This is a genomic window from Mycolicibacterium sp. SMGY-1XX (genome assembly GCF_059132455.1).
Genome location: NZ_CP101139.1, coordinates 4,360,579 through 4,475,921, shown reverse-complemented (window position 1 = coordinate 4,475,921; position 115,343 = coordinate 4,360,579). Strand labels below are relative to the sequence as shown.

106 protein-coding genes, 1 tRNA gene and 2 pseudogenes (2 of these 109 only partly in view) are annotated in these 115,343 nt (G+C 67.9%); 74 read left to right on the top strand and 35 right to left on the bottom strand.

Going from position 1 to position 115,343, the window contains the following annotated elements:
- Positions 1 to 861 carry the 5' portion of a glycosyltransferase 87 family protein gene (locus NL241_RS21565; protein ID WP_487696850.1) on the bottom strand. The gene continues 456 nt to the left of window position 1, outside the view, so only the first 861 of its 1,317 coding nucleotides appear in the window; the start codon lies at positions 859 to 861; its stop codon lies beyond the left edge, outside the window.
- A 172-nt stretch (positions 862 to 1,033) separates the two neighbouring features.
- Between NL241_RS21565 and NL241_RS21560 the strand changes: the two genes are divergently transcribed.
- The 3 genes from NL241_RS21560 to NL241_RS21550 are packed head-to-tail and all read left to right on the top strand — an operon-like array spanning position 1,034 to position 3,851.
- Positions 1,034 to 1,873, top strand: coding sequence for a hypothetical protein (locus NL241_RS21560; RefSeq protein ID WP_487696891.1), 840 nt, complete (start codon positions 1,034 to 1,036; stop codon positions 1,871 to 1,873).
- Between the two features lie 9 nt (positions 1,874 to 1,882).
- Entirely contained in the window at positions 1,883 to 2,398 is a 516-nt protein-coding gene (locus NL241_RS21555) for a polyadenylate-specific 3'-exoribonuclease AS (RefSeq protein ID WP_487696849.1), read from the top strand.
- Between the two features lie 52 nt (positions 2,399 to 2,450).
- Complete coding sequence (locus NL241_RS21550) at positions 2,451 to 3,851, top strand: class II 3-deoxy-7-phosphoheptulonate synthase (protein ID WP_487696848.1); 1,401 nt, start codon at positions 2,451 to 2,453, stop codon at positions 3,849 to 3,851.
- Positions 3,852 to 3,985: 134 nt separating this feature from the next.
- Here NL241_RS21550 and NL241_RS21545 read toward each other — a convergent pair whose 3' ends face one another.
- Positions 3,986 to 5,206, bottom strand: a complete 1,221-nt coding sequence (locus NL241_RS21545) for a protein kinase domain-containing protein (protein WP_494394981.1) — start codon at positions 5,204 to 5,206, stop codon at positions 3,986 to 3,988.
- A 74-nt stretch (positions 5,207 to 5,280) separates the two neighbouring features.
- On the opposite strand from NL241_RS21545, the gene NL241_RS21540 reads away from it, so the two are divergent.
- Entirely contained in the window at positions 5,281 to 5,685 is a 405-nt protein-coding gene (locus NL241_RS21540; RefSeq protein WP_487696846.1) for an Rv2175c family DNA-binding protein, read from the top strand.
- Here the strand turns inward: NL241_RS21540 and NL241_RS21535 are convergent.
- Positions 5,606 to 7,199, bottom strand: a pseudogene (locus NL241_RS21535) (alpha-(1->6)-mannopyranosyltransferase A). The gene NL241_RS21540 and the pseudogene NL241_RS21535 overlap by 80 nt on opposite strands.
- A 7-nt stretch (positions 7,200 to 7,206) precedes the next feature.
- Complete coding sequence (gene idsA2 / locus NL241_RS21530) at positions 7,207 to 8,283, bottom strand: bifunctional (2E,6E)-farnesyl/geranyl diphosphate synthase (RefSeq protein ID WP_487696889.1); 1,077 nt, start codon at positions 8,281 to 8,283, stop codon at positions 7,207 to 7,209.
- 228 nt (positions 8,284 to 8,511) lie between these two features.
- Here idsA2 and NL241_RS21525 point away from each other — a divergent pair, with 228 nt between their 5' ends.
- On the top strand, positions 8,512 to 9,414 hold the full coding sequence (locus NL241_RS21525) for a methylenetetrahydrofolate reductase (RefSeq protein WP_487696887.1): 903 nt from the start codon (positions 8,512 to 8,514) through the stop codon (positions 9,412 to 9,414).
- Here NL241_RS21525 and NL241_RS21520 read toward each other — a convergent pair whose 3' ends face one another.
- Both NL241_RS21520 and NL241_RS21515 read right to left on the bottom strand, forming a co-directional pair.
- A complete protein-coding gene (locus NL241_RS21520) occupies positions 9,415 to 10,062 on the bottom strand; it encodes a DUF3153 domain-containing protein (protein ID WP_487696886.1) in 648 nt (215 codons plus the stop codon).
- A gap of 70 nt (positions 10,063 to 10,132) precedes the next feature.
- A complete protein-coding gene (locus tag NL241_RS21515) occupies positions 10,133 to 10,732 on the bottom strand; it encodes a GNAT family N-acetyltransferase (RefSeq protein WP_487696845.1) in 600 nt (199 codons plus the stop codon).
- 296 nt (positions 10,733 to 11,028) lie between these two features.
- Between NL241_RS21515 and NL241_RS21510 the strand changes: the two genes are divergently transcribed.
- The 20 genes and pseudogenes from NL241_RS21510 (at position 11,029) to NL241_RS21415 (ending at position 32,811) form a co-directional block, all read left to right on the top strand.
- A complete protein-coding gene (locus tag NL241_RS21510) occupies positions 11,029 to 11,433 on the top strand; it encodes an SCO2097 family morphological protein (RefSeq protein WP_487696844.1) in 405 nt (134 codons plus the stop codon).
- 303 nt (positions 11,434 to 11,736) lie between these two features.
- Complete coding sequence (gene mraZ / locus NL241_RS21505) at positions 11,737 to 12,168, top strand: division/cell wall cluster transcriptional repressor MraZ (protein WP_487696843.1); 432 nt, start codon at positions 11,737 to 11,739, stop codon at positions 12,166 to 12,168.
- Positions 12,143 to 13,363 (top strand): 16S rRNA (cytosine(1402)-N(4))-methyltransferase RsmH, encoded by a 1,221-nt coding sequence (rsmH, locus tag NL241_RS21500; RefSeq protein ID WP_487696842.1) that lies wholly within the window; start codon positions 12,143 to 12,145, stop codon positions 13,361 to 13,363. Before mraZ ends, rsmH begins: the two co-directional genes overlap by 26 nt.
- A pseudogene (gene ftsL / locus NL241_RS21495) lies at positions 13,363 to 14,507 on the top strand (cell division protein FtsL). Before rsmH ends, ftsL begins: the two are co-directional and overlap by 1 nt.
- Positions 14,504 to 16,492 carry a peptidoglycan D,D-transpeptidase FtsI family protein gene (locus NL241_RS21490; RefSeq protein WP_494394980.1) on the top strand — a complete coding sequence of 663 codons (1,989 nt, stop codon included), beginning with the start codon at positions 14,504 to 14,506 and terminating at the stop codon, positions 16,490 to 16,492. The pseudogene ftsL and the gene NL241_RS21490 overlap by 4 nt, the downstream one beginning before the upstream one ends.
- Before the next feature lie 85 nt (positions 16,493 to 16,577).
- The gene (locus NL241_RS21485) at positions 16,578 to 18,098 is read left to right on the top strand and encodes a UDP-N-acetylmuramoyl-L-alanyl-D-glutamate--2,6-diaminopimelate ligase (protein ID WP_487696800.1); all 1,521 of its coding nucleotides are present in this window, start codon (positions 16,578 to 16,580) and stop codon (positions 18,096 to 18,098) included.
- Positions 18,095 to 19,591 (top strand): UDP-N-acetylmuramoyl-tripeptide--D-alanyl-D-alanine ligase, encoded by a 1,497-nt coding sequence (locus NL241_RS21480; protein ID WP_494394979.1) that lies wholly within the window; start codon positions 18,095 to 18,097, stop codon positions 19,589 to 19,591. Before NL241_RS21485 ends, NL241_RS21480 begins: the two co-directional genes overlap by 4 nt.
- On the top strand, positions 19,588 to 20,667 hold the full coding sequence (mraY, locus tag NL241_RS21475; protein ID WP_487696802.1) for a phospho-N-acetylmuramoyl-pentapeptide-transferase: 1,080 nt from the start codon (positions 19,588 to 19,590) through the stop codon (positions 20,665 to 20,667). Before NL241_RS21480 ends, mraY begins: the two co-directional genes overlap by 4 nt.
- A 14-nt stretch (positions 20,668 to 20,681) precedes the next feature.
- Positions 20,682 to 22,172: a UDP-N-acetylmuramoyl-L-alanine--D-glutamate ligase gene (gene murD / locus NL241_RS21470; RefSeq protein WP_494398358.1), complete on the top strand. Its 1,491-nt coding sequence runs from the start codon at positions 20,682 to 20,684 to the stop codon at positions 22,170 to 22,172.
- A gap of 7 nt (positions 22,173 to 22,179) precedes the next feature.
- Positions 22,180 to 23,808 (top strand): putative lipid II flippase FtsW, encoded by a 1,629-nt coding sequence (ftsW, locus tag NL241_RS21465; RefSeq protein WP_487696803.1) that lies wholly within the window; start codon positions 22,180 to 22,182, stop codon positions 23,806 to 23,808.
- A gap of 20 nt (positions 23,809 to 23,828) precedes the next feature.
- On the top strand, positions 23,829 to 24,971 hold the full coding sequence (gene murG / locus NL241_RS21460; RefSeq protein ID WP_494394978.1) for an undecaprenyldiphospho-muramoylpentapeptide beta-N-acetylglucosaminyltransferase: 1,143 nt from the start codon (positions 23,829 to 23,831) through the stop codon (positions 24,969 to 24,971).
- A gap of 35 nt (positions 24,972 to 25,006) precedes the next feature.
- Positions 25,007 to 26,389, top strand: a complete 1,383-nt coding sequence (gene murC / locus NL241_RS21455) for a UDP-N-acetylmuramate--L-alanine ligase (protein WP_487696837.1) — start codon at positions 25,007 to 25,009, stop codon at positions 26,387 to 26,389.
- Entirely contained in the window at positions 26,386 to 27,267 is an 882-nt protein-coding gene (locus NL241_RS21450; protein ID WP_487696804.1) for a cell division protein FtsQ/DivIB, read from the top strand. The genes murC and NL241_RS21450 overlap by 4 nt, the downstream gene beginning before the upstream one ends.
- Positions 27,268 to 27,556: 289 nt before the next feature.
- A complete protein-coding gene (gene ftsZ / locus NL241_RS21445; protein ID WP_487696805.1) occupies positions 27,557 to 28,705 on the top strand; it encodes a cell division protein FtsZ in 1,149 nt (382 codons plus the stop codon).
- Between the two features lie 41 nt (positions 28,706 to 28,746).
- Positions 28,747 to 29,454: a peptidoglycan editing factor PgeF gene (gene pgeF / locus NL241_RS21440; RefSeq protein WP_494394977.1), complete on the top strand. Its 708-nt coding sequence runs from the start codon at positions 28,747 to 28,749 to the stop codon at positions 29,452 to 29,454.
- Positions 29,451 to 30,191 carry a YggS family pyridoxal phosphate-dependent enzyme gene (locus NL241_RS21435; RefSeq protein WP_494394976.1) on the top strand — a complete coding sequence of 247 codons (741 nt, stop codon included), beginning with the start codon at positions 29,451 to 29,453 and terminating at the stop codon, positions 30,189 to 30,191. Before pgeF ends, NL241_RS21435 begins: the two co-directional genes overlap by 4 nt.
- A 77-nt stretch (positions 30,192 to 30,268) precedes the next feature.
- Positions 30,269 to 30,949: a cell division protein SepF gene (locus NL241_RS21430; RefSeq protein WP_487696808.1), complete on the top strand. Its 681-nt coding sequence runs from the start codon at positions 30,269 to 30,271 to the stop codon at positions 30,947 to 30,949.
- A 125-nt stretch (positions 30,950 to 31,074) separates the two neighbouring features.
- Positions 31,075 to 31,365, top strand: coding sequence for a YggT family protein (locus tag NL241_RS21425; protein ID WP_083739524.1), 291 nt, complete (start codon positions 31,075 to 31,077; stop codon positions 31,363 to 31,365).
- 231 nt (positions 31,366 to 31,596) lie between these two features.
- Positions 31,597 to 32,424, top strand: coding sequence for a DivIVA-like cell division protein Wag31 (wag31, locus tag NL241_RS21420; protein WP_487696809.1), 828 nt, complete (start codon positions 31,597 to 31,599; stop codon positions 32,422 to 32,424).
- 15 nt (positions 32,425 to 32,439) lie between these two features.
- Entirely contained in the window at positions 32,440 to 32,811 is a 372-nt protein-coding gene (locus tag NL241_RS21415) for a hypothetical protein (RefSeq protein WP_494394975.1), read from the top strand.
- On the opposite strand, the gene NL241_RS21410 is transcribed toward NL241_RS21415, so the two are convergent.
- On the bottom strand, positions 32,808 to 33,473 hold the full coding sequence (locus NL241_RS21410) for a phosphoribosyltransferase (RefSeq protein ID WP_494394974.1): 666 nt from the start codon (positions 33,471 to 33,473) through the stop codon (positions 32,808 to 32,810). The genes NL241_RS21415 and NL241_RS21410 overlap by 4 nt on opposite strands.
- An 86-nt stretch (positions 33,474 to 33,559) precedes the next feature.
- Here NL241_RS21410 and NL241_RS21405 point away from each other — a divergent pair, with 86 nt between their 5' ends.
- Entirely contained in the window at positions 33,560 to 34,897 is a 1,338-nt protein-coding gene (locus NL241_RS21405) for a TIGR01777 family oxidoreductase (RefSeq protein WP_494394973.1), read from the top strand.
- Here NL241_RS21405 and NL241_RS21400 read toward each other — a convergent pair.
- A complete protein-coding gene (locus NL241_RS21400; protein ID WP_494394972.1) occupies positions 34,860 to 35,606 on the bottom strand; it encodes a type 1 glutamine amidotransferase in 747 nt (248 codons plus the stop codon). The two genes, NL241_RS21405 and NL241_RS21400, sit on opposite strands and share 38 nt — an antisense overlap.
- Positions 35,607 to 35,739: 133 nt before the next feature.
- Here NL241_RS21400 and NL241_RS21395 point away from each other — a divergent pair, with 133 nt between their 5' ends.
- The 3 genes from NL241_RS21395 (at position 35,740) to NL241_RS21385 (ending at position 39,260) form a co-directional block, all read left to right on the top strand.
- Complete coding sequence (locus NL241_RS21395; protein ID WP_487696814.1) at positions 35,740 to 37,308, top strand: phospholipase D family protein; 1,569 nt, start codon at positions 35,740 to 35,742, stop codon at positions 37,306 to 37,308.
- Positions 37,309 to 37,393: 85 nt separating this feature from the next.
- Entirely contained in the window at positions 37,394 to 38,584 is a 1,191-nt protein-coding gene (locus NL241_RS21390; protein WP_487696815.1) for a metallophosphoesterase, read from the top strand.
- A 4-nt stretch (positions 38,585 to 38,588) separates the two neighbouring features.
- Positions 38,589 to 39,260, top strand: a complete 672-nt coding sequence (locus tag NL241_RS21385; RefSeq protein WP_494398357.1) for a nucleoside/nucleotide kinase family protein — start codon at positions 38,589 to 38,591, stop codon at positions 39,258 to 39,260.
- On the opposite strand, the gene NL241_RS21380 is transcribed toward NL241_RS21385, so the two are convergent.
- Positions 39,261 to 39,926 carry a response regulator gene (locus tag NL241_RS21380; protein ID WP_487696816.1) on the bottom strand — a complete coding sequence of 222 codons (666 nt, stop codon included), beginning with the start codon at positions 39,924 to 39,926 and terminating at the stop codon, positions 39,261 to 39,263.
- Positions 39,919 to 41,484, bottom strand: a complete 1,566-nt coding sequence (locus NL241_RS21375) for a sensor histidine kinase (protein ID WP_494398356.1) — start codon at positions 41,482 to 41,484, stop codon at positions 39,919 to 39,921. The genes NL241_RS21380 and NL241_RS21375 overlap by 8 nt, the downstream gene beginning before the upstream one ends.
- 253 nt (positions 41,485 to 41,737) lie before the next feature.
- Between NL241_RS21375 and NL241_RS21370 the strand changes: the two genes are divergently transcribed.
- The 7 genes from NL241_RS21370 to NL241_RS21340 all read left to right on the top strand — a co-directional run bounded on the left by NL241_RS21370 (position 41,738) and on the right by NL241_RS21340 (position 49,588).
- Positions 41,738 to 42,724, top strand: coding sequence for a Bug family tripartite tricarboxylate transporter substrate binding protein (locus NL241_RS21370; RefSeq protein ID WP_494394971.1), 987 nt, complete (start codon positions 41,738 to 41,740; stop codon positions 42,722 to 42,724).
- Positions 42,721 to 43,242 carry a tripartite tricarboxylate transporter TctB family protein gene (locus tag NL241_RS21365; protein WP_494394970.1) on the top strand — a complete coding sequence of 174 codons (522 nt, stop codon included), beginning with the start codon at positions 42,721 to 42,723 and terminating at the stop codon, positions 43,240 to 43,242. The genes NL241_RS21370 and NL241_RS21365 overlap by 4 nt, the downstream gene beginning before the upstream one ends.
- A complete protein-coding gene (locus NL241_RS21360; protein ID WP_487696818.1) occupies positions 43,243 to 44,784 on the top strand; it encodes a tripartite tricarboxylate transporter permease in 1,542 nt (513 codons plus the stop codon).
- A 97-nt stretch (positions 44,785 to 44,881) separates the two neighbouring features.
- A complete protein-coding gene (locus NL241_RS21355; RefSeq protein WP_487696819.1) occupies positions 44,882 to 45,271 on the top strand; it encodes a universal stress protein in 390 nt (129 codons plus the stop codon).
- Positions 45,272 to 45,317: 46 nt separating this feature from the next.
- Positions 45,318 to 46,736 carry a glucose-6-phosphate dehydrogenase gene (gene zwf, locus NL241_RS21350; protein WP_487696820.1) on the top strand — a complete coding sequence of 473 codons (1,419 nt, stop codon included), beginning with the start codon at positions 45,318 to 45,320 and terminating at the stop codon, positions 46,734 to 46,736.
- On the top strand, positions 46,729 to 48,534 hold the full coding sequence (locus NL241_RS21345) for a glycoside hydrolase family 15 protein (RefSeq protein WP_494394969.1): 1,806 nt from the start codon (positions 46,729 to 46,731) through the stop codon (positions 48,532 to 48,534). The genes zwf and NL241_RS21345 overlap by 8 nt, the downstream gene beginning before the upstream one ends.
- A 79-nt stretch (positions 48,535 to 48,613) precedes the next feature.
- Positions 48,614 to 49,588 (top strand): GGDEF domain-containing protein, encoded by a 975-nt coding sequence (locus NL241_RS21340; protein WP_494394968.1) that lies wholly within the window; start codon positions 48,614 to 48,616, stop codon positions 49,586 to 49,588.
- 10 nt (positions 49,589 to 49,598) lie between these two features.
- On the opposite strand, the gene NL241_RS21335 is transcribed toward NL241_RS21340, so the two are convergent.
- From NL241_RS21335 to NL241_RS21320, 4 genes are all read right to left on the bottom strand, one after another.
- Positions 49,599 to 50,270 (bottom strand): sensor domain-containing protein, encoded by a 672-nt coding sequence (locus NL241_RS21335; RefSeq protein WP_487696823.1) that lies wholly within the window; start codon positions 50,268 to 50,270, stop codon positions 49,599 to 49,601.
- A 91-nt stretch (positions 50,271 to 50,361) separates the two neighbouring features.
- Positions 50,362 to 50,670 carry a Rieske (2Fe-2S) protein gene (locus NL241_RS21330; protein ID WP_487696824.1) on the bottom strand — a complete coding sequence of 103 codons (309 nt, stop codon included), beginning with the start codon at positions 50,668 to 50,670 and terminating at the stop codon, positions 50,362 to 50,364.
- Complete coding sequence (gene nirB / locus NL241_RS21325) at positions 50,667 to 53,129, bottom strand: nitrite reductase large subunit NirB (RefSeq protein ID WP_494394967.1); 2,463 nt, start codon at positions 53,127 to 53,129, stop codon at positions 50,667 to 50,669. Before nirB ends, NL241_RS21330 begins: the two co-directional genes overlap by 4 nt.
- Positions 53,130 to 53,483 carry a molybdopterin oxidoreductase gene (locus NL241_RS21320; RefSeq protein ID WP_487696826.1) on the bottom strand — a complete coding sequence of 118 codons (354 nt, stop codon included), beginning with the start codon at positions 53,481 to 53,483 and terminating at the stop codon, positions 53,130 to 53,132.
- Positions 53,484 to 53,660: 177 nt separating this feature from the next.
- Between NL241_RS21320 and NL241_RS21315 the strand changes: the two genes are divergently transcribed.
- The 3 genes from NL241_RS21315 to NL241_RS21305 all read left to right on the top strand — a co-directional run bounded on the left by NL241_RS21315 (position 53,661) and on the right by NL241_RS21305 (position 59,974).
- Entirely contained in the window at positions 53,661 to 55,073 is a 1,413-nt protein-coding gene (locus tag NL241_RS21315) for an MFS transporter (RefSeq protein ID WP_494394966.1), read from the top strand.
- 5 nt (positions 55,074 to 55,078) lie between these two features.
- Entirely contained in the window at positions 55,079 to 59,047 is a 3,969-nt protein-coding gene (locus NL241_RS21310; RefSeq protein ID WP_494394965.1) for a bifunctional nitrate reductase/sulfite reductase flavoprotein subunit alpha, read from the top strand.
- A gap of 66 nt (positions 59,048 to 59,113) precedes the next feature.
- On the top strand, positions 59,114 to 59,974 hold the full coding sequence (locus tag NL241_RS21305) for an LLM class flavin-dependent oxidoreductase (RefSeq protein ID WP_494394964.1): 861 nt from the start codon (positions 59,114 to 59,116) through the stop codon (positions 59,972 to 59,974).
- Here the strand turns inward: NL241_RS21305 and NL241_RS21300 are convergent.
- On the bottom strand, positions 59,957 to 60,559 hold the full coding sequence (locus tag NL241_RS21300; RefSeq protein WP_487696830.1) for an HD domain-containing protein: 603 nt from the start codon (positions 60,557 to 60,559) through the stop codon (positions 59,957 to 59,959). The two genes, NL241_RS21305 and NL241_RS21300, sit on opposite strands and share 18 nt — an antisense overlap.
- A 38-nt stretch (positions 60,560 to 60,597) precedes the next feature.
- Here NL241_RS21300 and uvrA point away from each other — a divergent pair, with 38 nt between their 5' ends.
- Positions 60,598 to 63,108, top strand: a complete 2,511-nt coding sequence (uvrA, locus tag NL241_RS21295) for an excinuclease ABC subunit UvrA (protein WP_494394963.1) — start codon at positions 60,598 to 60,600, stop codon at positions 63,106 to 63,108.
- Between the two features lie 41 nt (positions 63,109 to 63,149).
- Here the strand turns inward: uvrA and NL241_RS21290 are convergent, their stop codons facing one another.
- Positions 63,150 to 63,707, bottom strand: coding sequence for a TetR family transcriptional regulator (locus NL241_RS21290; protein WP_487696832.1), 558 nt, complete (start codon positions 63,705 to 63,707; stop codon positions 63,150 to 63,152).
- Positions 63,708 to 63,793: 86 nt separating this feature from the next.
- Between NL241_RS21290 and NL241_RS21285 the strand changes: the two genes are divergently transcribed.
- Entirely contained in the window at positions 63,794 to 64,690 is an 897-nt protein-coding gene (locus NL241_RS21285; protein ID WP_494394962.1) for an SDR family oxidoreductase, read from the top strand.
- 30 nt (positions 64,691 to 64,720) lie between these two features.
- Here the strand turns inward: NL241_RS21285 and NL241_RS21280 are convergent, their stop codons facing one another.
- Complete coding sequence (locus NL241_RS21280; RefSeq protein ID WP_494394961.1) at positions 64,721 to 66,718, bottom strand: HNH endonuclease signature motif containing protein; 1,998 nt, start codon at positions 66,716 to 66,718, stop codon at positions 64,721 to 64,723.
- A 162-nt stretch (positions 66,719 to 66,880) separates the two neighbouring features.
- Positions 66,881 to 68,725 carry a dihydroxy-acid dehydratase gene (gene ilvD, locus NL241_RS21275; protein ID WP_494394960.1) on the bottom strand — a complete coding sequence of 615 codons (1,845 nt, stop codon included), beginning with the start codon at positions 68,723 to 68,725 and terminating at the stop codon, positions 66,881 to 66,883.
- A gap of 78 nt (positions 68,726 to 68,803) precedes the next feature.
- Here ilvD and NL241_RS21270 point away from each other — a divergent pair, with 78 nt between their 5' ends.
- Positions 68,804 to 69,640, top strand: a complete 837-nt coding sequence (locus tag NL241_RS21270; RefSeq protein WP_494394959.1) for a helix-turn-helix transcriptional regulator — start codon at positions 68,804 to 68,806, stop codon at positions 69,638 to 69,640.
- Here the strand turns inward: NL241_RS21270 and NL241_RS21265 are convergent.
- The 3 genes from NL241_RS21265 to NL241_RS21255 all read right to left on the bottom strand — a co-directional run bounded on the left by NL241_RS21265 (position 69,605) and on the right by NL241_RS21255 (position 71,822).
- The gene (locus NL241_RS21265) at positions 69,605 to 70,150 is read right to left on the bottom strand and encodes an isoprenylcysteine carboxyl methyltransferase family protein (RefSeq protein WP_494394958.1); all 546 of its coding nucleotides are present in this window, start codon (positions 70,148 to 70,150) and stop codon (positions 69,605 to 69,607) included. The two genes, NL241_RS21270 and NL241_RS21265, sit on opposite strands and share 36 nt — an antisense overlap.
- Positions 70,151 to 70,160: 10 nt before the next feature.
- Positions 70,161 to 71,267: a type III polyketide synthase gene (locus NL241_RS21260; protein ID WP_494394957.1), complete on the bottom strand. Its 1,107-nt coding sequence runs from the start codon at positions 71,265 to 71,267 to the stop codon at positions 70,161 to 70,163.
- Between the two features lie 469 nt (positions 71,268 to 71,736).
- Positions 71,737 to 71,822: transfer RNA gene (locus NL241_RS21255), tRNA-Leu, on the bottom strand.
- A 149-nt stretch (positions 71,823 to 71,971) separates the two neighbouring features.
- Here NL241_RS21255 and NL241_RS21250 point away from each other — a divergent pair.
- Positions 71,972 to 73,297 carry a M20/M25/M40 family metallo-hydrolase gene (locus NL241_RS21250; protein ID WP_494394956.1) on the top strand — a complete coding sequence of 442 codons (1,326 nt, stop codon included), beginning with the start codon at positions 71,972 to 71,974 and terminating at the stop codon, positions 73,295 to 73,297.
- Between the two features lie 19 nt (positions 73,298 to 73,316).
- Positions 73,317 to 73,847 carry a YbhB/YbcL family Raf kinase inhibitor-like protein gene (locus NL241_RS21245; protein ID WP_487694967.1) on the top strand — a complete coding sequence of 177 codons (531 nt, stop codon included), beginning with the start codon at positions 73,317 to 73,319 and terminating at the stop codon, positions 73,845 to 73,847.
- Between the two features lie 10 nt (positions 73,848 to 73,857).
- On the opposite strand, the gene NL241_RS21240 is transcribed toward NL241_RS21245, so the two are convergent.
- On the bottom strand, positions 73,858 to 74,661 hold the full coding sequence (locus NL241_RS21240; protein ID WP_487694965.1) for a GntR family transcriptional regulator: 804 nt from the start codon (positions 74,659 to 74,661) through the stop codon (positions 73,858 to 73,860).
- A 122-nt stretch (positions 74,662 to 74,783) separates the two neighbouring features.
- Here NL241_RS21240 and NL241_RS21235 point away from each other — a divergent pair, with 122 nt between their 5' ends.
- Genes NL241_RS21235 through NL241_RS21205 form a run of 7 tightly spaced genes read left to right on the top strand, consistent with a single transcriptional unit; the run spans position 74,784 to position 81,949 of the window.
- Complete coding sequence (locus NL241_RS21235) at positions 74,784 to 75,569, top strand: inositol monophosphatase family protein (RefSeq protein WP_487694963.1); 786 nt, start codon at positions 74,784 to 74,786, stop codon at positions 75,567 to 75,569.
- The gene (locus tag NL241_RS21230) at positions 75,566 to 75,859 is read left to right on the top strand and encodes a hypothetical protein (RefSeq protein WP_487694962.1); all 294 of its coding nucleotides are present in this window, start codon (positions 75,566 to 75,568) and stop codon (positions 75,857 to 75,859) included. The genes NL241_RS21235 and NL241_RS21230 overlap by 4 nt, the downstream gene beginning before the upstream one ends.
- Before the next feature lies 1 nt (position 75,860).
- Positions 75,861 to 77,420, top strand: coding sequence for a sodium:solute symporter family protein (locus tag NL241_RS21225; RefSeq protein WP_487694961.1), 1,560 nt, complete (start codon positions 75,861 to 75,863; stop codon positions 77,418 to 77,420).
- Positions 77,417 to 78,667 (top strand): M20 family metallo-hydrolase, encoded by a 1,251-nt coding sequence (locus NL241_RS21220; RefSeq protein ID WP_494394955.1) that lies wholly within the window; start codon positions 77,417 to 77,419, stop codon positions 78,665 to 78,667. The genes NL241_RS21225 and NL241_RS21220 overlap by 4 nt, the downstream gene beginning before the upstream one ends.
- Positions 78,664 to 80,064: an amidase gene (locus NL241_RS21215; protein ID WP_494394954.1), complete on the top strand. Its 1,401-nt coding sequence runs from the start codon at positions 78,664 to 78,666 to the stop codon at positions 80,062 to 80,064. The genes NL241_RS21220 and NL241_RS21215 overlap by 4 nt, the downstream gene beginning before the upstream one ends.
- Positions 80,061 to 80,978, top strand: coding sequence for a phosphotransferase (locus NL241_RS21210; protein WP_494394953.1), 918 nt, complete (start codon positions 80,061 to 80,063; stop codon positions 80,976 to 80,978). The genes NL241_RS21215 and NL241_RS21210 overlap by 4 nt, the downstream gene beginning before the upstream one ends.
- A 2-nt stretch (positions 80,979 to 80,980) precedes the next feature.
- Positions 80,981 to 81,949: a phosphotransferase gene (locus NL241_RS21205; protein WP_487694956.1), complete on the top strand. Its 969-nt coding sequence runs from the start codon at positions 80,981 to 80,983 to the stop codon at positions 81,947 to 81,949.
- An 18-nt stretch (positions 81,950 to 81,967) separates the two neighbouring features.
- On the opposite strand, the gene NL241_RS21200 is transcribed toward NL241_RS21205, so the two are convergent.
- Genes NL241_RS21200 through NL241_RS21185 form a run of 4 tightly spaced genes read right to left on the bottom strand, consistent with a single transcriptional unit; the run spans position 81,968 to position 85,265 of the window.
- Positions 81,968 to 82,912 carry a mechanosensitive ion channel family protein gene (locus NL241_RS21200; protein WP_487694954.1) on the bottom strand — a complete coding sequence of 315 codons (945 nt, stop codon included), beginning with the start codon at positions 82,910 to 82,912 and terminating at the stop codon, positions 81,968 to 81,970.
- A gap of 57 nt (positions 82,913 to 82,969) precedes the next feature.
- Entirely contained in the window at positions 82,970 to 84,034 is a 1,065-nt protein-coding gene (locus NL241_RS21195) for a quinone-dependent dihydroorotate dehydrogenase (protein ID WP_494398355.1), read from the bottom strand.
- A 2-nt stretch (positions 84,035 to 84,036) separates the two neighbouring features.
- Positions 84,037 to 84,294, bottom strand: a complete 258-nt coding sequence (locus NL241_RS21190) for a DUF5703 family protein (protein ID WP_487694953.1) — start codon at positions 84,292 to 84,294, stop codon at positions 84,037 to 84,039.
- Positions 84,291 to 85,265: a YncE family protein gene (locus tag NL241_RS21185; protein ID WP_494394952.1), complete on the bottom strand. Its 975-nt coding sequence runs from the start codon at positions 85,263 to 85,265 to the stop codon at positions 84,291 to 84,293. Before NL241_RS21185 ends, NL241_RS21190 begins: the two co-directional genes overlap by 4 nt.
- A gap of 156 nt (positions 85,266 to 85,421) precedes the next feature.
- On the opposite strand from NL241_RS21185, the gene NL241_RS21180 reads away from it, so the two are divergent.
- The 5 genes from NL241_RS21180 to NL241_RS21160 all read left to right on the top strand — a co-directional run bounded on the left by NL241_RS21180 (position 85,422) and on the right by NL241_RS21160 (position 88,800).
- On the top strand, positions 85,422 to 85,721 hold the full coding sequence (locus tag NL241_RS21180) for a hypothetical protein (RefSeq protein ID WP_487694950.1): 300 nt from the start codon (positions 85,422 to 85,424) through the stop codon (positions 85,719 to 85,721).
- Between the two features lie 105 nt (positions 85,722 to 85,826).
- Positions 85,827 to 86,657: an undecaprenyl-diphosphate phosphatase gene (locus NL241_RS21175; protein ID WP_487694990.1), complete on the top strand. Its 831-nt coding sequence runs from the start codon at positions 85,827 to 85,829 to the stop codon at positions 86,655 to 86,657.
- Positions 86,654 to 87,346: a histidine phosphatase family protein gene (locus tag NL241_RS21170; RefSeq protein WP_487694949.1), complete on the top strand. Its 693-nt coding sequence runs from the start codon at positions 86,654 to 86,656 to the stop codon at positions 87,344 to 87,346. The genes NL241_RS21175 and NL241_RS21170 overlap by 4 nt, the downstream gene beginning before the upstream one ends.
- Positions 87,347 to 87,410: 64 nt before the next feature.
- On the top strand, positions 87,411 to 87,998 hold the full coding sequence (locus tag NL241_RS21165; protein ID WP_487694947.1) for an Rv2134c family protein: 588 nt from the start codon (positions 87,411 to 87,413) through the stop codon (positions 87,996 to 87,998).
- Positions 87,982 to 88,800 carry an Rv2133c family protein gene (locus NL241_RS21160; RefSeq protein WP_487694946.1) on the top strand — a complete coding sequence of 273 codons (819 nt, stop codon included), beginning with the start codon at positions 87,982 to 87,984 and terminating at the stop codon, positions 88,798 to 88,800. Before NL241_RS21165 ends, NL241_RS21160 begins: the two co-directional genes overlap by 17 nt.
- Here NL241_RS21160 and NL241_RS21155 read toward each other — a convergent pair.
- The gene (locus NL241_RS21155) at positions 88,797 to 89,264 is read right to left on the bottom strand and encodes an META domain-containing protein (protein ID WP_494394951.1); all 468 of its coding nucleotides are present in this window, start codon (positions 89,262 to 89,264) and stop codon (positions 88,797 to 88,799) included. The two genes, NL241_RS21160 and NL241_RS21155, sit on opposite strands and share 4 nt — an antisense overlap.
- A 115-nt stretch (positions 89,265 to 89,379) precedes the next feature.
- On the opposite strand from NL241_RS21155, the gene NL241_RS21150 reads away from it, so the two are divergent.
- The 3 genes from NL241_RS21150 to NL241_RS21140 all read left to right on the top strand — a co-directional run bounded on the left by NL241_RS21150 (position 89,380) and on the right by NL241_RS21140 (position 92,958).
- Positions 89,380 to 90,147 (top strand): 3'(2'),5'-bisphosphate nucleotidase CysQ, encoded by a 768-nt coding sequence (locus NL241_RS21150; protein WP_487694944.1) that lies wholly within the window; start codon positions 89,380 to 89,382, stop codon positions 90,145 to 90,147.
- Between the two features lie 20 nt (positions 90,148 to 90,167).
- Positions 90,168 to 91,406: a cysteine--1-D-myo-inosityl 2-amino-2-deoxy-alpha-D-glucopyranoside ligase gene (gene mshC / locus NL241_RS21145; RefSeq protein WP_494394950.1), complete on the top strand. Its 1,239-nt coding sequence runs from the start codon at positions 90,168 to 90,170 to the stop codon at positions 91,404 to 91,406.
- Between the two features lie 112 nt (positions 91,407 to 91,518).
- Positions 91,519 to 92,958: a DUF1254 domain-containing protein gene (locus NL241_RS21140; protein WP_494394949.1), complete on the top strand. Its 1,440-nt coding sequence runs from the start codon at positions 91,519 to 91,521 to the stop codon at positions 92,956 to 92,958.
- Here the strand turns inward: NL241_RS21140 and NL241_RS21135 are convergent.
- Complete coding sequence (locus tag NL241_RS21135; protein WP_487694940.1) at positions 92,955 to 93,899, bottom strand: PAC2 family protein; 945 nt, start codon at positions 93,897 to 93,899, stop codon at positions 92,955 to 92,957. The genes NL241_RS21140 and NL241_RS21135 overlap by 4 nt on opposite strands.
- 309 nt (positions 93,900 to 94,208) lie before the next feature.
- Between NL241_RS21135 and metH the strand changes: the two genes are divergently transcribed.
- The 8 genes from metH to NL241_RS21095 all read left to right on the top strand — a co-directional run bounded on the left by metH (position 94,209) and on the right by NL241_RS21095 (position 104,307).
- Positions 94,209 to 97,973 (top strand): methionine synthase, encoded by a 3,765-nt coding sequence (metH, locus tag NL241_RS21130; RefSeq protein WP_494394948.1) that lies wholly within the window; start codon positions 94,209 to 94,211, stop codon positions 97,971 to 97,973.
- 271 nt (positions 97,974 to 98,244) lie between these two features.
- Positions 98,245 to 98,928: an HAD family hydrolase gene (locus NL241_RS21125; RefSeq protein ID WP_487694937.1), complete on the top strand. Its 684-nt coding sequence runs from the start codon at positions 98,245 to 98,247 to the stop codon at positions 98,926 to 98,928.
- A 99-nt stretch (positions 98,929 to 99,027) separates the two neighbouring features.
- Positions 99,028 to 100,497 carry a sugar porter family MFS transporter gene (locus tag NL241_RS21120; protein WP_487694936.1) on the top strand — a complete coding sequence of 490 codons (1,470 nt, stop codon included), beginning with the start codon at positions 99,028 to 99,030 and terminating at the stop codon, positions 100,495 to 100,497.
- 27 nt (positions 100,498 to 100,524) lie between these two features.
- A complete protein-coding gene (locus NL241_RS21115; protein WP_487694934.1) occupies positions 100,525 to 100,806 on the top strand; it encodes a phosphoribosyl-ATP diphosphatase in 282 nt (93 codons plus the stop codon).
- Positions 100,807 to 100,811: 5 nt separating this feature from the next.
- On the top strand, positions 100,812 to 101,657 hold the full coding sequence (hisG, locus tag NL241_RS21110) for an ATP phosphoribosyltransferase (protein ID WP_487694989.1): 846 nt from the start codon (positions 100,812 to 100,814) through the stop codon (positions 101,655 to 101,657).
- A gap of 94 nt (positions 101,658 to 101,751) precedes the next feature.
- Positions 101,752 to 102,231 (top strand): DUF4126 domain-containing protein, encoded by a 480-nt coding sequence (locus NL241_RS21105; RefSeq protein ID WP_487694932.1) that lies wholly within the window; start codon positions 101,752 to 101,754, stop codon positions 102,229 to 102,231.
- Between the two features lie 4 nt (positions 102,232 to 102,235).
- Entirely contained in the window at positions 102,236 to 103,606 is a 1,371-nt protein-coding gene (locus tag NL241_RS21100; RefSeq protein WP_494394947.1) for an FAD-containing oxidoreductase, read from the top strand.
- Between the two features lie 77 nt (positions 103,607 to 103,683).
- On the top strand, positions 103,684 to 104,307 hold the full coding sequence (locus tag NL241_RS21095; RefSeq protein WP_494394946.1) for a TetR-like C-terminal domain-containing protein: 624 nt from the start codon (positions 103,684 to 103,686) through the stop codon (positions 104,305 to 104,307).
- Positions 104,308 to 104,309: 2 nt separating this feature from the next.
- On the opposite strand, the gene NL241_RS21090 is transcribed toward NL241_RS21095, so the two are convergent.
- From NL241_RS21090 to NL241_RS21080, 3 genes are read right to left on the bottom strand one after another with little or no spacing between them, the layout of a single operon-like run.
- The gene (locus tag NL241_RS21090; protein ID WP_487694929.1) at positions 104,310 to 104,801 is read right to left on the bottom strand and encodes a DinB family protein; all 492 of its coding nucleotides are present in this window, start codon (positions 104,799 to 104,801) and stop codon (positions 104,310 to 104,312) included.
- Positions 104,798 to 105,568, bottom strand: a complete 771-nt coding sequence (locus NL241_RS21085) for a thioesterase family protein (RefSeq protein WP_494394945.1) — start codon at positions 105,566 to 105,568, stop codon at positions 104,798 to 104,800. Before NL241_RS21085 ends, NL241_RS21090 begins: the two co-directional genes overlap by 4 nt.
- Positions 105,565 to 106,422, bottom strand: a complete 858-nt coding sequence (locus NL241_RS21080; RefSeq protein ID WP_494394944.1) for a RecB family exonuclease — start codon at positions 106,420 to 106,422, stop codon at positions 105,565 to 105,567. The genes NL241_RS21085 and NL241_RS21080 overlap by 4 nt, the downstream gene beginning before the upstream one ends.
- 71 nt (positions 106,423 to 106,493) lie before the next feature.
- On the opposite strand from NL241_RS21080, the gene NL241_RS21075 reads away from it, so the two are divergent.
- Positions 106,494 to 107,324, top strand: a complete 831-nt coding sequence (locus NL241_RS21075; protein ID WP_487694925.1) for a tRNA (adenine-N1)-methyltransferase — start codon at positions 106,494 to 106,496, stop codon at positions 107,322 to 107,324.
- A 43-nt stretch (positions 107,325 to 107,367) separates the two neighbouring features.
- On the opposite strand, the gene NL241_RS21070 is transcribed toward NL241_RS21075, so the two are convergent.
- Genes NL241_RS21070 through NL241_RS21060 form a run of 3 tightly spaced genes read right to left on the bottom strand, consistent with a single transcriptional unit; the run spans position 107,368 to position 108,670 of the window.
- Complete coding sequence (locus NL241_RS21070) at positions 107,368 to 107,667, bottom strand: DUF503 domain-containing protein (RefSeq protein WP_487694923.1); 300 nt, start codon at positions 107,665 to 107,667, stop codon at positions 107,368 to 107,370.
- 8 nt (positions 107,668 to 107,675) lie between these two features.
- Positions 107,676 to 108,143: a lipoprotein LppK gene (lppK, locus tag NL241_RS21065; protein WP_494398354.1), complete on the bottom strand. Its 468-nt coding sequence runs from the start codon at positions 108,141 to 108,143 to the stop codon at positions 107,676 to 107,678.
- 20 nt (positions 108,144 to 108,163) lie between these two features.
- Positions 108,164 to 108,670, bottom strand: coding sequence for an MTB12 family secreted protein (locus NL241_RS21060; RefSeq protein WP_487694922.1), 507 nt, complete (start codon positions 108,668 to 108,670; stop codon positions 108,164 to 108,166).
- Positions 108,671 to 108,818: 148 nt separating this feature from the next.
- Here NL241_RS21060 and arc point away from each other — a divergent pair, with 148 nt between their 5' ends.
- The 6 genes from arc to arr all read left to right on the top strand — a co-directional run bounded on the left by arc (position 108,819) and on the right by arr (position 114,753).
- Positions 108,819 to 110,645, top strand: a complete 1,827-nt coding sequence (gene arc, locus NL241_RS21055) for a proteasome ATPase (protein WP_487694921.1) — start codon at positions 108,819 to 108,821, stop codon at positions 110,643 to 110,645.
- A 147-nt stretch (positions 110,646 to 110,792) separates the two neighbouring features.
- The gene (locus NL241_RS21050) at positions 110,793 to 110,999 is read left to right on the top strand and encodes a zinc-ribbon domain-containing protein (RefSeq protein ID WP_494394943.1); all 207 of its coding nucleotides are present in this window, start codon (positions 110,793 to 110,795) and stop codon (positions 110,997 to 110,999) included.
- Positions 111,000 to 111,181: 182 nt separating this feature from the next.
- Positions 111,182 to 112,831 (top strand): PP2C family protein-serine/threonine phosphatase, encoded by a 1,650-nt coding sequence (locus NL241_RS21045; RefSeq protein WP_494394942.1) that lies wholly within the window; start codon positions 111,182 to 111,184, stop codon positions 112,829 to 112,831.
- Complete coding sequence (locus NL241_RS21040; protein WP_494394941.1) at positions 112,828 to 113,910, top strand: cobalamin B12-binding domain-containing protein; 1,083 nt, start codon at positions 112,828 to 112,830, stop codon at positions 113,908 to 113,910. The genes NL241_RS21045 and NL241_RS21040 overlap by 4 nt, the downstream gene beginning before the upstream one ends.
- Positions 113,907 to 114,251 carry an STAS domain-containing protein gene (locus NL241_RS21035; protein WP_494394940.1) on the top strand — a complete coding sequence of 115 codons (345 nt, stop codon included), beginning with the start codon at positions 113,907 to 113,909 and terminating at the stop codon, positions 114,249 to 114,251. Before NL241_RS21040 ends, NL241_RS21035 begins: the two co-directional genes overlap by 4 nt.
- Before the next feature lie 82 nt (positions 114,252 to 114,333).
- Positions 114,334 to 114,753 (top strand): NAD(+)--rifampin ADP-ribosyltransferase, encoded by a 420-nt coding sequence (gene arr / locus NL241_RS21030; RefSeq protein WP_494394939.1) that lies wholly within the window; start codon positions 114,334 to 114,336, stop codon positions 114,751 to 114,753.
- A gap of 10 nt (positions 114,754 to 114,763) precedes the next feature.
- On the opposite strand, the gene NL241_RS21025 is transcribed toward arr, so the two are convergent.
- Positions 114,764 to 115,343, bottom strand: the end of a protein-coding gene (locus NL241_RS21025) for an HNH endonuclease signature motif containing protein (protein ID WP_494394938.1). Its footprint extends 815 nt past the window's final position; 580 of the gene's 1,395 nt are visible here — the last part of the coding sequence; its start codon lies beyond the right edge, outside the window; the stop codon is at positions 114,764 to 114,766.

Here is a 115,343-nt window from a genome sequence, read left to right as displayed (position 1 = left end):
ATGGGTGGTCTCGCTGTACTCCTCGCGGGCCAGCAGGGCGGCGATGTTCTGGTTGGTGTTCAGGGTGGAGTTGCCGATGCGGTCGGTGTCGCGCAGCGTCGTCGTCCAGTACTCCCACGAATCACGCCACGCCAGAACACATCCGAGGACGGTGGCGGCGGCGAAGGCGATCATCGAGGTCACCGCGGCGCGGACGTCGCGGCGCAGCGCGAAGTACACCAGGAACACCGCGGGCGTCAGCTTGAGCGCGATCGCCACGCCCAGCAGGACCCCGCGCGGCCACGGTGTCCGGCGCGGCACGCAGTCGGCGATCACCAGCGTCATCAGCACCACGTTGATCTGGCCGAATTCGAAATTGGCGCGCAGCGGTTCCAGATGGCTCACCGCCAGCGCGACGATGGCCAACGCCACGAACGTGCGGCGCAGCCACGCCGGGTCGGTGACCGCTCCGGCGTCGGCCCAGAAATCCAGCCGGGTCAAGACGATGACACATGCGACCACCAACAGCACCAGTGTGATCAACGTCATGATCGCGCTCGCCGCGGGCAACGGCAGCCAGGCGAAGGGCGCGAACACCACCGCCGACAGCGGGGGATAGGTGAACGGCAGATCGATCCCGCCCAGGGTGTGGAACATGGCGTCGGCGTACAGCGGGTCGCCGTCCAGCCAGGCCCGCCCGCCCATGCGGTAGACGTCGATGTCGATGCGGTAGGGCGTGTGCCCGAGGAGCAGCCAACCGACGTAGCCGAACCCGGCCAGTGTCAGCGCTTGGAAGGCACGCCACAGCACGCGCTGGGTCCCCGCCGAGAGTCGGTCCGGACCGCCCATACTGCCCCCGCCGGGCCACCGCCGAATAGTCATGACAGCGACAGCCTATCCGGGCTTGCCGGGCCTTTGGCGTACCCGACCCCACCTGCGCAGCCGTTTCGGCACCACTTTCGCCCCAGGTGAGCGTAAGTTCTCGGCCGTGCCCGACGAGTGGAGATTCGATTTCGACCTGGTGCCGGAGATCCCGGCCAGCCGGGTCCCCCTGATGTGGTGCCTGATCGCGTTCCTGGTGACCTTCCTGATCACCCGCACGATCGTGCGGTACATCCGGGCGCACGCCGACAGCGACGCCCCGAAGAAGTGGTGGCAGCCGCGCAACATCGGCAGCGGCGGCGTGCACATCCACCACGTGGTGATCGGCGTCGTGCTGGTGATGGTGTCCGGGGTGTCGATGGTGACCCTGGCCGTCAATGGCGGTGTCAGGGAGTTCACCGCCGCGGCAATCCTTTTCGGTGTGGGCGCGGCCCTGGTGCTCGACGAGTTCGCCCTGATCCTGCACCTGCAGGACGTGTACTGGGCCGAGGACGGCCGCACGTCGGTGGACGCGGTGTTCGCCGCGGTGGCCGTTGCGGGCCTGCTGGTCCTCGGTTTCAATCCGCTGTCGTTCTTCGACATCACCATCTGGCGCGAGGACGACTCCCTGATCTCGCGTGCCCTGGTGATCGGGGGCGCGATCTACACCTTGGCGATGGCGGTGATCGTGCTGCTCAAGGGCAAGGTGTGGACCGGGCTGATAGGCATGTTCTTCAACCCGCTGCTGATCGTCGGCGCGATCCGGCTGTCCCGGCCGCACGCGCCGTGGGCGCGCTGGCGCTACACCACCCGCCCCAAGAAGATGCACCGCGCGTTGGAACGGGAGCGCTACATGCGCCGGCCGGTGGTGCAGGCCAAACTCTGGGTGCAGGACGCCATCGCCGGGATGCCGCACTTCCCCGACGACGCCGCGGTGGACGCGCAGCTGGACCGCGAGATCCACGCGGCGGCACCGCCACCGTCGGCCAGGGTCGAGGCGCAGGCCCAACCTGCTGTTCAGCGGGCTGGTTAGGGTCTACGGGTGCGGTATTTCTACGACACCGAGTTCATCGACAACGGGCGCACCATCGAGCTGATCTCGATCGGGGTGGCCGCCGAGGACGGCCGCGAATACTACGCAGTGTCAACGGAATTCCCGCCCGAGCAGGCCGGCAGCTGGGTGCGCAAGCACGTGCTGCCCAAGTTGCCGTCACCGTCGTCGCAGCTGTGGCGGTCGCGACGCCAGATCCGGGAGGATCTCGAGGAGTTCTTCGGCATCGACGGCGACGAGCCGATCGAGTTGTGGGCCTGGGTGGCGGCCTACGACCACGTGGCGCTGTGCCAGCTCTGGGGGCCGATGACCAACCTGCCGCCACAGATCCCGCGCTTCACCCGCGAGCTGCGGCAGTTCTGGGAGGACAAGGGGTGCCCCCGGATGCCCCCGCGGCCCCGCGACACCCACGACGCGCTCGTCGACGCCCAGCACAACCTGCGGCGCTTCCAGATCATGACCGAACTCGACGACGACTACGCGCGGTGGGCCGCAGGCCGCGGATGAAAGCCACTCCGGGCTGGTCAGGGCCGGTGTCACCCGCGGTTACCATGGATGGGTGAACTGGACCGTCGATGTTCCCATCGAGCAGCTGCCTTCGCTTCCTCCGCTGCCGGATGACCTGCGGAAACGGCTCGATTCCGCCCTGGCACGGCCCGCCGCGCAGCAGCCCGGCTGGGATGCCGGCCAAGCGCAGGCCATGCGCACCGTGCTCGAGAGTGTCCCCCCGGTCACCGTGCCGTCCGAGGTCGAGAAGCTGAAGGGGCTGCTGGCCCAGGTGGCGCGCGGTGAGGCGTTCCTGCTGCAAGGCGGTGACTGCGCCGAGACCTTCGCCGACAACACCGAGCCGCACATCAAGGCCAATATCCGCGCCCTGCTGCAGATGGCCGTGGTGCTGACCTACGGCTCGAGCATGCCGGTGGTGAAGCTGGCCCGGATCGCCGGGCAGTACGCCAAGCCGCGGTCCTCCGACATCGACGCCCTCGGGCTGCGGTCCTACCGCGGTGACATGGTCAACGGTTTCGCCCCGGACGCCGCGGTGCGCGAACACGACGCCTCGCGGCTGGTGCGTGCCTACGCCAACGCCAGCGCCGCGATGAACCTGGTGCGGGCGCTGACGTCGTCGGGGCTGGCCTCGCTGCACCTGGTGCACGACTGGAATCGCGAGTTCGTGCGCACCTCACCGGCCGGCGCACGCTATGAGGCGCTGGCGGGGGAGATCGACCGCGCGCTGCGTTTCATGAGCGCCTGCGGCGTGGCCGATCGCAACCTGCAGACCGCCGAGATCTTCGCCAGCCACGAGGCGCTCGTGCTGGACTACGAGCGCGCCATGCTGCGGCTGTCCACCGACACCTACGGGGAAACGGAAGCGGAGCCCAAGCTCTACGACCTCAGCGCGCACTACATCTGGATCGGCGAGCGCACCCGTCAACTCGACGGCGCGCACATCGCCTTCGCCGAGGTGGTGGCCAACCCGATCGGCGTCAAGCTCGGGCCCACCACCACCCCGGAGATGGCGGTCGAGTACGTGGAGCGCCTGGACCCCAACAACGAGCCGGGCCGCTTGACGCTGGTGACCCGGATGGGTAACAGCAAGGTCCGTGATCTGTTGCCGCCGATCATCGAGAAGGTGCAGGCCACCGGTCATCAGGTGATCTGGCAGTGCGATCCCATGCACGGCAACACCCACGAGTCCTCGACCGGATACAAGACCCGCCACTTCGACCGCATCGTCGACGAGGTGCAGGGCTTCTTCGAGGTGCATCATGGGCTCGGCACCCATCCCGGCGGCATCCACGTCGAGATCACGGGCGAGAACGTCACCGAGTGTCTCGGTGGGGCACAGGACATCTCGGACGACGACCTGGGCGGCCGGTACGAGACCACCTGCGATCCGCGGTTGAACACCCAGCAGTCGCTGGAGTTGGCGTTCCTGGTCGCGGAGATGCTGCGCGACTAGGGCCGGGACCAGCGCCCGGAGGCCGAGGCTGCGAGGGACGAGCAGTCGAAGGAGATCCGGGCCGGGACCAGCGCCCGGAGGCCGAGGCTGCGAGGGACGAGCAGTCGAAGGAGATCCGGGCCGGGACCAGCGCCCTAGATCAGACTCGTCAGGTTGCTGCCCAGCGTCCACGCTGCGGCGGCCACCCCGCCGGTGAGGATCAGCACCACCAGCACCCACACCAGCGTCATCCGGCGGGCGCGCTGGCGCGCCCACTCGAACTCCGAGATCTCGATGCCGGCGAACTGAGCTGCCCGCGAGTCGTATTCGACATCGGGGACTGGTTGCTCGGCAGGGGGCTGCGGTTCCTGCCAGTCGTCGGGTCCCCGGGTGAACACCCGGGTGGGATTGTGCGGCCGCTGCTGCGTGGTCTGCGCCTCGTTGACCCGGCTGTGATGCCGGGCCGCCGAGGTGTGTTGGGCCGAGTTCCGTGGTGCGGGAACCCGGAACGGCGGCAGCCCGAGGTCGACGGCGATGGCTTCGAGGTCGGCACTCATGTCCATGGCGTCGGCATAACGATCGCCGGGATCGCGGGCCGTCGCGCGCAGCACCAGCTCGTCGAACTGCGCCGGCACACCGGTGATTCCGGCGCTGGGGGGCGGCACATCGTGTTCGAGCCGCTGGTATGCGACGGCCAGGGAGGTATCGCCGGTGAACGGTGTTGTGCCGGTGAGCAATTCGTAGGTCAGGATGCCCAGCGAATAGACGTCGCTGCGGGGGCCGGCGTTGCCGCTGCTGACCTGCTCGGGAGACAGATAGGCCGCGGTGCCCAGAATGACGCTGGTGGAGGTGATCCCGGCCTGCGCGACGGCCCGCACCAGACCGAAATCGGCCAGCTTGACGTCGCCGTCGTCGGAGATCAGGACGTTCTCCGGTTTGACGTCGCGGTGCACCAGGCCGCCGCGGTGCGCCACGGCCAGTCCCCCCAACAGGGGCCGCAGCACGGCGGTGACGGCGTGTGGCGGCATCGGCCCGCGCTCACGCAGCAGTTCGCGCAGTGTGCCGCCCTCCACGAGTTCCATGACCAAAAAGGGCGGCCACCCGCTGGGTTCTCCGCCGCCCTGGTCGAAGACGGCCACCAGGCCCGGGTGCGACAGCCGGGCCACGGCGCGTGCTTCCAGTTGAAAGCGCGTCAGGAATTGGTGGTCACCGGCATACCGGGAGTCCATCACCTTGATCGCGACGGGCCGGTCGAGGCGGATGTCGGTGCCGCGATACACCGTTGACATCCCGCCGGTCGCGATCTGGGTCTCCACCCGGTAGCGACCGTCCAGCAGGGTGCCCTCGAGCGGGTCATGCGGCGGCGGTGCGGTCACCGGGCCATGGTAAGCGTGACCGGTTGCGGCCAATGCGATGGCAAGGCCGCCGCCCGGCGTCCTACACTTCTCCGGTGAGCAGCATCCCCGCGGGCGACGACGTGCTCGATCCGGCCGAACCGGTCCACGACCTGCCTACCGTCGCCCACATGCTCGGTATCCCCGTCACGAAGGTGCACCAGTACCTGCGCGACGGCCACCTGGTGGCGCTGCGGCGGGACGGCGTGGTGGTGGTACCGCAGATCTTCTTCACCCCGTCCGGGCAGGTGGTCAAGCCGCTGGCCGGGTTGCTGGCAGTGCTGCGTGACGGCGGCTACCGCGACACCGAGATCCTGCGCTGGCTGTTCACCGCGGACTCCTCGCTGACGGCGACCTTCGACGGCAACCGCGAGTCGGTGCTCAATGCCCGGCCGGTCGACGCGCTGCACGCCCATCAGGCGCGCGAGGTGGTCCGCCGCGCCCAGGCCATGGCGTACTAGACAGCGGCCTACTGGACCGTCTCGCGGGTGGCGGTGTCCTCGCGGCGCAGCCAGTACCACGCGCCGACCGCGCACGCGGTGGCCAGTATCACGTGGATCCACACGTACATGCCATGGGAGCCATCGGGTTTGAAGATCACCATGATCCAGGTGGAGAACCCGGCGATGGCCGCGACGGCCCGCCGGGACTGGGCGATCGCCGAGATCACCGCCAGCGGCCAGGTGTAGTACCAGGGCAGCGCGGCCGGAACGAACAACACCACCACCAGCATCGCCCAGCCGATGCCCAGCACCACCTCACGGTCATCATGGCGGTAACGCCACCACAGCAGCGGCAGGCTGACCGCGATGATCAGGATGCCGGCAATGCGGGTCACGTCCAGCACGGCGTAGAAGTTGACCGGCACCAACAGCCCGCCCACGGCGTTGGTGACATTGGCGATGGCGGTGGGAATGGTGAGCCAGTTGATGATCTTGACCGACCCGGCCAGTGCGGTGAGCCAACCCAGACCCACCCCGGCCGCCAGGGACAAGATGGCGAACACCCCCACGAAGATCGCCACCGAACCCGTGGCGGCGATCGCGAAGGCCGGCAGTGTGCGATAACCGCGCCGGTCCCGCAGCGCCCGCATCCACACCCAGACCATGAAGGGCAGGGCCAGCCCGGCGGTGGCTTTGACCGCCACGGCCACCGCGGCCAGTGCCACCCCGGTGACGAACCGGTGCGCGAACACGAAAGCGATGCCGGCCATCATCAGCCCGACCATCAGCATCTCGTTGTGCACCCCGCCCATCAGGTGGATGATCACCAGCGGATTGAGTGCACAGATCCACAGCGCCACAGCGCCGTTGGTGCCCAGGTGCCGGGCGATGCGCGGTGCGGCCCAGATCAGCAGGGCCAGCCCGGGCAGCATGCACAGCCGCAACACCATGGTGCCGGCGATGACGTTGTCGCCGACGAGCATGGTGACGAACTTGGCCACCAGGATGAACGCCGGACCGTACGGGGCGGTGGTGGTGGTCCAGATCGGACTCACGTTGTCCAGCAACGGGTTCGGATTCTCGATCGGTCCCACCGCATAGGGGTCGAAGCCGTCCCGCAGCAGCGCGCCCTGCGCCAGGTAGGAATAGGTGTCGCGGCTGAACAGCGGCACCGACAGCAGCAGGGGAGCCAGCCAGAAGCCGGTGGTGGCCACCATCGTGTACTCGTCCACATGGTGTGTGCTGCGGTCGAGCATCCGTCGGCCCAACCACAGCCAGGCCACCAGCATCACCGCGACGCCGCCCCACAGGAACACCGAGGACAGCACCAGGCCGTGCCCGAACCGCAGCCACGACAGGTGCATCGACTCCAGGACGGGATCCTGGGAGCGGGTGCTGCCCGCCCCCAACCCACCCGCGGTGATCATGAGCGCACCGAGGAACCCGAGCAGCGCCGGCCGGGCCTCCTCGGTCTGGCTGAACGCGCGCAGGCGCGCCAGATGACTCGGGCGTTCCGCGGTGGATGACGTCATCAGCTGCTCAGGCCGACCGGTTGGAGACCAATCTGGCGAGTTCGGCCAGACCGATCTTCGCCTGCTCGCTGATCGGCGCCGTCGCCAGCATGTCGGTGGCCCGGCGCGTCAACGTCTCGATGCGGGCTTCCACCGCGGCCAGCGCACCCACCGACTCGATCACCTGACACAGCTCCCGAACCTGGGGTTCGGTCAGTTCGGTGCCCACCGAGGTGCGCAGCAGTTCGGCGGCGAGGGGATCCGATTTCCCGGAGCGTTCCACCGCTTCGGCCAGCAGCACGGTGCGCTTCCCGGAGCGCAGGTCATCACCGGACGGCTTACCGGTGACCGCCGGGTCGCCGAACACACCGAGCACGTCGTCGCGCAGCTGGAACGCCACGCCCAGATCGTTGCCGACCTCGTGGAAGATGGCCTGTACGTCGGGCCGGTCAGCGGCCGCGGCCGCACCCAGCTGCAGCGGGCGGGCGATGGTGTAGGAGGCGGTCTTGAAGGTGTTGACCTTCATGGCCGATTCGATGGACTCGTCGCCGCTGGACTCGTTCACGATGTCCAGGTACTGGCCGCCGAGCACCTCGGTGCGGATGTCCGACCAGACGCGCCGCACCCGGCGGTGTGCGTCCACGGACAGGGGAGCGGTGGCGATGATGTCGTCCGCCCAGCACAACGACAGGTCCCCGAGCAGGATCGCCGCCGACAGCCCGAACTGGCCGGCGGATCCACGCCAGCTCTGTTGGCGGTGCAGGTCGGTGAAGTGGACGTGCACGGTGGGCCAGCCGCGGCGCGTGGCCGACGCGTCGATCACGTCGTCGTGGACCAGGGCGCACGCCTGCAGCAGTTCCAGCGCGCCGAAGAGGCGCAGAACGTCGGGGTCCAGGGTCTTGGCGGCGTCACCGCTTTGGTCGGGTGCCACCGCCCGCCAGCCCCAGTAGGCGAACAGTGGGCGCAGCCGCTTGCCGCCGCGCAGCACGAATTCCTCCAGCGCAGCGATCAGCCCGTCGTAATCGGTGCCGATGTACGCGGCGGCTTCCCGGCGTTCCCGCAGGTAAAGCCGCAATTGCTCGGTGACGGCGCCGGCCAGCTCCATAGCTGTCGGTGCCGCGACTTCGACGCTCAGCGCGGCGCCCCTTTCTCCTGCTTGCAGGCTCGCATCCGGTGTGCAGTCCCCCGAGCGCATACAAGGGTAGAGCGTCGGCGTCCGTTCGCGTGACTCAGACCACCGGTGTGGTGTCGCGCGGGCGCGCCGACGGCTCCCGGCCGCACTTATGCTGGGTGGGTGAAAACCAGGAGTGCCGGTAGCAGCACGACATCGGTCGTGGACCGGATCGCCCAGGTCGGCAGCGACCGGGTGCCGTTCTCCGTGGAGTTCTACCCGCCGCGGGACGCCGCCGCCGAGGCGCGTCTGTGGCGCGCGGCCAGGATCTTCGAACCGATGGGACCGGCGTTCGTGTCGGTCACCTACGGCGCGGGCGGCTCCACCCGTGACCGCACCGTCCGTGTCGTCGGCCAGCTGGCGGAGTCCACCACGCTGCTGCCGGTTGCGCACCTGACCGCCGTCGGGCACTCGGTGGGCGAGCTGCGCGCGATGATCGGCGCCTACGCCGACCGCGGTATCCAGAACGTGCTGGTGTTGCGCGGTGATCCGCAGGGCGGGGTGCACGAAGAGTGGGTCAAGCACCCCGAGGGCCTCGAGTACGCCGTCGAGATGGTCGAGATGGTGCGCGGGCTCGGTGACTTCCACGTCGGGGTGGCCTCGTTCCCCGAGGGTCATCCTCGTGCGGTCGACCTCGAGCAGGACACCGCCAACCTGGTGGGCAAGCTGCGGGCCGGCGCCGAGTACTCCATCACCCAGATGTTCTTCGACGTCGACGACTACCTGCGTCTGCGTGACCGGGTGGTGGCCGCCGACCCCGAGCAGGGCGCCAAACCGCTGATCCCCGGGCTCATGCCCATCACGTCGCTGCGGGTGCTGCGCCGGCAGTGTGAGCTGGCCGGCTCGCAGATCCCGCCGGCGCTACTGGACCGGCTGACCGCCGCCGCGGGCTCCGGTCCCGAGGAGGACCGCGATGAGGTCCGCAAGGTCGGCATCGAACTGGCCACCGAGATGAGCGCCCGGCTGATCGCCGAAGGCGCGCCGTGTCTGCACTTCTGCACGCTGAACTTCGCCCGGGCCACCGGTGAGGTGCTGGCCAACCTGGGCCTGATGGCGAAGGTCTGACTAGCGGTTGTTGAACCGCGGTGAGCGGTCCCTGGCCATCCAGGCCAGCAGCCCCACCAGGCCCGCGACCACCAGCGACGAGATGCCCAGCACCAGCGCCCCTCCGGTGAACGAGCGGGTGCTCGGGTCGGTGTAGCGAGCCTGCGCGCTCATGGTGTTGACGATTCCCGGCTTGAGTTTCCACTCCACGATGTCGGTGTCGATGCGGTTGCCGTTGGTGGAGGTGATCTCGCCGGGGAACGACACGGTCAGTTCCACCTCGGCTTCCTGGTCGGTGAGCGAGGTCAGGTCCACGCGGCCTTCGAGGATCACCAGGTTGCCGGCGCGGCGGAAGGACAGGTCGACGCCCGCGGCGTCGGGGTTGATGTTGGCCAGCTGCGGCACCTCGGCGAAGCTGAGGTTGGAGAACACCGCCTCCGAGCCCACATACCCGTCGTTGTCGGTGTAGTCGCTGATCGCGACCTTCTGCGAGAACGGCACGTTGGACGAGAACTGCGGGCCCTTGTCCTGATCGTCGGCCGGTTTCGCCGCGGCGATGATCTGCCCGGACACCAGGTCGTCGGGGGAGACGGTGAGCGTGGTGCGCACCTTGACGCATCCGACCGCCAGGGGAGCGACCACCAGGAGCAGGACGGCCAGGGCGAGCATCCGGATCCGGCGGGGGTGTTGTGGCCTGCGCACCGGGTCATCGTGCCAGACCGGGGCGGTGGACTCCCCGCTAGAGGGGAAGATCGCGGCCGAGGATCGCGAACGCCCGCGGGTCGCCGGCGAAGTGATAGCCGCGGATCACGTCGGTGAAGCCGAGCCTGCGGTACAGCCGCCACGCCCGGTTGGCTTCGCCGTTGATCTCCGGTGTCGACAGCAGCACGTGGGCTTCGGCCCGGCCGGCGAGCAGTCGGCGGGCCAGCGCCTCACCCAGGCCGCGGCCCTGCGCCGGTGGGTTGATGTGCAGTTCGGTGAGTTCGAAATAGCTGCTCATCAGGTCATTGATCTCGGTGGCGCTGCGTCCGGCGCGGCGCAGTCCCTGCACCACCTGCTGCTGCCACCACTGGTCCGGTGCGCCGCAATACCCGTAGGCCACCCCCAGCAGGGGCGCCGAGGTGAAATCCGGGTCGGCCGGCTCCGCGGAGGGCTCGGCGTCGACCTCGACGGCGGCCACGGCTTTCCAGCCCTTTCTGCGGGTGTGTTCCAGCCACATCGACGCGCGCTGGTCCTCCGTCCCGCGGGGGTAGCGCATGGCATCGACGTACACGCTGAGCGCGTCCCCGAGGCGGTGGCGCATGGCGTCGGGCGACAGGTCGATGAGATATGTCGCCAATGCTCGATGTCCTCCGGTAGCCGTCGCGGCGTCGTTCTTCGTTGGTGGTTTCACTCGACGAACCGAGTTTCCCTGACGAACTCATTATCTTCGGTGAGGGGAGTGCATCTCACAGATGTCGTAAGTCATACAATCGGAAGGCGAACTAGGTGGTACGGCTCAGATTCACCTCGTATCATCGTTGTTAGCAGCTCGCAAAAGCGGGCAACTAGTTGTACACACCCGCACCACTCCGACCACAAGAGAGGCCCACCGGCCCCTCGGTCATGACCCGCCGCGCCGGCAAGGAGGGACGAATGCCACTCTCCGATCATGAGCAGCGCATGCTCGACCAGATCGAGAGCGCTCTCTACGCCGAGGACCCGAAGTTCGCTTCCAGTGTCCGCGGCGGCAATCTTCGCGCCCCGTCCGCTCGCCGCCGACTGCAGGGTGCCGCGCTCTTCGTGATCGGTCTGGCGATGCTGGTGTGCGGCGTCGCGTTCAAGGCGACCATGATCGGTGGTTTCCCGATCCTGTCCGTCATCGGATTCATCGTGATGTTCGGCGGCGTCGTGTACGCCATCACCGGTCCGCGTGGCGTCGGCAAGGACAAGTCGGCCCCGGCCCCCGGTGGCGCGAATCGTCAGAAGAAGTCCAAGGGCGGCGGTGGTTCGTTCACCAGCCGGATGGAGGACCGTTTCCGTCGCCGCTTCGACCAGTGAGCTGAACCGGCGCGCCTGAACCCGCGCGCCGGGCCTGGTCCCGCCCCCCGCTTCCCCCACAAGGCCCCACTAGGGGCCTTTTTTGTTGCCTACACACGGCTGACCTGCTCTTTCTCTCCTTGAGGTGAGACGCGCAGGTCTCTTCGTCGACCCCGCCCGGCGCTGGCGGGGGGCCGTTTGGGGAGCGGGGTGGGGCGCGACACTCTCAAAGTGGCAACAGATGGAGAAAAGTGGGGGATTGTGGGGTATCGTGGCTGACGTTGGAGAGGACGGGATCCGAACCGCGGGGCCTGGAGGTGACGAGTGTTTCTCGGCACCTACACGCCCAAGCTCGACGACAAGGGGCGGCTGACACTGCCCGCCAAGTTCCGCGACGCACTGGCAGGAGGGTTGATGGTCACCAAGAGCCAAGATCACAGCCTTGCCGTCTACCCGCGTGCGGAGTTCGAGCAGGTGGCTCGCCGGGCTGCGCAGGCGTCGCGCAGCAACCCCGATGCCCGGGCCTTCCTGCGCCACCTGGCGGCGGGCACCGACGAGCAGCACCCGGACGCACAAGGCCGGATCACCCTGTCCGCCGACCACCGGCGCTACGCCGGTCTGTCGAAGGAGTGTGTGGTCATCGGCTCCGTCGACTACCTGGAGATCTGGGACGCCCAGGCCTGGCAGGACTACCAGCAGCTACACGAAGAGAACTTCTCCGCGGCCAGCGATGAAGCACTCAGCGACATCATCTGATTGGGAGGCCCATCCGGAATGTGAGCCGGCACGTGCCCGTGCCTCGTGGCCTCTGCCCGAGCCGACCCTGGCGTACTTCCCCAACGCCAGGTTCTCGCTCTCGGACAGGGACCTGGAGGCAAGGGCCGTCCGCCCGCTCCGCCGGATGTCGGTGTGCAGAACAACAGGAAGCGGTGTCGCGGTGGCGGACGAAAATCGGGGCGGAGGTCCCGGGGGAGCCGAGTACGGGCACATCCCGGTTCTCCTCGACCGGTGTGTCGAGCTGCTCGCCCCGGCGCTGACCGCACGCGCCGCCGACGGGTCGGGCGCGGTCTACGTGGACGCCACTCTGGGAGCGGGCGGTCACACCGAACGACTGTTGACCGATCTGCCCGGGCTGCGCGCCGTCGGGCTGGACCGTGATCCCTCCGCACTCGAGATCGCCGGTGGCCGGTTGGCCCGCTTCGGTGAGCGGGTGACACTGGTCCGCACCCGCTACGACGGCATCGCCGACGCGCTGACCGAATCCGGTTATGCCGCATTCGATTCGGTGGACGGGGTGCTCTTCGACCTCGGTGTGTCGTCGATGCAGCTGGACCGCACCGAGCGGGGATTCTCCTACTCCGCCGACGCCCCGTTGGACATGCGGATGGATCCTGATCTGCCGCTGACGGCCGCCGACATCCTCAACACCTACGACCATGGACCGCTGACGGCGATCCTGCGGGAGTTCGGCGAAGAGAAGTTCGCCAGCAAGATCGCCAAAGAGGTGATCCGCCGCCGGCAGCGCCAGCCGTTCGTGAGCACGGGCGACCTGGTCGAACTGCTCTACGACGCCATCCCGGCGCCGGCGCGGCGCACCGGCGGGCATCCGGCCAAGCGCACTTTCCAGGCGCTGCGGGTGGCCGTCAACGCCGAACTCGATTCGCTGCGCGCGGCGTTACCCGCCGCGCTCGCGGCGCTGCGGCCGGGCGGTCGTGTGGTGGTGATGGCCTACCAGTCTCTGGAGGACCGCATCGTCAAGAGCGTTTTCGCCGAGGCCACGGCCAGCCGCACCCCGCCGGGCCTGCCTGTCGAACTTCCAGGGCACGAACCGGAATTCGGGTCGTTGACGCGAGGTGCCGAACGCGCCGACGCCGACGAGATCGACCGTAATCCACGTAGCGCCGCGGTCCGGCTGCGCGCGGTAGAGCGACTGACAGGGAGGGTGCGGTGATGAAAACCAAGCGCAGCAGCAGTCCGAAGGCGCAGCACCCTGACGACGAGATCGTCATCCGCAGTGCCGACCGGCGTCGTGGCCGCCCGGACACCAAGTCCGAGCCCAAGGGCAAGGACAAGAAGCCGCGCACCCCGGCTGAACCGGCCCGCACGCGTAAGACCAAGGGCGCCAAGGCCACCCGCGGCCGTGCGCCCGGCCGCGAACCGCGCGGTCTCGGCACCCCGCCCGGGCATGCGCCTGCCACCACACCGGTCCGCCGTCCCGCGCCGGCCAAGAACGCCAGCCAGGCCAAGGCGCGCGCCAAGGCCCGGAAGGCCAAGGCGCCGAAGGTGGTTCGTGTTCCGCTGCGTCAGCGGATCATCACCCGGCTGGAGACCATCGACCTGCGTCCGCAGGCACTGGCCGCCCGCGTCCCGTTCGTGGTCCTGGTGATCGGGGCCCTGGGCGTCGGTCTGGGGGTGACACTGTGGTTGTCCACCGATGCCGCCGAACGGTCCTACCAGCTGGGCAGCGCCAAGCAGACCAATGAAGCGCTGCTGCAACAGAAAGAGGCCCTCGAACGCGACGTGTTGGAGGCCCAGGCGGCGCCCGCGCTGGCCGAAGCGGCGCGCGGGCTTGGGATGATCCCGTCCCGTGACACCGCGCACCTGGTGCAGGACCCCGCAGGCAACTGGATGGTGGTGGGCACCCCCAAGCCGGCCGAGGGCGCACCTCCGCCGCCCCTGAACACCCCGCTGCCCGAGAACACCCCCGCGCCCCGGCCCCAGGCGGTCACCGCCGCGCAGGATCCCGGCAATCCGGAACGCCCCGTGCGTATCTCGGGCACACCGGGTACGCCTAGCGCGGCCGGCACGCCCGGCGCGCCGGCTGCCACACTTCCCGCCGGCCCCGAGGTACCCGTCCGGATCCCGGTCCCCGGCGCCCCGGCCGGGACCGACCATGCACCGGCGGGCCCGCCGGCCGAACCGCTGGCCGGCGGCCCAGCCCCGGCCCCGTCACCGGCCCGGCGCCCGGTCCGGTCACCGGTCCACTGCCCGGCCCCGTGGCGCCGTTGGCCGACCCCGTGGCGCCGTTGGCGGCGGACCCCGCGATCGTGCCGCCGCCGGCTCCCGCTCCGGCCCCGCCGGGAGCCCCGGCGTGAGGCGTGCCAAGGCGAACAAACCGGCAAAGGACACCACCGAGAAGACCCGCAGCGCCAAGGTGAGCCGGACGGCCGCACGTGCGCCGAAAGCCACTGCGCCGCAACAGGGTCACTCGGCGCGCCGTCGTCGTACCCGCCTGCCGGCCGAAGCCGGCGGTGCCCCGGCGACCACCGGCTCGGGCAAGACGTCGGGATTCGCCTTTCGTCGCCGCACCGGCAACATCGCGATCGGCGTGCTGATCGCGGTGGCGGCGGCGCAGCTGTTCAACCTGCAGGTGCCGCAAGCGGCGGGGCTGCGCGCCGAGGCCGCCGGGCAGTTGAAGGTCACCGACGTCCAGCAGGCCCTGCGCGGCGCCATCGTCGACCGCAACTTCGACAAGCTGGCCTTCACCATCGAGGCGCGGGCCCTGACGTTCCAGCCGGTGCGTATCCGCGAACAACTCGAGGAGGCGCGGGCGAAATCGCCGGAGGCCCCCGACCCGCAGACCCGCCTGCGCGACATCGCCAAGGAGGTGTCCGCGCGGCTGGACGGGCGGCCCGACATGGCGACGGTGCTGCGCAAGCTGCGAAGCAACGAATCCTTCGTCTATCTGGCGCGCGCGGTGGACCCGGCGGTGGCCACGGCCATCATGGACAAATTCCCCGAGGTGGGGTCGGAGCGCCAGGATCTGCGCCAGTACCCCGGCGGATCGCTGGCCGCCAACATGGTCGGCGGTATCGACTGGGACGGTCACGGACTGCTGGGGCTCGAGGATTCGATGGACTCGGTGCTGGCCGGAACCGACGGCTCGGTGACCTATGACCGCGGCTCCGACGGCGTGGTGATCCCGGGCAGCTACCGCAACCGCCACGACGCGGTGGACGGTTCGACGGTGCAGCTCACCATCGACGACGACATCCAGTTCTACGTCCAGCAGCAGGTGCAGCTCGCCAAGGACGCATCCGGCGCCAAGAACGTCTCGGCCGTCGTCCTCGACGCCAAGACCTCCGAGGTACTGGCGATGGCCAACGACAACACCTTCGACCCGAGCCAGGACATCGGCCGCCAGGAGAACCGGCAGTTGGGCAACCCGGCGGTGTCCTCGCCGTTCGAACCGGGGTCGGTGAACAAGATCATCACCGCGGCCACCGCCATCGAACTCGGCCTCACCAACCCCGACGAGGTGCTGCAGGTACCCGGCTCGATCAACATGGGCGGCGTCACCGTCGGCGACGCCTGGAGCCACGGCGTCGAGCCCTACACCACCACCGGCGTCTTCGGGAAGTCGTCCAACGTCGGGACGCTGATGCTGGCGCAGCGCATCGGCCCGGAGAAGTTCGCCGAGATGCTCACCAAGTTCGGGCTGGGCCAGCGCACCGGAGTCGGATTGCCCGGTGAGACCTCCGGGCTGGTGCCGCCCATCGACCAGTGGTCGGGCAGCTCGTTCTCCAACCTGCCCATCGGCCAGGGCCTGTCGATGAGCCTGCTGCAGATGGCGGGTATGTACCAGGCCATCGCCAACGACGGGGTGCGCATCCCGCCGCGCATCATCAAGGCCACCATCGCCGCCGACGGCACCACGACCGAAGAACCGCGCCCCGAGGGCATCCGGGTGGTCTCGCCGCAGACGGCGCAGGTCACCCGCAACATGTTCCGCGCCGTCGTGCAGCGCGACCCGATGGGCGTCCAGCAGGGCACCGGGCCGCAGGCCGCCGTGGAGGGCTACCAGGTGGCCGGCAAGACCGGCACGGCGCAGCAGATCAACCCGGCCTGCGGCTGCTACTTCAGCGACGTCTACTGGATCACCTTCGCCGGGATGGTCACCGTCGACGACCCGCGCTACATCGTCGGGATCATGATGGATGCGCCGCATCGTGCGGCCGACGGGTCGCCCGGTTCCTCGGCGGCGCCGCTGTTCCACAACATCGCGTCCTGGCTGCTGCAGCGTGAAAACGTGCCGCTGTCGCCGGATCCCGGCCCACCGCTGGTGCTGCGCCAGACCTGACTGACCGAGCCCGCCATGCCCGACGCCGCCGCAGCGGCTTAGTAGGGTGTCAAGGCTGACCACGGCGCGAACGGAGGTGAAGACCGTGTCGAGCCCGTTGCGACCCGGAACCACCACCGGCGTTCCACTGGCTGAGCTGGCGGCGTCTCTCGGCACCGACGCCGAGGTGCCCGACGTCACCGTGCACGGGGTGACGCTGCGAGCCCAGGACGCCCAGCCGGGTGACCTGTTCGCCGCACTGGCCGGAACCAGGGCGCACGGGGCCCGCTACATCGGCGACGCGGTGTCCCGGGGTGCCGTGGCGGTACTGACCGACGACGCCGGTCTGGCCGTGGCCCGCGACGCCGGGGTTCCGGTGCTGCTGCACGCACACCCCCGCACGGTCCTGGGCCGGCTGGCTGCCGAGGTGTACGGCAGGCCGTCGGACACGGTGTCGGTCATCGGGGTCACCGGCACCTCGGGAAAGACCACCACCACCTATCTGATCGAGGCCGGCCTGCGGGCGGCCGGCCGCACCGCCGGACTGATCGGCACCGTCGGAATCCGGATCGCCGGTGTCGATGTGCCGAGCTCGCTGACCACCCCGGAGGCGCCGGCGCTGCAGGCGCTGCTGGCGTTGATGGCCGAGCGTGGCGTCGACACCGCGGTGATGGAGGTGTCCAGCCACGCGCTGTCGCAGGGCCGGGTCGACGGGGTGCACTACGCCGTCGGTGGCTTCACCAACCTCTCCCGCGACCACCTCGACTACCACCCCACGATGGCCGACTACTTCGAAGCCAAGGCCCGCCTGTTCGACCCGGCTTCGGGGGTGCACGCCCGTCGGTCGGTGATCTGCGTCGATGACGACGCCGGCCGTGCGATGGCCGCGCGGGCGCACGATCCGGTGACGGTCAGCACCACCGGTGCCGCCGACTGGACGGTCTCCGAGGTGGTGCACCTGCCCGACGGGGCGCAGGAGTTCACGGTGTGTGATCCCGCCGGTGTGCACCACCGCATTGGGTTGCGCCTGCCCGGTGGCTACAACATCGCCAATTGCCTTGTCGCGCTGGCGGTTCTCGACACCGTGGGCGTGGCGCCGGAGCAGGCGGCGCCCGGATTGCGGGACGCGACGGTGCCCGGCCGGCTGGAGCCCATCGACCGGGGCCAGGGGTTCCTGGCGCTCGTCGACTACGCCCACAAGCCGGGTGCGCTGCACGCGGTGCTGCAGACCCTGCGCACCCAGAATCCGGCGGGCCGCCTGGCGGTGGTGTTCGGTGCCGGCGGTAACCGTGATGCCGGCAAGCGCGCACCCATGGGTGCGGTGGCCGCCGAACTCGCCGACCTCGTGGTGATCACTGACGACAATCCCCGCGACGAGGAGCCCGCCGCCATCCGCGCGGAGATCCTCGCCGGAGCCGTCGGCGGAGCCGAGGTGGTGGAGATCGGTGACCGGGCCGCGGCCATCGCGCACGCGGTGAGCTGGGCCCGCCCCGGCGATGTCGTGCTGGTCGCCGGGAAAGGTCACGAGTCCGGCCAGACCGCTGGTGGACAGACCCGCCCGTTCGACGACCGCGACGAGCTGGCGCGCGCGCTGGAGGCCCTCGGGCGTTTGGGGACCGTCTCGTGATCGAGCTTTCGCTGGCCGAGATCGCCGAGATCACCGGTGGGGAACTCGCCGATATCAGTGCCGCCGACGCCGCCGCCACCGTCGTCACCGGCACGGTCGAATTCGATTCGCGCGCAGTGGCCGCAGGGTCGTTGTTCCTGGCGTTGCCCGGTGCGCGCAGCGATGGCCATGACTTCGCCGCAGCGGCGGTGGCGGCGGGTGCGGTCGCGGTACTGGCGGCGCGCCCGGTCGGTGTGCCCGCCATCGTGGTGACACCGCAACTGGGGGACGGCAGTGCCGGCGTGCTCGAACACGACGCCGACGGCTCCGGGGCCGCGGTGCTGGCGGCGCTCGGACGGCTGGCCGCCGAGGTGGCCCGGCGCCTGGTCGCCGGGGGACTCACCATCGTCGGCGTCACCGGGTCCTCCGGCAAGACGTCCACCAAGGACCTGCTGGCCGCGGTGCTCACGCCGTTGGGTCAGGTGGTGGCCCCGCCGGGGTCGTTCAACAACGAGCTGGGCCATCCGTGGACGGTGCTGCGGGCCGACGAGTCCACCGACTACCTGATCCTGGAGATGTCGGCGCGACACCCCGGCAACATCGCGGCGCTGGCCGCCATCGCACCGCCCCAGATCGCGGTGGTGCTCAACGTCGGCACCGCCCACCTCGGCGAGTTCGGCTCCCGGCAAGCCATCGCCGACACCAAAGCCGAGTTGCCGCAGGCAGTTCCGGCCTCCGGTGTGGTGGTGCTCAACGCCGACGACACCGTGGTGGCCGCGATGGCCGACAAGACCGCGGCCCGGGTGGTGCGGGTGGGCCGCGGCGCCGCCGCGGATGTCTGGGCCGACGACGTGGTCCTCGATGCCGAGGCCAGACCCAGCTTCACCCTGCACAGCCCGGCCGGCACCGTGGCGATCCAGCTGGCGGTGCACGGCGACCACCAGGTGTCCAACGCGCTGTGCGCGGCCGCCGTCGCACTCGAGTGCGGTGCCACCGTCGAGCAGGTGGCCGCCGCGTTGTCTGCGGCCGGGCCGGTCTCCAAAGCGCGGATGGCGGTCACCACCCGCACCGACGGCGTGACCGTCATCAACGATGCCTACAACGCCAATCCCGATTCGATGCGCGCCGGTCTGCAGGCGCTGGCCTGGATGGCGCGCAACGGCGGACAGCGCAGGAGGAGTTTCGCGGTCCTCGGCGAGATGGCCGAACTGGGCGAGGACGCCATTTCCGAGCACGATCGCATCGGCCGGCTCGTCGTGCGATTAGATGTCAGTCGACTCATCGTCGTCGGAACCGGGAGGTCAATGAGCGCCATGCACCACGGTGCGGTCATGGAGGGATCGTGGGGTGCCGAGTCCACGCAGGTGGCCGATGCCGAGGCGGCCCTGGAGCTGTTGCAGGCCGAGCTGGCTGCTGGTGACGTGGTCCTGGTGAAGGCCTCCAACTCGTCCGGGCTGGCCGCGCTGGCCGAGCGCTTGTTGTCCGGTCCGGCGGCGGGGGAACCTTCTCGATGAGACTGATCCTGATCACCGTCGGCCTGTCGCTGGCGGTGTCGATCCTGCTCACGCCGTGGCTGATCCGGCTGTTCAACCGGCAGGGCCTGGGCCACGAGATCCGGGAGGACGGCCCGCCCAGCCACAAGACCAAGCGCGGCACCCCGTCGATGGGCGGAGTGGCCATCCTGGCCGGTATCTGGGTCGGGTATCTCGGCACCCACCTGGTGGGGGTGGCGCTCGACGGCGAGGGGCCGTCGGCCTCCGGTCTGCTGGTACTCGGGCTGGCCACGGCGCTGGGGCTGGTCGGGTTCATGGACGACATGATCAAGCTGCGCCGGGCCCGCAACCTCGGGCTGAACAAGACCGCCAAGACGGTGGGGCAGATCGCCGCCGCGGTGCTGTTCGGGGTGCTGGTGCTGTGGTTCCGCAACGGCGACGGCCTGACTCCCGGCAGCACGGAACTGTCCTATGTCCGCGAGATCGCCACCGTGACGCTGCCGCCGCTGGTGTTCATCCTGTTCGTGGTGGTGCTGGTCAGCGCCTGGTCCAACGCGGTGAACTTCACCGACGGGCTGGACGGGCTGGCCGCCGGGTCCATGGGGATGGTGTCGGCGGCGTACGTGCTGATCACGTTCTGGCAGTACCGCAACGCGTGCGCCACCTCGCCGGGCCTGGGCTGTTACAACGTGCGTGATCCGCTGGACCTGGCGATCGTGGCCGCGGCCACCGCCGGCGCGTGTATCGGCTTCCTGTGGTGGAATGCCGCGCCGGCCAAGATCTTCATGGGCGACACCGGTTCGCTGGCACTCGGCGGCATCATCGCCGGCATCTCGGTGACCAGCAAGACCGAGGTGCTGGCCGTGGTGCTCGGCGCCCTGTTCGTCGCCGAGATCGTCTCGGTGGTGGTGCAGATCATGGCGTTCCGCACGACGGGGCGGCGGGTTTTCCGCATGGCGCCCTTCCATCACCATTTCGAGCTGGTGGGCTGGGCCGAGACGACGGTGATCATCCGGTTCTGGCTGCTGACGGCGATCGCCTGCGGTCTGGGTGTGGCGCTGTTCTACGGCGAGTGGCTCAGCGCCATCGGCGCCTGATGGCGCAGCGATCGGTGCCTGACGTGCCCGAGGACCTGCACCCGCTGGGTCCCGGCGCCCGTGTCCTGGTGGTCGGCGCCGGCGTCACCGGGAAGGCGGTGCTCAAGGCGCTGACCCCGCTGGGAGCGCTGGCCGACCTGACCGACGACCGGCCCATGGCGCTGGAGCCCTTCGCGTTCGACGGGGTGCGGGTGCTCGATGCCGATTCCGCCGTGGACCACATCGCGGACTATGCGTTGGTGGTGACCAGCCCGGGGCTGCCGCCGGTGGCGCCGGTGCTGACCGCGGCCGCCGCCGCGGGGGTGCCGGTGTGGGGGGATGTCGAATTGGCGTGGCGGCTGGATCAGTCCGGTCGCTACGGCCCGCCGCGGAAATGGCTGGTGGTCACCGGTACCAACGGCAAGACCACCACCACCTCGATGCTGCAGGCGATGCTGACCGCCGCGGGCCGGCGCAGTCTGTTGTGCGGCAACATCGGCGACCCCGTGCTCGACGTGCTGGATCAGCCGTCGGAGTTGCTGGCCGTCGAAGCTTCCAGCTTCCAGCTGCATTGGTCGTCGTCGCTGCGGCCGGAGGCCGGGGTGGTGCTCAACATCGCCGAGGACCACCTGGACTGGCACGGCTCACTCGAGCATTACGCGCAGGCGAAGGCAAAGGTGCTCGACGGCCGGGTCGCGGTCGTCGGCCTCGATGACCCGATCGCCGCCGGGCTGCTGGACGCCGCGGCCGCCCCGGTCAAGATCGGCTTCCGACTCGGCGCGCCCGGCCCCGGTGAGTTCGGGGTTCGTGACGGGTGGCTCGTCGATTCGTCGGGCACCGCGCTGGCCCGCGCCGACAGCATCACCGTCGCCGGGCCCGTGGGGGTGCTCAACGCGCTGGCGGCGGCGGCGCTGGCGCGGGCGGTCGACGTGCCGGGCGCTGCGATCGCGGAGGCGCTGGCCGGGTTCCGGGTGGGCCGGCACCGGGCCGAGGTGATCGCGACGGTGGACGGCGTGACCTTCGTCGATGATTCCAAGGCCACCAATCCGCATGCCGCCGAAGCGTCGGTGCTGGCCTACCCCCGGGTCATCTGGGTGGCCGGTGGCCTGCTCAAAGGTGCCTCGGTGGACCAGACGGTGCGCAATGTCGCCGATCGACTGGCCGGGGTGATCCTCCTGGGCCGCGACCGGGCCGTGCTCGCCGAGGCGATATCCCGACACGCGCCCGATGTCCCCGTCGTAGAGGTTGTGACGGGGGAGGATGCTGGGGTGCAAGGGGCCCCTGTTGTTCAAGAGACGAATGTGCCATCTGTGACTCGTGTGATCAGTGCCGCGGTCGCATCCGGCACGTCCGAGGCCTCCCTGGGGGCGCGCGTGATGACGGAGGTCGTCGCCGCCGCCCGCGACCTCGCCCAACCCGGCGACACCGTGCTGCTGGCCCCGGCGGGCGCCTCGTTCGACCAGTTCGCCGGCTACGCCGACCGCGGCAACGCCTTCGCCGGCGCCGTCCGCGCCGTCACCGGGTAACTCGCTGATGGCCAGCATCCTGACCCGGTGGCGGAACAGCGAGCGGCCCGCCACCGACACCGATCACGCCGTCCCGGGCGACACCGCGGACACTGCCGACACCGAACCCACCCCCGTCATCGCCAAAGACGACAACCAGACCCGGAGCGCGAGAGCGACCGCCCGGCTGGCGAAGACGAAATTCGGCTCCTGGCTGTCGCGTCCCATGACGTCGTTTCACCTCATCGTCGCGATCACGGGGCTGCTGATCACCCTGGGCCTGATCATGGTGCTCTCGGCGTCGGGGGTGTACTCCTACGACTCCGACGGCTCGCCGTGGGCGGTGTTCGCCAAGCAGGTGCTCTGGACGGTGATCGGGCTGGTCGCGTTCTACGCGGCGCTGCGGATGCCGGTGAACCTGATGCGACGGCTGGCCTTCCCCGGCTTCGCGTTCACGATCGTTCTCCTGGTTCTGGTGCTCATCCCGGGAATCGGCAAGGTGGCCAACGGTTCTCGCGGCTGGTTCGTGGTGTCGGGCTTCTCGATGCAGCCTTCCGAGCTGGCCAAGATCGCCTTCGCCATCTGGGGTGCCCACCTGCTGGCCACCCGGCGCCTGGAACGCGCGTCGCTCAAGGAGATGCTGGTGCCGCTGGTGCCGGGCGCGGTGATCGCGCTGGCGCTGATCCTGGCCCAGCCCGACCTCGGGCAGAGCGTGTCGATGGGCATCATCCTGCTGGGCCTGCTCTGGTACGCAGGTCTGCCGCTGAAAGTGTTCGTCACCTCGCTGATCTCGGTGATCAGTGCCGCGGCTGTGCTGGCCATGGTCGAGGGCTACCGCTCCGCCCGGGTGCAGTCCTGGCTCGATCCCAGCGCCGACGCCCAGGGTTCCGGTTACCAGGCCCGGCAGGCCCGGTTCGCGCTGGCCAACGGGGGAGTGTTCGGCGACGGCCTGGGACAGGGTGCCGCGAAATGGAACTACCTGCCCAATGCGCACAACGACTTCATCTTCGCGATCATCGGCGAGGAACTCGGGTTCGTCGGCGCCTTCGGGCTGCTGTTGCTCTTCGCGCTGTTCGCCTACACCGGCACCCGCATCGCCAGCCGGTCGGTCGACCCGTTCCTGCGTCTGCTCACCGCCACCGCCACGCTGTGGATCCTGTCCCAGGTGTTCATCAACGTGGGCTACGTCATCGGCCTGCTGCCCGTCACCGGCCTGCAGTTGCCACTGATCTCCGCGGGTGGAACATCAACGTCGACAACACTTCTGATGATCGGCATCATGGCCAACGCGGCCCGGCACGAGCCGGAGGCGGTGGCGGCGCTGCGGGCGGGCCGAGACGACAGGATGAACCGCCTGCTGCGGCTGCCGCTGCCCGAGCCGTATGTGCCCACCCGGGTGGAGGCGCTGCGGGACCGGCTCAGGTCTCGCAGCGGCGGCAAGTCGGCGCCCAAGGCCAGCAGGCCGCAGCAGTCCGCTGCCCGCAAGCCGGCTCGCAAGGCGGTCAAGAAAAGCGCGGTGAGTGATGGGTCACGTCGGCGCACAGGGCATCATGGAGGCGGCCAACGGCGTAGGGTGCCGGAGGCCCCGGCCCGCGCCCGAAGCGGGCGGTCACATGCGATGGCGGAAGGGCGCCGATCCTTGGAAAGGCGCCGGTAGTTGGAAAGACGACGATACGGGTGAACGACTCGGTCACAGGACCGGCCGACGGCGCCCCCATCTCGGTGGTGCTCGCCGGTGGGGGGACGGCCGGCCACGTCGAGCCCGCCATGGCGGTCGCTGACGCGCTGACAGCGCTCGATCCGCGGATCCGCATCACCGCCCTGGGCACCGCGCGGGGTCTGGAGACCCGGCTGGTGCCCGAGCGCGGTTACCACCTCGAACTCATCACGCCGGTGCCGCTGCCGCGCAAACCCACCGGCGATCTGGTCAAACTGCCGATCCGGGTGCGCCGGGCCGTCCGGCAGACCCGCCACGTGCTCGACGACGTCGACGCCGATGTGGTGATCGGTTTCGGCGGCTACGTCGCGCTGCCTGCCTATCTGGCCGCCCGCGGCGGGGTACGCCGGCGCCGGGTGCCGGTGGTGGTCCACGAAGCCAACGCCAGCGCGGGGATCGCCAACAAGGTCGGAGCGCGTTCGGCGCGGCGGGTGCTCTCAGCGGTGCCCGACTCCGGTCTGCGGCACGCCGAAGTGGTGGGTGTGCCGGTTCGGGCGGCCATCACCACACTGGACCGGGCTGCGCTGCGGGCCGAGGCCAGAGCCCATTTCGGGTTCGCCGAACAGACCCCGGTACTGCTGGTGTTCGGCGGCTCCCAGGGTGCGGCCTCACTGAACCGCGCGGTCTCGGCGGCCGCGGGTGCACTCGCCGACCGTGGTGTCGCCGTGCTGCACGCCCATGGGGCCAAGAACACTCTCGAGTTGCGCACCCCCGGCCCGAATGACCCGCCCTACGTCGCGGTGCCCTACCTGAACCGGATGGATCTGGCCTACGCGGCCGCCGACCTGGCCATCTGCCGGTCCGGTGCCATGACCGTGGCCGAGGTGTCGGCGGTGGGCCTGCCCGCGGTGTACGTCCCGCTGCCCATCGGCAACGGCGAGCAACGCCTCAACGCGCTGCCGGTGGTCAGGGCCGGCGGCGGCCTGATGATCAGCGATGCCGAGTTGACGCCGGAATTCGTGGCCGACGTGGTGGGCGGGCTGCTCACCGACCCGGCGCGGCTCTCGGCGATGACGGTCGCGGCCGCGCGGGTCGGACATCGTGATGCGGCCGAGCGGGTGGCCGCCGTCGCGCTCGAGGTGGCGCGGGCGGGCCGCCGGTGAGCGTGCCGCTGCCCGAGGAGCTGCGCCGGGTCCACATGGTGGGCATCGGCGGGGCCGGCATGTCCGGCATCGCCCGGATACTGCTGGACCGCGGTGCCCAGGTGTCCGGTTCGGATGCCAAGGAGTCCCGCGGGGTACTGGCGCTGCGGGCCCGCGGCGCGCAGATCCGGATCGGGCACGACGCGTCCGCGCTGGATATGCTGCCCGGTGGGCCGACCTCCGTCATCACCACCCACGCGGCCATCCCGAAGACCAACCCCGAACTGGTCGAAGCACACCGGCGCGGCATACCGGTTGTGTTGCGGCCGGTGGTGCTGGCCAAGCTGATGGCCGGGCACACCACTGTGCTGGTCAGCGGCACCCACGGCAAGACGAGTACCACCTCGATGCTCATCGTGGCCCTGCAGCACTGCGGCTTCGACCCGTCCTTCGCCGTCGGTGGTGAGCTCGGCGAATCCGGCACCAACGCCCACCACGGCAGCGGCAGCTGTTTCGTCGCCGAGGCCGACGAGAGTGATGCCTCGCTGCTCGAATACACCCCGAATGTCGCCGTGGTCACCAATATCGAGGCCGACCACCTCGACTTCTTCGGCACCGAGGAGGCCTACAGCGCGGTGTTCGACCAGTTCGTCGACCGCATCGTCGCCGGCGGGGCGCTGGTGGTGTGCACCGATGACCCGGGCGCTGCTGCGCTGGCGACGCGGGCACAGGCCGCGGGCGTGCGGGTGCTGCGGTACGGAACCGCCGGTGACCTGGAGGCCACGCTGCTGAACTGGCAGCAACAGGGCACGGGTGCGGTCGCCGAGATCCAGTTGGCGGGGGAGCCGGGTCCGCGTGCGATGCGGCTGTCGGTGCCGGGCCGGCACATGGCACTCAACGCGCTGGCCGCGGTGCTGGCCGCCCGCGAGGTGGGGGCACCGGTCGACGACGTGCTCGACGGCCTGGCCGGTTTCGAGGGAGTGCGGCGCCGGTTCGAGCTCGTCGGCACCGCCAACGGCATCAGGGTCTTTGATGACTACGCGCATCACCCGACGGAGGTGCGGGCCGTGCTGGCCGCGCTGCAGACCGTCACCGAGCACGGTGGCGGCGGCCGGGTGATCGGTGTCTTCCAGCCCCATTTGTATTCGCGCACAAAGACTTTCGCCGCCGATTTCGGTGCCGCCCTGGACGGTGCCGACCGGGCCTTCGTGCTCGATGTGTACGCCGCGCGTGAGCAGCCGATGCCCGGCGTCAGCGGAGCGACGGTGGCCGAGCATGTCAGTGTGCCGGTGACCTACGTGCCGGATCTGTCGGCGGTGGCGCGCACGGTGGCCGAGGTGGCCCGTCCCGGTGACGTCATCGTGACGATGGGCGCCGGGGACGTCACCATGCTGGGCCCCGAGATCGTGACCGAACTGCAGCTGCGGGCAGGCCAGTGAGCCAACCCGACGATCCCGAAGCGCCGCAGGCCGAGTCGGAAGCGCCGGAGGACACCGAAGACCTGGAGGGGCCGCGCCGGCGTGCCCGCCGGGAACGCGCCGAACGCCGGGAAGCCGAGGCCAGGGCCAAGGCGATCGAGGAGGCTCGCCGCGAGGCCAAGCGCAAGGTGCTCGGTGCGGCCGTGGTGGAGAACAAATCGCCGCGCCGCGGCACGGTCCGCGGCCTGAAAGTCGTGCTGTGGACGGTGCTGCTGGCACTGGTGGGTACCGCGCTGGGGTTGATCCTGTATTTCACGCCGCTGATGTCGGCACGCGACATCGTGGTGGTCGGTACCGGCGAGCTCACCCGCGAAGAGGTGGTCGACGTCGCGCAGGTCCGCCCCGGGACGCCGCTGCTGCAGATCAATACCGACGTCGTCGCCGAACGGGTGGCCGCGATCCGGCGCGTCGCCAGCGCGCGGGTGCAGCGCGAGTACCCGTCGACGCTGCGGATCACCATCGTCGAGCGGATCCCGATCGCGGTGAAGGACTTTCCCGACGGGCCGCATCTCTACGACCGCGACGGTGTCGATTTCGCCACCGGTCCGGCGCCGCTGACGCTGCCGTACCTCGATGTGGAGCACCCGGCGCCCAACGACCTGCCCACGCAGGCCGCGCTGGCGGTGCTGACCGCGTTGCGCCCCGAGGTCGCCGGCCAGGTGGCGCGTGTCGCGGCGCCGTCGGTGGCGTCGATCACGCTGACCCTGACCGATGGGCGGGTCGTGGTGTGGGGGACCGAGGACCGGACCCAGGAGAAGGCCGACAAGCTGGCCGCGCTGCTGACGCAACCCGGCCGCACCTATGACGTGTCCAGCCCCGACCTACCCACCGTCAAATAGGCCGAGCGAGCGTGTTTGTCCGCCGACACGCGGCAATTTCTGTACAAGAGCGTGCGCTCGGCCCCGGGTGAATCCGGGGCTTCGACAAATTCACCCGCGTGTCATCGGCGCGCCTGCGGGGTTGATTCGAGGGTCGGCCCTACCGTTCTGGTTGCGCGGATCTACTTGACATAACTCTAAGCCTATGGTTGAGGTTGAGGGTTTAGGGACACACCTGTAAGGGTCGGGAAGATCCGCTGAACGACAGAACCCACACGGGAAAACGCCCACTCAGGGAGGAAGGCGACCAATGACCCCCCCGCACAACTACCTCGCCGTCATCAAGGTGGTCGGCATCGGCGGCGGCGGCGTCAATGCCGTCAACCGCATGATCGAACAGGGCCTCAAGGGTGTCGAGTTCATCGCCATCAACACCGACGCCCAGGCACTGTTGATGAGCGATGCCGACGTCAAGCTCGACGTCGGTCGTGATTCGACCCGCGGACTCGGTGCAGGCGCTGACCCGGAGGTCGGCCGCAAGGCCGCCGAAGACGCCAAGGACGAGATCGAGGAGCTGCTCCGCGGCGCCGACATGGTGTTCGTCACCGCAGGTGAAGGCGGTGGCACCGGTACCGGCGGCGCGCCCGTCGTGGCCACCATCGCCCGCAAGCTGGGCGCCCTGACCGTCGGTGTGGTGACGCGGCCGTTCTCGTTCGAGGGCAAGCGCCGCAGCAACCAGGCCGAGTCCGGCATCAACGCGCTGCGCGAGAGCTGCGACACGCTGATCGTCATCCCCAACGACCGGCTGCTCCAGATGGGTGACGCCGCGGTGTCGCTGATGGACGCGTTCCGCAGCGCCGACGAGGTGCTGCTCAACGGCGTGCAGGGCATCACCGACCTGATCACCACCCCGGGCCTGATCAACGTCGACTTCGCCGACGTCAAGGGCGTCATGAGCGGCGCGGGCACCGCGTTGATGGGCATCGGCGCCGCGCGCGGCGACGGTCGCGCTCTCAAGGCCGCCGAGATCGCCATCAACTCGCCGCTGCTGGAAGCCAGTATGGAAGGCGCCCAGGGCGTGCTGCTGTCGGTGGCCGGCGGCAGTGATCTGGGTCTGTTCGAGATCAACGAGGCCGCCTCGCTGGTGCAGGACTCGGCACACCCCGACGCCAACATCATCTTCGGTACCGTCATCGACGACTCGCTGGGCGACGAGGTGCGCGTCACCGTCATCGCCGCCGGTTTCGAGACCGGTGCCGCCAGCCGCAAACCCGTCACCGGTGCCACCGGGGTCGGTGGGCAGCAGGTCGCCCAGGGCCGGGCCGGCAAGGTGTCGTCGTCGCTGTTCGAGCCGGCCGACGCGGCCAGCGTCCCGTTGCACACCAACGGCGCCACCGTCAGTGTCGGCGGTGGGGACGACGACGATGACGTCGACGTGCCGCCCTTCATGCGGCACTGACGCATCGTCGTGAAGGTTTGACGCGCCGTGATACTGGGCTCGTGACCGTAACCATCCGCCGCGTCACCACCACGCGGGCCGGCGGCGTCTCGGCGCCGCCGTATGACACCTTCAACCTCGGCGACCATGTGGGCGACGACCCGGCCGCGGTGGCGGCCAACCGCAAGCGCCTCGCCACTGCGATCGGCCTCGATTCCGATCACCTGGTGTGGATGAATCAGGTGCACGGGGACCACGTGGTGCGTGTCGACGAGCCGCGCGGTACCGCTGTCGACGCCACCGATGCGCTGGTGACGACGACGCCCGGGCTGGCGTTGGTGGTCGTCACCGCCGATTGTGTGCCGGTGCTGCTGGGCGACGCCCGCGCCGGGGTGGTGGCCGCCGTACACGCCGGCCGGGTGGGCGCCCGGAAGGGCGTGGTGCCCCGCACCGTCGAGGCCATGACGGCCGCCGGCGCGCATGTCGAGGACATCTCGGTGCTCCTCGGCCCCGCCGTCAGCGGCGTCAACTACGAGGTACCCCAAGCCATGGCCGAAGAGGTCGAGGCCGTTCTGCCGGGTAGCCGCACCGTCACCGCCCGGCGCACCCCGGGTCTGGACCTGCGAGCCGGTCTCCATCGTCAACTGCGGGGCCTCGGCGTCACCGCCATCTCGGTGGACCCGCGGTGCACCGTGGCCGACCGCAACCTGTTCAGCCACCGGCGTGGGGCGCCCACCGGCCGGCTGGCCTCGGTGGTGTGGATGCAATGACGGTCTCCACCCGCGAAACCCAGTTGGCCGAGGCGCTGGCGGGCCTGCGCGCGCGGGTGGCGCGCGCCGCCGAGTCGGCGGGTCGCAGCGCCGACGACATCGAACTGCTGCCGATCACCAAATTCCACCCGGCGTCGGACATCACGATCCTCTCGGAGCTCGGCTGCCGCGAGTTCGGCGAATCCCGCGATCAGGAAGCCACCCGCAAGATCGCCGAACTGGCCGGCCGAATCGCCGAGGGCACGCGCTGGCACATGGTGGGGCAGATCCAGAGCAACAAGGCGCGCCACATCGCGTCGTGGGCGCATGTCGTGCATTCGGTCAGCAGCCGGAAAGTGGTCAACGCGTTGGCCCGTGGCGCGGAGGCGGCGCTGGCCGACGGCGGGCGCTCGGAGGCGTTGCAGGTCTATCTGCAGCTCAGCCTCGATGGTGACGAATCGCGCGGCGGCGTGGACATCAACGCACCGGAGCGGATCGATGAGCTGTGTGCGGCCGTATCTGCAACGGAGGCATTGCAATTCGTGGGTTTCATGGCGATCCCGCCGCTGCAGGCCGACCCGGATGAGGCCTTCGCCAGGTTAGAGGCCGAGCGCGCTCGGGTACAGGCCCGATATCAGCACCGCCTCGGTCTGTCGGCCGGCATGTCCGATGACCTCGAGGTGGCAGTCAAACATGGTTCAACGTGTGTGCGTGTCGGAACCGCTCTTCTGGGACCTCGACCGCTAACGTCACCGTGAGTAGTCACTCCAGTCACAACTTCATCACACGCACCACATATCTTTTCAGGTCCTAAAGACTTCCGAGAGGTCACGCAATGAGCACACTGCACAAGGTCAAGGCCTACTTCGGGATGGCTCCGCTGGAGGACTACGACGACGAGTACTACGAAGACGACGATCGTGGTGCCTCGCGCGGATACTCGCGCCGCACTGAGCGTTTCGCCGACGGGGGAGACTTTCCGGCGGGTTACGAGCGGGACCGCTACGGCGACCGGATGGATCCGCGGGATCGCGAATACGACGATCCCCGGGACCTGCGCGACCCGCGCGATGCCGAGTACGCGCCCGGCTACCGCGGCGCCTACGCCGACGAGGCCCGCTTCCGTCCGCGCGAATTCGAGCGTCCCGCACCCCGTCTCGGTGGTCTGCGCGGTGGCAGCACCCGCGGCGCCCTGGCCATGGATCCCCGCCGGATGGCCGAACTCTTCGAGGCAGGTAGCCCGATGTCCAAGATCACCACGCTGCGTCCCAAGGACTACAGCGAAGCCCGCACCATCGGCGAGAAGTTCCGCGACGGCAACCCGGTGATCATGGACCTGGTCTCGATGGACAACGCCGACGCCAAGCGGCTGGTCGACTTCGCCGCCGGCCTGGCCTTCGCGCTGCGCGGCTCCTTCGACAAGGTGGCCACCAAAGTGTTCCTGCTGTCGCCGGCCGACGTGGAGGTCACTCCCGAAGAGCGCCGCCGGATGGCCGAGGCGGGCTTCTACTCCTGACGGGTTCGGTTTCACCGCCCCGGCGTTGCATCGGTAGGCTGGCGGGGTCGTTCTTCGCCGACGATCCCCGCCTCTCGAGGCGGTGTCGGCAACATCACACTCCTCGTCAGTAAGGTCGGCTCTCGTTGGCGCTCTTCTTCGAAATCCTGGGCTTCGCGCTGTTCGTCTTCTGGCTGCTGTTGATCGCCCGGGTCGTCGTCGAGTTCATTCGCTCGTTCAGTCGGGACTGGCACCCGCGCGGTTTCACCGTGGTGGTGCTGGAGATCATCATGACGGTCACCGATCCGCCGGTGAAGCTGTTGCGCAGGCTGATCCCGCAGCTGACCATCGGCGCGGTCCGCTTCGATCTCTCGATCATGGTGCTGCTGCTGCTGGCGTTCATCGGTATGCAGCTGGCCTTCGGCGCCGCGGTCTGATTCCGCCGGCCGGGCCGGCAGCAGGCGTCTGACGTCGACGTTTGTCGACGATTCAGCATGTTCACACCTGGTGGACACCATTTTTTGAAAATCGTTCTTAATTATCGGCCTGATCCGCAACCGCCGGGTCGGGTGTGACAGGATGGACGCCAGTTACAGCACGGCCACTAGCTTGGTCTATCGTTCTAACTTCTAGATCGGATCGACCGTCCAGACCTGAGGGGGCAGACAATGCCGCTTACACCAGCCGACGTGCACAATGTGGCGTTCAGCAAGCCGCCGATCGGCAAGCGTGGCTACAACGAGGACGAGGTCGACGCCTTCCTCGATCTGGTGGAGAACGAGCTGACACGGCTCATCGAGGAGAACGCGGATCTGCGTCAGCGGGTCAGCGAGCTCGACCAGGAGCTCGCCGCCGCCCGCGCCGGCGGCGGTGCCCAGGCCACCCAGGCCATCCCGCTCTACCAGCCTGAGCCCGAACCGGAGCAGGCACCCACACCCGCGCCGGCCTACGAGGCTCCGCCTACCCCGGCTCCGGCCGCACCCGCGGCCCCGTCCGGCGAAGAGGCCCACGTCAAGGCGGCCCGCGTGCTGGCCCTGGCCCAGGACACGGCTGACCGGCTCACGGGTACCGCCAAGGCCGAGGCCGACAAGCTGCTCGCCGATGCGCGTGCCAACGCCGACGCCATGGTCAACGAGGCCAAGCGCACCGCCGAGACCACCGTCACCGAGGCCCGCAACCGGGCCGACGCCATGCTGTCGGACGCCCAGACCCGCTCCGAGACCCAGCTGCGCCAGGCGCAGGAGAAGGCCGACGCCCTGCAGGCCGACGCCGAGCGCAAGCACTCCGAGATCATGGGCACCATCAACCAGCAGCGCACGGTGCTGGAAGGCCGGCTCGAGCAGCTGCGCACCTTCGAGCGCGAATACCGCACCCGTCTGAAGACCTACCTGGAGTCTCAGCTCGAAGAGCTCGGCCAGCGCGGTTCGGCGGCTCCCGTCGACTCCAGCGCGGGCAATGACGGCGGCTTCAACCAGTTCAACCGGGGCAACAACTAACCGGATGATCGATCGATGCTGATCGTCGCGCTGGTTCTGGCTGTCATCGGCCTCGCGGCGTTGGTGACCGCGGTGGTCACCAGCAACGCGGTGGTGGCCTGGGTGTGCATCGGTGCCAGCGTGCTGGGTGTCATCCTGCTCATCGTCGACGCCATCCGGGAACGCCAGCGCGGCGCCGCGCAGGCTTCGGCGGCAGCCGAGAATGCCGAACCCGGTGAGGCGATCGATCAGACATATCAGAACTTCGACGCGGAGTATCCCGACGAAGAGCCCACCACCCAGGTGATCGAGGGTGGCCCGGCCACCGAGAAGCTGGCCCGCGACACCTCCGAGGCGGACGAACGCGCCGGGAACGGTTCCGAAGAGTCCAAGCCGGCGCCGAACTAACCGCCGGCCAGCGCGGCTGTCACCGCGTCGTCGGGCACCTGGTCGAAATCGCGGTAGGACATGCCGACCGCGATGAACGGGCGCGGTTCGTAGACGCACACCACGTCGTCGGCCACATCACCGAACAGGCGCGAGATCGTCTCCGGGCCGGTGGGCACCGCGATCACCAGTTGCGCGGCGCCGGCATCGCGCAGCGCCAGAGCCGCCACCCGCATGCTGGCACCGGTGGCCACTCCGTCGTCGACGAGAACCACGGTGCGGCCGGTGACCTCGACGGGCGGTCGGCCTTGCCGGTAGGTGCTCTCGCGCCGCTCCAGCTCACGGCGTTCCCGCTGCGCGATGGCGGCGATATCCTGTTGTGTCACACCGAGTTCGGCTACCAGCGGTTCGTTGAGGACAATGCGTTCGCGGGAAATCGCGCCCAGCGCCAGCTCCTCGTGTCCCGGTGCGCCCAGCTTGCGGACCACCATGACGTCCAGCGGCACGCCGAGTTCACGGGCCACCACCGCGGCCACCGGGACACCGCCGCGGGCCAGCCCCAGCACCACCGCATTGTCGAAATGGGCACGTCGTTCCGAGAGGGCCGCTGCAAGCGCATGGCCGGCGTCGTCGCGATCGACGAATCCGCCCGCGTGCCGATGGCGCAGGAATCCTCCCGCCATGACCGCCGGATTGACCACCCGGTCGGCGTTCAAACCCCGGCGGCCTGGCGTCAGAATGCGCGCGGACGGGTATGTAGTGAGTCACCATGGGCATCGAATACAGCAGCGTGCTCGCGCATCCCCGCGACGAGGTCTTCGCCTGGCATGCGCGGCCGGGCGCCATCCACCGCTTGATCCCACCGTGGCAGCCGATGACCGCGGTCCAGGAGGCGTCGTCGTTGGCCGACGGCCGCGCGGTGCTGGGCCTGCCCGGCGGGCTGCGCTGGTACGCCCAGCACGACCCCGCGGCCTACGACCCGCCGCACCGGTTCGTCGATGAGCTGACCGCCGGCGGTGTGCGGTCCTGGCCCACGCTGGCCACCGGTCATTGGCGACACACGCACGAGTTCGCCGACCGCGGCGACGGCACCACTCTACTGACCGACACCGTGGACACCCCGGTGCCCGGACGTCTGCTGCGCTCGACCTTCGTCTACCGGCACCGTCAGACCGCCGATGACCTGGCTGTGCACCGCGGCGCCGGGCTGAGCCCGCTCACGGTGGCCATCACCGGCGCCAGCGGCCTGGTGGGCACCGCGCTGTCGGCGTTTCTGACCACCGGCGGGCACCGCGTCATCCGGCTGTCCCGCCGCCCGGCCACCGGGGCCGACGAACGGCAATGGAACCCCGAAGATCCGGCGCCGGACCTACTCGACGGCGTTGATGCCGTCGTTCACCTGGCGGGCGCGTCGATCGCCGGCCGCTTCACCGACAGTCACAAGGCAAAGATCCGCGACAGCCGGATCGAGCCCACCCGGCGGCTTGCCGAGATCGCGGGCCGCGGTGGGCCGCGGGTGTTCGTCAGTGCGTCCGCCATCGGCGTCTACGGCTATGACCGCGGCGAGGAACTGCTGCACGAGGACAGTTCGCGCGGCGACGGGTTTCTCGCCGACGTGGTCAGCGACTGGGAGGCGGCCACCGCGCCGGCCGCCGACGCCGGCCTCCGGGTGGTGCTGGTGCGCACCGGAATCGTCCAGGCCGCCAGGGGCGGCACGCTGCAGCTGCTGCGGCCGCTGTTCAGCGCCGGACTCGGGGGCCGGTTGGGTAGCGGACGGCAGTGGCTGTCGTGGATCGGGATCGACGACCTGACCGATGTCTACCACCGCGCCCTCTACGACGACCGGCTGTCGGGTCCGGTCAACGCCGTGGCGCCGGAACCGGTCCGCAACGCCGACTACACCGCGGCACTGGCGCGGGTGCTGCACCGGCCTGCGGTGCTGCCGGTGCCGTCCTTCGGTCCGCGGCTGCTGCTGGGCGCCGACGGGGTGCGGGAACTGGCCGAAGCCAACCAGCGGGTGCTACCGACGAAGCTGGCGGCTGTCGATCACCATTTCCGGCATGCCGACGTCAGCGACGCGCTGGCACACCAACTGGGTCACGACTGACCCGATCGAGGAACCCGGCCACCAGCCGGCGCAGCCGCTGCGCGGCGCCGTCCTGCTCGGCCACGGTGCGCTGCCGCAGCGCGTCGATGTCGATGCCGAGGCGCGTCACATCGCCTTTGTCGTCACCTTTGTCGTCGTCGAGCCACAGTTCCAGCAGCGGGAGGTTCAGCTCGGGATGGAACTGCAGTCCCAACGCCGTGCCCAGGATGAACGCCTGCGACGCCCACGGGGTGGCGGCCAGTTCGGATGCCCCCGGCGGCGGGGTGAACTGGTCGGAATGCCACTCGAACCACGGTCCCTCGGGAATCAGATCGCTTGGCGCCGAGGCAAATTCGTACCAGCCCAGCTCCGGGTTGGGAGATTTGCGCACCGTGCCGCCGAACGCCTGGGCCACCAGCTGACCGCCGAAACAGACACCGAGCACGCCGATCCCGGCGTCCACGGCACTGCGCACCAGCGCCATCTCGGTGCCCACCCAGCCGGCCCGCAGCGCCTCGTCGTAGACCGACCACCGGGAACCCAGCGGAACGATCACGTCATAGTCGGTCGGCTCGGGAAACTCGACGGACACCGCCGCCGGATCGCCCACCTGGTCGGCGGGCACCACGTTGAAGGTGTCGACGTCGAAACCACGTTCGGTGAAGACCTCGCCGAGGACGGCCTCCGGCGCGATCGGATCGTTGTAGATGAACAGGACTCTGGGTGCCACGGCATAAGACGATACGGCCCGCGTCCCCGCGCGGCTTCCGTAGCATTTCAACCATCGTCAGCGTAGGGGTTCTGATCGTGGCCGTCGCCGTCTCGTGGGGGCTGGTGTTGTTCAGCCGGAGGAGGCAGCTCGTATGACGGACAATTGGTTCCTCACCGGCGACGAGCGGGGTAACCCCGACAGCTCCCTGCCCGCGTGGTCGGAGGGCAACTCCGTGCGCCCGCTGGTGCACGGCGCCACCTATTTCGACGAACTCGTCACCGAGGTGGAGGCGATGCGGGCCGGGGACCATCTGTTCTTCACCGACTGGCGCGGCGACCCTGACGAACGACTGCGCCCGGAGGGCCCCACGATCGTCGAACTGTTCTGTGCCGCCGCCGTCCGGGGGGTCGTCGTCAAGGGTCTGATGTGGCGGTCGCACCTGGACAAACTGCAGTACAGCGAAGAGGAGAACCAACACCTCGGTGACGACATCGAGCGGGCCGGCGGTGAGGTGCTGCTCGACCAGCGGGTCCGCGTCGGCGGTTCCCACCACCAGAAACTGGTGGTGTTGCGTCACCCCGACGATCCCGCTCGTGATGTCGCGTTCGTCGGCGGTATCGATCTGTGCCACAGCCGGCGTGATGATGCGAGCCACCGCGGCGATCCGCAGGCGGTGCAGATGGCGGCGAGCTACGGAGACACCCCACCCTGGCATGACGTGCAGCTGCGGATCCAGGGTCCGGCGGTGCAGCATCTGGACGCCACCTTCCGCGAGCGGTGGACCGATCCGACGCCGCTGGACAACAACTCGCCGGTGGCGTGGATACGGGACAAGCTGCGCCGCGCCGACCTCACTGCGGACTCCCTGCCGCAGCAGCCGCCTGCGCCGCCGCAGTGCGGTACGCAGCACGTGCAGGTCCTGCGCACGTATCCCGATGCCCACCACGCCTATTCGTTCGCCCCCAACGGCGAGCGCAGTATCGCCCGTGCCTACCTCAAGGCGGTACCGAAGGCCCGCAGGCTGATCTACCTCGAGGACCAGTATCTGTGGTCTCAGCAGGTGGCTCGGCTGTTCGCCGATGCCTTGCGCGCCAACCCCGAGCTGCACCTGGTGGCGGTGGTGCCCCGGCACCCCGATGTCGACGGCCGGTTGTCGCTGCCGCCCAACGCGGTGGGCCGCCAGCAGGCCCTTGATGTGTGCCGGGCGGCCGACCCGAACCGGGTGCATGTCTTCGATGTGGAAAACCATTCCGGGACACCGGTTTACGTGCATGCCAAGGTCTGCGTGATCGATGATGTGTGGGCCGCGGTGGGTAGCGACAACTTCAACCGTCGGTCGTGGACCCATGACAGTGAGCTGTCCTGCGCGGTGCTGGATCAGGCCCGCGACGAGCGCCCCCCGGCCGGTGACGCCCGCGTTTTCGCCAGGGAGTTGCGCCTGCGGCTGCTGCGCGAGCATCTGGACCGCGCCTCCGACGGCAGTGACGATGAGGGTCTGGTCGATCCGGTGACGGTGGTGCAGACGGTGCGGGCATCGGCCGACGCGCTGCAGGCCTGGCACGACGGTGGCCGAATCGGCGCGCGACCACCGGGCCGGCTGCGGCCGCACCAGCCGGAGCGCCTCGGCAGGCTCACCAGACTGTGGGCGGTACCGGCGTACCGGCTGATGTACGACCCCGACGGCCGTTCGTGGGAGGAACGGTTGCGCAACCGGTGGTGAGCCGCGTCACGCGCACGGGGTCCTCCGTCGGCCATGGCTAGGCTGTGCTGATGAGCCGGATCCGGACGCGGGGCTGATCACCTGCATGTTCATCATCATCCTCAGCGCGATCCTCGGACTGGCGCATCTGTACGTGTGGAAGCGATTGATCAAGGACACCACCGGGCCGGGGCGTACCCGGCGGATTCTGACGGCGGTTCTGGTCGCGCTCGCAGTGCTGCTGGTGGTGACGCTGATCGTGCCGCGGCTCACCGGTGTGGCGGAATCGGCCTGGTTCGCCTGGCCGGGCTACCTCTGGTTCGCGCTGGTCGGCTACCTGCTGCTCGCGCTGTTGGTGCTGGAGCCCGTCCGGCTGGTGCTGCGTGGCTGGGTGAAGCGAAAACCCAAGGTGGCGGCGGCAACAGCACCCACTGAAGAGCCCGCGGAGCAGCCAAGCGACGTCAACCGCCGGGTGTTCCTCGCCCGGGCTGGTGCGGTGGCGGCGGGTGCCGCCTCGGTGAGCCTGGTCGGTTACGGCGCGGCCACGGCGCTGGGGCCGCCGAATGTCCTGCAGGTGCCGATCCAGCTGCGCCGGCTCGACCCGGCGTTCAACGGATTCCGGATCGCGGTGGTCTCCGACATCCACCTCGGGCCGCTGCTGGGCCGCCGGCACACCGAGCGGATCGTCCGGATGATCAACGAGACCGAGCCCGATCTGGTGGCCATCGTCGGCGACCTCGTCGACGGCACCGTCGAAGAGCTCGGTCACGCGGCAGAACCATTGCAGGACTTGGTGTCTCGCGAGGGCTCCTTCTTCGTCACCGGTAATCACGAGTACTTCGTCGAGGACACCGTGCCGTGGTTGCGCGAACTCGAGCGGTTCGGCGTCTCGCCGCTGCGCAACGAGAACACCGCCATCCGGCGCGGCGGCGCGGCCTTCGATCTGGCCGGGGTCAACGACCTCGCCGGTGAGCAGCGCGGTGACCCACCGGATTACGACCGCGCCCTGGCCGGTGTCGACCCCTCGCGGCCCACCGTTCTGTTGGCTCATCAACCGGTGATGGTGGAGCAGGCCGCGGCGCGCGGGGTGGATCTGCAGTTGTCCGGGCACACTCACGGCGGCCAGACCTGGCCGTTCCAGTACATCGTGGAAGCGGTGCAACCGTCGCTGGCCGGGTTGTCCACGCATGACGACACCCAGCTGTATGTGTCCCGCGGGGCCGGCTTCTGGGGCCCACCGGTCAGAGTGGGTGCGCCACCGGACATCTCGGTGCTGACGCTGGGAAGTCAGGGGTAGCAGCATCGAGGAGAACGCGCCGGCGCTGCCGGATTTCGAGTCCGCGCTGGCCCGGGCGCGGGACCTGGCGGTCAGGCCGGGGCGGTCCCTGCTCGGTATCTGCGGTTCGCCGGGATCCGGTAAGACCACCCTGGCCGAGGCGCTGGTCGACGAGCTGACGTCGCTGCTGGGTCCGGGGGCGGCGGCACATGTCCCGATGGACGGATTCCACTTGGCCGACGTGGAACTGACCCGGCTGGGCCGGCTCGACCGCAAAGGGGCGCCGGACACCTTCGACGCGTCCGGGTACGCCGCGCTGCTGACCCGGCTGCGCGCCGCGGCAGCCGGTGAGGTGGTGTACGCCCCGGTGTTCGAGCGGGATCTCGAGCAACCCATCGCCGGGGCGATACCGGTCGATCCCGAGGTCCGGCTGGTCATCTCGGAAGGCAACTACCTTCTGGCGCAGACAGCCGGGTGGGCAGGTGTGGCGGATTTGTTCGATGAGGTGTGGTTCATCGACTCCTCGCCCGAGGTGCGCATACCCAGGTTGGTGGACCGGCACGTGATGTTCGGGAAACAACCGGGGCGGGCCCAGGATTGGGTGCGCCGAGTCGACGAGCGCAACGCCGCGCTCATCGAGGAATCGAAAGTGCGTGCCTCGGTCCGGGTGACGGGTTTCGTGCCGCCACCACGGTGATCACCGGGTGCGGTAGCGGCGCTCGGGGCGGCCCGCGCCGTACTGCAGCCGCAGCTCCAGAGTTCCGGCGCTCAGATAGTGCTCCAGGTAGCGCCGCGCGCTCACCCGCGAAATACCCACCACTTCGGCACATTCCGCCGCCGACACCTCGCCGGCGGCGCGCACCGCGCCCAGTACCCGCTGGCCGGTCTCGGCGCCCAACCCCTTCGGCAGGACATCCGGGCCGCCTGCCACCGCGGTGTTGCCGAACAATTTGTCCACCACGCTCTGATCGACGTGTTGTTCGGCGCCCAGGGTGGCGGCGCGGGCGGCGAACGCCTCCAGTTTGGCGCGCAACTGCGGAAACTCGAACGGTTTGATCAGGTAGTCGGCCGCGCCACCGGCCAGCGCTGCGCTCACGGTGTCCAGCTCCCGTGCGGCGGTGATCATGATGACACCCACCGGATTCCCGGCGGAGCGCAACTGCTGCAGCACTTTCAGGCCGGTCATGTCCGGCAGGTAGACATCGAGCAGCACCAGATCCGGTGTCAGCTCGGCAATCGCCGTCAACGCCTCCGCGCCGGTGCGGGCCACCCCGACGCTGCGGAAACCGTCCACGTGCTCGACGAACCGGCGGTGGATCTCGGCGACCATGAAGTCGTCGTCGACCACCAGCACGTCACGCATGGGCGTTCTCGCTCAATGGGATACGGACACTGAACCGGGCCCCGCCATCTTGCGCATCACTGACGTCGACGGACCCGCCGTGCTGTGCGGTCACCAGGCGCACCAGCGCCAGGCCGATGCCCCGCCCGCCGGGAACGTCGGGTTTCGAGGTCACCCCGCGGGCGAAGATCGACTCGCGAAGGTGTTCGGGCACACCGGGTCCCGAATCGGTGACGGTGATCGACAACCCTGAACTCACACCGCGGATCCCGACCACCACCCGGCTGCGCTCGGAACCCTCGGACACGTCGACGGCGTTGTCGATCAGGTTGCCCAGCAACGTGATCACGTCGGTGGCCAGCGCGGGATCCAGCGGCGCCAGGTTCGAATCGGGGGAGATGTCGAGGGAGACCCTGCGTTCGGCGGCCAAGGTGGTCTTGGCGATCAGCAGGGCGGCCACCGCGGGATCGGAGATGCGTTGGGTCACGGTGTCGCTGATCTCGGCGCGGCGGCGGGTCAGGGTGCCGACGAGTTCCCGGACCGCATCGTATTCGCCGAGCTGCACCAGCCCCGAGATGGTGTGCAGTTGGTTGGCGAATTCGTGGGTCTGGGCGCGCAGTGTGTCGGTGACGCTCTTGTGCGAGGACAGCTGACCACTCATGGTGGCCAGCTCCGTGGTGTCACGCATCGTGGTCACCGTACCGATCGAGCGTCCATAGCTGCTCGCGGCCCGCCGGTTGAGCGCCAATACCCGGGTCCGGGTGGCGATGACGGCAGCTGGGTCTGTTCCGTCGGCGTTCGCCGACAAGAGGAATTCGATCACCGCCGGATCGATTCCCACCGCGTCGACTCGCCGCCCGACCGCCAGATCGCTCACGCCCAGGAGCTCGCGCGCGCTGTCGTTGAGCAGGGTGATCTCACCGTCGTTGTTCACCGCCAGCACGCCTTCGCGGATGCTGTGCAACAGTGCCTCCCGGTGATCGGCCAGGCTCGCGATCTCGGCCACCTCCAGCCCGCGGGTATGGCGTTTGATGCGCCGGGACAGCAGCCAGGACGCGGCCAACCCCAGCACCGCACCGAGTCCCAGATAGACCAGCAGGCGTTCCCCGGCGCCGGAGAGCAGCTGCCACACGGTCGGGTACGGCTCGCTGACGGAGGTGATGGCCAGCACCTCGCCGTGCACTGACAGGATCGGCACCTGTCCGACGATGCTGTGCACGCCGGCGACGTCGATGTCACCGAACCAGGCCCGGCCGGTGCGCACGTCGCTGGTGCCGAATTCGGCGGGCCGGCCCACCCGCGCCGGGTCCGTCGAGGAGCGCACCACACCGTCGGGACCGATGATCTCGGCCAGTCCGGCACCTGAGAGTGCGACGGCGCGGTCCACGTCCGGGGCCAGGGTCTGCGCGGCGAAGGGGTCGGACAACCTGTCGCGCACTATCGGGATGGACGCCAGGTTCTCGGCCACCGCGACCATGCGCTGCCCGCGCACTTCCTGGAACTCCCTGGTGGACTGCGCCACCGAGACCGCACCGACAGCCAGCAGCACCACGGCGACCACCACCAGCTGAAAAGCCAGGAACTGGCCCGCCAGGCTGGCGCTGTGGCGTCTCTTGTGCCCGGTACTCCCAGTCGTGAGCTCATCGGCCGCTCGTCCCTCGCGACCTCGACTCACTCCGGTACCCCCAGTCGTGAGCTCATCGGCCGCTCGTCCCTCGCGACCTCGACTCACTCCGGTGTCCTCAACGTTCACAACTTCCTTTGCGTCCGAAAGAGTGACCCATGTCACTTCAGGGAACAGTATTGCTGAGCATCACCAGCGAAGGAGTTTCATGGTGCCCAGACGACCCTATGGCGTGCGCGCAGCTGCGGTGCTGCTGATCGCGCTGCTGCTCGCCGGCTGCGGGGTGACCCGCGGCGACGACCCCGCCGGCATGCACCGCCTGCGCATGATGGTGCCCAACAGCCCCGGCGGTGGATACGACCTCACCGCCCGCACCGCGGTCAAGATCATGGAAGACGACGACATCACCGGCCGCGTCGAGGTGTTCAACGTCATCGGCGCCGGCGGCACCGTCGCGATGGCCCGCCTGATGAACGAGCGCGGTAACGGCGACCTGATGATGATGATGGGCCTCGGCGTGGTCGGTGCGGTGTTCACCAACGGCTCGTCGGCGCGGGCCTCGGATGCCACGGCACTGGCCAAGATGGTCGAGGAGCAGGAAGGCATCCTGGTCCCCGCCGATTCACCGTTCCGGACGGTCGACGACTTCGTTCAGGCCTGGAAGGCCGATCCGGCCAAGGTCGCCGTCGGTGGCGGTTCGTCACCCGGCGGGCCCGATCACCTGTTCCCGATGGAGACCGCCCGCGCGGTGGGCGTCGACCCGAAACAGGTCAACTACGTGTCCTACGACGGCGGCGGCGACCTGCTGACCGCCCTGCTGGGCAACAAGATCGCCGCGGGCACCTCAGGTCTGGGGGAGTACGTCGACCAGATCGAGTCCGGCCAGGTGCGCGTCCTCGCAGTCTCCGGTGACGAGCGGGTCGACGGTGTCGACGCACCCACGCTCACCGAGGCCGGTATCGACCTCACCTTCACCAACTGGCGCGGAGTGCTTGCGCCGCCCGGGATTTCCGATGAGGACCGCGCCGCCATGGTGAAGATCCTCGAAGAGTTGCACGCCACCGATGCCTGGAAGGAAGCACTGGTGACCAACGGCTGGAGCGACGCGTTCATGACCGGTGAACCGTTCGAGCGCTTCCTCGAAGAACAGGACAACCGGGTTTCGACGACGCTGACCGAATTGGGGCTGGTGTGAGCACAGAGACTCCTCTCGAGAAGACCACCGAGAAGACCACCGACAAGGGCCAGTACATCGTCTGCGCGGTGTGCGTGGCGGTCGGCATCTTCCTGATCGTCGACGCGCTGCGCATCGCCGACGGGTTCGCCAAGGTGGATCCGGTGGGGCCGCGGCTGTTCCCGATCGCCATCGGCGTCGGGCTGATCCTGCTGTCGGTGATCCTGGCCGTCGCCATCCCGCGCGGATCCAAGGGTGAGGCCGATGCCGGTGAGGACATCGACCCGAACATGACCAGCGACTGGCGCACCGTCGGTCTGCTGATCGCCCTGTTCGTGGCCGTCATCGTGTTGGTGATGCCGCTGGGCTGGACCATCGCCGGCGGGTTGTTCTTCGCCGGCACCGCAACGGTTCTGGGCAGCAAGCACTACATCCGCAACATCGTCATCGGCGCGGTGCTGGGCGTCCTCAGCTTCTACGCGTTCTATTCCGGGCTCGGGATCCCGCTGCCCGCAGGCATTCTGGACGGGATTCTGTAGATGGAGAACTTCGACTGGCTGCTTCAGGGCTTCGCCGAAGCCGCCACCCCGATGAATCTGCTGTATGCCGTGATCGGTGTGCTGCTGGGTACCGCGGTGGGTGTGCTGCCCGGTATCGGCCCGGCCATGACGGTGGCGCTGCTGCTGCCGATCACCTACAACGTCAGCCCCAGCGCGGCGTTCATCATGTTCGCCGGCATCTTCTACGGCGGTATGTACGGCGGTTCCACCACCTCGATCCTGCTCAACACCCCGGGTGAATCGTCGTCGGTGATCACCGCCATCGAGGGCAACAAGATGGCCAAGGCCGGCCGCGCGGCGCAGGCACTGGCCACCGCGGCCATCGGCTCGTTCGTCGCCGGAGCCATCGGCACCGCGCTGCTGGCGGCGTTCGCCCCGGCGGTGTCCCGGTTCGCGGTCACCCTCGGTGCGCCGTCCTACCTGGCCATCATGCTGTTCGCCCTCGTCGCGGTCACCGCGGTGTTGGGTTCGTCGAAACTGCGTGGCGCCATCTCGCTGTTGCTGGGTCTGGCCATCGGCCTGGTGGGCATCGACTCGCTGACCGGCCAGCCGCGCGCCACCTTCGGGTTGCCGCAGCTGTCTGACGGTATCGACATCGTGGTGATCGCCGTCGCGGTGTTCGCCGTCGGTGAGGCGCTCTGGGTGGCGGCGCACCTGCGTCGCCGGCCCGCCGACATCATCCCCGTCGGCCGGCCGTGGATGGACCGCAAGGACTGGGGTCGGTCGTGGAAGCCGTGGCTGCGCGGCACCGCGTTCGGGTTCCCGTTCGGTGCGCTGCCCGCCGGTGGCGCCGAGCTGCCGACGTTCCTGAGCTACATCACCGAGAAGAAGCTCTCCAAGCACCCCGAGGAGTTCGGCAAGGGCGCCATCGAAGGTGTCGCCGGCCCGGAGGCCGCCAACAATGCCTCGGCCGCAGGCACTTTGGTGCCCATGCTGTCGCTGGGTCTGCCCACCAACGCCACCGCCGCGGTGATGCTGACGGCGTTCGTGTCCTACGGCATCCAGCCCGGCCCGACGCTGTTCGACAAGGAACCGCTGCTGATCTGGACGCTGATCGCCAGCCTGTTCATCGGCAACTTCCTGCTGCTGGTGATCAACCTGCCGCTGGCGCCGCTGTGGGCCAAGCTGCTGCGCACCCCGCGGCCCTACCTGTATGCCGGCATCCTGTTCTTCGCCATCCTGGGTGCGTTCGCCGTCAACATCCAGCCGCTGGACCTGGCGCTGCTGCTGCTGTTCGGCCTGATGGGTTTGATGATGCGCCGCTTCGGCCTGCCGGTGTTGCCGTTGATCATCGGTGTCATCCTGGGCCCGCGCATCGAGCGCCAGCTGCGCCAGAGTCTGCAGCTGGGCGGCGGCGACTGGTCCAGCCTGTTCACTGAACCCGTCGCCATCATCACCTACATCCTGATGGCGCTGCTGCTGCTGGCGCCGCTGGTGCTGCGGTTGTTCCACCGCAGCGAGGAGACGCTGCTGGTGGTCGAAGACGACCGGGACCAGCGGGAAAAGGCCACCCAACAATGATGACGATCAATGCCGAGCGCGCGTGTCTGTACACCAACACGCCGTCGCCAGCGTACAAATGCGTGCGCTCGATCGTCGCGGATGAGCGGAGCGAAGGATGATCGTCGTCGGATACACCGCCGACCAGTTCGGGCGCGTCGCACTCGAGCACGGCATCGCCGAGGCCAAACTGCGCGACAGCACACTGCTGGTGGTGAACTCCACCGCTGGCGACTCCTATGTTGATGCCGCGTTTGCCCAAACCGATGCCGTCAACCAGCTGGAGCACCTGCTGACCGACTGCGGCGTCGAGTACAAGATCGAGCAACCGGTGGGCAAGTACGCCGCCGATGCCTTGCTGGAGGCCATGGACCGGTTCGAGGCCGAGCTGCTGGTGATCGGGATCCGGCACCGCAATCCGGTGGGAAAGCTGCTGCTGGGCAGCGTCTCTCAACAGTTGATCCTGGAGTGCCGCAAACCGGTACTGGCCGTCAAACCCGCCGACTGACCCCTCGGTGGTTTGACCGGCGGGCCCGCTGGCTACATCCGGTGAGGTGGCTTCACAGCAGAACATCCCTCCGCATGTCTTCGTCCTCTTCGGCGCCACCGGCGACCTGGCCAAACGCAAGCTCTTCCCGGGGCTGTACCACCTGGCCGCGGCCGAGCGGCTGCCCGACGAGTACGTCATCATCGGCTCCGGACGGCATTCGCCGGGTTCGGACGACGAGTTCCGTGCCAAGATCCGCGACTCCCTGAACGAGTTCGTCGACGATCTCGATGACGACGTGGCCGCCGACGTGCTGGGCCGGTTGACGTTCACCGTCGCAGACGCCGACGACGGCAGCGATCTGGCCGCCGCGGTGAAGGATGCCCAGAACAAGCTGGGGCAGGACACCCACACCTTGGTGTACCTGTCGGTACCGCCGTCTGCCATGCAGCCGATGATCACGATGCTGGGCCGCGAGGAGATCGCCACCAAGGGTGCGCCGGTACGGATCGTGATCGAGAAGCCGTTCGGCACGGACCTGCGCAGTTCACGCGAACTCGACGCCACCCTCAAGAAAGTGGTCGACGAGGAGCAGGTGTACCGGATCGATCACTTCCTGGGGAAGGAGGCGGTGCAGAACATCCTGGCGTTGCGATTCGCCAACGGCCTGATCGAACCGGCATGGAACCGGAACACCGTCGAATCGGTGCAGATCGATGTGCCCGAGGATCTCACCGCGGAGGGCCGCGGCAGCTTCTACGAGTCCACCGGGTGTTTCCGCGACATGGTGACCACTCACCTGTGCCAGGTGCTGGGTTTTGTCGCCATGGAGGCGCCGGTACGGTTGGACGCCCAGCAGTTGCGTAACGAGAAGTCGAAGGTGTTCACCGTCATGCGGCCGCTGGATCCGCAGCGGGTGGTGTTCGGCCAGTACGACGGGTACCGCGAACTGGAGGATGTGGACGACGATTCGCAGGTGGAAACCCTTGTCGCGCTGGAGGCTTTCGTCGACAACGAACGCTGGCAGGGGGTCCCGTTCTACCTGCGCACCGGCAAGGCGATGGGTGACAACCGGCGCACCGTCACGTTGCGGTTCCGCACCCCGCCGTGCGGTCGCTTCGGCGAGAATGCCTATGGCGCAGATGAATTGGTGTTGGAACTGGAGGAGTCACCCAGGGCCGAGATCCACCTCAACGTCAAACGCCCGGGCCCCGACATGGCATTGACCTGCGGCACTTTCCACCTCGAGATCGCCAAGGACGATCCGGACGATTCGCCGCTGGAAGCCTATGAGCGGCTGCTGCTCGACGTGATGCGCGGTGACCAGACGTTGTTCACGCGCGCCGACGAGGTGGACCGGCTCTGGCAGGTGTGCCAGCCGGTGCTGGACAATCCGCCACCGGTGCAGCCCTACGCGGTGGGGTCGTGGGGACCCGACGAGGCTGTCTCGCTCATCGAAGGCGGGTGGCGGCTGCCGGATGCCTGACAACGACTGGCCGGTCATCGCCGATCACGGCCTGATCGGTGACCTGCGCACCGCCGCACTGGTCGGCACCGACGGCACCATCGATTGGTTCTGCGCCCCGCGGTTCGATTCGCCCAGCATCTTCGGGACACTGCTGGACCGCGAGAAGGGCGGTTGCTGGCGGCTGGCCCCGGACTGCGAGATCAGCCGCACCCAGCAGTTCTACTTTCCCAACTCAGCGGTGCTGATCACCCGGTTCCTCACTCAGGACGGCGTGGCGGAGGTGCACGATTTCATGCCTGTGCACTCCGCGCACGAGCCCGACCATCGCCAACGGCTGGTGCGCCGGGTGTCCGGAGTCCGCGGGAAGATCCATCTGCGGATGGTGCTGGACGCCCGCCCCGACTACGGCCGCTCGCGCTGTGTGCCCGAGCCGACCGACGGCGGCGTGTTGATCACCGGCGACGGTATGCGGATGGGGTTGGCCGCCACCACAGAACTGACGATCGAGGACGGAACCGTCAGCGCCGAGTTCACCCTCGGTGACGGCGACACCGCCCTGTTCGTGCTGGAGGTGCTCGACCCCGACGAGGCTCCGTCGTGTGAGGCCATCCACTTGACGGACAGCCTGCTGGACGCCACCACGGCATTCTGGCGAAAGTGGCTGTCGCAGTCCACATACAAGGGCAGATGGCGTGAGACAGTGCACCGCTCGGCCATCACGCTGAAGTTGCTCACCCATGAGCCCACCGGGGCGGTGATCGCGGCGCCCACCACGAGTCTGCCTGCTCCGGTGGGCGGTTCCCGAAACTGGGACTACCGCTTCGTCTGGATCCGCGACGCGGGGTTCTCGCTGTATGCCCTGCTGCGGCTCGGATTCACCGACGAGGCCAACGGTTTCATCCGCTGGTTGTCGGAGCGGCTCGGACGGGACACCGACGGTGGGCTGGGCCCGCTGCGGGTGCTCTACGACATCGACGGCAACCTGCCCGACACGGAGGAAACGCTGGATCACCTTTCCGGCTACCGGGATTCGTCGCCGGTGCGGGTCGGTAACGCGGCGGTGGATCAGCTGCAGCTCGACATCTACGGCGAGATCATCGATTCGGTGTACCTGTTCAACAAGTACGGTGCAGGTATCAGCCACGATGCCTGGGAAGACGTCGTGCACGTGGTGAACTGGGTCGCCGAGAACTGGGACCGTGATGACGCCGGCATGTGGGAGGTGCGTGATGCCCCGAAGGCGTACACCACCTCGAGGCTGATGTGCTGGGTGGCCCTGGAACGCACCATCCGGATGGCGCGTCAACGCGGTCTGCCCGGCGATCTGGTGGCGTGGTCGAAAGCCCGCGACGACATCTACAAACGCATCATGACCCACTCCTGGAACGCCGACCTCGAGGCGTTCACCCAGGTCGAGGGTGGTCAGGCGCTCGATGCCGGGGTGTTGCTGATGCCGATGCTGAAATTCCTGTCACCGGCCGATCCGCGGTTCCTGTCCACCTTGCGGGCCATCGAGGAGCACCTGGTCACCGATTCGCTGGTGTTCCGCTACGACCCGGAGACCGACGGCCTCGACGGGCAGGAGGGCACGTTCTCCATCTGCTCGTTTTGGTACGTGGAGGCGTTGACGCGCGCCGGCCGGCTCGACGACGCGCAGCTGGCGCTGGAGAAGATGTTCACCTACGCCAACCACGTGGGGCTGTACGCCGAACAGGTCAGCGCCACCGGTGACCAGGTGGGCAACTTCCCGCAGGCGTTCACCCATCTGGCGTTGATCAGTGCCGCACTGAACCTGGACCGCGCCCTCGGCGGCTGACCCAGACCCGCCTGCACCCGTATGCGATCATTAGCCAAAATCGGGTCGAGAAGAGTAGAGCTACAGGCAGGCCGTCGTCATGGATCACCTCGGTTCGTTCGCTGGCGCGCAAAGCCAGCGCGTACGGCTGCTGCGGATCTACTTGGGCGCGACCACCTTCCTCTACCTCTACGGCGTCGTCTTCACGATCTTCCCGGTACGCACGGATATCGCCTATGGCAATCCGATCGGCGGCATCATCGCGATCGTTCTCGGGGGGTCGGGGCTAGTCCTCCTCGCCGTGGCCCCGCACCGCCTGTTGCCGGCCACCGTGGCCGCGTGGGCGGCCACTCCGATAGTGATGGCTTTCCATGTGTCGTTGACCGCCGAGTACGTGTGTCTGATCGCCCCGATGTTCCTGGCGATGTATGTGAGGGCCTTCCATTCCCCGCCGCAGGCCTGGGTCATGATCGTCGGCCTGGCGGCCGCCTGCGCGGTGGCTGTCGGAATCTCGCCGGCGCCATACACGGGTGTCATCACCTACCTGATCATCGTGGTGGCGATCATCGGGGCGGCCGAGTCGTTCGGCATTCTCATGCGGGCCATGTTCGCGGCGGCGTGCACCGATCCGATGACCGGCCTGCTGAACCGAGCCGGGTGGGAGATCGGAACCACCGATCTGATGAGGCGCGCCCGCACGACGTCGGCGGCCGTCACTGTCGTGGCCCTGGACATCGACGGCCTCAAAAGCCTCAATGACACCTACGGACATCAGGCCGGGGATCGCCGCATCACCGAGTACGCCCAGCACTGGCGACGGGCCGCTCCGCGGCGCGCAGTGGTGGCCCGACTCGGTGGTGACGAGTTCGCGGTCGGTATGGCCGGCGAGGACCCCGCGGTGGTCGAGACGTTTCTCCGGCGGATCAAAGAACACACGCCCGAAGTCAGTGTGGGTGCGGCAACGCAGGATTCGGACGATGCCGACATCGCGGCGCTGTACGCCCGTGCCGACGCGCAGCTGTACCTGAGCCGGGGCCGGCCTCTTCGCGACCAGACGGGCGACTCCGACGACTGAACCCGAACTTTCAGTGGGCCAGCACTTTTGTGCCGATCTGGTCGGCGACCCGCACCGCGGAATCGCCCGGGGCGGCGCTGCAGGTGTTGACGTCGATGACGACGTTGTTGCGCAACGACAATGCGCGTCCGCAGGCCCAGCCGGGGGCCGCGGCTTCCTGATGCGTGGCGATCGTGGCGAGCGTGTGGTCCGTGTTGGTGATCTCGCCGACGGTCCACCGCGACCCGCTCTGGGTGTGGGTGTATTCGTGGCAGGCCGGCCACTGCTGAACCGACGCGGAGAAGAACTCCTCGGCGGGTTTACGGTAGGCGAACAAGATCACGGCCTGTTTGAGGTACATCGTGAATGCATCGCCGTTGTTGAAGCTCTGATCGCGCTCGGCGCGGAACCGGCTGTTGGCATACACCGCTGCCTCGGCGGCGCCGTCGATCGCCAGGCATTCCTGCGGCGCCATGATGGCGCTGTTGTCGGCCATCTCGGCTCTGGACTCGGTGACGATCATCGGTGCCCCCATGGTGGCCGACGCCTCTTCCGGGCTCAGCAGTAGCTCGTCGAGTTCCCGTTCGACCAGCGGGCGGGGGACCAGCGTGGGGGTGGGTTCGGAAAGTGCCGCATTGCTCGGGGTGCTGCATCCCGCGAGCAGAACGCAGACCGCCGCGATCGCAGCCCGTGATTGACGCATACGGCCATGGTGCGACAACTGGGTCCGCGCCCACGGCAGAACGGCGGCGTTTCTCGGTAACGATGAGCGGTGAATCTGATAACGGAACGGATCACCGCTGGTGGGGTATCACGATGCGGCCCTCGACCGTCTCGAGCGGGTAGCTGCGCACCGACATCGCCGCGCCGCTGACTTCGGCGCCGGAGCACAGGTCGAAGGTGTGGTTGTGCAGCGGACACACCACCACGGTGTCATCGGCCAGGCCGTCGGCCAGCGGGCCGCCGCGATGCGGGCACACCGCGTCGATGGCGCGCAGGGACCCGTCGCGCAGGCGGAACACCGCGATCTGCACCCCGTCGACGGCGAAGGTGCGGCCCTCGCCGACGGGGATCTGGTCGACCGAGCCCAGGTCCACGCTCATCGGACCGGAACCTGGGGCAGCGGCAGCAGCGGCAACGACGTACGGAACTGGCCCTCGGTGACGGGCTCGGCGCCGTCCTTCCATGGATCACGATAGGCGGCAACAGATTTCGCCATCCGGGCGTCCAAACCCTCGGCAAGGCCTTCCGCGTCGTCCACCACGACGGACCGGATGTGCTCGATACCGAGCCGCGGCACCCACGCATAGGTGCGTTCCAGCCAGTTCGCGCTCTCGCGGTAGTACTGCAGGAACCGCCCGGTCAGCGTCATCACTTCCTCAGCGGTGTCCACGGTGGCCAGCAGGTCACCTTTGCGGATGTGCGCCCCCGCCGCGCCGCCCACGTAGATCTCCCAGCGGCCGCCCTCCACGGCGACCACACCGAGGTCCTTGCACAGCGACTCCGCGCAGTTGCGGGGACAGCCGGTGACGGCCAGTTTCATCTTGGCCGGACTGGCCAGCCCTTGGTACCGCTCCTCGATCGCGATACCCAGGGCCGTCGAATCGCCGACGCCGAACCGGCAGAAGTCGCTGCCCACGCAGGTTTTCACGGTCCGGAAGCTCTTGCCGTAGGCGTAACCCGACGGCATGTCGAGATCGGCCCACACCCCGGGCAGGTCTTCTTTGCGCACCCCGAGCAAGTCGATGCGCTGGCCGCCGGTGCATTTGATCATCGGGATCTCGTACTTCTCGGCGACATCGGCGATCCGGCGTAACTGTGCCGCCGAGGTCACCCCGCCCTTCATCTGCGGCACCACCGAGAAGGTGCCGTCGCGCTGGATGTTGGCGTGCACGCGGTCGTTGATGAAACGCGCGTCGCGCTCGTCGACGAACTCGTCGGCCCACATCATCTCCAGCAGCGACGCCAGCGCCATCTTCGAACCGGCGTCGTGCTGACCGTCCGGGGCCAGGGCATTGAACACCGAGGACACCGAATGCAGCTGCAGCTCCCGGATGAGCCGCATCAGTTCGGGTTTGGCGTACGGCACACCCGGGACATACCACGACGCCGACGCGTCCTCGGTCACCGCGCCACCGGAGGCCCACTCCACGATCTGACCCACCAGCTGCTTGCACGAGCCGCAGCCCTTGCCGGCCTTGGTCTGCTTCATCACGCCGCTGACCGACGTGGTGCCGTCCTTGACACAAGCCACCAGCGCACCCTTGGACACGCCGTTGCAGTTGCACACCTGGGCGTCATCGGCCAGCTCTGCCACACCGACTTCCACATCGGGGGTGCCGATGTCGAACATCAGCGACACCCGCTCATCGGGCAGCGGCAGGCCGTTGTCGAACGCCTGGGTGAGGAACGACACCTTGCTCACATCGCCGACCAGGGTGGCGCCCACCAGCTTTCCGTCCCGGATGACTACCGTCTTGTACACCCCCCGGCGTGGTTCGGAGTACTGGACGAATTCGTCATCCACGTGCTCGGGACCCTTGACGCCCATGGACGCGACGTCGACGCCGGCCACCTTGAGCTTGGTGGCCACCCGCGAGCCGTGGTACGCGGCGCGGGGATCGGTTCCGGTGAGGTGGTCGGCCAGCACCTTGGCCTGCTCCCACAGGGGCGCGACGAGGCCGTACACCTGACCGCGGTGCTGGGCGCATTCGCCGACGACGTAGACGTCGTCGTCGTCGACGGAACGCATGTGATCGTCGGTGACGATCGCGCGTTCGACGGTCAGCCCGGCCCGTTGCGCCAGACCGACATTGGGCCGGATACCCGCCGCGATCACTAGCATGTCGCAGTCCAGCTGCTCGCCGTCGGAGAACCGTATGCCCTTCAGGGCCCCGTCGGACACCAGCACCTCGGTGGTGCGCTTCGAGGTGTGCACGCCGATGCCCAACGCCTCCACGGATTTACGCAGGATCGCCCCGGCGAGGTCGTCGAGTTGGGCGTTCATCAGTGTCGGCCCGGCGTGCACCACGTCGACGGCCATACCGCGGGTCTGCAGACCGCGTGCGGCTTCCAGCCCCAGCAGCCCACCGCCGATCACCACGGCTTTGGTGCGGTTGGCGGCCTCGGCGATCATCGCCGAGGTGTCGTCCAGCGTCCGGAACCCGAACACCCCGTCGGCCAGGGTCTTGTCGTCGGCCCACAGTCCGGCCATCGGGGGGAAGAACGACCGGCTGCCGGTGGCCAGGATCAGCTTGTCGTAACGCATCGACGTGCCGTCGTCGGCGTGTACCAGGTGCGCGAACGTATCGATACGCACCACCCGCACCCCGGCGCGCAGGTCGATGTTGTTGTCGGTGTACCAGTCCAGCGCGTTGAGGTAGATCTCGCCCGGATCATCGCTGCCGGCAAGCACATTCGACAACAGGATCCGGTTGTAGTTGCCGTAGGGCTCATCGCCGAAGACGGTGATCTGAAACCGCTCACCACCGGCACGGCCCAGCACCTCTTCGATGGCCCGGATCCCGGCCATCCCGTTGCCGACCACGACCAGCCTGGTCATCTAGAACTCCACCAACCCGAGGTCGACGATCACGGTGCCCGCGGCACCGGGCGGGGCCGAGACGTAGAGCTCGAGCACGGTGTCGGCCAGCAGATCCTCCACCACGCGCAGGGCGACGTGGGTGGCGCCTTTGGCGGCAATAGGGAAGTAGCGCATGGGTTTTCCGTCCCGGTAGAGCACCACGCTGATCATCTGCTTGCTGGAGTTGCCGCCGCGGAAGTACACCGGCTGCGTGGTGGCGCCGGCGGGCACAACGTATTTCAGTGTGTCGTCGAGGAGCGCGGGTTTGTCGTACCCGTCGCCTTTGAATTCGAATGCGCCCTGCAGGAAACGGGGGGTGCTGCCGTCTGTCATGGGCCGAAGCTAGGGGCGGATTGTTTCGGCTCGGTTTCGCTTGAGAGTCGCTGATGAATACCCGTGCGCACTCCGCAACACCCTCACGGTGAGCGTTTCCCGCATGTGAGACCCAATTGACAAACCGGTCATCCAAGGGCAATCGATGCGGAATGCCGGGTCCGTAGAAATCTCTGCATGACCCGTGGGAAAACCATCGAGCACTGGGATGCCGAAGACGTCGACGCCTGGAACTCGGGCGGCAGTAAAGTAGCGAAACGCAACCTGATCTGGTCGATCTTCGCCGAGCATGTCGGTTTCTCGGTGTGGTCCATCTGGTCGGTGATGGTGCTGTTCATGCCGCAGGACGTCTACGGCATCGACGCCGCAGGCAAGTTCTACCTGGTGGCGATGCCCACCTTGGTGGGCGCGTTCATGCGCATCCCGTACACCATCGCCCCGGCGCGCTTCGGTGGCCGCAACTGGACCATCGTCAGCGCGCTGTTGCTGCTGATCCCGCTGGCCCTGACGTTGTGGGTGATGGCCCAGCCCGGCGCGTCCTACACCACGTTCATGATCATCGCCGCGTTCGCCGGCCTGGGCGGCGGCAATTTCGCCTCGTCGATGACCAACATCAACGCCTTCTACCCGCAACGGCTCAAGGGCTGGGCCCTTGGTCTCAACGCCGGCGGCGGCAACATCGGCGTACCGGTGATCCAGCTGATCGGCCTGCTGGTGATCGCCGCGGTCAGCAACACCGCCCCGTACATCGTGTGCGCCATCTACCTGGTTCTGGTCGGCCTGGCCGCCCTCGGTGCGGCTCTGTTCATGGACAACCTGGGCAACCAGCGCTCCAACCTGGGCGCCATGGTCGAGGCGATGCGGTTCAAGCACTCCTGGGTGATGAGCTTCCTGTACATCGGCACATTCGGTTCGTTCATCGGGTTCTCGTTCGCGTTCGGCCAGGTCCTGCAGATCAACTACCTGGCCGGCGGTGACACCCCGGCCCAGGCTTCCCTGCACGCCGCGCAGATCGCCTTCCTGGGCCCGCTGCTCGGTTCCATCTCCCGGCCGTTCGGCGGCAAGCTCGCCGACAAGATCGGCGGCGGCAAGATCACGCTGTACGTGTTCACCGCGATGATCTTCGCCGCCGGGATCCTGGTCGGTGCCGGAATGCTGGACGACGGTACCGCCGGCGCGCCCACCGGCGGCCAGATGGTCGCCTACGTCGCCGGTTTCATCCTGCTGTTCATCCTGTCCGGCCTGGGCAACGGGTCCACCTACAAGATGATCCCGTCGATCTTCGAGGCCAAGGCCCAGGGGCATGACGAGTGGAGCCGCGAAGAAAAGGCGGCCTGGTCGCGCAGCATGTCGGGTGCGTTGATCGGTTTCGCCGGCGCCGTCGGCGCCCTCGGCGGAGTGGGGATCAACATCGTGCTGCGGATGTCCTACGTCGGTGACGCCAAGTCGGCCACCAATGCGTTCTGGGTGTTCCTCGGCTTCTACGTGGTGTGCGCCATCGTCACCTGGTTCGTGTTCCTGCGGATGCGCTCCGCGGCGCCCACCGGCGAGGTCATCGGTCGCGCTCCGGCACCGGTGGGGGCGAACTGAACACGGTGACGTCGACGAGCACACGCACCGCGTGTTCGTATTGCGGGGTCGGGTGCGGGATCTCGGTGGAGACCCGCCCCGACCCCGATACGGGTGCGCCCGTCATCGCCCGGGTCAGCGGCGACAAACTGCATCCCACCAACTTCGGACGGCTGTGCACCAAGGGTGCGACGCACGCGGAGATGATGGCGGCCACCGATGGCCGCCTCACCACCGGGCTGGTGCGGCCCACCCGTGACGAGGAAGCGGTACCCACCCCGGTCGACGACGCGGTGGCCGAGGCGGCGCGCCGGCTCAAGGGCATCGTCGACGAACACGGACCCGATGCCGTCGCGCTGTACGTCTCGGGTCAGATGTCCATCGAGGCACAGTATCTAGCGACCAAACTCGCCAAGGGCTACCTGCGCACCATCCACATCGAATCGAACTCGCGGCTCTGCATGGCCAGCGCCGGAACGGGTTTCAAGCAGTCCCTGGGATCAGACGGTCCGCCGGGGTCCTACACCGACTTCGACACCACCAACCTGTTCTTCGTCATCGGTTCCAACATGGCCGATTGTCATCCGATTCTGTTCCTGCGCATGGCGGACCGGCTCAAAGCCGGCGCCAAACTGATCGTCGTCGATCCGCGCCGTACCACCACCGCCGAACGTGCCGATCTGTTCCTGCAGATCAAGCCGGGCACCGACCTGGCGCTGTTGAACGGGATCCTGCACCTGCTGGTCGAATCCGGCGCCATCGACCAGGATTTCATCACCCGGCACACCCAGGGCTGGGACGATATGCCGGAGTTCCTGGCCGGTTACACCCCGGCCCGGGTGGCGGAGATCACCGGCCTGTCCGAGACCGACGTCGTGACCGCGGCCCAGATGATCGCCGAGGCCCGGGACTGGGTGTCGTGCTGGACCATGGGACTCAACCAGAGCACCCACGGCACCTGGAACACCAATGCCATCTGCAATCTGCACCTGGCCACCGGTGCCATCTGCCGGCCCGGCGCCGGGCCGATGTCGCTGACCGGCCAGCCCAACGCCATGGGTGGGCGCGAGATGGGTTACATGGGGCCGGGTCTGCCGGGGCAGCGCGCCGTGGTCAACGCCGATGACCGCGAGTTCGTCGAGCAGCAGTGGGGTCTGGATGCGGGCACCATCCGCACCGACGTGGGGCCGGGCACCATCGCGATGTTCGAGCAGATGGCTGCCGGCCGGATCAAGGCCTGCTGGGTCATCTGTACCAATCCCGTTGCCACCGTGGCCAACCGGTCGACCGTGATCGCCGGGTTGCAGGCCGCCGAGCTGGTGATCACCCAGGACGCCTACCGGGACACCGCCACCAACCGCTACGCCGACGTGGTGCTGCCCGCCACGCTGTGGTCGGAATCCGATGCCGTGATGGTGAACTCCGACCGCACCCTCACGCTGTTGCAGCAGGCATCCGAACCTCTGGGTGCGGCCCGGCCGGACTGGCAGTTGATCTGCGAGGTCGCCACCCACCTCGGCTTCGGCGACGCCTTCGCCTACAAGACCAGCGAGGAGGTGTTCGACGAGATCCGCCGGTTCTGGAACCCCAAGACCGGCTACGACATCCGCGGCGCCAGCTATGCCCGACTCCGTGACCAACCGCTGCAGTGGCCGATACCGTCCGAGAGCGCCGACGGCCGCAACCCGACCCGCTACCGCAACGACGGGGTGAGCCAACACCTGCACGTCAACGACGACGGCACCGTCCCGGCCTTGGCGTTCGCCACGCCGTCGCGGCGTGCGGTGTTCCACCCCAGACCTCATCTGGACGCCAAAGAGCTTCCCGACGATGACTATCCGTTTGTACTCAACACCGGTCGGTTGCAACATCAGTGGCACACCATGACCAAGACCGGGACGGTCGCCAAGCTCAACAAGCTCAACAGCGGCCCGTTCGTGGAGATCAATCCCCTTGATGCTGCGGCTGCCACCGTCCGCACCGGCCAGCAGGTGGAGCTCACCTCGCGCCGCGGCCGGGTGGTGCTACCGGCGCAGGTGACCGACCGGGTGCGGCCCGGCAACGTCTGGGTGCCGTTCCACTGGAACGACGAGCATGGCGAACACCTGACCATCAACGCCTTGACCAACGATGCCGTCGATCCCGACTCGCTGCAGCCGGAGTTCAAGGTGTGCGCGGTGAGCCTGCGCCCCGTCGCACCGGCACCACACCCGCTTGCCGCCGTGCTCGATCTGTCCGATCAGCGGCCACCGCAGCCCACCGATGACGAAAAGATCTACCTCGCAGCGTTTCTCGGCGCCATCGACAGCGGTGACGCGGGTGTCCCCGTGTTGCCGGCCACCGCCCCCGTGCGCACCGAGGTGCGATTGTGGGTGGACGGCATGCTGGCCGGGGCACACTCCAGAACCGCGCGCACCGAAACACACACCAGCACGGGGCCGTTGGTCATGTGGGCGTCGCAGACCGGCAACGCCGAGGAGTTCGCCGCGCAGGTGGCCGACCAACTCGGCGCGCAGTTGGTGAACATGAACGACTGCTCGCTGGACGATCTCGCCGCGGGCCGCGAGGTCATCATCGTCACCTCGACATTCGGGGACGGCGGACCCCCGGACAACGGGGCCGAGTTCTGGGACCGGCTGGACTCACCCGATGCGCCCAGCCTCGACGGGGTGCGCTACGCCGTGCTCGGCATCGGTGATCGCTCCTACGACAACTTCTGCGGTCACGCCAAGTCGTTGGACGCCCGGCTGGCCGACCTGGGTGCGGCCAAGATCCTGGACCGCGCCGACGTCGAGGCCTACGACGACGAGCCCATGACGCAGTGGGCCGACCGGGTGACCGCCCTTGTCGCGGACACGCCGGTCACCCGGAAACGCCGGGCCACCGAACCGTTCACCCGCGGCCAACCGGTCCCGGCTCCGCTGGTCCGCAATGTCAGACTGACGCCCGCAGGCTCGGCAAAAGACGTGCGGCAGTTCGGGTTCGACATCTCCGAGCATGTCGCCGAACACGGAATCAGTTATGCCGCAGGTGATTCCCTGGGTGTGGTACCCCGCAACAGCGATTTTGCGGTCGACACGTGGTTGGCGGCCACCGGCCTCGACGGTGGCGAAGAGATCAGGGTCGACGGGGCGCAGACGTCGTTACGCGACGCACTCACCGCAAGCTACGACATCTGCCGTGTCACACCCGGTCTGCTGAAATTCGTCGGTGAGCACTGCGGCGACAAGAGACTCCACAAACGCCGCGATGAACTCGACGCGTGGCTGGTCGACCGCAACGGTCTGGACGTGGTGCGCGAATTCGCTGTCCGAGCAGCTGCGGAGCAGTGGCAGGAGGCGCTGGTGCGGCTCACGCCGCGGCAGTACTCCATCTCGTCGTCACCGCTGGTCAGCCCGCACGAGGTGCAGCTCACCGTGTCCGTCGTGCGGTACCAGGACGGTCTGCGCGGGGGAGTGGCGTCGACGTTTCTGGCCGACCTGCCCGACGGGACGCCGGTGCCGGTTTTCCTGCAGCAGTCGCCGCACTTCCGGCCGCCCACCGAGTCGCACACGCCGATGATCATGGTGGGCCCCGGCACCGGTATCGCCCCGTTCCGCGGATTCCTGCAGGAGCGCCGCGCGCTGGGACACACCGGCGGCAACTGGCTGTTCTTCGGTGATCAACACCGCGACCAGAACTTCTACTACCGCGCTGACCTCGAGGACATGGTGGCCGATGGTCTGCTCAGCCACCTCGAACTGGCGTTCTCGCGGGACCAGGACAAGCGGGTCTACGTGCAGCACAAGATGCTCGACCACGGGGCGCAGGTCTGGCGGTGGCTGGAAGACGGTGCGCATTTCTACGTCTGCGGCGACGCCACGCGCATGGCCAAGGACGTCGACGACACCCTGACCAAGATCATCAAGACCCACGGCAGGATGTCCGACGATGCTGCGCACGCGTACAAGCGGGGGTTGGTGGCAGACAAACGCTACGTGCGCGACGTGTACTGAGAATGCACTTTCCGTAGTTGAGAATGCTGTTACCATTCGGGCTCACCGGTGAATCGGGAGTGCACGATGGCGCAGTGGTTCCTGTATGTCCCACAGACCCGGCTCGGTATCGCCGACCTCGTGACCCGGGCGCAGACGGCGGAGGCTGCCGGATTCGACGGAATCGCATTCCTCGATCACCTGGAGACGCCCATGGCTCCGGCGAGTCCGTTGTGGGAAGCGATGACGGTGGCGACCTGGGTGGCGGCCCACACCGCGACGCTGCGCATCGGTCATCTGGTGCTGTGCGACGCGTTCCGGCATCCCGCGGTCCTGGCCAAACAGGCGACCACCCTGGCGGCGGCCTCAGGTGGCCGGTTCGAACTCGGGCTCGGCTCGGGTTCCATGCCCGGGGAACTGGTGAAGTTCGGCATCTCCGCGGCCACCGCGCGGCAGCGTGTTGATGCACTGGGGCAGACGCTGGAATCACTGCACCACTTCTGGTCCGCAGACCACGAGCTGGCACAGCAGCCGGCTCCCGACACCCCGATCCCGATCGTCCTGGGCGGGGTGGGGCCGCGGATGCTGAACCTGGCGCGGCAGTTCGCCGACTGGTGGAACCTACCGGCCAACGAGCTGGCGCGACTGCCCGAACTGCTGCCCGCGATCGGTGCGGCGCGGGTCTCGGTGCAACAGATGGTCGGATTCGTGCGCGCGGGCGACGACGCCGCCGCGGTGACGGAGAAAGCCCGCCGGCGCTGGAGTGTGCTGGGCTCAGGTCTGGTGTGCGGCGACGCGGACACGCTCACACGCCATTTCGCGCAGCTGGAAAGTCAAGGCGTGCAGCGGTTTTACGTATGGTTTGCCGACTCGGCCCCGCCGGAGTCGATCGCCGAGTTCGGGCAGACCGTGATTCGCGAGGCCGTTGGCCTACCCGGACTGGTCTGATCCTCGGTAACCCGACCGGATCAACGCGTTGGTGGGACGCAGAAAACCCGGCTGCTGACGACGGCGGATCGCGCGCAGACACCCGAGCGGGATGACGCGCTTGAAGAAGACAGAGGCGTCGAACGTGCCGCGCACCTCGGCGACATAGGACCTCGGAAGCCCGAACCTGACGAGGCCTTGACTGACGTCGATGAGGTCCGCCCGGCGAACGGCTTCCACCAGCGGCGCGTACGGCCGGTCCGGACCGTAGGTGGCGAACCGATGATGTTCGGCCACCATGAGCGCCAACTCCTCGGACCAGCCCTGGCGCCCCGTCGCCGTCAACCACGCGTCCTGCGCCTCGATGGACGGCACCAGGTAATCGAGCGTGTCGAACGCCGCCAGATCGTGAAACGCTGCGGCGATGGCCAGCTTGTCGTCGCGATCGGCGGTCTCGGGTGTCAGCGCGCGGGCGAAGTTGAGCACCCGGTACGCGTGCGCCCGGTAGGCGGCCCACCCGGCGTCGTCACCGCGCGCCCGGTCGTGATGAGCGTCGAGGATCTCGTCGATCAACGCGGAGCTGCGGACGATCCCGGGCACAGGCACGCCCTGATGGTACGAGCATCTGGGTGAGAATGACTCAGATGGACTCCGATCAGCACGACGCGCGGGACCCGTACGTGCGCGTCTACGCCTCCCGCGTGCACAACCTGAGGTCAGTGGACGTCGCCGCCCCGCGTGATGCGTTTGTGGTGTTCACCGGTGTGTCCGGGTCGGGGAAGTCGTCACTGGCGTTCGGGACCGTCTACGCCGAGGCGCAGCGCCGTTACTTCGAATCCGTGGCGCCGTACGCGCGCCGGTTGCTGCTGCCCAACGACGCTCCGAAGGTCGACGACATCACCGGGTTGCCGCCCGCGGTGGCGTTGCAGCAGCGCCGGGGAGCCACGAGCTCACGCTCCACCGTCGGCACCGTCACCACCTTGTCGAACCTGTTGCGGATGCTGCTGTCCCGCGCCGGGAGCTACCCGCCCGGCGCGACTGAACGGCTGGACTCCGACGCGTTCTCCCCGAACACGACGGTGGGCGCGTGCCCGGAATGCCATGGGATCGGCCGGATCCACCGGGTGACCGAGCAGACACTGGTGCCCGACCCGACGCTGACCATCCGCGAGGGCGCGGTGGCCGCCTGGCCCGGCGCGTGGCAGGGGCAGAACCTGCGCGACATCTTGATCACCCTGGGTTACGACATCGACAAGCCATGGCGCAAACTCAGTAAACGGCAACGGGATTGGATTCTGTTCACCGACGAACAACCCACTGTCGAGATCGACCCCAGCCAGCATCCCGTCACCGCCGACTACTACTACAACGGCACTTTCTCCAGCGCCGAACGCCACGTGAGGCACACGTTGGCCAACTCCCAGAGCGCGATGATGCGGCGCCGGGTCCTGCAGTACGTCGACAGTGTGGACTGCCCCGTGTGCGGGGGCTCCGGGTTGCGTCCCGAAGCCCTGGCGGTGACCTTCGCCGGTCGCAACATCGCCGAACTGGTGGCACTGCCCCTGACCGTGCTGGCCGAAGTGCTGCAACCCGCTGCCACCAGGACGGAATTCGAGGCCGCCTACGAATCCACCGAGTCGGGCGAGTTCACCGAGGTGGCCACCATGATCGCCGCCGATCTGGTGGCCCGGATCGCGGTGCTGGTGGATCTGGGGCTCGGCTACCTGAGCCTGCACCGCCGCACCCCGACGGTGTCGCCGGGGGAGTTGCAGCGGTTGCGGCTGGCCACCCAGCTGCGGGCCGGGCTGTTCGGTGTCCTGTACGTCCTCGACGAGCCGTCTGCCGGTCTGCATCCGGCCGATGCCCAACCTCTGCTCGACGTGCTGGATCGGCTACGCCGCGCCGGGAATTCGTTGTTCGTGGTCGAACACGACATGGACGTGGTGCGCCGCGCCGACTGGGTCGTGGACGTGGGCCCCGGCGCCGGCGAACTCGGCGGCGACGTGCTCTACAGCGGGCCGGTGGACGGGTTGGCCGAAGTCGAACCGTCGGTCACCCGGCGGTATCTGTTCGGTCGAAAGAGGCCCGAGCGCAGCACCACCCGAACGCCGGCCGGGACCCTCGGACTGCGGGGCATCACCTTTCACAATCTGCGCGACGTCGACGTCGACCTCCCGCTGGGTGCGTTCGTCGCCGTCACCGGGGTGTCCGGGTCAGGGAAGTCGACGCTGGTGTGCAAGGTCCTCGGTGACGTGATGGCCCGGCAGCTGGGCCGCGCCGAGCTCACCGACGACAGCACCGAGGATTCCGAACTGCTCGACATCGACGCCGACGCCAGCATCGGTGTCACGGTCAACGGCGCCGAGATCATCGACCGGCTGGTCACCGTCGACCAGAAGCCGATCGGCCGCACTCCGCGCTCCAACCTGGCCACCTACACCGGTCTGTTCGATGCGGTGCGAAAGGCATTCGCCGACACCGATGAAGCCCGCCGGCGTGGCTGGAGCGCGGGCCGGTTCTCGTTCAACGTCGCCGAGGGACGGTGTGCGACCTGTCAGGGTGAGGGTTTTGTGGCGGTGGAGCTGCTGTTCCTGCCCGGCACGTACGCCACCTGCCCGGCGTGCCACGGCGCCCGGTACTCCGAGGAGACGTTGGAGGTCACCTTTCGGGGGCGCACCATTGCCGATGTGCTGGCCATGACGGTCGACGAGGCCGTGGACTTCCTGGCCGAGCTGCCCAGTGCGGCAAGGAGTCTGACGACGCTGCGTGATGTCGGGCTCGGGTATCTGCGTCTCGGCCAGCCGGCCACGGAACTGTCCGGCGGTGAGGCGCAACGCATCAAGCTGGCCACCGAGTTGCAGCGCGCCAAACGCGGGCACACGCTCTACGTCCTCGACGAGCCCACCACCGGTCTGCATCCCTCCGATGTCGAACTGCTGGAACGGCAGTTGCATCGCCTGGTCGACGCCGGCAACACCGTCGTGGTGGCCGAACACGATATGAACGTCGTCGCAGGCGCCGATCACGTCATCGATCTCGGGCCCGGCGGCGGGGACGAGGGCGGTGCGGTGGTGGTGGCGGGCACCCCCCGGGAGGTGGCTGCGCACCAGACGAGCCGGACCGCACCGTATCTGGCGGCCGCGCTGGGACATTAGGCACCTGCCTCGAGTCAGGCTTGCTCGTGGCCCGGTGCGGCTTACCGGGTGACGTTCCTGAGTTCGGCGAGGGTTTCGCGGATGTGCGCGGCAAATTCGCGCGCCGAGCGATCGGCAAGCCAGCGTTCGAAGGCGACCTTGAACACGGCGATCCCGGTCTCTGCGGTCAGGCTGGCCGCCGGCTCACCAATACCGCGGCGCCGCAATGCATCTCCGATGGTCGACGCCATCGAGGCCAGCTTGATCAGTTCGCGTTCCTGCAGTCCCGGGTTGGCTGCGATGACGGTCTGGCGTTTCCGGCTGTAGGGCCGACGCTGGTCGAAGAACCCGGATACCGCCGCCAGTGCGTCGGCGACGGCATCCAGCGGCGGCACTGTCGCGGGGACGGCGTCGAGGGCCCCGGCGATCGACTGTGCCAGCTCGTTGCCGCGGAACAGCACTTCGCGCTTGTCGGCGAAGTGCCGGAAGAAGGTGCGCTCGGTCAATCCGGCACGTTCGGCGATCTCGGCGACGGTGGTCTCGTCGAATCCGCGCTCGTCGAACAGTTCCAGTGCCGCCCGCTCCAGGCGGCCCCGCGCGTCCGGTTCCCATCGACCCATGCGGGAATTCTACGGCGATGACAGACGCTGACATCAGGCGTAGGTTGATGTCACCCACTGACATCGCACGGAACGAAGGAACGATCATGCGCATTTTTGTCACCGGTGCCTCCGGACACATCGGCTCACTGGTTGTCCGCGAGTTGCTCGACCACGGCCACCAGGTCACCGGCCTGGCCCGCTCGGACACCTCCGCCCGGGCGCTCGAGGCGGCAGGTGCCGGCGTCACCCGCGGAACACTCGATGACCTCGACGTCTTGGCCGCCGCTGCTGCAGACGCCGACGGGGTGATCCACCTGGCCTTCAAACACGATTTCGCCGACTACGCCGGTGCCGCCGTCGCCGACCTGAAGGCCGTCGAGGCCATGGGCGCCGCGCTGGAGGGCTCGGGCAAACCGTTCATCAACACCTCCGGCACCGCCATGCTGGCCATCGGGTCGGCGGGTGCGCTGGGTACCGAGAACAGCCACGTGGACCCGTCGGGAGCGCGCGTCGCCTCCGAAAACGCCACCCTGGCTCTGGCCGATCGCGGTGTCCGTGCCGCAGTGGTCCGACTGGCGCCCACCGTGCACGGACCCACCGACCACCACGGTTTCATCCCGACGCTCATCGCGAACGCACGAAAGACGAGACAGGCGCTCTACATCGGTGACGGCGCCAACCGCTGGCCCGCCGTTCACAACCTCGATGCCGCACGCCTGTACCGGTTGGCCGTGGAGTCGGCGCCGGCCGGTTCACGACTGCACGGTGCGGCGGAGCAGGGCATCCCGTTCCGGGACATCGCTTCGGCGATCGGCGCCCAACTCGGTGTCCCCGCCGTCAGCGTCACCCAAGATCAGGCCACCGAGCAGCTGGGCTTCATCGGATGGGTTGCCTCGCTGGACAATCCGACATCCAGCAAACAGACCCAGCAGCTACTGGGCTGGACCCCGCAACACCCGGGCCTGCTCGAGGATCTCGAGTCGGGACGTTATTTTGCCTGACCTCGGTCGGCCGCCAAATGGATGGCTTTCCTAAAAGGGTTGTCTCCGTGGGGGTTTTCCGAGGGCGCGTTGCAGGGCGTTGTGTTCGCGTTCGGCGTTGATGTGTTGTTGGCGGTCTTGGTCGCGGGTGCGTTTGCGGGTGGGCATGGTGATGCCCGGGTGCGCTGTGCGGCGTCTTGTGGGTGTCGGGGGTGGCAGGGTGGCGGTGGTGCAATCCCAGTCGGGGAACAGCAGTCTGCTCGTCGGTTGCGTGATGTAGGTGTGGCCGGTGGGTGCGGTCCAGCGGACGTCACCGTTGGGCAATTGCTCGTCACACCAGCCGTCACCGAAGGTCTTGGCGAGGTGGTGTTCTCGACACAGCACCTTGCCGTTGGAGGGGTGGGTGGGTCCGCCGTCGCCGTGCGGGACGGTGTGGTCGATGTCGGCGTATTCGGCTTTACGGGTGCAGCCGGGGAACCGACATCGCATGTCCCGGCATTGGATGAAGTCGCGGGCTTTGCCGGTGAACTTGTAGCCGCGGGCAGGTTCTGCGGGCGGGATCGGGAGTGCGGTGACGGTGGCGCCGTTGCGGAGCATGGCGGTGAGTTGGTCGAGTGGGATGAGGGTGCCGCCGAGGGTGACTGCGGGGCGGGGCCGTCGTGGTGGGGTGTGCGCGGCCGGTGTCTGCGGCAGATCCTGGGTCGAGACCTGCTCGGAGGCAGCGTCGTTCACCCGGTCGGCCGCAGCCTCAGGGGTGGCTGCGGTGGAGCCGCCGCCGGTGTCCGGGCCGCCCGGTTCGGGTGGGGGTGGCGGTGCACTGCCGGTGCCCCACGGCGACTCGCCCTCGTCCCCGTCGGGGTCGTCGGCGTCGGTGTCGCCGGCGCTGTCCGTCTTGTCAGGTGCTTCCAGCGGGGGTGGGGTGGTAGGCGCCCAGGGTGGCTCCTCCCCGTCGTCGTCACCGGGTGAGGTGGTCCACCAGTGCGACCAGTCGGGTTCACCGTCATCGGCGGCCGGTTCGTCAGGCTGCCCAGCCTCCGGCTCCGACTCGGGTTCGGGTTCGGTGGTGGCGGGGTTGTTTTCCCACGGTGGCGGCTGGGGTGGGGTGGGGATGCGGGCGGCTTCGGCCGCGGCGACCTCGCGGGCCAGCACCTCGTAGTCGATGGTGGGTGGGGCCGCGGTGGCATCGGTGGACTGGGCTTGGCGCAGGGCGTCGATCTGGGCCAGCACATGTTCCAGGGCACCGTGTTCGGCCAGCACATGAATCACCGCCGTGGGCACCGCCGAAGGCAGACTGGCTGCCTCGCAAGTGCGGTCACCGCACTGACAGGCCAGCCGGTCGTGACGGGCGTAGACCGCCCCTTGCGCCGCCGCGCGGAGCTCGCCTTTGCTGCGGGGATCGTTGCTGCAGACGGTGGCGGCCAGCGCATCCAGCACCCGCATCCCCAACTCCGCATCAGCCGCGGAGATCCGCCCATACATCGAGGCGGTACCGGTGGCGTCATCGCGTTTACCGAACCCCACATCACAGCCTTGGGCGGCCTCACGGTAGCGCCGCACCGCATCGGGGTCGTGTTCTTCGATGATCGCATCCACGGCCAGCACCAGGTCATCGTCGGAGAGCAGGGTGTAGCCGCCCGCGTGGGCGGCGAGCTCGGCATCGACGGTGGCCTGCACCGACGGCAGCAGCAGCTCGGTGCGGTAGATCAGGGTTTCGGCGACCCGGGTGTTGATCACCCCCGCCGCCAACAACGCCGCGATCTTCGGGGACCGGGCCAGCCCTTCGGCCAGCCGCATCTGGGTAGAGGCGCGCCGTGCGCTCAGCCGCATCACCGGGCCCACCTGATCCCGCACGGCGTTCCATTCGTCGTAGGCCCAGGTTTTCTCCTCGGCGGCGGCGTGGTCTTTGTGGTGGGCCAGCAGGCGGGCGATCATCGTCCATTTGTGCGCGACCATGGTGGCCTCAGCCCGGTGGAAGGCGCCGATGGCATCGACCATCGCCGCGGGGGACAAATCCCCGCAGGTGGTCGGATCAATCACGCCTTCGAACATGCTTTCGACACTACCCACGCCCACCGACAAGACATGCGCCACAAGGCAATCCACCAGCGCCAACGCCTACTTATCCACAGTCAGCACTTCATCCACAGCCCCGACGCGCGGGTCTTGACGCAGGGCAAGCGTGTTCCCTTACGTCACGATGGTTCCGCGTACTCAGAGCGCGTCGATATCCCGAGCCGCACCCTTGTCCGCTGACAAAGCCAGTGCCGCATAAGCTTTCAGTGCTGGCGACACCACACGCTGCCGGTCTTTCGGCTTGTACCCGCCAGAGGCCTCCAGAACCTGGCGGCGACGGTCCAGTTCCTCATCGGGGACATCGACCTGGATGCTGCGGTGCGGGATGTCGATGGTGATCAGGTCACCGTTTTCGACCAAGGCGATGACACCACCGGCGGCCGCCTCGGGGGAGACGTGGCCGATCGACAGGCCCGAGGTGCCGCCGGAGAACCGCCCGTCAGTGATCAGCGCGCACTGCGCACCGAGCCCACGGCCCTTCAGATACGAAGTCGGGTAGAGCATCTCCTGCATACCGGGGCCGCCCTTGGGGCCTTCGTAGCGGATCACCACCACGTCACCGGGCTGCACGCGCTTGTTCAGGATGGCGTCCACCGCGTCCTCCTGGGATTCCAGCACCACCGCGGGACCCGAGAACTTCCAGATGGATTCGTCGACGCCGGCTGTCTTGACGATGCAGCCGTCCACCGACAGGTTGCCGCGCAGCACCGCCAGGCCGCCGTCGGCGGAGTAAGCGTTCTGCAGGTCGCGGATGCAGCCGTTCTCGGCGTCGGTGTCCAGGCTCTCCCAGCGCTCGGACTGCGAGAACGCCGAGGCCGAACGCACGCACCCCGGTGCGGCATGGAACAGTTCAACAGCCTCGGCCGAGGGGGAGCCGCCACGAATGTCCCACTCGCGCAACCACTCCGCCATGGATCCCGCGTGCACGGTGTGCACTGTCTCGTGCAGGTGCCCGCCGCGCCACAGCTCGCCGAGGATCGCGGGGATGCCGCCGGCGCGGTGCACGTCCTCCATCAGGTAGTGGCCGTTGGGGGCCACCTTGCACAGGCACGGGACCATCTGACTGCGCTTCTCGATGTCCTCGAGGGTGTAGTCCAGTTCGGCCTCGCGCGCGGCGGCCAGCAGATGCAGCACGGTGTTGGTGGACCCGCCCATGGCGATATCGAGGGCCATGGCGTTGTCGAACGCGTCGCGGGTGGCGATGGCCCGCGGCAGCACGCTGGCGTCGTCCTCGTCGTAGTATTTGCGCACGATGTCCATCACAGTGCTGCCGGCCTTCTCGTAGAGCGCGCGACGAGCGGTGTGGGTGGCCAGCACCGAACCGTTGCCGGGCAGCGCCAGTCCCAAGGCCTCGGTGAGGCAGTTCATGGAGTTCGCGGTGAACATGCCCGAGCACGAACCGCAGGTGGGGCAGGCGGCTTCCTCGATGCGGGCAATGTCGTCATCGGAGACATCGGTGTTCACCGCGTCGGCGATGGCGGTCACCAGGTTCAGCCGGGTGCGGACGGTCCCGTCGACCAGGACGGCGGTGCCGCCTTCCATCGGGCCGCCGGAGACGAACACGGTGGGGATGTTGAGGCGCAGCGCGGCCATCAGCATGCCAGGAGTGATCTTGTCGCAGTTGGAGATACACACCAGTGCGTCGGCGCAGTGTGCGTTCACCATGTACTCCACGGAGTCGGCGATCAGCTCGCGCGACGGCAGCGAATACAGCATGCCGCCGTGGCCCATCGCGATGCCGTCGTCGACGGCGATGGTGTTGAACTCGCGCGGCACGCCGCCGGCGGCCGAGATGGCCTCGGACACGATCCGGCCGACGGGCTGCAGGTGGGTGTGACCCGGCACGAACTCGGTGAAGCTGTTGGCCACCGCGACAATCGGTTTACCGATATCGGAGCCGGCCACCCCGGCAGCACGCAGCAACGAGCGCGCCCCCGCCATGTTGCGACCGTGAGTGACCGTGCGGGACCTGAGTTCAGCCATAGCACACACCCTGGCATTCAGGGCGCCTACGTGGGAAGTCGGCGCTGATACTAGTACTGGTACTACTACGATCGACCTATGGACAAACGCACCAGGCAGCGTCTGGCGCTCGGTGAGTTCCTGCGGGCCCGCCGGGAGGCGGCGCCGCGTGCCGAACTGGGCTTTCCGGCCGTGCCCCGGTTGCGGACCAGCGGCCTTCGCCGCGAAGAGGTCGCCGTGCTGTCCGGAGTCAGCGTGACGTGGTACACCTGGCTCGAACAGGGCCGCGACATCAACCCGTCCAAGCAGGTGCTCGACTCGGTGGCCCGCGCGCTGCGGTTGTCGCCCGCCGAACGCGACTACGTGCTGGCACTCGGCGGGTACACCGCCGAGCCGGACGTCACCGGGGACGCCGGTCCGACACCGCCCCACATTCAGCGGTTCCTGGACGCCCTGGCCGGCTACCCGGCCTTCGCCATCGGGCCCACGTGGACCATCGGCGCGTGGAATCAGGCTTACGCCGCGCTATACCCGAATATCGAGACCACCGCGGCCGCCGACCGCAACCTGCTGCTGCTGGTGTTCATGGACCCCGCTATCCGGGAGTTGTTGCCGGACTGGGAAACCGACAGCAGACGGTTCCTCGCGGAATTCCGCGCCGAGGCCGGCCCGCGGGTGGGGGAGCCGTCCTACACCCAGCTCATCGAGCGGTTGCTGGCCGGCAGCGAGCATTTCCGCACGGGCTGGCAGGCCAGCAGCGTCGAACGGTTCGCCTCCCGCGAACGCCGGTTCTTCCACGCGAGCGTCGGAGAGCTGATCCTCGAGCACCATCAGCTGACGCCCGCCGACGCGCCGGAGATCCAGATCGTGGCGTACCTGCCCGCACCCGGCAGTGGCGCTTCAGAGCGGTTGGCCCAGTTGGTGTCTCGGGGCTGACCGGTTGGGTGGAGCGTACCCCAAGGCGCTGTTCTCGGCGCGGATCCGGACCGTCAACACCAGCGCGTTGGCCAGGCTGAAGATGATCGCGGTCACCCACGCCGAGTGGATCAGCGGCAGCGCGGCCACCTCAGCGGTGACAGCCGTGTAGTTGGGATGATGCACCCAACGGTATGGACCCCGCTGAACCAGCGGTGCATTCGGTATCACGATGAGGCGGGGGTTCCAGTGTCTGCCCAGGGTCGTTGCGCACCACCAGCGTACGGCGGTGCTGATCACCACGACAGCCACCATGGGCCAGCCGAGCCACGGGATGAACGGACGTCGCCAGCCCCAGACTTCGGCGACACAGGCGACCAGCAGAAGGGTGTGCATGGTCACCATCACGGGATAGTGGCCACGGCCGAATTCACGGCCTCCGTGGGCCATCGACCACCGGGTGTTGCGCCGTGAGACCACCAGCTCGAGCAGCCGTTCCACTCCGACGGCGAGGATTAACAGGTAGTACATCAGCCGGGCCTCACCAGCTCAGCAGCAGTAGTTCGAAGCTGAACCCGGGCCCCATCGCGAGCATCACGGCGAGCGAGCCCACAGGTGGCGGGTCAGCGATGGTGCGTCGCAGGACATCGAGTACCGACGCCGACGAGATGTTGCCGTTCTCGCGCATCGAGGCGGTGCTGTGTGAAAGTGCCTGCGCCGGAAGACCGATCGCGCCGACGATCGCGTCGATCACTTTCGGGCCCCCTGGGTGGCAGATCCAGGTGTCGATGTCCGCTGTGGACAGGCCGTGATCGGCGAGGAAGTCGTCGACCGCCGCCCGCAGGTGGTCCTCGGCCATTCCCGGGACGTCCCGCGACATCACCAGCTGGAATCCCGACGCACTGACATTCCACCCCATCACGTCGACCGTATCGGGGAACAACCTGCTCCTGGTGGCGAGAATCCTGGGATCCCGATGCACGCCGGGATGGGAGGGCACCCGGTCGGCGCCGGTGCACACCACCGCCGCCGCGCCGTCACCGAACAGGCATACACCGATGAGTGCGGGCACCGAGGTGTCCTCCCGCTGCAGGGTGAGCGAACACAGTTCGACGGACACCAGCAGCGCGACCTGGCCGGGGTAACCCCGGAGGTAGTCGTGGACGCGCGCCATCCCGGCCGCGCCGCCGACGCAGCCGAGCCCGAACAGCGGGATGCGTTTGACATCCGGTCGTAGACCGAGCCGAGTCGCCAGGCGTGCGTCGATGGTCGGTACGGCCACTCCGGTGCTCGACACCAACACGATGGCATCGACCTCGGCTGGGGCGATGTGCGCAGCGTCCAGTGCGGAACGTACTGCCTGTTCACCCAATTCGACGGCTACCTCGAGATAGGCGGTGTTCGCTTCGGTGAAACCCGACAGGCGGGGATACCGCTGCAACGGCAGCGCCAAGCTGCGGGAGTCGACGCCACTCGTGGCGGCGAAGCGCATGAACTCGGGTCCACCCATCGTGGTGAGCTCTGCCGCAACTCGAGCTTGGTCGTACCGGTGTTGTGTGAAGGCCACCGCGGTGCCGGCGACTCGCGGTGCACCACGGGTATGAGGAGTGCGTAGTTCGTGGATCGAGAAATGCGTTGTATCAGTCATGAAAACCAAAAGTACGAGCCCGAACAATGGATTTCCCTGACGGTTTGCCTAGACTTTCGGTGTGTGATGGAGAACACTTTCCGGGTTGTTCAACGCAATTTTTGCGGCCGATTCGGAGGCGGAATTGGTGCCGGTTACCAGTCGGGCTACGGCGGGGCTTTCGGCTATCCGGCCTCCCGTTGCTGCAGGTGGGCGCGTTCAACAACCACTATCTGTGGTGCAGCGAAAAAATCTCAAACTGTTTCTTGGTCGGCAATTCAGTGCGCGGAAATGGTACGCCTTGCAAGGCGCGTTGGTTGCGGTTGTGATGCCGGAATGCTCGCAAGATGCTGTGGGTCGATTGCGACGAATTCTGCCGCCGAAGGCACACTCAAGACGATTACTGGTGTTGGTGCACACCGACTCGACCGTGGCGCATTGGCCCCTCACCCCGCGCTGGCGCGCCACGGTGGGTCGACTGGGTAGTACGTGTCCGAGGGGGGACTTGAACCCCCACGCCCGTTAATAGGGCACTAGCACCTCAAGCTAGCGCGTCTGCCATTCCGCCACTCGGACCTTGTTTCGTGACTACCCGCTTCGGCTATTACGCGTGGCGGGCGACTAAGGCTATCGGATCGAGCCGGTTGATCCCAAACCAGGTTGTCACCGGCCCTGCACGGGCGAGGGTGGTAGGAAAAGGGCACGTCGTTTTCAGAAAGGGAAGTGTGGTCACTCCTGCGCATGAGGTCGTCGAGCTCGTCAGCTCGCTGATCCGGTTCGACACGTCCAACACCGGTGAGCTCGCCACCACCAGGGGCGAAGAGGAATGTGCCCGCTGGGTGGCGCAGCAGCTCGAAGAGGTCGGCTACCGCACCGAATACATCGAATCGGGCGCGCCCGGCCGCGGCAATCTGTTCGCCCGGCTGGAAGGCGCTGACCGGAGCCGCGGGGCGCTGCTGGTGCACGGTCACCTCGACGTGGTGCCGGCCGAGGCCGCCGACTGGAGCGTCCACCCGTTCTCCGGGGCCGTCGAAGACGGCTACGTGTGGGGCCGCGGCGCGATCGACATGAAGAACATGGTCGGGATGATGCTCGCGGTGGCCCGGCACTTCAAACGCGAGGGCATCGTCCCGCCGCGCGATCTGGTGTTCGCGTTCGTCGCCGACGAGGAGGCCGGCGGCAAGTACGGCTGCAAGTGGCTGATCGAGAACAGGCCTGACCTGTTCGAGGGCATCACCGAGGCCATCGGTGAGGTCGGCGGTTACTCCCTGACGGTGCCGACCCAGGGCGGGGGAGAGCGTCGGCTCTACCTGATCGAGACGGCCGAAAAAGGCATGTTGTGGATGAAGCTGACCGCGCGCGCCCGCGCCGGACACGGCTCGATGATCCACACCGACAACGCCGTGACCATTCTGGCCGAAGCGGTGGCCAAACTGGGCCGTCACCAGTTCCCGCTGGTGCTCAGCCCGGCCGTCAAGGAGTTCCTCACCGCGGTGGCCGAGGAGACCGGGTATTCCTTCGACCCCGACTCCCCCGACATCGACGGCACCATCGCCAAACTGGGCTCGATCTCGCGGATCATCAATGCCACCCTGCGTGACACCGCCAACCCGACCATGCTCAAGGCGGGTTACAAAGCCAATGTGATCCCGGCGACGGCCGAGGCGGTGCTGGACTGCCGCGTGCTGCCCGGTCGCCAGGCCGCGTTCGAGCGTGAGGTCGACGAGATCATCGGCCCCGACGTCACCCGCGAGTGGATCACCGAGTTGCCCTCGTACGAGACCAGTTTCGATGGTGATCTGGTGGACGCCATGAACGCCGCGCTGCTGACCGTCGACCCCGACGCGCGCACTGTGCCGTACATGCTCTCGGCCGGCACCGATGCGAAACACTTCGCGCGCCTGGGGATCCGCTGTTTCGGTTTCATCCCGCTGCGGCTGCCGCCGGAGTTGGATTTCACCGCTCTGTTCCACGGCGTCGACGAGCGGGTACCCGTCGACGCGCTGACGTTCGGAGTCGAGGTACTCGAGCATTTCCTGAAGAACTGCTGATTGAAAGGATCTGTGTTTCATGGCTTTTCCGTACAACCCCTACGAGTTCCTGCCCAAGCTGCCGAGCTTCACACTGACCTCGGACTCCTTCACCGACGGGCAGCCCTGGGGCAACGCTCAGGTCAGCGGACTCATGGGCGCCGGTGGGGAAGATCAGTCGCCGCAGCTGAGCTGGTCGGGCTACCCCGAAGAGACCCGCAGCTTCGCCGTCACCGTCTACGACCCAGACGCCCCCACCGGCTCGGGCTTCTGGCACTGGGCGGTGGCCAACCTGCCGGGCACCGTCACCGAACTGCCCGCGGGTGTGGGCGACGGCAGTTCACTGCCCGGTGATGCGATCACCCTGCGCAACGATGCCGGCCTGCACCGTTTCGTCGGCGCCGCCCCGCCGGCCGGGCACGGCCCGCACCGCTACATCGTGGCCGTGCACGCGCTGCAGGTGGAGAAGCTCGATGTCACCGAGGACGCGACACCGGCGTTCCTGGGCTTCAACCTCTTCGGTAACGCGATCGCCCGCGCCTTGATTCACGGGACCTACGAACAGAACTGACGCGGGTACGTCAGGCCAGGCGCTCCACGCGTCCGGCCGTCACTTCCATACCGTCGGACAGCGGGGACTCCGATCGCACCAGCAGCCGCGTCCGGTCGGCGCGGAACAGGTCGACGGAGTACTCGACGGCGCGGTTGTTCTGGTCATAGCCGACGCGCTCGAGCTGCAGCACCGGCGTGCCGGTGGGCTGTCCCAACAGCGCCCCCTCGGCCGCCGACAGCGACGCGATCTCGATCCTTTCGTCGACGACGGCGATCCGCACGCCCAGCCGGTTCCACAGCGTCCGGTACATCGACGTCATCTCGGTACGGAGCACCGCGGCCAGCTCAGGCCGCAGGTACATCTGTTCCAACGACAGGGTTTCGCCGTCGGCGTGCCGCAGCCGCAGCAGCGACACCACCGACTGCTCGGCCGTCAACTGCAGGGCGCCGGCCACCTTCGGGGGCGGCAGCACCAACCCCGCTCGGATCACCGTCGTGCCATCACGAAAACCCTGCTCCGCCAAGATCTCCGGAATGCCCTTGACGGTGTTCAGGCTGCGCAGCACACCGCGGCTGCGGCAATACGGCTGCGACGCCTGCACCGAGGCCTCCGGGGCGGCCACCGCGGTCAGGTATGCGCCGCCGGCGCGGCCTTTCACCCGTCGGATCGTCCCGTCCTGCTCCAGCGCTTCCAGCGCCTTGCGCACCGTGGTGCGTGAGGTGCCCAGCCGTTCGGCCAGCACCCGCTCGGCAGGCATCCGCGCCTCGCCGCGGCCGGCCAGTTCGTCGGCCAGCCGCTGCAGCGCCTGGTGTGCGTGCATGACCGCGAGCATGACTGCACGCTATCGGCGCCGGGCGTCGGCCGCACACCCACGGAACCGCTCACAGCCGCTGTTTACACGCGCTTAACGCCCGCCTCACCGAACCAGAAATGGTCTAACCCGACAGTCATGGGGTGACCGAACAGCGTCAGCGCCGCATTCAACTCGGCTTCCGCATGGCTGCCGAGGCCGGGGAGATCTCGCGCCGCTACTTCGAGGCCCAGGACCTCGACGTCGATCTCAAGGACGACGGATCGCCGGTGACCGAGGCCGACCGGAAGATCGAGTTGCGGCTTCGCGAGGCCGTCAGCGCGGAGTTCGCCGAGGACTCCTTCACCGGCGAGGAGTTCCCGGAGACCCGCGGCAGCAGCGGATTTCGTTGGATCATCGACCCGATCGACGGCACCAAGTCGTTTGTCCGGGGGGTGCCGCTGTACGCCAACCTGATCGCGCTGCAGGAGGGCGACGAGATCGTCTTCGGGATCATCAATCTGCCCAGCGCCGGCATCCAGGTCCACGCCGAGAAAGGCAAGGGTTGCTGGCGCAACGGCACGCGTGTCAGCGTGTCCGACCGCCCCAGCCTCGACGGGGCCTACGTGATGGCCACCTGGCTGGAGGACTGGGATCCTTCGGTGATCTCCGACCTGCACAGCCAGAATGTGGTCTTGCGCACGTGGGGAGACGCCTTCGGCTATGCGATGGTGGCCTGCGGCCACGCCGACGCGGTGGTCGACTACACCGCCCGCGCCTTCGATCTGGCGCCCATGCCGGTGATCCTCGCCGAGGCCGGCGGCCGCTTCACCAGTCTCGACGGCCGCGACGTCTTCGACGCCGGTCACGGGGTGGCCAGCAACGGGCGAATTCACAACCAGCTGTTGCCCTGGGTGGCACCGGCTTTCGAACAAGGAGTTCGGGTATGACCAGCTTCATCAAAGGATTGCCACGCCGGACCATCGTCGGTTTCTTCGGCACGCTCTACGCAGTGGCATTGCTGTTCGCGCTGTTCCCGCCACTGTATCTGTGGGGCAGCGGAATTCGTGCCAGCGTCCTCGGCGTCCCGTTCGCCATCATGTACTGGATCATCAACGCCCTGGTTCTGGGCCTCACCCTGACGGCGTTCTACGTCGTCGAAGACATTCGCGGCGAGCTCGACGACGACTCCACCGAACGCGACTCGACCGAACCTGGAAACGAAAGCCTCGGAGGCTGATATGTGGATCATGCTCAGCATGCTGGCGGTCTTCTACGCCATCGTCGTCGGAATCCTCTACGTCACCCAGCAGAAGACCGCGCCCAGCTTCGACGAGTACGCCGTCGGCGGTCGCAGCTACGGGCCCTGGTACGTGGCGATGAGCTATGTCAACTCCTGGTGGCCCGGTTCGACCTTCATCGCGTTCTTCGGACTGGCCGCCGGCGCAGGTGTTTTCGGCCTGTACGGGCTGGCCTATTCCTCGCTCGGGGTCGCCATGATGTACTTCATGGCCACCAGGGCCTGGCGCTGGGGCAAGAAGTACGACTTGCGTTCGCAGCCCGATCTGCTGGGTAAACGCTTCAATTCGCCTGCGGTGCGGGTGATCTCCAGCCTCATCGGCATCGTGTCCCTGTTCCCGTGGGTGGTGCTCGGCATGCAGGCGCTGGGTTCGGTGTTCGAACTCGCCAGCGCCGGCGCGTGGGGCGTCACCACCTGTTTGATCGTCGGTCTGGCGGTGATCATCATTCGCCAGTACTGGACCGTGCGGATGGGGATGCGCGGACTGATCATGACCGACGCGTTCCAGGGCACCGTGGCGTATGTGTTCTCCGCGATCGTGTGCCTGGTGCTGCTCTCCGGTGTCGCCGGTGGCCCGATCAGCTTCGCTGCTCTGGGTGACGTGGCTGACGAATACCTGGCACTGCCGGGCGACGGCGGCGCCTACGGGCCGCTCTACATCTTCGCCCTGATCTTCACCGGTGTCATCGGGTCACTGTGCTGGCCCACCAGCTTCCAGCGGATCTACACCGCCTCCAGCGTGCGGTCGGTCAAGTCCGGGACTTTGTGCACGGTGCTGATCTCGGGTGTCTTCTACACGTTGTTGATGTTGGTGGGTATCGCCGCCACCGTGATGCCCGATGTGGTCGAGGCCCCGCAGATGGGCTGGTTCACCATCATGAGCGACTACGGTGGCACCTGGCTGCTCGGTCTGGGCGTGACGATCGTGTTCGCCGCCTCCATGGGACACATCGACGGCAGTGTGCAGGTCTGCGGCCTGCAGATCGCCAACGATCTGGTCAACACCGCCAAGCGTCCGCTGTCGGACAAGCAACTGACCTACGTCGCCAAGACCTCGATGATGGGGTTCATGGCCGCCGCTGGTGTGGTGGCGTACGTGACCTTCAACATGGAGCGGCTGCAGCTGCTGGCCCAGATCTCCTACCAGGGCATCGTGCAGCTGGCGGTGCCGCTGTTCCTGGGCATCTTCTGGAAGGGTGGCAACAAGCAGGGCGCCATCGCGGGCATGGTCTCGGGCTTCCTGGTGGCCATGGTGCTGACGTGGATCTACCCCGACGACATCCGGGCACTCGGCAGCCTCACCGGCGGCATCGTCGGCATCGGCGTGAACCTGGTGGTGTTCCTGGCCGCGGCGTGGTTCATCAAATCCGATGACGAGGAGAAGGCGCGGGTGGCAGCCATGTTCGACGTGGCCAGGACCGCGGTCAAGGACGCCGACCCCGCACCTGACGAATCTCTCGAAGACAAGGTCCGCACCGCCGCCGTGGAGGGCAGCGCGTGAGCGATCTCAGCGATGAGGCATTCCTGCGCGACTTCGCCGAACTGTCGGCAATCGGGGCCACCCCCGCAGGTGGGGTCCACCGGGAGGCGGCCACCGCCGCCGACGGCCTGGCCCGCGAATGGTTGCGCGCCTGGTTCGACACGCACGGGCTGACATGCCTGGTGGATGCGGTGGGCAACATGTACGGCTGTGCGGAGTTCACCTCGGACGCCGACTACGTGCTCATCGGGTCGCACCTGGACAGCCAACCCACGTCCGGGCGTTTCGACGGGGCCTACGGTGTGCTGGCGGCGGCGTACGCGGCGGCCCGTTTGCAGGCCGATCCGCCGGTGGGCACGCGGCTCAACATCGCGGCGGTCAACTGGTTCAACGAGGAGGGCTCCAGATTCTCGCCCAGCCTGATGGGCAGCGGCGTCTACATCGGCAAGTTCGACGCCGAGGCGGTACTCGACACCGCCGCACCGGACGGCATCACGGTGCGGGAAGCCCTGCAGGACATCGGGTTTCACGGATCCGACACCGCACCCCGGGCGCAGGCGTTCGCCGAGATCCACATCGAACAGGGCCGGACCCTCGTCGACGAGGGGTTCGACATCGGCGTCGTCACCCGTAACTGGGCCGCCTACAAGTACGTCATCACCGTCGACGGGGAGCAGTCCCACACCGGGGCCACCCACATGCGGTACCGGCGGGACGCCCTGGTGGGCGCCGCCAAAGTGGTGCTGGCAGTGCGGGAGGTGGCCGACGAGTTCAACGCCGAATTCGGCGACGGTGCGCTTCTGGGTTCGGTCGGGCAGTTCACCGTCGAGCCCAACTCGCCGGTGGTGGTGCCGTCCCGCGTGCGACTGGCCGCCGATATGCGCGCCCTGGACATCGACGTGCTGGAGAAGGCGCACGCCGGCCTGATGGCGGCCTTCGCCGCGATCGGCGAGGTGACGGTCAGCGTCGAATCCGCCACGCTGCGGCAGTCCAAGGCCTATCCGGAATCCGGTGTGGCACTGGCGGGCGCGGTGGCCGAGGACCTCGGGCTGCGCTGGCGGACGCTGCCCACGATGGCCGGGCACGATTCGGTGAACCTGACCGATGTGGTGCCGACGGTGATGCTGTTCGTACCCAGTGTCGACGGGATCTCGCACAACGAACACGAATTCACCACCGACGCACAGATGCTGGCGGGGGTGACGGTGTTGACCGCCACCACGGCGCGGATGCTGACCGGTGCCCTCGACGAGGCGGCGCACGCGTGAATCACCTGCTCGACGGCGACATCACCGCTCTCACGACGGCTTACCGTACCGGCGAGGCCACCCCGGCGGCGGTGCTCGAGCACACCCTGAACCGTGTCGACGAGCGCAACCCCGCCATCAACGCGCTGGCCCATCTCGATGCCGCGGGTGCCCGTGCCGCGGCCGAAGACTCGACGAAGCGCTGGGCAGATCATGCACCGCTCGGCGCGCTGGACGGCGTGCCGGTCACCATCAAAGACAGCGTCCACGCCACGGGGATGCCGTGGCGGCACGGCTGCGCCGCCAACCGCGACCTTGCGCCTTCCAGCGTCGACGCCCCGCCGGCCGCCCGGCTCAAAGAGGCCGGCGCGGTGATCATCGGCAAGACGACGATGCCAGACTTCGGCATGATGGCCGCCGGGGTCAGCTCGCTGTACGGCATCACCCGCAACCCGTGGAATCTGGCCCGCAGCACCGGCGGCTCCAGTTCCGGGGCCGGTGCCAGCCTGGCCGCCGGAATCGCCTTCGGGTCCGTGGGTTCCGATATCGCCGGCTCGGTGCGACTGCCGGCCGGACACTGCGGCGTGGTGGCGCTCAAACCCACCCAGGGCCGCATCCCGCACCTGGCACCGTCCACCATGCGCTCGGCCGGACCGATGGCCCGCACCGTCGACGACGTGCTCGCCCTCTACGAGATCCTCAGCCGGCCCGACGCGCGCGATATCTGGAGCCTGGCCCCCGAGGAGGGCTCAGCGCTACGAGAACCGCTGTCGCCGAACGGGCTACGCATCGGTGTGCTCACCGAACTGTCACCGGGTTTCGCTGCCGACGCGGACGTGGCCGCGGTGGTCAGTGCTGCCGCCGCCGCTTTGACCGGTGGCGGCGCCATGGTCACGCCGATGGCCCCGGTGTTTGCCACCGATCCTTATCCGGCGCTGGACCGGGTGTTCCAGGTCCGCGCCGTCGCCGAACTGCAGGCCATCCCCGCGCAACGCCGCGACGACGTGCATCCGGTGATCCGGCAGTGGTGCGCGCCGGCAGCGGGCTATTCCGCGGCCGACTTCACCCGCGACAGCGAGGCCGTCGCCCGCTCCGCCGAAACCATGCGTACCGCCTGCGCCGCGTTCGACTTCGTGATCGCCCCGGTGATCCCGATGGTCGGTTTCGGCGCCGGGGAATGTGGTGCCGACGAGTCGGCGCCGCTGGCACACTGCGGTTTCACCGCGTGGTTCAACCAGACGGGCGCCCCGGCCTCTTCGGTCTGTTTCGGTTTCGTCGACGGTATGCCGGTCGGAATCCAGGTGATCGGTCCGCGCTTCGCCGACCGCGATGTGCTGCGCTTGACGAAATGGCTCGAGGGAGCCCGCGGTTTCGACCTCAGCTGGCCACAACTCGCCGCCGAAGGAGTTCCGTCATGAGCATCACCGCCCAGTTGAGCCGGCTCGGGCTGCCGCTGGATGACGAGGTGACCGCGGACCCCACACCCTCGATGGCCAGCCCCAGCTGGTGGGGTGCGGACTCCGAATGCCTCGATGTCCGGGGCAGCGAGACAACGCTTTTCGTCAAGAAGATGATCGGCCATGCCGGCGCGTATGTCGACGTGCCGCATGCTTTTGCCGCTGCCAGGGCGGCCGGGGAGCTCGGCGTCGCGCCCACGGTGTTGGCGGCCGATGCCGACGCCGGCGTGCTGGTGATGGAGAACTTCGTCGACACCGCCGCCACCGCCACCTTGGACAAATTCGACGACGACGAGGCACTGCAGGAACTCATCGACGTTCGTGCGCAGGTGCGTCAGCTCACCGAGATCACCCGCACCGCCACGGTGTTCGACGACATTCGGACCCTGACCGCGCTGGCCACCGCCAACGACGTGCAGCTCCCGAGAGATTTCGACTGGATGTTGCGGATGGTCGACATGGCCGAGAAACGGATCCTGGCAACGGGTTTCGATACCGTGCCCGCGCACGGTGACGGCAACGTGTCGAACGTCTTGCTGGTCGAGGACGGCCGAACGTTGCTGGTGGACTGGGATGTGGCGGCGGTGATGGATCCGCTGCAGGACATCGGCGTGCTCCTGGCCGAGGTGCGGCCGTTCGACTCCCAGGCCCGGGTTGCGTTCGAGATGGCCTGGGGCTCCTTCGATCAGAGCCTGTTCGACCGGGCCCGGGTGTACGGGATCGCCGACTGCGTGCGATGGGGTCTGATCGGCGCCTACTCCGACGCGGCCCGGCCGGGAACGCTGGAGTACTCCAAGCTGTCGGACTGGCAGTTCCTGCGCGCCCGCGCCGGGTTGGCCGACGTGCACTTTCACGATCGATTGGAGAGCCTGTGACCGTGACCGACGATCGTCCGGGCAGCGCCGGTGACAAGGCGATCGGGTCTGCGCGCACCGCCGCCGAACGCCGCGTCGAAGACGTGCTCGTCCAGATCGAACGGTGGCGGGGCCGCACGGTGTCCTACGCACCGGTTCTGGGTGGCCTGCAGAACAGCAACTGGCGCATCACCGTCGAGGGTCTGGACACCCGGTACTTCCTCAAGATCCCCGGCGACGGCAGTGACGCCTTCATCGACCGCAGCCTGGCCAACGAGGCGGCCCGCCGGGCCGGTGAACGCGGGATCGGGGCGGAAATGGTGCACTTCGATCCCGCCACGGGTGTCGAGGTGATCGAGTTCCTGGAGGGCTACCGGGCCTGCACCAACGGCGATTTCAAGCGCCCCGAGGTGCCGCGAGAGATCATCGGCATCTACCGCACCCTCCACGACGGGGGACTGCTCAGCGGCACCAAGACCATGTTCGACATGATCGAGGAGCACCTGAGCCAGGCGCAGGAGATCGGGGTGCGACTGCCCGTCGATGCCGGCCTGATCCTGGGGGAGTACCAGCAGGCCAAATCGGCGTTACTGGCCTCCGGCCTCGATCTGGTTGCCTGCCACAATGATCCGATGCCGGGCAACTTCCTGGTGGCCGACGGCAAGCCGATGCGCATGGTGGACTACGAGTTCGCCTCCAACAACGAACGCGCCTACGAACTGGCGCTGCTGATCGTGGAGATGTTCTACGGCGAGGAGCAGATGCTCGAGCTCGTCGAAGACTTCTACGGCCGCACCGATTTCGCCACCTGTGCGCGGGTGCAGGTCTGCTGCGCGCTGGCCGACACCAAGTGGGGTCTGTGGGCCGTGGTCAACCAGCAGCTCAACACCACCTGGGATTTCGACTACCACAAGTACGGCCTGTGGAAACTGATGCGGGCGCGGATGAAGATGTCCGACCCACGCTGGCCGTTCTGGGTGAAGGCGCTCTGATCGTCGACCGCGCTGTGGCTACTCGCCGACGGCGGCGGCGCGGCCCGTCGGATACGGCAGGTCGATTCCGTGCTCGTCGTAGGCGCGCAGGATGGCGCGCCGGAGTCCTCGTTGTACCGACCACTGCGCATTCGGCCGGACCTTCACCGTCATCCGCAATTTGATCAGGTCGGGTGAGAGCTCCTGCACGCCCAGCATCTGGGGTTCGCCGATCACCTTGGTGGCCATCGACGGGTCGGCGACGGCTTCTTCGGCCGCCGCGATGGCGACCTGTTCGGCGCGCTCGACGTCGGCGGTCAACGCCACCGGGACCTCGATACGCGCGACGGCGTACTCCTGGCTCATGTTGCCCACGCGGGCGATCTCGCCGTTGCGGACGTACCAGAGCGTGCCGTCGATATCGCGGAGTGTGGTCACCCGCAGACCCACGCTCTCCACTTCGCCCACCGCGTCACCGAGATCCACGGTGTCGCCGACGCCGTACTGGTCTTCCAGGAGCATGAACACGCCGGTCACAAAATCGCGGACCAGGTTCTGGGCGCCAAAGCCGATGGCGAGTCCCACCACGCCGGCCGAGGCGATGAACGGGGCGATGTTCACCCCCACCACGTTGAGCAGAGCCAGCACCACCCAGACCAGCAGGACGATCGAGACGGTGGACTTCAGCACCGAGCCGATGGTCTGGGCCCGCTGCTGGCGGCGCAGCAGTACCTGCTCACTCGTGGCCGAGGACGGTACGCGGTCCCGCAGATAGCGCACCAGGGGAGGCGTTCTCGACGACTTGTCCGCACTCTCGTCGCGTTCCCTGCGAGCCCGTGCGGTGGTCGCGCGGTCGATCATGCGGTGCAGGATGAGCCGGATGACGAGGGCGACCACCAGGTAGGCGACGATTCTGATGGGAACCTCGATGAGCCAATGCCTACTGGTGTCCGTCCATTCGAAGGCGAGAAGCGAGACATCCATGGTTAGCCACCATAACCATGGCCCGGTGGTGTTCGGGGTCACCGGGGGGCCCGCGCATTACCGCGTGGCCGAGCCCACCGCGTCGGACAGCGCGGCGAAACCGCCGGCACGCAGGCGGGATGCCAGCCCGTCGTGAATGTGTTTGGCCCACAAGCCGCCGCCGTAGATGAAGCCCGTGTAGCCCTGCAGCAGCGAGGCGCCCGACACGATGCGTTCCCAGGCGTCATCCGCGGTCTCGATGCCGCCCACGCTGATCAGCACCACCTGTCCGCCCACCCGGCCGTAGAGGCGCCGGAGCACCTCCAGTGAGCGGCGCGCCACCGGTGCCCCCGACACGCCACCGGCGCCGAGTTCCGGCACTCCGGCGGTGAGCAGGCCGTCGCGCGAGATGGTGGTGTTGGTGGCCACGATCCCGGCCAGGCCCAGTTCGACTGCCAGGTCGGCCACCTCGTCGACATCGCTGTCGGCCAGATCCGGCGCGATCTTGACCAGCACCGGTGTGTCGCCTGCCTCCTGCAGCACTCCGGCCAGAATCGGCCGTAGCGATGTCACGGCTTGCAGATCACGCAGGCCCGGGGTGTTCGGTGAGCTGACGTTGACCACCAGATAGTCGGCCAGCGGCGCCAAAAGCCGTGCGCTGGTGCGGTAATCGCTTTCAGCGGCCTCGGCGGGAGTGGCTTTGGTCTTGCCGATGTTGACCCCGATCGGCACCTCGGAGCGGTGTCGCACCAGCTGGGCCGCCAATGCCGCCGCGCCATGGTTGTTGAAGCCGAGGCGGTTGAGCAGGCCACGGTCATCGGGCAGGCGGAACAGCCGCGGTTTCGGATTACCCGGCTGCGGGTGGGCGGTGACGGTGCCGATCTCGGCGTACCCGAAACCCAGCGCCCCCCAGGTGTTCAGGCCGTGGCCGTCTTTGTCGAAACCGGCGGCCAGCCCCAGCGGCCCGGGGAAGTGCACCCCGAAGACGGTGCTGGCCAGCACCGGGTCGGCCGGCGACAGCGCGCGCTGCAGTCGCCGTCGCACCGGGGCCGGGGCGGTGGCGCCGCGCAGCGCGGCGAAGGCGATCGTGTGAATGCGCTCGGGCGGCAGTACGAACATCGCCCGGCGCAGCGCGCCGTACAGCACTACAGCTCCGGCAGATCGTCGGCGTTGGGGTTCTGCACGCGGGACTTCTTGCGCCGCAACAACACTCGTCGGGTGCCGTCGGTGTACAGCCGGACTTTGGTCAGTTCCCAGCCGCGGTACTCGGCTTCGATGGACAACCGGGTGGACGCGGTGAGCCGGGTGACGTCCGGTGGCAGCCGCAGCGGCACCCACTCGTAGTCGTCGGACAGGTCCACATCCCAGCCGATCGGCATCCGGCCGCGCCGCGCGGCCGTCACGGCGCACCTGCCGCAGATTCGATCACCTGGACCCCGGCACCCGAGGCCGACACCACGAACAGGGTGCCGGTGGTGTCGTCGAAAGCCAAGAAGTCGGGTTGCTGCACAGTTGGGTAACGCACCTTCTCCACAGGTATTCCAGTCGCCAGATCGTATCCAACGACGAGGTTCGTCGCGGTCTGTGACACCCAAGCCAGGTCCGAAGATCCGGTCAGGCCGTACGGGGCGGCCGGCACCGGGTACCGCTGGCGCATGATCAGCGGGTCCACCCCGAAGACCAGCAACTCGTCACCGCGGGTGTCGGTCACCAGCAGCCGGCCCTCCGGGTCCGCGGCGATGGTGGTGGCGCCGTCGCCGGCCCGCAGCGCCTGCTGCGCCCGGCCTTCGGTGTCGACACTGGTCACCGAGGTCTGCCCGCGGTCGAGCACCACCGTGGTGTCACCGACGGTGGCCAGCGAGTCCACCCGGGCGAAGATCTCCACACGGTGCTCCACGGTGGGTGCGCCGTCGGGCGCCAGCAAGAAGACCGCGCCGTCGGCGCTGCCCAGCACCACCCCGCCGTTCTGCCGCAGCGCGATGGCGGTGAAGTCCACCTCGGGCGAGTCGCTCACGTCGACGCGTTCCGAGGTACCGGTTGCCAGATCGACACGCAGATAACCGCCGCGGGTGGACACGTATGCCGTGCCGTCGTCATCGGTGGTCAGGGCGGTTGCGCGCGCCGGCAGTGCCACGGTGCGAGACGACGCCCCCAGCACGGTCAGCGCACTGGCCGCGTCAGTCGAGGTCAGCACCACCAGAGCGGAGACGCCGCTGTCGAAGACGGCCGCCGTGGGCCGGCCCGGCAGGGGCCGGACGGTGCCGGCCGGCGGTACGGCGGCGGGGGGAGAGGCGGCCGGACGGGCCGGCTCGATTGTCGGTGGCGCAGTGTCGACGGGGTTCGACGAACACGACACGGTCGCAAAAGCGAACATCGTCAGCATCGCTAGCCGTAAAGCGACAGACAGGGTTCTAATACGTTTCAATGAAATGGCCTACGGGTAACTCTCGCGCGTGCTGATGAACTTCTCCTGGACGAGTAATTCTAGGAAACGCTACGCACAGTTGCGTATTGACGGTATGGTCAATCCATGACTTTGGCCCCCGAGAGAGACGTCAGAGGTGGTTTCTTCTTCGAAGACATCACCCCGGGGATCCATGCCAGTGGGTTCGGTGAAGTCGGCGACGGCCGCAGTTTCTCGTTCCACGTAGAGCGGCAGATGCTCGTCGTCGAGGTGTACCGCCCCCGGCTGTCCGGCCCGGTGCCGCACGCCGAGGACGTGGTGGCGACCGCCAGCAGGGGGCTGGTGGACATCGATGTCACCGATGAGCGCAGCATTGCTGCCGCCGTGCGCGATGCGGTGTCCGCCGCGCAACCGGTTCCACGCTGACACGGCTCGGCGCCCAGACGCTGCCCACGGTACGGTCGGTGCAGCAGTTCGGCGTGAGGTAGCCGACGGGGAGGAGCCCAAGCGTTGGACAGTGCAGTTTCGGCGATGTCGTGGCTGCAGGTAATCGTTCTGGCCATCGTTCAGGGACTCACCGAGTTCCTTCCGGTGTCCTCATCGGGACACCTGGCCATCGTGTCGCGGGTGTTCTTCGACGACGACGCCGGAGCGTCGTTCACGGCCGTGACGCAGCTGGGCACCGAAGCCGCGGTGCTCGTCTATTTCGCCAAGGACATCGGCCGCATCCTGGTGGCCTGGTTTGCCGGTCTGCGTGACGCAGCCCGCCGCAACGCCGACTACTGGCTGGGCTGGTGGGTGATCATCGGCACCATCCCGATCTGTGTGCTAGGCCTGTTGTTCAAAGACCAGATCCGCAGCGGCGCGCGCAATCTCTGGCTCGTCGCAGGAGCACTCATCGTCTTCGCGTTCGTCATCGCGGCCGCCGAATACGTGGGCAGGCAGACTCGCAAGGTGGAGCAACTCACCTGGCGCGACGCCGTCATCGTCGGCTTCGCGCAGTGCCTGGCGCTGGTGCCCGGCGTGTCGCGTTCCGGCGCGACCATCAGCGCCGGGCTGTTCCTCGGCATGGAGCGTGAGCTGGCCGCCCGATTCGGCTTCTATCTGGCGATCCCCGCGGTGCTGGCCTCCGGCCTGTTCTCGCTGCCCGACGCGTTCGCGCCGGTCACCAGCGGTATGAGCGCCAGCGGCGCCCAGCTGCTGGTGTCGATCCTGATCGCCTTCGTCGTGGGCTACGCGGCCATCGCCTGGTTCCTCAAGTTCTTGGTCAAGCACGGGATGTACTGGTTCGTCGGGTACCGCGTGGTGCTCGGTGCGGTGGTGCTGATCCTGCTCGGCACCGGTGTGGTGGCAGCCACATGACGGTGATCTTGTTGCGCCACGGGCGTTCCACGTCGAACACCGCGCACACGCTGGCGGGCCGATCCGCCGGCGTCGACCTCGACGACAAAGGCCGCGAACAAGCCAGCGGTGTGGTGGAGCGGGTGGGCGACCTGCCGATCAAGGCGCTGGTGCGAAGTCCGCTGTTGCGCTGTGAGCGAACGCTGGAGCCGCTGGCCGCCAAATTGGGTCTGGAGCCGGTGGTCGAGGATCGGCTCGCCGAAGTGGACTACGGCGCGTGGACCGGCCGCAAGATCGGCGAGCTGGTCAAGGAACCCCTGTGGGCGGTGGTGCAGCAACAGCCCAGTGCGGCAGTGTTTCCCGACGGCGAAGGCCTGGCGCAGGTGCAGGCTCGCGCCGTGGCCGCGGTGCGTGAACACGACAAGCGGCTCGCCGAGGAACACGGTGGTGACACCCTGTGGGTGGCCTGCACCCACGGCGACGTCATCAAGAGTGTGTTGGCCGATGCGTTGGGCACTCACCTGGACAGCTTCCAGCGCATCACCGCCGATCCGGCGTCGATGAGCGTCATCCGGTACACCCCGCTGCGGCCGTTCGTGATTCACGTCAACCACACCGGCGCCGGACTGGCGTCGGTGCTCACGGCCCCGCCGCCCGAGAAGACCGAAACCGACTCCTCCGACGCAGTTGTCGGCGGATCCACCGACTGAACTCCGTGAGGGGAGCTTCGCCCGATTACTGCCGACGTCGTTCACCCGGTATTTTGGAGGAGTCATGGCGCGCGCAATTCACGTCTTCCGAACACCCGACCGCTTCGTCGCCGGGACTGTCGGGCAGCCCGGAAACCGCACGTTCTACCTGCAGGCCGTGCACGACTCGCGGGTCGTGTCCGTCATGCTGGAGAAGCAGCAGGTTGCGGTGCTCGCTGAGCGCATCGGCGCGCTGCTGGTCGAAGTGAACCGGCGGTTCGGCACTCCGCTTCCCCCTGAGACCTCCGCTGTGGAGGACCTCAGCCCCCTGGTCACCCCCGTCGACGCGGAATTCCGGGTCGGCACCATGGGGCTGGGCTGGGACTCCGAAGCGCAGACCGTGGTGGTCGAGCTGCTCGCGGTCACCGACACCGAGTTCGATGCCTCCGTGGTGCTCGACGATGCCGAGGACGGCCCCGATGCCGTGCGGGTGTTTCTCACGCCCGAGTCGGCGCGACAGTTCGCCAACCGGTCCAACCGGGTGATCTCCGCGGGACGGCCGCCCTGCCCCCTGTGCGAGGAACCGCTGGATCCCGAGGGGCATATCTGCGTGCGCACCAACGGATACCGCCGTGCGGAGCTGTTCGGGTCAGACGATGACCCCACACCCTGACGCCGAAGGTTTACTCGAACAGGGTGAGCTGACGGTGCTGGGACGTATCCGTTCCGCCAGCAACGCCACCTTCCTGTGCGAAGCCTCCCTCGACGGCGACACCGCCGTCCATTGTGTGTACAAGCCCGTCGCCGGTGAGCAGCCGCTCTGGGATTTCCCGGACGGCACCCTGGCCGGCCGGGAGCGCGCCACCTATCTGGTGTCCGCGTTCTTGGGCTGGAACATCGTGCCGCACACCATCATTCGCGAGGGGCCGGCCGGCCCGGGAATGTGTCAGCTGTGGGTGGACCAGCCCGGCGACGCCGATGCCGCCGAGGCCCCCACCACCCTCGATCTGGTGGACCTGTGCCCGGTCGAGCACCTGCCCCCCGGTTACCTGCCGGTGTTACGCGCTCAGGACTACGCGGGCGACGAGGTGCTGCTGATCCACGCCGACGACGCCCGGCTGCGACTGGTCGCGGTGTTCGACGTCCTGGTCAACAACGCCGACCGCAAGGGCGGGCACATCCTGCACGGCGTCGACGGCCGCGTCTACGGCGTCGACCACGGGCTGTGCCTGCACGTCGACGACAAGCTGCGCACCGTGTTGTGGGGCTGGGCAGGCAAGCCCATCGAGGACGACACGTGCGAGTCAGTGTCGCGGCTGGTCGACGCGCTCGACGGCGACCTCGGTGAGCAGTTGGCCGAGCACATCACGCCGATGGAAGTGGTGGCACTGGCAGTGCGGGCCAGCGAGATGCTCGACAACCCGGTCATGCCCACCCCGGACCGGCGCAGGCCCATTCCCTGGCCGGCGTTCTAGACCGGCCGCCAGCTGAGGATGCCCCCGTCCAGCATCAGGGACATGTGCAATTGCTCACCTTTGAAGATGTAGCCACGCACATGCGGCAGGGCCGCGGACACCTCCTGGTCCAGGGACGGGGTGGGGCAGCCCATCAGCGTTGTCGCGATCGGGCCGAATGTCAGCGAGCCGGTGGTGCCGTCCCCGGTGGGCGCCGCCTCGAAGGTGCCGCTGCCGGAATTGCAGTCGAGCTGGAACGCCGCGCGGCCGTCCTCGCCGAAGGCCACCGTGAATGTCGCGGGGTCGGGAACCGGGGTGACGCCCTGGGCGTCGTTCATCGACTCGATCTGCACCAGTTCCCAGCTGGTGCCCACCAGCGAACGGGGCTCGGGCTCGGTGCTGCAGCCGGTCAGCGACCCGAGGGCCGCAACAACCGCCGCCGCGGGAATCCACACTCGATACGGTCCCGATCCGAACCCGACCATCTGATCTCGCTGTTCTGCTGAGTGGCCCGACGCCGACCGCCGTGTCAGCACGGAATCTACCTGCGCTGACCGCCCCGCTCAGACCTTCGGCCGCCAGGCCCCGGATACTGGGACGGTGACACCTCAGACCGACGCAGCGCTGGCGGCCGATCTGGCCGAGGACGCGGGCAAACTCCTGCTGGCGCTGCGCGACGAGGTGGGTTTCGACTATCCGTGGTCGCTCGGCGACGAAGGGGACAGCCGCGCCAACAAGCTGCTGCTGCGCCGGTTGCGCGCCGAACGGCCAGGTGATGCGGTGCTCAGTGAGGAAGCTCACGACGATATCGGCCGCCGCTTGAGCGCCGACCGGGTGTGGATCATCGACCCCGTCGACGGCACCCGGGAGTATTCGCTGCCCGGCCGCGCGGACTGGGCGGTGCACGTGGCGTTGTGGCAGCGCACCGGCGGCCCCGACGGCCGGATCACCGATGCGGCGGTGTCGTTGCCCGCGCGTGGCGAGGTGTACCGCACCGACACGGTGGCCGCTGGGCCGCGGGCGCATTCCGGGCCCATTCGAATCACCGCGAGTGCCAGTCGTCCACCGAGGGTGCTGTACCGGATCGCCGAACAGGTGGACTTCGAGATGGTGCAGATCGGTTCGGCCGGCGCCAAGGCGATGGCGGTGGTACGCGGCGACGTCGACGCCTACATCCACGCTGGTGGCCAGTGGGAATGGGATTCCGCCGCGCCCGCGGGCGTGGTGCTGGCGGCCGGTCTGCACGCCTCGCGCATCGACGGGTCACCCATGTTGTACAACCGCCCCGACCCGTACCTGCCCGATCTGTTGTTCTGCCGCCCCGAACTCGCCGACGTGCTGCTGGGTGCCATGCGGTTGGCCGGCTGACGACCCCCTAGAGTCGAGCTATGCGATCGTGGTCGGCCGGCGAGGTTCCGCAACTGCCTGGACGGGGTCCGGGTCTACGGCTTTTCGACACCGCCGACCGGCAGGTGCGCCCGGTGTCGCCCGGCGAGACGGCAACGATGTACGTGTGCGGCATCACCCCTTATGACGCCACCCATCTCGGTCACGCCGCGACATACCTGACCTTTGATCTGGTGCACCGGTTGTGGCTCGACGCCGGCCACGGGGTGCACTACGTGCAGAACATCACCGACATCGACGACCCGCTGTTCGAGCGGGCCGACCGGGACGGGATCGGCTGGCGCGAGCTCGGCGACCGCGAAACCCAGTTGTTCCGAGACGATATGGCCGCGCTGCGGGTCCTGCCGCCCCGGGACTACATCGCGGCCACCGAGGCCATCGCCGAGGTCATCGAGCTCGTCGAGAAGATGCTGGCCTCGGGTGCGGCCTATGTGGTCGACGACCCGACCTACCCCGACGTGTACTTCCACGCCGATGCCACCGAGCAATTCGGCTACGAGTCGGGGTATGACCGCGACACCATGCTGACGTTGTTCACCGAACGTGGTGGTGACCCCGACCGCCCGGGCAAGGCCGATCCGCTGGATGCGCTGATGTGGCGCGCCGAACGCGCCGGTGAGCCGGCGTGGCCGTCGCCGTTCGGGCCCGGCCGGCCAGGCTGGCACATCGAGTGCGCGGCAATCGCGTTGAGCCGCATCGGTTCCGGCCTCGACGTCCAGGGCGGCGGCAGCGACCTGATGTTCCCGCATCACGAGTTCTCGGCCGCGCACGCCGAATCGGTGACGGGGGAGCGGCGCTTCGCCCGGCACTACGTGCATGCCGGCATGATCGGCTGGGACGGACACAAGATGTCCAAGAGCCGCGGCAATCTGGTCCTGGTGTCCCGGTTGCGCGCCGACGGGGTGGATCCCGGGGCCATTCGCCTGGGCCTGTTCGCCGGTCACTACCGGGAGGACCGGTTCTGGAGCCCCGAGGTGCTCGCCGAGGCGCAGGCCAGGCTGGCCCGGTGGCGTGAGGCCACCGCACTGCCCGCAGGGCCGGACGCCGCGGACGTGATCGCCCGCGTGCGCCGCTACCTCGCCGACGATCTCGACACCCCGAAAGCGCTTGCCGCCCTCGATGGTTGGAGCACCGACGCGCTGCAGTACGGCGGGCACGACGCGGAGGCGCCACGGCTGGTCGCCACCGCCGTCGACGCCCTGCTCGGCATCAAACTCTGAACACCCCGCTGAACACCCGCCACCCCCCAAGCGCGAGCGCGCGCGTCTGTACGGCGACACGCCGGGGACGCCGTACAAGAACGCGCGCTCGTTCGCGTGCCACGCTGCTTGAATGAGGATCTGGCTCGCGCTCTGCGCCGTCGTACTGCTGCTCGCGGGCTGCGCCACCGAAAGCACCACCGACCGGACCTCCACCGCGCCGCCGTCGCCACCACCGCCGACATCGATCAGCCCCAGCGACGCCCGCGCGATCGCCAAAGAGGCGTACATCTACGGGTTCCCGATCGTCGACAACTACCGCATCCAGTACTCCTACTTCGTCGACGAGCAGGACCCCGAGTACAAGGGCGTCTGGAACCAGATCCACAGCACGGCCCGCGTCTTCACCCCCGAGGACAAGGCGATCCAGACCCCCAACTCCGACACGCCGTACTCGATGCTCGGCGCCGACCTGCGCACGGAACCCCTGGTGCTGACCGTGCCGCCGATCGCCCAGGACCGCTACTACTCGCTGCAGTTCATCGACGGCTACACCTACAACATCGCCTATGTCGGCAGCCGCACCACCGGCAACGGCGGCGGCAAGTACCTGCTGGCCGGCCCCAACTGGCAGGGCGACACCCCCGAAGGCATCAACGAGGTGATCCGCTCCGACACCGAGCTGGCCGGCGTCATCTACCGCACCCAGCTGTTCGGGCCGTCGGATCTCGCCGAGGTGGAGAAGATCCAAGCCGGCTATCTGGTTGAGCCGCTGTCGGCCTACCTGGACCAGCCGCCGCCCACACCGGCGCCGCCCATCGACTTCGTGCCCCCGCTGAGTCCCGAACAGCAGAAGACCTCACCGCAGTTCTTCGAGATCCTGGATTTCGCGATGCAGTTCGCCTCGGGGCGACCCGGCGAGGAGGACATGCTCAGCCGGTTCGCCAGCCTCGGCATCGGACCCGACGGCGACTTCGCCGCCGACAAGCTGACACCGGAATTGCGCGCGGCTGTCGAGGGCGGCATGGCCGACGCCTGGTCGGAGCTGCAGACTCTGCAAAAGGAGCAGGTCGAGACCGGCAAGCTGAGTTCGGCCGACCTGTTCGGCAGCCCGGAGCAGATCGGGGACAACTACCTCTACCGGATGGCCGGGGCCGCCTTCGGCATCTACGGCAATTCCAAGGACGAGGCGATCTACCCGACCACCGACGTCGACGCCACCGGCGCGCCCCTGACCGGTGCCGACCGCTACACCTACCGATTCGCCCCCAATCAGCTGCCGCCGGTCAACGCGTTCTGGTCGCTGACCATGTACCAACTGCCGCAGAGCCTGCTGGTGGACAACCCGATCCAGCGGTACCTGGTGAACTCGCAGACGCTGCCCAGTCTGGTCGCCGACCCCGACGGTGGATACACGCTGTACCTGCAGCACGAATCGCCCGGCCGGGAGCGGGAGGCGAATTGGCTGCCTGCGCCGGAGGGGCCGTTCCGACTCGTGCTGCGGTTGTACTGGCCCAAGCCGGACGCGCTCAACGGCACCTGGCAGGCGCCCAAGCCGGAAAAGGTGAGCTAGCCCCGGAAGCCGGGCCCGCGTCGGCGCAGGTAGCGCTCGAACTCCGCGGCCAGCGCGTCACCGTCGATCTTGCCGATCACTTCGTTCATGTCCACCTCGGCGTCGCCGCGCTGCTCGAGGGAGGCGACGTACTCGGCGATCTCTTCGTCCTCGGCGGTCATCTCCGTGACCGCCTCCTCCCACTCCTCGGCCTGCGTCGGCAAGTCCGCCAGGGGCACCTCGATGTCCAGCACGTCCTCGACGCGGCGCAGCAGCGCGACGGTGGCCTTCGGGTTGGGTGGTTGGGACACGTAGTGCGGCACCGCCGCCCAGAACGTCACCGCCGGGATCCCCGCCGTCACGCACGCGTCCTGGAAGACGCCGGCGATTCCGGTCGGCCCTTCGTAGCGGGTCTCCTCGAGACCGAAGAACTTCGCTGATTCGGGGGAGTACGCCGCGCCCGAGACCGGAACCGGACGCGTGTGCGGCGTGTCGGCCAGTAACGCGCCCAGGATGACGACGGTGTCGACATTCAGCTTGTCGGCGATAGCCAGCAGTTCGGCACAGAACGTCCGCCAGCGCATGTTCGGCTCCACACCGTGCATCAGCACGATGTCGCGGTCGCTGCCGGGCGGGCGGCAGTGCGAAATCCGCATGGACGGCCAGGCAAGTTCGCGCGTGACGCCGTCGATCTGCCGGATCACCGGCCGATTCACCTGGTAGTCGTAGTACGACTCGTCGTCGATCTCGACGATGGTCTCCGCTTCCCAGATGGCGTCCAGGTGTTCCAGCGCGTCACTGGCCGCGTCGCCAGCGTCATTCCAGCCCTCGAAGGCAGCCACCACGATGGTGTTGTGCAGTTTGGGCAGATCGGTTCTGCGCGGATCCGCGGGTGTCACCAATTCAGCGTAAGGCCTGCGACGCACGGAAGGGCCACCAGGCGCGACGCAGGTGTGCACCATCGAGCGATTATTCTGAGCGGGTGCCTGCATCTGACAAGATCCGCTACGGCACCGACCTGCTGGACATGTTGTCCCAGCGTGTGGGTGACGGTGCGGCGAAATACGTTCAGCTGCAATCTGGTTAACCAGGGTGGCGACGACGTCGCCGCCGGGGTCCATCGCAGCGATGAGCTGGGCGTCCAGACGTCGAACGGGTGACGTCGTAGACTCATCGAGGTCGAGAGGCGTTGCAACGGTTCCAGGTCCCCCCTGGTATCCGCCACGCTCGGCAGAGTCAAGGACGCCTTCCGCTACGGAAGGAGTGCGCACGTGAACGCCGTCAAGTCGGACACCTCTGTGTCAGACACCTTTGTGCCGAACATCCGCCCGGACTGCACGGTGGAGCTGACGGCCGCGCTGCGCGAGCGAATCATGGTGATCGACGGCGCGATGGGCACGGCGATCCAGCGGGACCGCCCGGATGAGGCCGGCTACCGCGGCGAGCGGTTCACCGAGTGGCCGACCGCCCTGCAGGGCAACAACGACCTGCTCAACCTGACGCAGCCGCAGATCATCGAGGGAATCCACCGCGAGTACCTCGAAGCGGGCGCGGACATCCTCGAGACCAACACGTTCAACGCGAATGCGGTCTCGCTGTCGGATTACGACATGCACGAGCTGGCCTACGAGCTGAACTACGCCGGCGCCGCCCTGGCACGGGCGGCGGCCGACGAATTCAGCACCCCGGACAAACCCCGCTACGTCGCCGGCGCCATCGGACCGACGACACGGACCGCGTCGATCTCACCGGACGTCAACGACCCCGGAGCCCGCAACGTCTCCTACGACCAGCTGGTCGCCGCCTACCTGGAAGCGGCCAACGGCCTGGTCGACGGTGGTGCCGACCTGCTCATCATCGAGACGATCTTCGACTCGCTGAACGCCAAGGCGGCGGTGTTCGCCATCGAGACGCTGTTCGAGCAGCGCGGCCGCCGCTGGCCGCTGATCATCTCGGGCACCATCACCGACGCGTCCGGCCGGACGCTGTCCGGTCAGGTCACCGAGGCATTCTGGAACGCGATCAGGCATGCCAGGCCGCTCGCCGTGGGCCTCAACTGCGCCCTGGGCGCGCCGGAGATGAGGCCTTACATCGCCGAAGTGGCGCGGATCGCCGACACCTTCGTCTCCTGCTACCCGAACGCCGGGCTGCCCAACGCCTTCGGCGAGTACGACGAGTCCCCGGAGGCTCAGGCCGGCTATATCGCCGAGTTCGCCGAGGCCGGCCTGGTGAACCTGGTCGGCGGGTGCTGCGGCACTGCGCCGCCGCACATCGCCGAGATCGCCAAGGTCGTCGACGGCAAACCGCCTCGCGAGCTGCCGGAGATCCCCGTGGCCACCCGGCTATCCGGTCTGGAGCCGCTCAACATCACCGACGACTCGCTGTTCGTCAACATCGGTGAGCGCACCAACATCACCGGCTCCGCCCGGTTCCGCAACCTGATCAAGGCCGAGGACTACGACACCGCGCTGTCGGTCGCGTTGCAGCAGGTGGAGGTCGGTGCGCAGGTCATCGACATCAACATGGACGAAGGCATGATCGACGGCGTCGCCGCGATGGACCGGTTCACCAAGCTGATCGCGGCCGAACCGGACATCAGCCGTGTCCCGGTGATGATCGACTCCTCCAAGTGGGAGGTCATCGAGGCGGGCCTGAAGAACGTGCAGGGCAAGCCGATCGTCAACTCGATCTCCATGAAGGAGGGCGAGGAGAAGTTCATCCGCGAGGCCCGGCTGTGCCGCAAGTACGGCGCCGCCGTCGTGGTGATGGCCTTCGACGAGCAGGGCCAGGCCGACAACCTGGAGCGCCGCAAGGAGATCTGCGGGCGGGCCTATCGGATCCTGACCGAAGAGGTCGGCTTCCCGCCCGAGGACATCATCTTCGACCCGAACTGCTTCGCGCTGGCCACCGGCATCGAGGAGCACGCGACGTACGGGATCGACTTCATCGAGGCGTGCGCCTGGATCAAGGAGAACCTGCCGGGAGTGCACATCTCCGGTGGCATCTCGAACGTGTCGTTCTCGTTCCGCGGCAACAACCCGGTCCGCGAGGCCATCCACGCGGTGTTCCTGTTCCACGCCATCAAGGCCGGCCTGGACATGGGCATCGTCAACGCGGGTGCGCTGGTGCCGTACGACTCGATCGACCCCGAGCTGCGCGACCGCATCGAGGACGTCGTCCTGAACCGTCGCGAGGACGCGGCCGAGCGGCTCCTGGAGATCGCGGAGCGGTTCAACAGCAAGGACAAGGCCGACGACGCGGTTGTCCAGGAATGGCGCAGCCTGCCGGTCCGCGAGCGGATCACCCACGCGCTGGTCAAGGGCATCGACGCGCACGTCGATGACGACACCGAGGAACTGCGGGCCGAGATCGAGGGCGCCGGTGGGCGGCCGATCGAGGTGATCGAGGGCCCGCTGATGGACGGGATGAACGTCGTCGGCGACCTGTTCGGTTCGGGCAAGATGTTCCTGCCGCAGGTCGTGAAGTCTGCCCGGGTGATGAAGAAGGCCGTCGCGTACCTGCTGCCGTTCATCGAGGCCGAGAAGGCGGAGAACGGCACAGCCGACTCCAAGGACACCAACGGCACCATCATCATGGCGACCGTCAAGGGCGACGTCCACGACATCGGCAAGAACATCGTCGGGGTTGTCCTGCAGTGCAACAACTACGAAGTGATCGACCTCGGTGTGATGGTGCCCGCGAGCAAGATCCTGGACGCGGCCAAGGAGCACAACGCTGACATCATCGGGCTGTCCGGCCTGATCACCCCGTCGCTGGACGAGATGGTCAACTTCGCCGTCGAGATGGAACGCGAGGGGCTGCAGATCCCGCTGCTGATCGGTGGCGCCACCACCTCGCGCGCCCACACCGCGGTGAAGGTGTCGCCGCGTCGGTCCGGTCCGGTGGTCTGGGTCAAGGACGCCTCCCGTTCGGTGCCGGTGGCCGCCGCACTGCTCGACGACAAGCAGCGGCCGGCCCTGCTGGAGGCCACCGAGAAGGATTACGCGGCCCTGCGCGAACGGCACGCCCAGAAGAACGAGCGGCCGATGCTGACGTTGGAGAAGGCCCGCGCCAACCGCACGCCGATCGAGTGGGACGGCTACACCCCGCCGGTGCCCGCCCAAGGCTTGGGCGTGCGGGAGTTCTCCGACTACGACCTCGCCGAGCTGCGCGAGTTCATCGACTGGCAGCCGTTCTTCAACGCCTGGGAGATGAAGGGCCGCTTCCCGGACATCCTCAACAACCCGGTCTCGGGCGAGGCCGCCCGCAAGCTGTACGACGACGCCCAGGAGATGCTCGACACCCTGATCAAGGAGAAGTGGCTGACCGCCAACGGGGTGATCGGATTCTTCCCCGCCAACGCGGTCGGCGACGATGTCGAGGTCTACACCGACGAGACCCGCACCGAGGTGCTGACCACGCTGCACAACCTGCGCCAGCAGGGCGAGCACCGCGACGGCATCCCGAACCGGTCACTGGGTGATTTCATCGCGCCCAAGGACACGGGTCTGGCCGACTACGTCGGCGCGTTCGCCGTCACCACGGGGCTCGGCAGTGGTGAGAAGATCGCCGAGTTCAAGGCGGACAACGACGACTACAACGCGATCCTGCTGGAGTCGCTCGCCGACCGGCTGGCCGAGGCGTTCGCCGAACGGATGCACCAACGGGTCCGCAAGGAGTTCTGGGGGTATCAGCCCGACGAGCAGCTGGACAACCAGGCGCTGATCGATGAGAAATACCGGGGAATCCGCCCAGCGCCGGGCTACCCGGCCTGCCCGGAGCACACCGAGAAGACGACGCTCTGGGAGTTGATGGACGTCAAGGAGCGCACCGGTATCGAGCTGACCGAGTCGATGGCGATGTGGCCTGGTGCTGCCGTCAGCGGCTGGTACTTCTCGCATCCGCAGTCGCAGTACTTCGTGGTGGGCCGGTTGGCGCAGGACCAGGTGGCCGACTATGCCAAGCGCAAGGGCTGGACGCTGACCGAAGCCGAGCGCTGGCTCGCGCCCAATCTCGGCTACAACCCGGAGGACTGATCGCAATCGAGTGTCACACCAGGGCGGGAAATTCGACCGGATCCCGCCTTGGAGTGACACTCGATCCGGTTCGCACGGCTGCCGGTGAGACCTGTCACAAATCCGGAGGCGCGGCCCCGGCCGGGTTGCCGGAGGGAGGACGGATGTCGTTGGCGCCCAACGTGATCAGATGGTCGACGAACGCGCGTGACGATGTTGCCTGTGGCCACGGTCACCGGAACGGCGATGACACCACGGTCGTCACCGGTCCGGCAATGAAACAATGGTGGCCATGCGTGCAGTGCTCTGGGACATGGATGGCACACTGGTCGACTCCGAAAAGCTCTGGGACATTTCGATGCACGCGCTCTACGAGCGGATGGGCGGGGTGCTGACCCCCGAGGTGCGCGAGTCGACCATCGGTGGTTCCGGAGCGGGCGTCATCCGCATCGTCTACGACGATCTGGGACTCGAGCCCGACCCGGCCGCCATGACGGAATCCATGGACTGGCTGTTCAACTACACCGGTGAGCTGTTCGCCTCCGGCCTGCCGTGGCGCGACGGTGCCCGCGAGCTGCTCGAGGAACTGCGGGCTGCCGACGTGCCGATGGCCTTGGTGACCAACACCTATCGCGACCTGGCCGAGAAGGCGTTGAACAGCATTGGCCGCCAGTTCTTTACGGTCACGGTGTGTGGCGACGAAGTTCCGCACGGCAAACCGGCCCCCGATATCTACATGCGGGCGGCCGAACTGCTCGGGTTCGACACCCGAGAGTGCCTGGCGGTCGAGGACTCGGTGACGGGAACGCTGTCCGCCGAGACGGCGGGATGCCCGGTGCTGGTGGTACCCAATGAGGTCGAGGTTCCCCTGAGCCCGCGGCGCAAGCACGTGAGTTCGCTGAAAGACCTGGGTGTCGGCGGGTTACGCGCCGTGCACGAACAGCTGGAGACCCAACTCGGCGAACGCACCGCCTGAGCGCCGAACTCCGCTGGCCGATACGCCCAATTTCGCGGTTTGACTGTGCCATCGTGTGGTAACACACGTTGCGCAGCGTTGCGGAAAGAAGGTTGTGTCATGGCTGGTCACGGCGGTCCCATAGACAACACTCCGTCGGCCATCACCGACGCGGACTTCTCGTCGGGCAAGACCGCTGTCCGAATAGCGTCTGTCGCTGCCCTGGGTGGCCTGTTGTTCGGTTATGACAGTGCCGTCATCAACGGCGCGGTGGACTCCATCCAGGAAGACTTCGGCATCGGCAACACCGAACTCGGCTTCGCTGTCGCCTCGGCCCTGCTCGGCGCTGCCGCCGGCGCCATGACCGCCGGCCGGCTCGCTGACAAGATCGGCCGTATCTCGGTGATGAAAATCGCCGCCGTGCTGTTCTTGATCAGCGCCTTCGGTACCGGTTTCGCGCACGAAGTCTGGACTGTGGTGGTGTTCCGGATCGTCGGCGGTATCGGTGTCGGCGTGGCCTCGGTCATCGCGCCGGCGTACATCGCCGAGACGTCGCCGCCGTCCATCCGCGGCCGGCTGGGGTCACTACAACAGCTGGCCATCGTGTCCGGCATCTTCTTGTCCTTCGCCGTCAACTGGCTGCTGCAGTGGGCCGCCGGTGGGCCGAACGAACCACTGTGGCTGGGACTCGACGCCTGGCGCTGGATGTTCCTGGCCATGGCGGTGCCCGCGGTGCTCTACGGCGCTCTGGCGTTCACCATCCCGGAATCGCCGCGCTATCTGGTTGCCAGCCACAAGATCCCGGAGGCCCGCCGGGTGCTGAGCACATTGCTCGGGCAGAAGAACCTGGAGATCACCATCCACCGCATCCAGGAGACGCTGGAGCGCGAGGACAAGCCGTCCTGGAAGGATCTGCGCAAACCCACCGGCGGTATCTACGGCATCGTCTGGGTGGGCCTGGGGCTGTCGATCTTCCAGCAGTTCGTCGGCATCAACGTCATCTTCTATTACTCCAACGTGTTGTGGCAGGCCGTCGGGTTCAGCGCCGACGAGTCCGCCGTCTACACGGTGATCACCTCCGTCATCAACGTGTTGACGACGCTGATCGCGATCGCGCTGATCGACAAGATCGGCCGCAAGCCGCTGCTGCTGATCGGTTCCACGGGCATGGCGGTCACGCTGATCACCATGGCGGTGATCTTTGCCAACGCCGCGGTGGGCCCGGACGGCACTCCGAGCCTGCCCGGTGCCTCCGGGGTGATCGCGTTGATCGCCGCGAACCTGTTCGTGGTGGCGTTCGGTATGTCGTGGGGCCCGGTGGTCTGGGTGCTGCTCGGCGAGATGTTCCCCAACCGCATCCGCGCTGCCGCGCTGGGCCTGGCCGCCGCGGGGCAGTGGGCGGCCAACTGGCTGATCACCGTGACCTTCCCCGGCCTGCGTGAACACCTGGGCCTGGCGTACGGCTTCTACGGCCTGTGCGCGGTGCTGTCCGGCGTCTTCGTCTGGAAGTGGGTCATGGAGACCAAGGGCGTCTCGCTGGAGGACATGCACGCCGAGGTGCTCCACGACACGAAACCGGCAGCCACCTGATACTCGTTTTCGCCGGCCTGCGGCCCCGTGAAAGAATCGCAGGCCGTGAAGACCTTCGAGGAACTGTTCGCCGAACTCGGTGAACGCGCACGCACCCGGCCCGCAGGTAGTGGCACCGTCGCTGCACTGGACGCCGGCGTGCACAGCATCGGCAAGAAGATCCTCGAAGAGGCCGGAGAAGTGTGGCTGGCCGCCGAGCACGAACCCGATGATGCGCTGGCCGAAGAGCTCAGCCAGCTGTTCTACTGGGCGCAGGTGCTCATGGTCAAGCGTGGCCTGTCGCTCGACGACGTGTACGGAAAACTGTGAACGGCATGCTGCGGGTGGCGGTTCCCAACAAGGGCGCACTCAGTGAATCGGCCGCCGAGATTCTGTCCGAGGCCGGTTACCGGCGGCGCACCGATCCGAAGGACCTGACGGTCATCGACCCGGTGAACAATGTCGAGTTCTTCTTCCTGCGCCCCAAGGACATCGCCATCTATGTGGGGTCCGGGCAGCTGGATTTCGGAATCACCGGCCGTGACCTGGCCCGCGAGTCCGACGCTCCGGTGCAGGAGCGCCTGGCGCTCGGTTTCGGGTCTTCGACGTTCCGTTACGCCGCTCCGGCGGGCAGCGAGTGGTCGGTGACCGATCTCGCGGGCAAACGCATCGCCACCGCCTACCCCAACCTGGTCCGTAAAGATCTGGCCGACAAGGGCATCGAGGCGACCGTGATCCGCCTCGACGGGGCGGTGGAGATCTCGATCCAGCTCGGCGTCGCGGATGCCATCGCCGACGTGGTGGGTTCGGGACGTACCCTGCGCCAGCACGGCCTGGTTGCGTTCGGTGAACCGCTGTGTGATTCCGAGGCGGTGCTGATCGAGCGGGCGGGACCAGAATCCGATCGGGCCCGCGACCAGCTGGCCGCCCGAGTGCAGGGGGTGGTGTTCGGCCAGCAGTACCTGATGCTCGACTACGACTGCCCGCGTGCGCTGATCGACCAGGCCACCGCGGTCACCCCGGGTCTGGAGTCACCCACCATCGCACCGCTGGCCGATCCGGACTGGGTGGCCGTGCGCGCCCTGGTCCCGCGCCGCGACGTCAACGCCATCATGGACGAACTCGCGGCCATCGGCGCCAAGGCGATCCTGGCCTCCGACATCCGGTTCTGCCGCTTCTGAGCTCACCCGGCCGCGTCGCCACCGGTTTCAGCCGGTGCGGCCCCGTTTGCCGTGTTAGCGTCCGGGTGGTCGTGACACCGGTCGGGAGGGTCGTATGACGCACGTTCTCGTTCTGCTGGTTGCGCTGTTGATCGGTGTCATCGCCGGTCTGCGCGCTCTCACCCCGCCCGCCGTGGTGGCCTGGGGCGGGTTCCTGGGGTGGATCAACCTCGACGGCACGTGGGCGCAGTGGGTGGCACACCCGATCACCGTCGGTGTCTTCACGCTGCTGCTGGTGGGTGAGCTGATCACCGACCAGCTGCCCAAGACCCCCAGCCGCAAAGTGCCGCCGCAGTTCGCCGCGCGGCTGATCAGTGGTGGGTTCGCGGGTGCCGTCATCGGTACCGCGTGGGGGTACACCTTCGGTGGTCTCGGCGCCGGCGTGGTTGGCGCCGTGCTGGGCACCCTGGGCGGCGCGGCGGCCCGCGGCTGGCTGGCCGGTAAGGCGGGTAAGGACCTTCCCGCGGCGCTGGTCGAAGACGTCGTGGCCGTCGTCGGCGGCTTCGGCATCGTGGCGCTGGCATCGGTTCTGTAGAGCCATGACAACACATTTCGACGCCATCGTGGTCGGTGCGGGACAGGCCGGCCCGCCGCTTGCCGGGCGCCTGACCGCGGCAGGTCAGACCGTCGCGGTGATCGAGCGCAAGCTCGTCGGCGGTACCTGTGTCAACTACGGCTGCATTCCCACCAAGACGCTGGTCGCCAGTGCGCACGCGGCCCACATCGCGCGGCGCAGCGCCGATTACGGGATCGGCACCGGCGACGTCACCGTCGACATGACCAAGGTCAAGGCCCGCAAGGACGGCATTGTCCGGGGTGACCGTGAGGGTGTCGAAGGCTGGCTCGAAGGCATGCCGGGCTGCACGCTGATCCGCGGCCACGCCCGGTTCATCGACTCGCACACCCTGCAGGTCGACGATCAGGTGCTCTCCGCCGACCGGATATTCCTCAACGTCGGCGGCCGCGCGGTGGCCCCCGCGATCCCTGGCCTCGACGACGTGGACTACATGACCAATGTCGGTGTCCTGGAACTGGATTCGGTGCCCGAGCATCTGGTCATCATCGGCGGCAGCTACATCGGGCTGGAGTTCGCGCAGATGTACCGCCGTTTCGGTGCCGAGGTCACCGTCATCGAACGCGGCCGGCGGCTGGCTTCCCGCGAGGACGACGACGTCTGCGCCGCCATCAAGGAGATCCTCGAAAAGGACGGCATCACAATCCATCTGGGTGCCGATGACATCCGGGTCAGCGCGGACGGCCAGAACATCTCGGTGCACACCAGTGCCGACGGCCCCACGGTCACGGGGTCACACCTTCTCGTGGCGACCGGTCGCACGCCCAACACCGACGACCTCGGACTGGAGGCGGCCGGGGTGGACACCGACGGCCGCGGTTACATCGTGGTCGATGACCAGCTGCGCACCAGCGTCGAACACATCTGGGCGATGGGGGACTGCAACGGCAAAGGCGCCTTCACCCACACTTCGTACAACGATTTCGAGATCGTCGCGGCCAACTTGCTGGACAACGAGCCACGGCGCGTCAGCGACCGCATTCCCACCTACGCGCTGTACATCGACCCGCCGCTGGGCCGGGCCGGGATGACGGTCGCGCAGGTGCGCGAGTCCGGCCGAAAAGCTCTGGTGGGCAAGCGTCCCATGACGCGGGTGGGACGCGCGGTGGAAAAGGGCGAGACGCAGGGCTTCATGAAGGTGGTCGTCGACGCGGAGACCAAAGAGATTCTGGGCGCGGCCATTCTGGGTGTCGGCGGTGACGAGGTGATCCACGGCATCCTCGACACCATGTCCGCCAAGGCGCCGTACACCACGCTGACCCACACCGTGCACATTCACCCGACGGTCAGCGAGCTGGTGCCGACCATGTTGGAGGAGATGAAACCGCTGGCATAGCAGTCCTGGCAAAGTGGTTCCAGTCGCAACCAACTGCCGTTACCATGACGGCGAAGGGGACGGACTGGGGGGTTCCGATGCCAGCAGACGGCAATGACCACGACATCGACGACGGTATCGACGACGGCATCGACGACGACACTGACGACGACACTGACGGCGAGCGAAAGCGCATACTCGCTGCGGCACATGACGAGTTGAGCCGCTGGGGGATCGATCGTTTCAACCTCGCCGCCATGGCGGACCGGCACGGTATCGCCCGAGAAGTGGTGTGGCGGTACTGGGATGACGAAGAAAGCGTCGTTCTGGAAGCTCTCCTGCACGCACCCACCAGGGCCATCTCGTTACCCGATACCGGTGCGCTGCGCGACGATCTGGCTCAGCTGGCGTCCGAGATGGCTGCTTACCTGGCGACCGACCACGGGCGTCGACTGCTGCGGGCCCATGTCATCACCAACCTCGACTACCCGAGAACATCGATCCGCCAGGACGCCTGGTCGTTCGGGACCCGTGCTCTCAGTGAGATCTTCGAGCGGGCTCGCCGTCGCGGTGAAGTGTCCGACGACATCGAAGTGCGGATGGCCCTGGAAATGCTCTTCGCGCCCATCAACATGCGCGTGCTGTTCACCGGCGAAGCGATCGACGACCAGTACTGCACCGAACTCGCGGAATGGGTTTGGCGCGCAGCGACTTCCCGGTGAGCTCAGCCCGCGGCCCGGATCAGGCGTAACTGGCCCAGTTCGGCGACATTCTTCGTCAGCTCGACATTCAACCAGGACGCGGTGTGCGCCAGCGTCTTCGGCGGATCCCACGGGTAAGGCACCGACCGGCTCAGATCGGCGTCGCTCAGCACCGACCGCCAGGCGGCGGCCAGCTCACGCAGCCGCGCCACAGCAGCAACTCCGGTTCCCGCCCAGAACACCTCGGCGCGGCCGGGAACCACCTCACCGGAAGCGTGCGCCAACGCCGTTGTCCACCACCAGTCGATGTGCCAGGTGAGCCAGGCGACGGTGGGCACCGGAACGGGATCGAGCTCGGCCTCGGAGAAATCGGGGCGCCACAAACCGTCGCCTCCGCGGTGCACCGTCCACACCACGCCGGCCGGCTCCCACAGGAAGTCGTCCTCGACGAGCGCGTCGAGATGCAACTGCGCCAGCGCCCACACGAGATCGAACTGCTCGAGCAGAACGCTCACTGGCGCTGCACCAGCAGGGTCTGCGCGGAGGTCCCGAGGAAGCCGCCGCGGTCGTACACCTCGGCGGTGGTGACCCCGATTCCGTCGGGCCCGATGGATCCTCGAGCCCGTAAGGCGAAGTCGTCCCCGGTGGGCAGTCGATGCAGGTGCACCACTGTGTCGGTGTTCATGAACACGTACTGCCGCGGATCCAGCGCCGAGCCCACCCCGTTGGCGGAGTCCACCACCATGGTCAGCCGCTGCAGTGCCGTCGTGGGCTCGTCATCGACCAACGAAACCTTCGGCGTCAGCCAGAACACCCGCGAGCCCGAATCGTCCTGCTGGCGGCGGAAATCGACGGACTCGAGATAACCGGCGGCGTTCCACCAGCCGTCGGGCAGCGGCACCAGCGGACCCTCGACCAGCGGAGGATGCCTGTCGGTGACCGCGTCGGCGGTGTCGCTGACCGCCAGGGCCCACGCCGAGACCCGGGCGACCGGGCGTGTGTCGTCGACCGGTGTCATCTCCGCGGCCAGCAGCGAGATCCGCCGTCCCGGCCGCTCCACCCACGTCCGTACCCGCAGCGGCGCCACCGGAATGGCGCCGAGGATGTCCAAGCTGAGCCGGCCGATACGCAGCGCCGCCGGGTCCAGCTGCTCTTCGATGAGCTTGGTGAGTAGCGCCAGCGGTGGCGAACCGTGCTGGATTTCCGGTGTCCAGTTGCTGCGGGTCAGGTCCGTCGAGTCGTACACATCTCCGGGCAACCGCCGGTAATAACAATCCGTCACGCTGCTGAGCCTGCCGGATGCTGCGGCCAACCCGGATACGGCGGTGGGGTACCGCCGAACTCCGGGCACAGACTCTGATGGGCGCACCAGTTGCACAGGGGGCTTCGATTGGTGCGGAAATCGCCTGTGGCGCCCGCAGATTGGATGGCCCGCCAGATGGCCACCAGCGTCTTCTCGAAGCGCTCGAGTTCCTCGAGGTCTGGTGCGTAATCCAGCAGCTGACCATCGGCGAGGTAGATCAGCCGCAGCCGCGTGGGCAGGATTCCCCGTGAGCGCAGCAGGGCCACCGCGTAGAACTTCATCTGGAACAGCGCCTTGAATTCGGCCAGGGCCCGCGCCTCCGGCGGTGCCTTGCCGGTCTTGTAGTCCACCACCCGCACCTCACCGGTGGCCGCGACGTCGATGCGGTCGACGAAACCCCGCAGCAGTGTGCCGTCGGCGAGCTCCACTTCCACGCGCTGTTCGCAGCTCTGGGGGTCGAAGCCGGTGGGGTCCTCGAGCCGGTAGTAGCCCGACAGCAGCTTGGCCGCCTCGGCGAGCAACTGCTCCCGCTGTTCGGGAGCCACCTGTTCGGCAAGGCCCGGCTCCTCGGCGGCAATCCGGTTCCAGGCCGGCGCCAGCAGCCCCAGGGCGGTGTCCTGACCGCGTTGGGCGGCGGGCAGGCTGTAGAGCTGTTCGAGGGCGGCGTGCACCACCGAGCCGCGTAGCTGCGCGGGTGACGACGGCTCGGGCAGCCGGTCGATGGCCCGGAACCGGTACAGCAAGGGGCACTGCTTGAAGTCGGCGGCCCGTGACGGCGACAGGGCAGGTCGAGATGCCACCCGTTCGGGCACCCTGGGGACTGTCTCGGCCATACTTGGCAGCTTATGCACGGGCTCAGACATATTTGGCAGGGTTGTTCGGTGGTTGTGGAAGAGGGCGCACTGTGTCGTTGACGGGACCGTTCACCGAAGGTGACCGCGTGCAGCTCACCGACGCCAAGGGCAGGCACTACACGATGGTGTTGGCGCCGGGCGCCGAGTTCCACACCCACCGCGGCGCGATCCCGCACGACTCGGTGATCGGCGTACCCGAGGGCAGCGTGGTCAAGTCCACCAACGGTGATCAGTTCCTGGTGCTGCGCCCGCTGCTCATCGACTATGTGCTGTCGATGCCGCGCGGTGCGCAGGTCATCTATCCCAAGGACGCGGCGCAGATCGTGCACGAGGGGGACATCTTCCCGGGCGCGCACGTGCTCGAGGCGGGCGCGGGCTCCGGCGCGCTGACCTGCTCGCTGTTGCGTGCGGTCGGCCCGACCGGCCAGGTGACGTCCTACGAGGTGCGCGACGACCACGCCGTGCACGCCATCCGTAATGTCGAGACCTTCTTCGGGGAGCGTCCGCCCAACTGGAATCTGGTGATCGGTGACCTGGCCGAATACACCGGCCCGCAGGTGGATCGCGCGGTGCTCGACATGCTGTCGCCGTGGGAGGTGCTCCACGCCGTGTCCGAGGCGCTGGTACCCGGCGGTGTGCTGATGGTCTACGTCGCCACCGTCACCCAGCTGTCGAAGACGGTCGAGGCGCTGCGCGAGCAGCAGTGCTGGACCGAGCCGCGGTCATGGGAGACCATGCAACGCGGCTGGAACGTCGTGGGCCTGGCCGTGCGACCGCAGCACAACATGCGCGGGCACACCGCGTTCCTGATCTCCGCACGGCGGCTGGCTCCGGGCACCATCACCCCGACACCGCTCAAACGCCGCAAGCAGCAGGTCTGATCGTCGGCCGCCGCCTCGGGGGGCAGCCCGTCGTAGAGCGCGGCTAGAACTGGTCTTCGCTGCGCGACAGTCCGCGCCGGACGGACAGCAGCTCGATCTCCGGGCGGGCGGCCACCAGACGTTCGGCGTTGTCCAGCACCTCGACCACATGAGCACGATCGCCGGCGACGGCGGCGATTCCGATCACCGTGCGCCGATGTAGATCGACGGAGCCCGTCTCGGCCGCCGAGACGGCGAAACGGCGGCGGAGTTCGGCGACGATGGGGCGCACCAGCGCGCGTTTCTCCTTCAGCGAATGCACATCGCCGAGCAGGATGTCGAACTCGAGCCAACCGATCCACATGCCAGGCCCTACCGTCCGTACGCCAGGAGCATGTCTGCGGTCCGGCGCGACAGCTGCCAGGTGTTGTCCACCCCCCGGAACTCCATCGGGAAAGAGAACGGTGCCGCCTCCGGGTCGGCCGCGGTGATCGTGACGTCGGCGTTCACCAGGCCCGGTTCACGGTCGGAGGCCACGATGCCGGTCACCGAAAAGGTCAGCGGGGCGAGTTGGTTGTCGCGCAGCGCGGTGGTGAAGGCGTCCAGGGCGGTCGCGTCGGCGCCGGTGGCGCCCTCGACCAGGTTCAGCTTGTCGCGACCCGGTACGGCGGGATCGGAGATCCGGGTGAGAACGTCCAGTAGCGCCGCGGGCTGAGGCGGCTCCTGCGGTGCGACGGCCGAGGACGTCACGGGCGGCGGCGGCGATGAGGGTGGCGCAGCGGTGTTGTCACTACACCCCAACAGCCCGAACGCCGCCACGAGAATCGTGGCGGCGCTCAGGACTGCGTTTCGGATCAGGGTCAGCCCGCCGAGGCGAGCAGCGACAGTGCCGAACCCTTCTGCACCAGCCAGCCGGTAGGGCTCTTGCCGGCGATGAAGGTGACCGGGCGGGTGGTGCTCACGCCGTTGGCGGCGGTGGCGGTGACGTTCGCGGTGGCCACCGGGCCGTTGAGATCGATGTCCACCACGTTGAAGGTCAACGGGAACAGGCCCTTGGCCTGCGCATTGGTGAACGCACGATCGGCGGTGATGCCCTCGATGCGGCCGACGCCGCCCTCGATGTATGCGGCCTTATTGCCACTGAACGAGCCGCCGGTGGCGAGCGCGTTGAGGGTCTGGGTCAGCGGAGCCGCCAGCTCAGGTGCGGGCACCTGTGGCATCGGGACGTCCCACGACAGCAGGTTGGCCTGCGGAGCTGTGGCGTTCGTCACGGTTGCAAGGGAAGTCACACCTGCCGCCGCGGCGCCGACGATGGCGACCGCTCCGGCAGCGGTTGCCACACCGGTGGCGAGGGATTTCAGGTTCACGGCTGTCCTTTCAGTCGGCCCGCCTCTTGATCAGAGGCTAACAGTGTTGCTGGTGTGTCGAATTCCTACACCGCACACAAAGTCTGAATCGCCGGTAGCGTTGAAGTTGTTACCGCACCAACTTTCGGTGCGGGGAATGGAGCGCAGCATGAGTGAGTCAGAGCGTTCGGGGGAGAACCCGCAGGGATTCTCCAGCGAGGATGCTGCCGAGCTGGAGGCCTTGCGTCGCGAAGCGGCGATTTTGCGCGAGCAGCTCGACACGGCCGGTGGTCAGGGCGGTGCGCGAACCGCCCGCGACGTCCATCAGCTGGAGGCCCGTATCGACTCGCTGGCGGCACGGAACGCCAAGCTGATGGAAACACTCAAGGAGGCTCGCCAACAGCTTCTCGCGCTGCGCGAGGAGGTGGACCGGCTCGGGCAGCCGCCGAGCGGTTACGGCGTGCTGTTGAACACCCACGAGGACGACACCGTGGATGTCTTCACCTCCGGCCGCAAGATGCGCCTGACGTGTTCGCCCAATATCGAGGTGGCGTCGCTCAAGCAGGGCCAGACGGTCCGGCTTAACGAGGCGCTCACCGTCGTGGAGGCCGGCACGTTCGAGGCCGTCGGTGAGATCAGCACTCTGCGCGAGATCCTGGCCGACGGCACCCGTGCCCTGGTGGTCGGTCACGCCGACGAGGAACGCATCGTGTGGCTCGCCGAGCCGTTGATCGCGCCCGACGATCTGCCGGAAGAGATCGCGGCCACCCTGTCGGAGGCCGAGCTGGATCTGCGTCCCCGCAAGCTGCGCCCCGGCGACTCGCTGCTGGTCGACACCAAAGCCGGTTATGCGTTCGAGCGCATCCCCAAGGCCGAGGTCGAGGACCTGGTGCTCGAAGAGGTGCCCGACGTCAGCTACCACGACATCGGTGGCCTGACCCGGCAGATCGAGCAGATCCGCGACGCCGTGGAGCTGCCGTTCCTGCACAAGGACCTGTACCGCGAGTACGCGCTGCGGCCGCCCAAGGGTGTGCTGCTGTACGGCCCGCCCGGGTGCGGTAAGACGCTCATCGCCAAGGCGGTGGCCAACTCGCTGGCCAAGAAGATGGCCGAGGTGCGCGGGGATGACGCCCGTGAGGCGAAGTCCTACTTCCTCAACATCAAGGGCCCGGAGCTGCTGAACAAGTTCGTCGGCGAAACCGAGCGGCACATCCGGCTGATCTTCCAGCGGGCCCGCGAGAAGGCGTCCGAGGGCACCCCGGTGATCGTCTTCTTCGACGAGATGGACTCGATTTTCCGCACCCGCGGCACCGGCGTCAGCTCCGATGTCGAGACCACCGTGGTCCCGCAGCTGCTGAGCGAGATCGACGGTGTGGAAGGCCTGGAGAACGTCATCGTGATCGGCGCGTCCAACCGCGAGGACATGATCGACCCGGCGATCCTGCGGCCCGGCCGCCTGGACGTCAAGATCAAGATCGAACGGCCCGACGCCGAGTCGGCGCAGGACATCTTCAGCAAGTACCTGACCGACGAGTTGCCGATCAACGACGACGATCTCGCCGAGTTCAGCGGCGACCGCTCGCTGACCATCAAAGCGATGATCGAGAAGGTCGTCGACCGGATGTACGCCGAGATCGACGACAACCGGTTCCTGGAGGTCACCTACGCCAACGGTGACAAGGAAGTCATGTACTTCAAGGACTTCAACTCCGGCGCCATGATCCAGAACGTCGTCGACCGCGCCAAGAAGAACGCGATCAAGTCGGTGCTGGAGACCGGTCAGCCTGGTCTGCGGATCCAGCACCTGCTCGACTCGATCGTCGACGAGTTCGCCGAGAACGAGGACCTGCCCAACACCACCAACCCCGATGACTGGGCGCGGATCTCGGGCAAGAAGGGTGAGCGGATCGTCTACATCCGCACCTTGGTCACCGGCAAGAGCTCGAGTGCGTCGCGGGCGATCGACACCGAGAGCAACCTGGGCCAGTACCTGTAGGCAACGACAACCGATCAGGCCAACAGCGAACAGCTGTTGGCCTGATTGTGTTGTGGGACAGAAACTTTCCGTGGCCGACAGTGATCACCTGTGTTGTCGCCGGAGCGCACCTGACTTCGTCGACGCGGCGGTCCCTACTCTGGAGTGGTGTTCTTCTTCCTCTTCGGCTACGGCACCAAACAGAAGCTCCTGGGCGCGGGGGAGGTGCGTACCTGCCCGCGGTGCCACAACACCACCCAGTGGCAACGGGTCAGGGAGTTCAAGCAGTTCAGCGTGTTCTTCGTGCCGGTCGCGCGGTGGAAGCGCCAGGAGTTCGAAGTGTGCGGCATCTGTGGGGCCGCGGTTACGGCGTGAGAGTGTGCGGGCCGTGGAAAATGTGACGGTTTTCTTTCCTTTCTCAGCCCTGTTTTACCTGTTGACGGGGCCAGACGGGGGTGCACGGTGAGTGGTTGGGGGTTCGCTGGAGGGATTGTCGGCGCGTAGGGTGAGGCACAGGCGCGGCGCACCGCCCGTGCCTGCCGAGCCGAGGAGGAGTCGTGAGTCGAAGCACTCCCGTCGACTCCGGTAGCGAACTCGACCAGTGGGCGGTGATTCCGCATCCGGTGATCGTGGTGGACCGCTCGGGTGGCGTCCGTGCGCTCAGCCGGTCCGCGCAAGCTCTGGTGAAAACCCTTGCCGTGGGCGGCAACTTGGAATGGGATGCGCCGACATGGCTATGGCATGCCCACGAGCACTTCTTCGGGATCGATTCGACGACAGAGCCGGCGCAGGTCTCCGGGAGGGTGGGGGACCGCCTCCTGGCCGCGCGCCCGGTCTGTCTACCCGGCGGTGACGTCGCGTGGTGGCTGATCGACGAACCGGCCCACCTGCTCCGAGAATCGCAGGCGGCCCTGGCCCGTGAACAGGAACGCGCGGCGCTGCTCGACGAGACGTCAGCGGTGTTGATGGCGATGCTCAACGTCGACCGCTGCATGGAGGCGGCGGCTGCGCTGGCCGCTGAGCACCTGGCCGATGCGGCGGTGGTGGTGGCGCCGTTCGGCGGTCGTCATCTCGATGTGGTCTACAGCGGTCCGGACGGGACGACGCAGGCGAGCCGGGTCGACGCTGATCCCGCCGCAGTCCCCGGGCTGAGCGAGGCGTTAAACGGATTCCCGCCCGTGCCGTCGCGTTGGCTCGATGCTGCGACCCTCCCGGATTGGCTCATCCCGCAGGGTTGCCCCGATCGGGTGGGTTCCGTGGTGATCACTGCGATGCCCGGTCACGGTGCCCCGGCCGGAGCGCTGGTGCTGTTGCGCAGCGATAGGCGGGAGACACTGACCGAGGCCGACGAACAGTTCGCCCGGTTGTTCGCCGCGCGCGCCGGCGCGGCACTCTCCGCGGCCCGCTTGTACACCGAGCAGGCGTCCATCACACGCACCTTGATGCGAAATCTGCTGCCCCCACAGCTTGATCGCCTACCCGGCATCGGGCTGGCCGGTGGGTACCGCGCCTCCGACGACCACCAGATGGTCGGCGGGGACTTCTACGACGTCCACCCCGCGTCAACCGCCGACGGCGAAACCCTGGTGCTGCTCGGCGACGTCTGCGGTAAGGGTGTGGAGGCGGCGGTGCTGACCGGCAAAGTCAGAAACACCTTGCAGGCGCTCGCGCCGCTGGCCGGCGACCACGCCGCGGTCCTAACCCTGCTGAACAATGCGCTGCTCTCTGCCGATCGCACGCGCTTCGTCACCCTGGTGCTGGCGTCCGTGGCGCGGCGCGACGGCGGGGTGGTGCTGAGGTTGACCAGCGCCGGTCACATGCCCCCGCTCATCGTGCGCAACAACGGTGGGGTCGAAGAGGCCGATACGCAGGGGATGCTTGTCGGCGTGGTGCCGGACATCACCTCGCGGACGTTCGAGACGTCACTGGCGCCGGGTGAAACGTGTCTGCTGTACACGGACGGGGTCACCGAGGCGCGTGGCGGTCCGCTGGGTACGGAGATGTTCGGGGAGCATCGGTTGGCTGCCGAGTTGGCTCACTGCGCCGGCATGCCCGCCGAAGCGGTGGTGGAGCGCATCATGATGCTGACGTCGCAGTGGCTGGGCCGACGCGCCCACGACGATATCGCCGTTGTGGCGATCACCGCGCCGCGTCGCACCCGGCTGAGTGCGGTCGACGGCCACACCGCGGGACGGTTCACTGCATGACACCTTCCTCCATCGACGCGACGGCCGGGCATGCCCAGCTTCGTGACCAGCTCTGGGGTGCTGTCATCGGCGGTGACGAATATGCCGCGGCGGCAATGATATTCGCGGCTGCGGAGGCCGGAATCTCGCCGGAGGAGCTCCTTCTCGACGTCATTGCGCCCGTGCAGAGCAAGGTGGGGACCGAGTGGGCCGCCTGCCGCATCACCGTGGCGCAGGAGCACGCTGCCACCGCCGTCAACGACCGGGTGATCGCAGCGCTGGCGCACCACCCGGCGAGCAGTCGCACACCCAGCGCTGGGCGGCTCGTGGTGGCGTGCGTCGACGGTGAATGGCATGCGCTGCCGGCCCGATTGCTTGCCGAGGTCCTGCGGCTCCGTGGTTGGCAGGTCGAATTCCTGGGGGCGCAGGTGCCCACGCCCCATCTGGTGGCGCACGTGCACCAACACGGGCCGGATGCCGTTGCACTGTCGTGCTCCATACCGACGCGTCTGCCCACCGCGCACAGTGCGATCGCCGCCTGCCATGCCGCCGGAGTGCCTGTGCTGGTCGGAGGCGCCGGGTTCGGTACCGACGGGCGTTACGCTCACCTGCTGGGGGCCGACTCATGGGCACCCGACGCTCGTACCGCGGATACTCAACTGCGCCAAGGGCTCACACGCGGAAAGCCGGTCATCCGTCAACCCCACGACGATCTTCCTCACCTGACCGATCAGGAGTACACGATGGTCACCAAGACTGCGGCTGCGCTGGTGACGGCCACCATGGCGACTCTCGACGAGCGCTTCCCTGCCATGCGGGCCTACACCGACGCACAACGCCAGCACACCGCTGCGGATATCGCCCACATCGTGGACTTCCTGGCCGTCGCGCTCTATACCGATGACCCGGATCTCTTCACCGGGTTCATCGCGTGGACCGGTGACGTGCTCGCCGCCAGGGGTGTCCCTGCGGCTTCGCTGCATCCGGCTCTGGACCTGCTCACCACACAGTTGCAGGACTTCCCGCGTGCGCGGCGCATGCTCGAGACTGCGCACCAGGGTATCGACGGTGCGGCGGCCGAACAGGTGGTCAGCGCATGAAATTGACCATCACCACCGACGTCGCCCACCGGTCCGCCACCGTGCATGTCTCCGGCGACCTCGACTTCTCCACCACCGGTGCCCTCCTCGGCGCGGTAACCGAATTGCTCACCCCCGCTGGGGCGTTGCGCGGTTTGCATCTGGATTTTTCGGGCCTGGAATACTGCACTTCGTCGGGGCTGGCGGGATTGATCGACATTCACCGGCAGGCGGCCGAGTCGGGAACGCATCTGAATCTCGATCACCGGCCCGCCCAGCTGAACCGGATGATGGTGCTCACGGGAACGCTCGAGATGTTGACCGGGGAGGTCGCCCGCACCGAAACCACCGAACTCGGCTGAACCGATCCGTCGTCCCATTCTCACTGTAAGCCAGACCCGGGGGCTTGCGGCAAGACCCCGTTCAGGTTGCACAATCGCCGGCATGACCAGACCTTTTGAGGTGCACGAGTCGGGCGCGTATCTGCACGGCACCAAAGCGGATCTCGCGGTGGGCGATTTTCTGACACCCGGCCGGCGATCCAACTACGACCCGGAACGCATCATGAACCACGTCTACATCACACAGACCCTCGATGCCGCGGTATGGGGCGCCGAGTTGGCCGTCGGTGAGGGACGCGGACGGATCTACATCGTCGAGCCGGAAGGCGCCGTGGAGGATGACCCCAACGTGACGGACAAGAAACTCCCGGGCAATCCGACGCGCTCTTACCGCACGCGCGAACCGGTGCGCATCGTCGGCGAAATCACCGACTGGGTGGGGCACACCCCGGAACAACTCGCAGCCATGCGTGACGGATTGGCCGACCTCGAGCGCCGCGGGCTCGCCGTCATCTACGACTAGCGTGCAGCAATCAGCTGGCTGCTGGTGGTTGGAATGGGGTGTACCACCACCATTGGGCGCGTTCCCCGGTGGGGCCGGGGCACGGTGGGACATTGGGTGGCTGTGTGGTGGGTGGTCGGGCCAGGGATGCGTTGGTGAGTTGTCGGCCGGCGGCGTCGGTGACGACGAGCTGGTGGGCGGGGCCGGTGAGCGTGATGCGGCCGCGGTGGTGGGCACGGTGGTGAAATGGGCAGACCAACACCAGATTCGATGGTTCGGTGGGGCCGCCGTCCTCCCAGTGGATGAGGTGATGAGCGTGCAATCCGCGGGTGGCTCCGCAGCCGGGGACCGCGCAGGTGCCGCGGTCGCGGTGTTCCAGAGCTCGGCGTAGCCGGCGGCTGATGGTGCGGGTTTCCCGCCCGGCGCCGAGGGGGTGGCCGTCGCGTTCGAACCAGACTTCGCAGGTGGCGTCGCAGAGCAGGTAGCGGCGGTCATCGTCGGACAGCAGCGGCCCCAGATGCAGGGCGGCGGTGCGGGTTTTGACGTCGAGGTGCACGACGACGGTGGTGCGGTGTCCGTGTGGGCGGGCGGCGACGTCGGCGTCCCAGCCG

Coding starts and splice junctions, on each gene's coding strand:
- NL241_RS21140 (WP_494394949.1), top strand. CDS start 91,519: ATGAGGATCTGGCTCGCGCTCTGCGCCGTCGTACTGCTGCTCGCGGGC.
- NL241_RS21180 (WP_487694950.1), top strand. CDS start 85,422: ATGACTTTGGCCCCCGAGAGAGACGTCAGAGGTGGTTTCTTCTTCGAA.
- NL241_RS21120 (WP_487694936.1), top strand. CDS start 99,028: ATGGCTGGTCACGGCGGTCCCATAGACAACACTCCGTCGGCCATCACC.
- nirB (WP_494394967.1), bottom strand. CDS start 53,129: ATGACCAGGCTGGTCGTGGTCGGCAACGGGATGGCCGGGATCCGGGCC.
- NL241_RS21335 (WP_487696823.1), bottom strand. CDS start 50,270: ATGCGTCAATCACGGGCTGCGATCGCGGCGGTCTGCGTTCTGCTCGCG.
- NL241_RS21560 (WP_487696891.1), top strand. CDS start 1,034: ATGTGGTGCCTGATCGCGTTCCTGGTGACCTTCCTGATCACCCGCACG.
- NL241_RS21260 (WP_494394957.1), bottom strand. CDS start 71,267: ATGACTGATACAACGCATTTCTCGATCCACGAACTACGCACTCCTCAT.
- NL241_RS21070 (WP_487694923.1), bottom strand. CDS start 107,667: ATGTGGATCGGTTGGCTCGAGTTCGACATCCTGCTCGGCGATGTGCAT.
- NL241_RS21430 (WP_487696808.1), top strand. CDS start 30,269: ATGAGCACACTGCACAAGGTCAAGGCCTACTTCGGGATGGCTCCGCTG.
- murC (WP_487696837.1), top strand. CDS start 25,007: ATGGTGGGCATCGGCGGGGCCGGCATGTCCGGCATCGCCCGGATACTG.
- NL241_RS21280 (WP_494394961.1), bottom strand. CDS start 66,718: ATGTTCGAAGGCGTGATTGATCCGACCACCTGCGGGGATTTGTCCCCC.
- ilvD (WP_494394960.1), bottom strand. CDS start 68,725: ATGGCTGAACTCAGGTCCCGCACGGTCACTCACGGTCGCAACATGGCG.
- NL241_RS21435 (WP_494394976.1), top strand. CDS start 29,451: ATGACGGTCTCCACCCGCGAAACCCAGTTGGCCGAGGCGCTGGCGGGC.
- NL241_RS21405 (WP_494394973.1), top strand. CDS start 33,560: ATGGGCATCGAATACAGCAGCGTGCTCGCGCATCCCCGCGACGAGGTC.
- wag31 (WP_487696809.1), top strand. CDS start 31,597: ATGCCGCTTACACCAGCCGACGTGCACAATGTGGCGTTCAGCAAGCCG.
- NL241_RS21395 (WP_487696814.1), top strand. CDS start 35,740: ATGACGGACAATTGGTTCCTCACCGGCGACGAGCGGGGTAACCCCGAC.
- NL241_RS21390 (WP_487696815.1), top strand. CDS start 37,394: ATGTTCATCATCATCCTCAGCGCGATCCTCGGACTGGCGCATCTGTAC.
- NL241_RS21155 (WP_494394951.1), bottom strand. CDS start 89,264: ATGGTCGGGTTCGGATCGGGACCGTATCGAGTGTGGATTCCCGCGGCG.
- NL241_RS21315 (WP_494394966.1), top strand. CDS start 53,661: ATGACCCGTGGGAAAACCATCGAGCACTGGGATGCCGAAGACGTCGAC.
- NL241_RS21080 (WP_494394944.1), bottom strand. CDS start 106,422: ATGGCCGAGACAGTCCCCAGGGTGCCCGAACGGGTGGCATCTCGACCT.
- NL241_RS21040 (WP_494394941.1), top strand. CDS start 112,828: ATGACACCTTCCTCCATCGACGCGACGGCCGGGCATGCCCAGCTTCGT.
- NL241_RS21355 (WP_487696819.1), top strand. CDS start 44,882: ATGATCGTCGTCGGATACACCGCCGACCAGTTCGGGCGCGTCGCACTC.
- NL241_RS21100 (WP_494394947.1), top strand. CDS start 102,236: ATGACAACACATTTCGACGCCATCGTGGTCGGTGCGGGACAGGCCGGC.
- NL241_RS21200 (WP_487694954.1), bottom strand. CDS start 82,912: ATGGATGTCTCGCTTCTCGCCTTCGAATGGACGGACACCAGTAGGCAT.
- NL241_RS21135 (WP_487694940.1), bottom strand. CDS start 93,899: ATGGTGCACACCTGCGTCGCGCCTGGTGGCCCTTCCGTGCGTCGCAGG.
- NL241_RS21240 (WP_487694965.1), bottom strand. CDS start 74,661: ATGCTCGCGGTCATGCACGCACACCAGGCGCTGCAGCGGCTGGCCGAC.
- NL241_RS21210 (WP_494394953.1), top strand. CDS start 80,061: ATGAGCATCACCGCCCAGTTGAGCCGGCTCGGGCTGCCGCTGGATGAC.
- NL241_RS21170 (WP_487694949.1), top strand. CDS start 86,654: ATGACGGTGATCTTGTTGCGCCACGGGCGTTCCACGTCGAACACCGCG.
- NL241_RS21380 (WP_487696816.1), bottom strand. CDS start 39,926: ATGCGTGACGTGCTGGTGGTCGACGACGACTTCATGGTCGCCGAGATC.
- NL241_RS21520 (WP_487696886.1), bottom strand. CDS start 10,062: ATGCTCGCCCTGGCCGTCCTGCTCCTGGTGGTCGCTCCCCTGGCGGTC.
- NL241_RS21410 (WP_494394974.1), bottom strand. CDS start 33,473: ATGGCGGGAGGATTCCTGCGCCATCGGCACGCGGGCGGATTCGTCGAT.
- hisG (WP_487694989.1), top strand. CDS start 100,812: ATGCTGCGGGTGGCGGTTCCCAACAAGGGCGCACTCAGTGAATCGGCC.
- NL241_RS21095 (WP_494394946.1), top strand. CDS start 103,684: ATGCCAGCAGACGGCAATGACCACGACATCGACGACGGTATCGACGAC.
- arc (WP_487694921.1), top strand. CDS start 108,819: ATGAGTGAGTCAGAGCGTTCGGGGGAGAACCCGCAGGGATTCTCCAGC.
- NL241_RS21265 (WP_494394958.1), bottom strand. CDS start 70,150: ATGTACTACCTGTTAATCCTCGCCGTCGGAGTGGAACGGCTGCTCGAG.
- uvrA (WP_494394963.1), top strand. CDS start 60,598: ATGGACTCCGATCAGCACGACGCGCGGGACCCGTACGTGCGCGTCTAC.
- NL241_RS21035 (WP_494394940.1), top strand. CDS start 113,907: ATGAAATTGACCATCACCACCGACGTCGCCCACCGGTCCGCCACCGTG.
- ftsW (WP_487696803.1), top strand. CDS start 22,180: ATGGCCAGCATCCTGACCCGGTGGCGGAACAGCGAGCGGCCCGCCACC.
- idsA2 (WP_487696889.1), bottom strand. CDS start 8,283: ATGGAGCTGGCCGGCGCCGTCACCGAGCAATTGCGGCTTTACCTGCGG.
- NL241_RS21320 (WP_487696826.1), bottom strand. CDS start 53,483: ATGACAGACGGCAGCACCCCCCGTTTCCTGCAGGGCGCATTCGAATTC.
- ftsZ (WP_487696805.1), top strand. CDS start 27,557: ATGACCCCCCCGCACAACTACCTCGCCGTCATCAAGGTGGTCGGCATC.
- NL241_RS21360 (WP_487696818.1), top strand. CDS start 43,243: ATGGAGAACTTCGACTGGCTGCTTCAGGGCTTCGCCGAAGCCGCCACC.
- NL241_RS21225 (WP_487694961.1), top strand. CDS start 75,861: ATGTGGATCATGCTCAGCATGCTGGCGGTCTTCTACGCCATCGTCGTC.
- NL241_RS21340 (WP_494394968.1), top strand. CDS start 48,614: ATGGATCACCTCGGTTCGTTCGCTGGCGCGCAAAGCCAGCGCGTACGG.
- NL241_RS21415 (WP_494394975.1), top strand. CDS start 32,440: ATGCTGATCGTCGCGCTGGTTCTGGCTGTCATCGGCCTCGCGGCGTTG.
- NL241_RS21285 (WP_494394962.1), top strand. CDS start 63,794: ATGCGCATTTTTGTCACCGGTGCCTCCGGACACATCGGCTCACTGGTT.
- mraY (WP_487696802.1), top strand. CDS start 19,588: ATGAGACTGATCCTGATCACCGTCGGCCTGTCGCTGGCGGTGTCGATC.
- NL241_RS21175 (WP_487694990.1), top strand. CDS start 85,827: ATGTCGTGGCTGCAGGTAATCGTTCTGGCCATCGTTCAGGGACTCACC.
- NL241_RS21165 (WP_487694947.1), top strand. CDS start 87,411: ATGGCGCGCGCAATTCACGTCTTCCGAACACCCGACCGCTTCGTCGCC.
- NL241_RS21345 (WP_494394969.1), top strand. CDS start 46,729: ATGCCTGACAACGACTGGCCGGTCATCGCCGATCACGGCCTGATCGGT.
- NL241_RS21305 (WP_494394964.1), top strand. CDS start 59,114: ATGGCGCAGTGGTTCCTGTATGTCCCACAGACCCGGCTCGGTATCGCC.
- NL241_RS21330 (WP_487696824.1), bottom strand. CDS start 50,670: ATGAGCGTGGACCTGGGCTCGGTCGACCAGATCCCCGTCGGCGAGGGC.
- rsmH (WP_487696842.1), top strand. CDS start 12,143: ATGAAGCACTCAGCGACATCATCTGATTGGGAGGCCCATCCGGAATGT.
- arr (WP_494394939.1), top strand. CDS start 114,334: ATGACCAGACCTTTTGAGGTGCACGAGTCGGGCGCGTATCTGCACGGC.
- mshC (WP_494394950.1), top strand. CDS start 90,168: ATGCGATCGTGGTCGGCCGGCGAGGTTCCGCAACTGCCTGGACGGGGT.
- NL241_RS21125 (WP_487694937.1), top strand. CDS start 98,245: ATGCGTGCAGTGCTCTGGGACATGGATGGCACACTGGTCGACTCCGAA.
- NL241_RS21270 (WP_494394959.1), top strand. CDS start 68,804: ATGGACAAACGCACCAGGCAGCGTCTGGCGCTCGGTGAGTTCCTGCGG.
- NL241_RS21510 (WP_487696844.1), top strand. CDS start 11,029: ATGCCACTCTCCGATCATGAGCAGCGCATGCTCGACCAGATCGAGAGC.
- NL241_RS21370 (WP_494394971.1), top strand. CDS start 41,738: ATGGTGCCCAGACGACCCTATGGCGTGCGCGCAGCTGCGGTGCTGCTG.
- NL241_RS21245 (WP_487694967.1), top strand. CDS start 73,317: ATGGCTTTTCCGTACAACCCCTACGAGTTCCTGCCCAAGCTGCCGAGC.
- NL241_RS21105 (WP_487694932.1), top strand. CDS start 101,752: ATGACGCACGTTCTCGTTCTGCTGGTTGCGCTGTTGATCGGTGTCATC.
- NL241_RS21185 (WP_494394952.1), bottom strand. CDS start 85,265: ATGTTCGCTTTTGCGACCGTGTCGTGTTCGTCGAACCCCGTCGACACT.
- NL241_RS21290 (WP_487696832.1), bottom strand. CDS start 63,707: ATGGGTCGATGGGAACCGGACGCGCGGGGCCGCCTGGAGCGGGCGGCA.
- NL241_RS21230 (WP_487694962.1), top strand. CDS start 75,566: ATGACCAGCTTCATCAAAGGATTGCCACGCCGGACCATCGTCGGTTTC.
- NL241_RS21160 (WP_487694946.1), top strand. CDS start 87,982: ATGACCCCACACCCTGACGCCGAAGGTTTACTCGAACAGGGTGAGCTG.